Annotated in this window: 96 protein-coding genes, 6 tRNA genes, 3 rRNA genes and 1 CRISPR repeat array (2 of these 106 cut by a window edge); of the genes, 51 read left to right on the top strand and 54 right to left on the bottom strand. The window is 34.8% G+C overall.

Features of this window, described 5'->3' with window-relative positions; genetic code table 11:
- The 8 genes from lpdA to SLW70_RS07065 form a co-directional block, all read left to right on the top strand.
- A protein-coding gene (lpdA, locus tag SLW70_RS07100; RefSeq protein ID WP_320891391.1) for a dihydrolipoyl dehydrogenase crosses the window boundary here: on the top strand, positions 1-317 show its final stretch. It extends 1,072 nt beyond the left edge of the window; only the last 317 of its 1,389 coding nucleotides appear in the window; the start codon falls outside the window, past its left edge; it ends in the stop codon at positions 315-317.
- A 162-nt stretch (positions 318-479) separates the two neighbouring features.
- Positions 480-884, top strand: coding sequence for a DUF2721 domain-containing protein (locus tag SLW70_RS07095; protein ID WP_320891766.1), 405 nt, complete (start codon positions 480-482; stop codon positions 882-884).
- 121 nt (positions 885-1,005) lie between these two features.
- Positions 1,006-2,391 carry a DUF1800 domain-containing protein gene (locus SLW70_RS07090; RefSeq protein ID WP_320891390.1) on the top strand — a complete coding sequence of 462 codons (1,386 nt, stop codon included), beginning with the start codon at positions 1,006-1,008 and terminating at the stop codon, positions 2,389-2,391.
- Positions 2,392-2,401: 10 nt separating this feature from the next.
- Entirely contained in the window at positions 2,402-3,568 is a 1,167-nt protein-coding gene (locus SLW70_RS07085; protein ID WP_320891389.1) for a DUF1501 domain-containing protein, read from the top strand.
- Between the two features lie 64 nt (positions 3,569-3,632).
- Complete coding sequence (locus SLW70_RS07080) at positions 3,633-4,574, top strand: DMT family transporter (protein ID WP_320891388.1); 942 nt, start codon at positions 3,633-3,635, stop codon at positions 4,572-4,574.
- Between the two features lie 121 nt (positions 4,575-4,695).
- Complete coding sequence (locus SLW70_RS07075; protein WP_320891387.1) at positions 4,696-4,974, top strand: DUF2805 domain-containing protein; 279 nt, start codon at positions 4,696-4,698, stop codon at positions 4,972-4,974.
- A gap of 78 nt (positions 4,975-5,052) precedes the next feature.
- Positions 5,053-6,909, top strand: coding sequence for a peptidase M61 (locus tag SLW70_RS07070; RefSeq protein WP_320891386.1), 1,857 nt, complete (start codon positions 5,053-5,055; stop codon positions 6,907-6,909).
- A gap of 84 nt (positions 6,910-6,993) precedes the next feature.
- On the top strand, positions 6,994-7,707 hold the full coding sequence (locus tag SLW70_RS07065) for a DUF4369 domain-containing protein (RefSeq protein ID WP_320891385.1): 714 nt from the start codon (positions 6,994-6,996) through the stop codon (positions 7,705-7,707).
- Between the two features lie 1,867 nt (positions 7,708-9,574).
- Here the strand turns inward: SLW70_RS07065 and rrf are convergent.
- The 23 genes from rrf to rpsU all read right to left on the bottom strand — a co-directional run bounded on the left by rrf (position 9,575) and on the right by rpsU (position 31,759).
- A 5S ribosomal RNA gene (gene rrf / locus SLW70_RS07060) occupies positions 9,575-9,684 on the bottom strand.
- A 162-nt stretch (positions 9,685-9,846) separates the two neighbouring features.
- A 23S ribosomal RNA gene (locus SLW70_RS07055) occupies positions 9,847-12,729 on the bottom strand.
- A gap of 199 nt (positions 12,730-12,928) precedes the next feature.
- Positions 12,929-13,002: transfer RNA gene (locus SLW70_RS07050), tRNA-Ala, on the bottom strand.
- Between the two features lie 91 nt (positions 13,003-13,093).
- Positions 13,094-13,167, bottom strand: a tRNA-Ile gene (locus SLW70_RS07045).
- 128 nt (positions 13,168-13,295) lie between these two features.
- Positions 13,296-14,809, bottom strand: a 16S ribosomal RNA gene (locus SLW70_RS07040).
- Together the 16S, 23S and 5S rRNA genes with 2 tRNA genes alongside form the textbook arrangement of a ribosomal RNA operon.
- A 1,042-nt stretch (positions 14,810-15,851) precedes the next feature.
- On the bottom strand, positions 15,852-16,202 hold the full coding sequence (locus SLW70_RS07035; protein WP_320891384.1) for a hypothetical protein: 351 nt from the start codon (positions 16,200-16,202) through the stop codon (positions 15,852-15,854).
- Positions 16,203-16,410: 208 nt separating this feature from the next.
- Positions 16,411-16,713 carry a DUF3467 domain-containing protein gene (locus SLW70_RS07030; RefSeq protein ID WP_320891383.1) on the bottom strand — a complete coding sequence of 101 codons (303 nt, stop codon included), beginning with the start codon at positions 16,711-16,713 and terminating at the stop codon, positions 16,411-16,413.
- A 94-nt stretch (positions 16,714-16,807) separates the two neighbouring features.
- Positions 16,808-21,115, bottom strand: coding sequence for a DNA-directed RNA polymerase subunit beta' (gene rpoC, locus SLW70_RS07025; RefSeq protein ID WP_320891382.1), 4,308 nt, complete (start codon positions 21,113-21,115; stop codon positions 16,808-16,810).
- A gap of 264 nt (positions 21,116-21,379) precedes the next feature.
- Complete coding sequence (gene rpoB / locus SLW70_RS07020) at positions 21,380-25,192, bottom strand: DNA-directed RNA polymerase subunit beta (protein ID WP_320891381.1); 3,813 nt, start codon at positions 25,190-25,192, stop codon at positions 21,380-21,382.
- A 275-nt stretch (positions 25,193-25,467) separates the two neighbouring features.
- Positions 25,468-25,839: a 50S ribosomal protein L7/L12 gene (gene rplL, locus SLW70_RS07015; RefSeq protein WP_320891380.1), complete on the bottom strand. Its 372-nt coding sequence runs from the start codon at positions 25,837-25,839 to the stop codon at positions 25,468-25,470.
- A gap of 88 nt (positions 25,840-25,927) precedes the next feature.
- Positions 25,928-26,446, bottom strand: a complete 519-nt coding sequence (gene rplJ, locus SLW70_RS07010) for a 50S ribosomal protein L10 (protein WP_320891379.1) — start codon at positions 26,444-26,446, stop codon at positions 25,928-25,930.
- Positions 26,447-26,468: 22 nt separating this feature from the next.
- Positions 26,469-27,158, bottom strand: coding sequence for a 50S ribosomal protein L1 (gene rplA, locus SLW70_RS07005; RefSeq protein WP_320891377.1), 690 nt, complete (start codon positions 27,156-27,158; stop codon positions 26,469-26,471).
- 13 nt (positions 27,159-27,171) lie between these two features.
- Complete coding sequence (rplK, locus tag SLW70_RS07000; protein WP_220762453.1) at positions 27,172-27,609, bottom strand: 50S ribosomal protein L11; 438 nt, start codon at positions 27,607-27,609, stop codon at positions 27,172-27,174.
- Between the two features lie 66 nt (positions 27,610-27,675).
- Positions 27,676-28,227, bottom strand: coding sequence for a transcription termination/antitermination protein NusG (nusG, locus tag SLW70_RS06995; RefSeq protein WP_320891375.1), 552 nt, complete (start codon positions 28,225-28,227; stop codon positions 27,676-27,678).
- 8 nt (positions 28,228-28,235) lie between these two features.
- On the bottom strand, positions 28,236-28,433 hold the full coding sequence (gene secE, locus SLW70_RS06990; RefSeq protein ID WP_320891374.1) for a preprotein translocase subunit SecE: 198 nt from the start codon (positions 28,431-28,433) through the stop codon (positions 28,236-28,238).
- A gap of 20 nt (positions 28,434-28,453) precedes the next feature.
- Positions 28,454-28,524: transfer RNA gene (locus tag SLW70_RS06985), tRNA-Trp, on the bottom strand.
- Between the two features lie 56 nt (positions 28,525-28,580).
- Positions 28,581-29,768 (bottom strand): elongation factor Tu, encoded by a 1,188-nt coding sequence (gene tuf / locus SLW70_RS06980; protein ID WP_320891373.1) that lies wholly within the window; start codon positions 29,766-29,768, stop codon positions 28,581-28,583.
- A gap of 54 nt (positions 29,769-29,822) precedes the next feature.
- Positions 29,823-29,894, bottom strand: a tRNA-Thr gene (locus SLW70_RS06975).
- Positions 29,895-29,948: 54 nt separating this feature from the next.
- A tRNA-Tyr gene (locus tag SLW70_RS06970) sits at positions 29,949-30,029 on the bottom strand.
- 60 nt (positions 30,030-30,089) lie between these two features.
- A tRNA-Thr gene (locus SLW70_RS06965) sits at positions 30,090-30,163 on the bottom strand.
- A 93-nt stretch (positions 30,164-30,256) separates the two neighbouring features.
- The gene (hpf, locus tag SLW70_RS06960; RefSeq protein WP_320891372.1) at positions 30,257-30,559 is read right to left on the bottom strand and encodes a ribosome hibernation-promoting factor, HPF/YfiA family; all 303 of its coding nucleotides are present in this window, start codon (positions 30,557-30,559) and stop codon (positions 30,257-30,259) included.
- Between the two features lie 37 nt (positions 30,560-30,596).
- The gene (locus tag SLW70_RS06955) at positions 30,597-31,493 is read right to left on the bottom strand and encodes a tyrosine-type recombinase/integrase (RefSeq protein WP_320891371.1); all 897 of its coding nucleotides are present in this window, start codon (positions 31,491-31,493) and stop codon (positions 30,597-30,599) included.
- A 71-nt stretch (positions 31,494-31,564) separates the two neighbouring features.
- Entirely contained in the window at positions 31,565-31,759 is a 195-nt protein-coding gene (gene rpsU, locus SLW70_RS06950; RefSeq protein ID WP_320891370.1) for a 30S ribosomal protein S21, read from the bottom strand.
- Between the two features lie 209 nt (positions 31,760-31,968).
- Here rpsU and SLW70_RS06945 point away from each other — a divergent pair, with 209 nt between their 5' ends.
- The 12 genes from SLW70_RS06945 (at position 31,969) to SLW70_RS06890 (ending at position 42,089) form a co-directional block, all read left to right on the top strand.
- Positions 31,969-32,298 carry a winged helix-turn-helix domain-containing protein gene (locus tag SLW70_RS06945; RefSeq protein ID WP_320891369.1) on the top strand — a complete coding sequence of 110 codons (330 nt, stop codon included), beginning with the start codon at positions 31,969-31,971 and terminating at the stop codon, positions 32,296-32,298.
- A gap of 14 nt (positions 32,299-32,312) precedes the next feature.
- Positions 32,313-32,882: a molybdenum cofactor guanylyltransferase gene (locus tag SLW70_RS06940; RefSeq protein WP_320891368.1), complete on the top strand. Its 570-nt coding sequence runs from the start codon at positions 32,313-32,315 to the stop codon at positions 32,880-32,882.
- Entirely contained in the window at positions 32,879-33,121 is a 243-nt protein-coding gene (locus SLW70_RS06935; protein ID WP_320891367.1) for a MoaD/ThiS family protein, read from the top strand. Before SLW70_RS06940 ends, SLW70_RS06935 begins: the two co-directional genes overlap by 4 nt.
- 40 nt (positions 33,122-33,161) lie before the next feature.
- Positions 33,162-34,202: a HesA/MoeB/ThiF family protein gene (locus SLW70_RS06930; protein WP_320891366.1), complete on the top strand. Its 1,041-nt coding sequence runs from the start codon at positions 33,162-33,164 to the stop codon at positions 34,200-34,202.
- A 30-nt stretch (positions 34,203-34,232) separates the two neighbouring features.
- Entirely contained in the window at positions 34,233-34,679 is a 447-nt protein-coding gene (locus SLW70_RS06925; protein WP_320891364.1) for a molybdenum cofactor biosynthesis protein MoaE, read from the top strand.
- Positions 34,680-34,789: 110 nt separating this feature from the next.
- Positions 34,790-35,704, top strand: coding sequence for a bifunctional molybdenum cofactor biosynthesis protein MoaC/MoaB (gene moaCB / locus SLW70_RS06920; RefSeq protein WP_320891363.1), 915 nt, complete (start codon positions 34,790-34,792; stop codon positions 35,702-35,704).
- On the top strand, positions 35,691-36,698 hold the full coding sequence (moaA, locus tag SLW70_RS06915; RefSeq protein WP_414458247.1) for a GTP 3',8-cyclase MoaA: 1,008 nt from the start codon (positions 35,691-35,693) through the stop codon (positions 36,696-36,698). The genes moaCB and moaA overlap by 14 nt, the downstream gene beginning before the upstream one ends.
- 180 nt (positions 36,699-36,878) lie before the next feature.
- Positions 36,879-37,934, top strand: coding sequence for an MFS transporter (locus tag SLW70_RS06910; RefSeq protein WP_320891361.1), 1,056 nt, complete (start codon positions 36,879-36,881; stop codon positions 37,932-37,934).
- A 138-nt stretch (positions 37,935-38,072) separates the two neighbouring features.
- Entirely contained in the window at positions 38,073-40,289 is a 2,217-nt protein-coding gene (locus tag SLW70_RS06905; RefSeq protein ID WP_320891360.1) for a molybdopterin oxidoreductase family protein, read from the top strand.
- Positions 40,290-40,659: 370 nt separating this feature from the next.
- On the top strand, positions 40,660-41,232 hold the full coding sequence (locus SLW70_RS06900) for a 4Fe-4S dicluster domain-containing protein (protein ID WP_320891359.1): 573 nt from the start codon (positions 40,660-40,662) through the stop codon (positions 41,230-41,232).
- 73 nt (positions 41,233-41,305) lie between these two features.
- The gene (locus tag SLW70_RS06895) at positions 41,306-41,818 is read left to right on the top strand and encodes a Rieske (2Fe-2S) protein (protein ID WP_320891357.1); all 513 of its coding nucleotides are present in this window, start codon (positions 41,306-41,308) and stop codon (positions 41,816-41,818) included.
- A gap of 25 nt (positions 41,819-41,843) precedes the next feature.
- Positions 41,844-42,089 (top strand): DUF6755 family protein, encoded by a 246-nt coding sequence (locus SLW70_RS06890; protein ID WP_320891356.1) that lies wholly within the window; start codon positions 41,844-41,846, stop codon positions 42,087-42,089.
- Between the two features lie 198 nt (positions 42,090-42,287).
- Here the strand turns inward: SLW70_RS06890 and SLW70_RS06885 are convergent, their stop codons facing one another.
- From SLW70_RS06885 to SLW70_RS06875, 3 genes are all read right to left on the bottom strand, one after another.
- Positions 42,288-42,539, bottom strand: a complete 252-nt coding sequence (locus SLW70_RS06885; protein WP_320891355.1) for a hypothetical protein — start codon at positions 42,537-42,539, stop codon at positions 42,288-42,290.
- A 191-nt stretch (positions 42,540-42,730) separates the two neighbouring features.
- Positions 42,731-44,434 carry a lysine--tRNA ligase gene (gene lysS, locus SLW70_RS06880; protein ID WP_320891353.1) on the bottom strand — a complete coding sequence of 568 codons (1,704 nt, stop codon included), beginning with the start codon at positions 44,432-44,434 and terminating at the stop codon, positions 42,731-42,733.
- A gap of 298 nt (positions 44,435-44,732) precedes the next feature.
- Positions 44,733-46,514 carry a polysaccharide lyase family 7 protein gene (locus tag SLW70_RS06875; protein ID WP_320891352.1) on the bottom strand — a complete coding sequence of 594 codons (1,782 nt, stop codon included), beginning with the start codon at positions 46,512-46,514 and terminating at the stop codon, positions 44,733-44,735.
- A 291-nt stretch (positions 46,515-46,805) separates the two neighbouring features.
- Here SLW70_RS06875 and SLW70_RS06870 point away from each other — a divergent pair, with 291 nt between their 5' ends.
- From SLW70_RS06870 to lipB, 8 genes are all read left to right on the top strand, one after another.
- Positions 46,806-47,348, top strand: a complete 543-nt coding sequence (locus SLW70_RS06870) for an RNA polymerase sigma factor (RefSeq protein WP_320891350.1) — start codon at positions 46,806-46,808, stop codon at positions 47,346-47,348.
- Between the two features lie 20 nt (positions 47,349-47,368).
- Positions 47,369-47,644: a hypothetical protein gene (locus SLW70_RS06865; protein ID WP_320891348.1), complete on the top strand. Its 276-nt coding sequence runs from the start codon at positions 47,369-47,371 to the stop codon at positions 47,642-47,644.
- 2 nt (positions 47,645-47,646) lie between these two features.
- Positions 47,647-48,132, top strand: coding sequence for a hypothetical protein (locus tag SLW70_RS06860; RefSeq protein ID WP_320891347.1), 486 nt, complete (start codon positions 47,647-47,649; stop codon positions 48,130-48,132).
- 74 nt (positions 48,133-48,206) lie between these two features.
- Positions 48,207-48,965: a YHYH protein gene (locus SLW70_RS06855; protein ID WP_320891346.1), complete on the top strand. Its 759-nt coding sequence runs from the start codon at positions 48,207-48,209 to the stop codon at positions 48,963-48,965.
- Between the two features lie 165 nt (positions 48,966-49,130).
- Positions 49,131-49,739 (top strand): hypothetical protein, encoded by a 609-nt coding sequence (locus SLW70_RS06850; RefSeq protein ID WP_320891345.1) that lies wholly within the window; start codon positions 49,131-49,133, stop codon positions 49,737-49,739.
- Positions 49,723-50,382 carry an SCO family protein gene (locus tag SLW70_RS06845; protein WP_320891344.1) on the top strand — a complete coding sequence of 220 codons (660 nt, stop codon included), beginning with the start codon at positions 49,723-49,725 and terminating at the stop codon, positions 50,380-50,382. The genes SLW70_RS06850 and SLW70_RS06845 overlap by 17 nt, the downstream gene beginning before the upstream one ends.
- A gap of 42 nt (positions 50,383-50,424) precedes the next feature.
- Complete coding sequence (locus tag SLW70_RS06840) at positions 50,425-51,174, top strand: hypothetical protein (RefSeq protein WP_320891343.1); 750 nt, start codon at positions 50,425-50,427, stop codon at positions 51,172-51,174.
- Between the two features lie 3 nt (positions 51,175-51,177).
- Complete coding sequence (gene lipB, locus SLW70_RS06835) at positions 51,178-51,882, top strand: lipoyl(octanoyl) transferase LipB (RefSeq protein WP_320891342.1); 705 nt, start codon at positions 51,178-51,180, stop codon at positions 51,880-51,882.
- Positions 51,883-52,342: 460 nt separating this feature from the next.
- Here the strand turns inward: lipB and SLW70_RS06830 are convergent, their stop codons facing one another.
- Positions 52,343-53,068: a ribonuclease HII gene (locus tag SLW70_RS06830; protein WP_320891341.1), complete on the bottom strand. Its 726-nt coding sequence runs from the start codon at positions 53,066-53,068 to the stop codon at positions 52,343-52,345.
- Positions 53,069-53,380: 312 nt separating this feature from the next.
- Between SLW70_RS06830 and SLW70_RS06825 the strand changes: the two genes are divergently transcribed.
- The 8 genes from SLW70_RS06825 to SLW70_RS06790 all read left to right on the top strand — a co-directional run bounded on the left by SLW70_RS06825 (position 53,381) and on the right by SLW70_RS06790 (position 61,968).
- A complete protein-coding gene (locus SLW70_RS06825) occupies positions 53,381-55,330 on the top strand; it encodes a putative porin (protein ID WP_320891340.1) in 1,950 nt (649 codons plus the stop codon).
- A gap of 231 nt (positions 55,331-55,561) precedes the next feature.
- Positions 55,562-56,044: a 3'-5' exonuclease gene (locus SLW70_RS06820; RefSeq protein ID WP_320891339.1), complete on the top strand. Its 483-nt coding sequence runs from the start codon at positions 55,562-55,564 to the stop codon at positions 56,042-56,044.
- A 55-nt stretch (positions 56,045-56,099) separates the two neighbouring features.
- Positions 56,100-57,371 carry a DUF2851 family protein gene (locus SLW70_RS06815; protein WP_320891337.1) on the top strand — a complete coding sequence of 424 codons (1,272 nt, stop codon included), beginning with the start codon at positions 56,100-56,102 and terminating at the stop codon, positions 57,369-57,371.
- A gap of 396 nt (positions 57,372-57,767) precedes the next feature.
- Positions 57,768-57,998: a PspC domain-containing protein gene (locus tag SLW70_RS06810; RefSeq protein WP_320891336.1), complete on the top strand. Its 231-nt coding sequence runs from the start codon at positions 57,768-57,770 to the stop codon at positions 57,996-57,998.
- Between the two features lie 38 nt (positions 57,999-58,036).
- The gene (locus SLW70_RS06805; protein ID WP_320891334.1) at positions 58,037-59,707 is read left to right on the top strand and encodes a sodium-dependent transporter; all 1,671 of its coding nucleotides are present in this window, start codon (positions 58,037-58,039) and stop codon (positions 59,705-59,707) included.
- Positions 59,708-59,739: 32 nt separating this feature from the next.
- The gene (locus SLW70_RS06800; RefSeq protein WP_320891332.1) at positions 59,740-59,898 is read left to right on the top strand and encodes a hypothetical protein; all 159 of its coding nucleotides are present in this window, start codon (positions 59,740-59,742) and stop codon (positions 59,896-59,898) included.
- 28 nt (positions 59,899-59,926) lie between these two features.
- Positions 59,927-60,811 carry a helix-hairpin-helix domain-containing protein gene (locus SLW70_RS06795; protein WP_320891330.1) on the top strand — a complete coding sequence of 295 codons (885 nt, stop codon included), beginning with the start codon at positions 59,927-59,929 and terminating at the stop codon, positions 60,809-60,811.
- Between the two features lie 14 nt (positions 60,812-60,825).
- Entirely contained in the window at positions 60,826-61,968 is a 1,143-nt protein-coding gene (locus tag SLW70_RS06790) for an acyl-CoA dehydrogenase family protein (protein WP_320891329.1), read from the top strand.
- Between the two features lie 115 nt (positions 61,969-62,083).
- Here the strand turns inward: SLW70_RS06790 and glp are convergent, their stop codons facing one another.
- A complete protein-coding gene (glp, locus tag SLW70_RS06785) occupies positions 62,084-63,256 on the bottom strand; it encodes a gephyrin-like molybdotransferase Glp (protein ID WP_320891328.1) in 1,173 nt (390 codons plus the stop codon).
- Between the two features lie 446 nt (positions 63,257-63,702).
- On the opposite strand from glp, the gene SLW70_RS06780 reads away from it, so the two are divergent.
- Together SLW70_RS06780 and SLW70_RS06775 are read left to right on the top strand one after the other, a co-directional pair.
- Positions 63,703-64,041, top strand: coding sequence for a hypothetical protein (locus tag SLW70_RS06780; RefSeq protein ID WP_320891327.1), 339 nt, complete (start codon positions 63,703-63,705; stop codon positions 64,039-64,041).
- Positions 64,042-64,195: 154 nt separating this feature from the next.
- The gene (locus tag SLW70_RS06775; RefSeq protein WP_320891325.1) at positions 64,196-64,570 is read left to right on the top strand and encodes a hypothetical protein; all 375 of its coding nucleotides are present in this window, start codon (positions 64,196-64,198) and stop codon (positions 64,568-64,570) included.
- Positions 64,571-64,642: 72 nt separating this feature from the next.
- Here SLW70_RS06775 and hemL read toward each other — a convergent pair whose 3' ends face one another.
- From hemL to SLW70_RS06755, 4 genes are all read right to left on the bottom strand, one after another.
- The gene (gene hemL / locus SLW70_RS06770) at positions 64,643-65,929 is read right to left on the bottom strand and encodes a glutamate-1-semialdehyde 2,1-aminomutase (RefSeq protein ID WP_320891323.1); all 1,287 of its coding nucleotides are present in this window, start codon (positions 65,927-65,929) and stop codon (positions 64,643-64,645) included.
- A gap of 22 nt (positions 65,930-65,951) precedes the next feature.
- Positions 65,952-66,734 (bottom strand): glucosaminidase domain-containing protein, encoded by a 783-nt coding sequence (locus SLW70_RS06765; RefSeq protein WP_320891322.1) that lies wholly within the window; start codon positions 66,732-66,734, stop codon positions 65,952-65,954.
- Entirely contained in the window at positions 66,727-67,623 is an 897-nt protein-coding gene (locus SLW70_RS06760) for a 1-aminocyclopropane-1-carboxylate deaminase/D-cysteine desulfhydrase (RefSeq protein ID WP_320891320.1), read from the bottom strand. Before SLW70_RS06760 ends, SLW70_RS06765 begins: the two co-directional genes overlap by 8 nt.
- Before the next feature lie 309 nt (positions 67,624-67,932).
- On the bottom strand, positions 67,933-68,259 hold the full coding sequence (locus SLW70_RS06755) for a hypothetical protein (protein ID WP_320891318.1): 327 nt from the start codon (positions 68,257-68,259) through the stop codon (positions 67,933-67,935).
- A 56-nt stretch (positions 68,260-68,315) separates the two neighbouring features.
- On the opposite strand from SLW70_RS06755, the gene SLW70_RS06750 reads away from it, so the two are divergent.
- From SLW70_RS06750 to SLW70_RS06735, 4 genes are all read left to right on the top strand, one after another.
- Positions 68,316-68,492: a DUF5522 domain-containing protein gene (locus SLW70_RS06750; RefSeq protein ID WP_320891317.1), complete on the top strand. Its 177-nt coding sequence runs from the start codon at positions 68,316-68,318 to the stop codon at positions 68,490-68,492.
- Positions 68,493-68,609: 117 nt separating this feature from the next.
- A complete protein-coding gene (locus SLW70_RS06745) occupies positions 68,610-69,152 on the top strand; it encodes a DUF4136 domain-containing protein (RefSeq protein ID WP_320891316.1) in 543 nt (180 codons plus the stop codon).
- A 194-nt stretch (positions 69,153-69,346) separates the two neighbouring features.
- Positions 69,347-70,591 carry a threonine ammonia-lyase IlvA gene (gene ilvA, locus SLW70_RS06740; RefSeq protein ID WP_320891315.1) on the top strand — a complete coding sequence of 415 codons (1,245 nt, stop codon included), beginning with the start codon at positions 69,347-69,349 and terminating at the stop codon, positions 70,589-70,591.
- A 190-nt stretch (positions 70,592-70,781) separates the two neighbouring features.
- The gene (locus SLW70_RS06735) at positions 70,782-71,168 is read left to right on the top strand and encodes a group III truncated hemoglobin (RefSeq protein ID WP_320891314.1); all 387 of its coding nucleotides are present in this window, start codon (positions 70,782-70,784) and stop codon (positions 71,166-71,168) included.
- A 106-nt stretch (positions 71,169-71,274) separates the two neighbouring features.
- On the opposite strand, the gene SLW70_RS06730 is transcribed toward SLW70_RS06735, so the two are convergent.
- Positions 71,275-71,538, bottom strand: a complete 264-nt coding sequence (locus SLW70_RS06730) for a hypothetical protein (protein ID WP_320891313.1) — start codon at positions 71,536-71,538, stop codon at positions 71,275-71,277.
- Between the two features lie 132 nt (positions 71,539-71,670).
- Here SLW70_RS06730 and cas13b point away from each other — a divergent pair, with 132 nt between their 5' ends.
- On the top strand, positions 71,671-75,243 hold the full coding sequence (gene cas13b, locus SLW70_RS06725) for a type VI-B CRISPR-associated RNA-guided ribonuclease Cas13b (protein WP_320891312.1): 3,573 nt from the start codon (positions 71,671-71,673) through the stop codon (positions 75,241-75,243).
- A gap of 100 nt (positions 75,244-75,343) precedes the next feature.
- A CRISPR array of direct repeats spans positions 75,344-77,094; the repeat unit is 36 nt; unit sequence GTTGTGACTGCCCTTATTTTGAAGGGTATATACAAC.
- Positions 77,095-77,453: 359 nt separating this feature from the next.
- Here the strand turns inward: cas13b and SLW70_RS06720 are convergent.
- From SLW70_RS06720 to alaS, 19 genes are all read right to left on the bottom strand, one after another.
- The gene (locus tag SLW70_RS06720) at positions 77,454-79,766 is read right to left on the bottom strand and encodes a BamA/TamA family outer membrane protein (protein WP_320891765.1); all 2,313 of its coding nucleotides are present in this window, start codon (positions 79,764-79,766) and stop codon (positions 77,454-77,456) included.
- Entirely contained in the window at positions 79,756-84,801 is a 5,046-nt protein-coding gene (locus SLW70_RS06715; protein ID WP_320891311.1) for a translocation/assembly module TamB domain-containing protein, read from the bottom strand. The genes SLW70_RS06720 and SLW70_RS06715 overlap by 11 nt, the downstream gene beginning before the upstream one ends.
- A 175-nt stretch (positions 84,802-84,976) precedes the next feature.
- Entirely contained in the window at positions 84,977-85,618 is a 642-nt protein-coding gene (locus SLW70_RS06710) for a DUF4230 domain-containing protein (RefSeq protein WP_320891310.1), read from the bottom strand.
- A 48-nt stretch (positions 85,619-85,666) separates the two neighbouring features.
- Positions 85,667-86,308, bottom strand: a complete 642-nt coding sequence (locus tag SLW70_RS06705) for a response regulator transcription factor (protein ID WP_320891309.1) — start codon at positions 86,306-86,308, stop codon at positions 85,667-85,669.
- Entirely contained in the window at positions 86,305-86,565 is a 261-nt protein-coding gene (locus SLW70_RS06700; protein WP_320891307.1) for a hypothetical protein, read from the bottom strand. The genes SLW70_RS06705 and SLW70_RS06700 overlap by 4 nt, the downstream gene beginning before the upstream one ends.
- Positions 86,566-86,590: 25 nt before the next feature.
- On the bottom strand, positions 86,591-87,328 hold the full coding sequence (locus SLW70_RS06695; RefSeq protein WP_320891306.1) for a DUF6498-containing protein: 738 nt from the start codon (positions 87,326-87,328) through the stop codon (positions 86,591-86,593).
- 7 nt (positions 87,329-87,335) lie between these two features.
- Complete coding sequence (locus SLW70_RS06690) at positions 87,336-88,976, bottom strand: hypothetical protein (protein ID WP_320891304.1); 1,641 nt, start codon at positions 88,974-88,976, stop codon at positions 87,336-87,338.
- An 89-nt stretch (positions 88,977-89,065) separates the two neighbouring features.
- Positions 89,066-91,924, bottom strand: coding sequence for a CHAT domain-containing tetratricopeptide repeat protein (locus SLW70_RS06685; RefSeq protein ID WP_320891303.1), 2,859 nt, complete (start codon positions 91,922-91,924; stop codon positions 89,066-89,068).
- A 10-nt stretch (positions 91,925-91,934) separates the two neighbouring features.
- The gene (locus SLW70_RS06680; RefSeq protein ID WP_220760051.1) at positions 91,935-92,675 is read right to left on the bottom strand and encodes a hypothetical protein; all 741 of its coding nucleotides are present in this window, start codon (positions 92,673-92,675) and stop codon (positions 91,935-91,937) included.
- Between the two features lie 65 nt (positions 92,676-92,740).
- Positions 92,741-94,201: a hypothetical protein gene (locus tag SLW70_RS06675; protein ID WP_320891301.1), complete on the bottom strand. Its 1,461-nt coding sequence runs from the start codon at positions 94,199-94,201 to the stop codon at positions 92,741-92,743.
- A gap of 84 nt (positions 94,202-94,285) precedes the next feature.
- Positions 94,286-94,876, bottom strand: a complete 591-nt coding sequence (locus SLW70_RS06670; protein WP_320891300.1) for a hypothetical protein — start codon at positions 94,874-94,876, stop codon at positions 94,286-94,288.
- A gap of 31 nt (positions 94,877-94,907) precedes the next feature.
- Positions 94,908-96,854, bottom strand: a complete 1,947-nt coding sequence (locus SLW70_RS06665) for a tetratricopeptide repeat protein (RefSeq protein ID WP_320891299.1) — start codon at positions 96,852-96,854, stop codon at positions 94,908-94,910.
- Between the two features lie 23 nt (positions 96,855-96,877).
- Positions 96,878-97,957 (bottom strand): hypothetical protein, encoded by a 1,080-nt coding sequence (locus SLW70_RS06660; protein ID WP_320891298.1) that lies wholly within the window; start codon positions 97,955-97,957, stop codon positions 96,878-96,880.
- Between the two features lie 31 nt (positions 97,958-97,988).
- Positions 97,989-99,038 carry a hypothetical protein gene (locus SLW70_RS06655; RefSeq protein WP_320891297.1) on the bottom strand — a complete coding sequence of 350 codons (1,050 nt, stop codon included), beginning with the start codon at positions 99,036-99,038 and terminating at the stop codon, positions 97,989-97,991.
- Positions 99,039-99,134: 96 nt separating this feature from the next.
- Positions 99,135-100,484, bottom strand: a complete 1,350-nt coding sequence (locus SLW70_RS06650; protein WP_320891296.1) for a sensor histidine kinase — start codon at positions 100,482-100,484, stop codon at positions 99,135-99,137.
- A gap of 67 nt (positions 100,485-100,551) precedes the next feature.
- Positions 100,552-101,508, bottom strand: a complete 957-nt coding sequence (locus tag SLW70_RS06645) for a GSCFA domain-containing protein (protein ID WP_320891295.1) — start codon at positions 101,506-101,508, stop codon at positions 100,552-100,554.
- Positions 101,509-101,515: 7 nt separating this feature from the next.
- Positions 101,516-102,298 (bottom strand): hypothetical protein, encoded by a 783-nt coding sequence (locus SLW70_RS06640; protein WP_320891294.1) that lies wholly within the window; start codon positions 102,296-102,298, stop codon positions 101,516-101,518.
- Between the two features lie 111 nt (positions 102,299-102,409).
- Positions 102,410-103,201: a hypothetical protein gene (locus SLW70_RS06635; protein WP_320891293.1), complete on the bottom strand. Its 792-nt coding sequence runs from the start codon at positions 103,199-103,201 to the stop codon at positions 102,410-102,412.
- An 82-nt stretch (positions 103,202-103,283) separates the two neighbouring features.
- Positions 103,284-105,908, bottom strand: coding sequence for an alanine--tRNA ligase (alaS, locus tag SLW70_RS06630; protein WP_320891291.1), 2,625 nt, complete (start codon positions 105,906-105,908; stop codon positions 103,284-103,286).
- A 327-nt stretch (positions 105,909-106,235) separates the two neighbouring features.
- Here alaS and SLW70_RS06625 point away from each other — a divergent pair, with 327 nt between their 5' ends.
- From SLW70_RS06625 to SLW70_RS06595, 7 genes are all read left to right on the top strand, one after another.
- Positions 106,236-107,213 (top strand): peptidoglycan DD-metalloendopeptidase family protein, encoded by a 978-nt coding sequence (locus tag SLW70_RS06625; RefSeq protein WP_320891290.1) that lies wholly within the window; start codon positions 106,236-106,238, stop codon positions 107,211-107,213.
- A gap of 158 nt (positions 107,214-107,371) precedes the next feature.
- A complete protein-coding gene (locus SLW70_RS06620; protein WP_320891289.1) occupies positions 107,372-107,704 on the top strand; it encodes a MerR family transcriptional regulator in 333 nt (110 codons plus the stop codon).
- A gap of 55 nt (positions 107,705-107,759) precedes the next feature.
- Positions 107,760-108,353 (top strand): LemA family protein, encoded by a 594-nt coding sequence (locus SLW70_RS06615; RefSeq protein ID WP_320891288.1) that lies wholly within the window; start codon positions 107,760-107,762, stop codon positions 108,351-108,353.
- Positions 108,354-108,565: 212 nt separating this feature from the next.
- Positions 108,566-109,003: a TPM domain-containing protein gene (locus SLW70_RS06610; protein ID WP_320891286.1), complete on the top strand. Its 438-nt coding sequence runs from the start codon at positions 108,566-108,568 to the stop codon at positions 109,001-109,003.
- A gap of 3 nt (positions 109,004-109,006) precedes the next feature.
- A complete protein-coding gene (locus SLW70_RS06605) occupies positions 109,007-109,834 on the top strand; it encodes a TPM domain-containing protein (RefSeq protein WP_320891285.1) in 828 nt (275 codons plus the stop codon).
- 53 nt (positions 109,835-109,887) lie between these two features.
- The gene (locus SLW70_RS06600) at positions 109,888-110,301 is read left to right on the top strand and encodes an Rrf2 family transcriptional regulator (RefSeq protein WP_320891284.1); all 414 of its coding nucleotides are present in this window, start codon (positions 109,888-109,890) and stop codon (positions 110,299-110,301) included.
- A gap of 76 nt (positions 110,302-110,377) precedes the next feature.
- Entirely contained in the window at positions 110,378-111,802 is a 1,425-nt protein-coding gene (locus tag SLW70_RS06595) for an alginate export family protein (protein WP_320891283.1), read from the top strand.
- A 17-nt stretch (positions 111,803-111,819) separates the two neighbouring features.
- On the opposite strand, the gene SLW70_RS06590 is transcribed toward SLW70_RS06595, so the two are convergent.
- Positions 111,820-114,603 (bottom strand): outer membrane beta-barrel protein, encoded by a 2,784-nt coding sequence (locus SLW70_RS06590; RefSeq protein WP_320891282.1) that lies wholly within the window; start codon positions 114,601-114,603, stop codon positions 111,820-111,822.
- A 198-nt stretch (positions 114,604-114,801) separates the two neighbouring features.
- On the opposite strand from SLW70_RS06590, the gene SLW70_RS06585 reads away from it, so the two are divergent.
- A complete protein-coding gene (locus SLW70_RS06585; RefSeq protein ID WP_320891280.1) occupies positions 114,802-115,182 on the top strand; it encodes a hypothetical protein in 381 nt (126 codons plus the stop codon).
- Positions 115,183-115,251: 69 nt separating this feature from the next.
- Here the strand turns inward: SLW70_RS06585 and der are convergent, their stop codons facing one another.
- A protein-coding gene (gene der, locus SLW70_RS06580) for a ribosome biogenesis GTPase Der (RefSeq protein ID WP_320891278.1) crosses the window boundary here: on the bottom strand, positions 115,252-115,343 show its final stretch. Its footprint extends 1,219 nt past the window's final position; 92 of the gene's 1,311 nt are visible here — the last part of the coding sequence; the start codon falls outside the window, past its right edge; it ends in the stop codon at positions 115,252-115,254.

Here is a 115,343-nt window from a genome sequence, read left to right as displayed (position 1 = left end):
TGACTGAAAAACAAGCTAAAGAAAAAGGATACGATTTGAAAATTGGTAAATTCCCATTCTCAGCTTCTGGAAAAGCACAAGCTTCTGGAAATTCTGATGGTTTTGTAAAAGTAATCTTTGATGCAAAATACGGAGAATGGTTAGGATGCCACATGATTGGTGCTGGTGTAACAGATATGATTGCTGAAGCAGTTGTAGCTCGTAAACTAGAAACTACTGGTCACGAAATCCTTAAAGCAATTCACCCACACCCAACAATGAGTGAAGCGGTTATGGAAGCTGTTGCTGACGCTTATGGTGAGGTAATCCACTTATAAAATAAAGCGCTACGTAGAGACGCGCTGCAGTGTTACTCTACAGTATATTATATCAAAATCCGATTTGTGAAAACAAGTCGGATTTTTTTGTTTATTACAAATATTTCTTTTTCAATAAAGAATCCCGAAATTTGGTACATTAGACATCCTAAAAACAAAACTATGACACTTGAAATTGAAACTCCAGCCTTACTCTTTTCTGCAACCTCCTTAATATTGTTAGCCTATACAAATCGTTTTTTAACCGTTGCAACCATTGTAAGGGGACTTAAAGATACTTATGAAAAAGAGGAAAGTAAAATCATCTTGTTAGAAATAAAAAACCTAAATCTTCGTCTCACACTCATCCGATACATGCAACTATTTGGCGTATGTAGTTTATTCCTTTCTGTATTTGCAATGTTATTATTATTTATAGAGCAATCCCTTTTTGCACTTTACTTTTTTGGGTTTAGTTTATTAGGCCTACTCATCTCCTTAGGTTTGTCTTTTTGGGAAATAAGTATCTCTGTTGAAGCCTTACGTGTTCACTTAAGTGGTATAATAAAAAAGAATCCAATTGATTAAACCTTTATCTCAATTTAGCATCCTATAGAACAACCAATTAACAAAGTCTTCTTTTTACTCATTAAATTAATTGTGATTTAAAAAGAAAAACGGATTTACCAACCAAAAAATCTAAACAATTATGAATCGAAATTCACTTTGGTCGCTCCGATTAGGTTTTTCTAATAAACAGGCATCAACAATTGAAAACTTAGGAATAAAAAAATTCTTAGAACAATCATTTCGTGTCCCTTTTGATAATAACATTCCCTTATTTTTAGCAGATAGCCCTAAAACTTTTGCTGAATTAAAGGAAATGCGTCAAATGGCCAAAGATGCTGATGGCGAAGCAAAAAAAATGCTTCTAAAAGCTAGCAACAGTACAAATGTCGAAATGAAGTCATGGTGGATTGATAAAATGCTAAACGACGAATTTCCTTTAAAAGAAAAAATGGTTTGCTTTTGGCACAATCATTATGTAGCCACCTATCAAAAAGTAAAAGTAAATTATTGGATTTTTCAGCACAACCAAATTTTACGAGAACATGCTTTTGGAAACTTCAAAGAACTAACCAAACAAATCGTACAATCTAACGCTGTGGTTCGTTACTTAGACAACACCGATAATAAAAAAGGGAAAATAAACGAAAATTTAAGCCGTGAATTATTAGAACTTTTCACCATCGGAATAGGCAATTACACCGAAGATGACATTCAAAATGGCGCTAAAGGTTTAGCCGGTCTTGGCATTGGCGAAGACAAAGCAACATACCGCAAAAGAGAAGAAGACAATGACCCGATTATTTATTTTGGAAAGAAAGGAGTTTTCAAAATTGACGAAATGGTAGATATTATTTTCGAACAAAAAAACATCCCTTATTTTGTAACTCGAAAAATCCTAAAATGGTTTATATATGATGAGCCTAATGAAAAATTAGTAACCTATTACGGAGACTATTTTAGATCAGTAAACTTTGAAATCAAACCATTATTGACCAAAATTTTCACCGAAGAATTCGATAAAAATACTGCTGGTTCTAAAATTAAAAATCCATTAGAATACAGTTTACAGTTAATCTCAGAATTAAATATAGACATTAAAAACAATGCCTTTATAGCAAATTTTGCGAAACAACAAAATATGGATTTATTCAACCAGCCCAATGTGAAAGGTTGGGATGGCGGAAAATCTTGGCTTACTTCACAAATGTATTTACAGAGAAACAATCTTTCGTATATCCTTACAAATGGTAGAATATTAAATCAAAAACTACTCAAAGATCCATCAAAAATGGACAGTCCTAAAATGAAGGAAGTCCCTGTGCATTTGGACTGGACCAAAGGAAACAACAAACAAATCATTGCGCAATTGTCTGATAGATTACTTTTTCAGGTGGACGAAAGCAGTCAAAAAGATTTTGAATCTATCTTAAAATATGATTTTGACGAAAATGCCAAAAATGCTGATCAGGCCGTTTTGAGATTATTCAGCAACATGATAAAACTTCCTGAATTTCAATTAATTTAATCCAATCATCATGAACAGAAGAAACTTTTTAGCCTTAACAGGAACTTTTACTGGTGGTTCTTTACTTTTACCTGACTTCCTACATGCCTTTGGCTCACAACAAAACTTAGTTATAGGTGAACAATCTGTTGTTTTTGTACAACTTAATGGTGGAAACGATGGATTAAATACCTTTATCCCTTATCAGGATCCTAATTATTACTTTTTACGTCCAAAAATCGCATTATCAAAAGAAGAAGTGATAGGCGCAGATAAAGGAATGGCATTTCATCCTGCACTTAAAGGATTTGCTCAAATGTTACAAAACGGACATTTATCTGTTATTCAAAATGTAGGATATCCTGAAGCTAATCGCTCGCATTTTCGTTCGCAAGAAATTTGGCAAACTGCTTCGGCTTCAAACCAATATTTAAACGAGGGATGGCTTGGACGTTACTTAGACTTACAATGCAAAGAACATAATCCGATTGCGGGAATAAACATTGACAATACAGATACTTTATCACTTAAAGGTCAAGAACCTAATTCTATCACGGTCAAAGACCCAGATAGATTTAAAATCAAAAAAAACAAAGAAGACAATGTGCAATTATCAAAAAATCCTTCTTTAGATTTTGTTCGAAAAATTGCTGATTCTGTTGTGGAAGGTTCTGATGAAATTCAAAAAGCATTAGCTCGTTCTACTGCCGAAACTAGCTATCCAAAAACCAGCTTAGGTAAAAATCTCGAATGGATTGCTCGTTTGGTCAAAGGAAATTTAAACTCAAAAGTTTACTATACTTCGCTTGGAGGTTTTGATACCCATGACAACCAACTCCCTATTCATAAAAATAAATTAACAGAATTGAATGATTCTTTATTTAGTTTTTATGAAGATCTAAAAAAATCCAATCTATTACAAAACGTTACAATTGTAGTTTTTTCTGAATTTGGTCGTCGTGTAAATGATAACAAAAACGGAACTGATCACGGAAAAGCTGCTCCTATGTTCATTATTGGCGGAAATAATAAAGGCAAAATTATTGGTAACAACCCTAACTTAACCGATTTAGACAAAGGAGACTTAAAGTATGAAGTTGATTTTAGAAGTGTTTATGCTTCGATTTTACAACAAAAACTAAATTTTGATTACACTAAAATCGGCATCAAAAACAAACCTTTGAGTGGATTATTTTAATCATTATATCTACTTCCAATAAAAAACGAAACCCCTATCTTTACACTGTATTTAAAATAATAAAATGTTTAAAAACACTGTATTCAAAGGGGTTTTCTTAGTTGGACTAGGAGCAATAAGCTATGGTGTTCTAGCCACTTTTGTAAAAATGGCTTATAATCAAGGTTACACAACTGCCGAAATTTCTTGTTCACAATTCATCTTAGGAATTATTGGATTATTGCTAATCAATTTAATCCAAAAAAAACGTCAAAAGACTGCACCTTTAAAAACCTCAAAACAAAACATTCTAAAATTGATGATAGCTGGAACCTCAATGGGGTTTACTAGTATTTTTTACTACCTATCAGTCAAATACATTCCGGTTTCTATTTGCATTGTATTACTCATGCAAACGGTTTGGATGGGTGTTTTGCTCGAGATGATTTTAACCAAAATGTTACCCTCTTTACAAAAAATAATTTCAGTTCTAATAGTATTAGTCGGCACAATACTCGCCACAAATTTAGTTAACGAACAGTTCCAACTCAATTATAAAGGTTTTCTTTTTGGAATACTGGCAGCCGCATCTTTTACTGCAACCATGTTTACGGCACATAGTGTTGTGACTACTATTTCAACTGTTCAGCGCACATTATACATGCTGCTAGGTGGCACCCTAATCGTACTTACATACACGATTTTTTTACAAAACATGCCATTTGACTGGAGTGTATTCCCTAAATGGGGATTAATTGTAGCTGTATTTGGGACTATTTTGCCACCAATATTGATGAATTCTGGCTTTCCTCTTACTGGAATAGGGCTTGGAAGTATCATATCGGCCTTAGAATTACCGGTGTCAGTATTAATGGCTTACTTTCTTTTAGAGGAAGAAGTAAATACCCTCCAATGGCTAGGAATTTTGCTGATTATAATTGCAATCCTACTTATGAATCTCAAAAATTTAAATAAATTTCACCCCCATAAAGTAGCCAAAGAACCAATACCTAAAGAAGTTATATAAAAAAAATTACAAAAAAAAATCCTTGTTTCATTCCAACCAATTACTATTTTTATTAATATTGGTATATAAATAGAATCATCTATCATAATCATTAAAACCAAGTAGAATTAATTTTCACGTGATGAAAAAGAGTAACCGCAAAGAACTGAACTGGGAACAAACAGAAAAACTTGTTACATTAGCCCTAGAAGAAAAGAATCCTTTTGAAATTATCAAAAAAGAATTTGGTCTTGTTGAAAAAGAGGTTCTAGAGATCCTGAAGAAAAAGATGCCTGTTGAAAAATTTGAAATGTGGAAGAAAAAAGCAACAGCAAATAAACCGAAACCGAAACCTTTAAAAATCGATGATTTTGACGAAGATTTGGATGGAAAATATTACATAAAGAATAAATTTGACTAAAAAAAGTACCAAAAGCACTCCTAAATCAAGGGGTGTTTTTTTTTAATGTCCTTCAATTTTCAAAAATCAAACCTATAAATGAAAAAACTTATTTTAATTCTTACAGCAACCACATTTTTATGGAGCTGTAAACCAACAATTGATAAAAAATTAGCAAAACAAGAAATTGAAGTGCTAATTAACTTAAAGGACATAAAAGACGATAAAGTAATGGTAACACTCACACCGCCAAAAATCACATCTGATTTCATTATTTACAGTTTACCAAAAATAGTTCCAGGAACCTACTCCATAGATAATTATGGAACATTTATTGACGACTTAAAAGCCTATGATAAAAAAGGCAATCTAATGACTGTTTCAAAAAATGATGAAAATTCATGGACTATTAAAAACGCAAAGGCACTCGGCAAAATTACCTACTGGGTTAACGATACTTTTGACTCTGAAAAAGGAGAAGGTTTCGGCAGTGGCGACATCTTCTCACCTACAGGTTCTAATATAGCAGCTGATGAAAACATTCTAATGAATACACATTGTTTTATTGGGTATTTCAGTAATTTTTTAGATTTACCATATAAAGTGCAAATTACTCATCCTGCTACACTATGGGGAGCAACTTCAATGACTGATCTAGACCCCAGTAATACAAATGACATCTTTTTTTCTTCAAAATATGCTGAATTAGTTGAAAACCCGATTATGTACTCCAAACCAGACACCACCACTTTTACAGTTGACGGAATGGAAATCTTAATTAGCGTTTACTCACCTACTGGAAAAATCACTGCTGAGAGTATTTCATCAGGTATGAAAACAACCATCACGGCACAGAAAAAATTCTTAGGAAACATCAACACAACCAAAAAATATACAGTTTTATTATACCTGTCTGATATTAAAAAAAATGATGCTCGGGGATTTGGGGCACTAGAACATCCCACTTCTACAACTGTTGTATTTCCAGAAGTGATGTCGCAAGAAGAACTGACAGAACAAATGAAAGATGTTGTTTCTCATGAATTTTTTCACATTGTAACACCATTAACCATCCATTCGAAGGAAATTCAATATTTTGACTATAATGCCCCTAAAATGTCACAACATTTATGGATGTATGAAGGTGTGACAGAATATTTTGCAAATCTTTTCCAAATTAATCAAGGACTAATTACAGAAAATGAATTTTACACCCGAATTGCCGAAAAAATAGAACACGCCAATACTTTAAATGATACCATGTCCTTTACTACAATGAGTGCCAATGTTCTCAAAAGCCCTTATAAAGAACAATACCTTAATGTATACGAAAAAGGAGCCTTGATAGGCATGTGTATTGACATCATTATAAGAGAAAAAAGCAATGGTGAAAGAGGAATTTTAGACTTAATGCAAAAATTATCAAACGAGTACGGAATTACAAAACCATTTAACGACAACGAACTGTTTGATAAAATAACCCTTTTAACATATCCCGAAGTTGGTGATTTCTTAAAAACTTATGTAGCCGGAACAACTCCAATTCCATATAACGACTATTTAGCCAAAGTAGGCATAACACAATCAAAAGAAAAAAAGCCCGTATCGATATTCATAAAAGGACAATCTCCTTATATCAATGTCATTCCACAAACAAAAGAAATTATTGTACTACCAGAGATAGTATTAAACGAATTCTTTACAGAATTAGGCCTAAAAGGAGGTGATATCATACTAAGCATTAATAATCTTCCATACAACCTTGACAACATTTATGATTTATTAGATGAAAGTGAAAAATGGAAAGAAAATGAGGCAATAACAATTAAAATTAAAAGAGCAGGAAAAGAACAAATTATCAATGGAAAAGTAAAACTTCCTTATGAAGATATCGACACCTTTAAAGCTACTGATCCTACAAAAGAAAAACTTAAAAACGCTTGGTTAAAAGGTTAGTATTCCAACAATTTTATTAATTTGCACTCTTTTAAAATAACAAATTGCTATTTCACATTAGCACTAAAACGAATCAAACTAACAATGAAAAATTTATTAATTGTAATTAGTTCACTATTTTTATTAGCTTCATGTTCTCAGAAGGAAACCAAAGGCAATGTTCAGATTACAGGGAACATCAAAGGATTAAAAAAAGGAACATTATATATCCAAAGAATTGTAGATACAGCTTTCATAGTAATTGACACAATTGAGATAGACGGAAACTCTAATTTTACTAGTAGTCTAAATTTAGAATCACCAGAAATGCTTTATCTGTTCTTGGACAGAGGTGTTACAAATTCACTCGATAATAATATTTTGTTTTTTGCAGAACCAGGAAACATTTCCATAGAAACTAACCTTGATAGTTTTTTAGGTTCGGCTAAAATAACGGGATCTAAAAATCATGAAGTATATGAAGAATACAAAAAATTAGCCTCAAAATTCAAAGATGAAAACCTTAACCTTATAGAAGCAAAATTTTATGCTACTAAATTCCAAAACAACACCAAATTAGATAGTATTAATGATAAAATGGTCCAAAATACCAAGCGAAAGTATCTTTACACTGCTAACTTCGCTTTAAATCATCAAGACAATGAAGCTAGTCCTTATATCGTCTTATCTGAAATTAGAGATATTAATTTGAAATATTTGGATACCATTCAAAAAACAATGACTCCAAAGGTTGCCAAATCACTTTACGGTAAAAAACTAACAGACTACGTTAACGCCATAAAGAACGAAAACCAATAACATCAATTAAACCTGTTCAAATGAACAGGTTTTTTTTATGGAAAATTTGATTAAACAATAAGTATAAACTAAAACCATTACAAGACCTACCTCATACGTATCAATCACCAATAAACTAATTTAAACACAAGGGAAAATCATTTTTTATTATCTCTAGGAGCATTCACTCTCAATTCCATAATAAACAACCTCCTGCTTTCGCCTATATCTCTTCGCTCCGCTACGAGGATACCGGCTCTATCAGGGCTAAAAAACAAGAGACTATTCCCATGACAACGATTCTAAAATTAAATTAAAAGTAAGTTCAATTCATTATTGGAACTCAATTTCAAACCAATATTATTACTTATATCGATGTTTTAGACCTAGAACACTATCAAACAATAAAACTGTTTCAAACTTAACAGAGAACTCAAATACTCTAACTCATACATAACTGAACCAAGCAAAAAACGATACCTATAATTAAAGTAAACCGTCCAAAAAAGAGAGGCTTTACTAATGTAAGACGATAATATACTTTTTAAAAAAATTACTACACCAACTTCACTAACGCACTAACTACTCCGCTTGGATTAAATTTTACCTTATTTTTAAAAAAAATAAAACAAAAATCCACTTCAAATAAATGACAAGGATTAAGAATATTTTCGCTTTAGTAAAAATGCTATAAAAACAAAAAAACCTGTTTCGCTAGAAACAAGGTTTTCAAAGACTCGACGGCTTATCCCTAACTTAGCGAAGTTAAAGTAGACACCCACTCTCCTACAAAATGTAATACCATCTGCGCAGGCAGACATAACTACTCTGTTCGGATCAAATTTTACCTTATTTTTTTAAAAAATAAAACAAAAATCCTCATCAAATAAATGACAAGGATTAAGAATACTTCCGTTTTAGTAAAAATGCTATAAAACAAAAAACCCGTTTCGTTAGAAACAGGGTTTATAAAAACTCAAGGCCTTAGCCCGAACTGAGCGAAGCTAAAGGCGACGACATACTCTCCCACAAAAATGCAGTATCATCTGTACTGGCAGACATAACTACTCTGTTCGGATTAAATTTTACCTTATTTTTTTTAAAATATAAAACAAAAATCCCCATCAAATAAATGATAAAGATTAAGAATATTTTCGTTTTAGTAAAAATGTTATAAAACAAAAAAACAGTTTCGTTAGAAACAGGGTTTTCAAAGACTCAAGGCCTTAGCCCGAACTGAGCGAAGCTAAAGGCGACGACATACTCTCCCACAAAAATGCAGTACCGTCTGCGCTGACGAACACAACTACTCTGTTCGGATTAAATTTAACCTTATTTTTAAAAAAAATAAAACAAAAATCCACTTCAAATAAATGACAAGGATTAAGAATATTTTCGCTTTAGTAAAAATGCTATAAAACAAAAAACCCCGTTTCGTTAGAAATAGGGTTTCAAAGACTCGAGGGCTTAGCCCGAACTGAGCGAAGCTAAAGGCGACGACATACTCTCCCACAAAAATGCAGTACCGTCTGCGCTGACGAACACAACTACTCTGTTCGGATTAAATTTAACCTTATTTTTTTTAAAAAATAAAACAAAAATCCACTTCAAATAAATGACAAGGATTAAGAATATTTTGGTTTTAGTAAAAATGCTATAAAACGAAAAACCCGTTTCGTTAGTAACAGGGTTTTCAAAGACTCAAGGCCTTAGCCCGAACTGAGCGAAGCTAAAGGCGATGACATACTCTCCCACAAAATGCAATACAATCTGCGCAGGCAGACATAACTACTCTGTTCGGATTAAATTTTACCTTATTTTTTAAAAAAATAAAACAAAATGCTATAAAACAAAAAACCCTGTTTCGTTAGAAACAGGGTTTTCAAAAGAAAGGCGACGACATACTCTCCCACAAAAATGCAGTACCATCTGCGCTGGCGGGCTTAACTACTCTGTTCGGGATGGGAAGAGGTGAGCCCCGCCGCAATAACCACCTTAAGGTCGCTTTGCAATGGGTAACTAGCTTGAGCTAATTAACATTACACAATATCTTAACATACTGAGATAAAGAAAAAAATATTTGTATTACTAGAAAGTTTCTTCCCCCCACACTTGCGTGCTTTCTCCCCCTCCTTCGGAGGAGGTTAGGGGGGAGGATTTGTACATAAGCTTACGGATTATTAGTACTACTCGACTATGACATTACTGCCTTTACATCTATAGCCTATCAACGTGGTCATCTCCCACGATCCTTAAAAGAAATCTCATCTTGTGGTGGGTTTCGCGCTTATATGCTTTCAGCGCTTATCCCTTCCAAACGTAGCTACTCTGCAGTGCCACTGGCGTGACAACAGATACACTAGAGGTTTGTCCAATTCGGTCCTCTCGTACTAGAATCAGATCCACTCAAATTTCTTGCGCCCACAGTAGATAGAGACCGAACTGTCTCACGACGTTCTGAACCCAGCTCGCGTGCCACTTTAATGGGCGAACAGCCCAACCCTTGGGACCTTCTCCAGCCCCAGGATGTGACGAGCCGACATCGAGGTGCCAAACCCCCCCGTCGATATGAGCTCTTGGGGGAGATCAGCCTGTTATCCCCGGCGTACCTTTTATCCTTTGAGCGATGGCCCTTCCATGCGGAACCACCGGATCACTATGCTCTACTTTCGTACCTGATCGACCTGTATGTCTCTCAGTCAAGCTCCCTTATGCCATTGCACTCTTCGCACGGTTACCAAGCGTACTGAGGGAACCTTTAGAAGCCTCCGTTACTCTTTTGGAGGCGACCACCCCAGTCAAACTACCCACCAAGCAATGTCCTCCGCAACGCGGAGTTAGGCCTCAGATAAACAAAGGGTTGTATTTCAACAATGACTCCACAACGCCTAGCGACGCCACTTCACAGTCTCCAACCTATCCTACACATCATTTATCCAAGGTCAATACTAAGCTATAGTAAAGGTGCACAGGGTCTTTTCGTCCCACTGCGGGTAAACGGCATCTTCACCGTTACTACAATTTCACCGAGCTCATGGCTGAGACAGTGTCCAGATCGTTACACCATTCGTGCAGGTCGGAACTTACCCGACAAGGAATTTCGCTACCTTAGGACCGTTATAGTTACGGCCGCCGTTTACTGGGGCTTCAATTCAATGCTTCTCCGAAGATAACATCTCCTCTTAACCTTCCAGCACCGGGCAGGTGTCAGGCCCTATACTTCATCTTACGATTTTGCAGAGCCCTGTGTTTTTGATAAACAGTCGCCTGGACCTCTTCACTGCGGCCAGCATTGCTGCTGGCGACCCTTCTCCCGAAGTTACGGGTCTATTTTGCCTAATTCCTTAGCCATGAATCTCTCGAGCACCTTAGAATTCTCATCTCGACTACCTGTGTCGGTTTGCGGTACGGGTACTATTAACCTGAAGTTTAGAGGTTTTTCTTGGAAGCCCTTAGGTACACTATCTCTTTGTCCGAAGACGCCGAGTACTATCGTAATTCCCCAAGCCGCGTGGATTTGCCTGCGCAGCCTATAGGTACATACTTCAACGAACTATTCCGTCAGTTCGCGGTACTTTCATCACTCCGTCACCCCATCACAGTTAACAGTAGTACGGGAATATTAACCCGTTGTCCATCGACTGTCCCTTTCGGGTTCGCCTTAGGTCCCGACTAACCCACAGCTGATTAGCATAGCTGTGGAAACCTTAGTCTTTCGGTGTGCGGGTTTCTCGCCCGCATTATCGTTACTTATGCCTACATTTTCTTTTCTAACCAGTCCAGCATGCCTTACGACACACCTTCAACCCTGTTAGAATGCTCCCCTACCACTTTGTATTACTACAAAATCCATAGCTTCGGTAATATACTTATGCCCGATTATTATCCATGCTCGTCCGCTCGACTAGTGAGCTGTTACGCACTCTTTAAATGAATGGCTGCTTCCAAGCCAACATCCTAGCTGTCTAAGCAGACAAACCGCGTTCTTTCAACTTAGTATATATTTGGGGACCTTAGCTGATGGTCTGGGTTCTTTCCCTCTCGGACTTGGACCTTAGCACCCAAGCCCTCACTGTCGTGAAACATTATATAGCATTCGGAGTTTGTCAGGAATTGGTAGGCGGTGAAGCCCCCGCATCCAATCAGTAGCTCTACCTCTATATAACTTATGCACGACGCTGCACCTAAATGCATTTCGGGGAGTACGAGCTATTTCCGAGTTTGATTGGCCTTTCACCCCTACCCACAGATCATCCCAAGACTTTTCAACGTCAACGGGTTCGGTCCTCCACTTTGGGTTAACAAAGCTTCAACCTGTCCATGGGTAGATCACACGGTTTCGCGTCTAACACTACTGACTAAAGCGCCCTATTCAGACTCGCTTTCGCTACGGATCCGTGGCTTAACCACTTATCCTTGCCAGAAACGTTAACTCGTAGGCTCATTATGCAAAAGGCACGCCGTCACCCAACGAATGGGCTCCGACCGCTTGTAAGCGTATGGTTTCAGGATCTATTTCACTCCGTTATTCACGGTTCTTTTCACCTTTCCCTCACGGTACTGGTTCACTATCGGTCTCTCAGGAGTATTTAGCCTTAGCGGATGGTCCCGCCAAATTCAGACAGGGTTTCACGTGCCCCGCCCTACTCAGGATACCACTATCCTTTACAGTCATTACTTATACAGGGCTATCACCTTCTTTGGCTTTACTTTCCAGTAAATTCTAATTCTTCATGCAAGAAATGTCGTGGTCCTACAACCCCAGCATTGCCGTAACAACACTGGTTTGGGCTAATCCGCGTTCGCTCGCCACTACTTACGGAATCACTTTTGTTTTCTTCTCCTCCGCCTACTTAGATGTTTCAGTTCAGCGGGTTTGCCCACCTATCGGTGTACTATGTCTTCAACATAGTGGGTTGCCCCATTCAGGTATTTACGGATCAACTCTTGTGTGCAGATCCCCGTAACTTTTCGCAGCTTATCACGCCTTTCATCGCCTCTGAGAGCCTAGGCATCCCCCATACGCCCTTATTTTGCTTATTGTACCAATCATAAATTTAATTATGACCGTTTTTGTTTGTTTTCTACTATAAATAGTAAAAAACGCTTTCTACTTTTTATATTTTTCTTATCTCAATATGTCAATGAACTTTTACTCTGGATAAATTCCAATTTTTAAATCCCAAATTCCAATAATTGGTATTTGTAATTTCTTTTTTTTGAAATTTGCTCTTCGAGCTTGTGGAGAATAACGGAGTCGAACCGTTGACCTCCTGCGTGCAAGGCAGGCGCTCTAGCCAGCTGAGCTAATCCCCCCATTCTTTAGTGTACAGTTAACAGTTCTCAGTTAACAGTACTTAGAACGGTTAGCCAACCTCTAAAATTTCCTTTTCTTAAGTTTAAATAGTAGTCCCGGGCAGACTCGAACTGCCGACCCCTACATTATCAGTGTAGTACTCTAACCAGCTGAGCTACGAGACTCTGTTTTACTTAAGTTTTATTCTTTTTTTTTTAAATTAACAGCAAGAGTAATATAATGTCTAAATCTAATCCCAATAGTTCTTTTCGTCTTTTTCCTTAGCGTGCTTACGCTAACACTAAGGCTCTAGAAAGGAGGTGTTCCAGCCGCACCTTCCGGTACGGCTACCTTGTTACGACTTAGCCCTAGTTACCAGTTTTACCCTAGGCAGCTCCTTGCGGTCACCGACTTCAGGCACCCCCAGCTTCCATGGCTTGACGGGCGGTGTGTACAAGGCCCGGGAACGTATTCACCGGATCATGGCTGATATCCGATTACTAGCGATTCCAGCTTCACGGAGTCGAGTTGCAGACTCCGATCCGAACTGAGAACGGTTTTATAGATTCGCTCCTATTTGCATAGTGGCTGCTCTCTGTACCGTCCATTGTAGCACGTGTGTAGCCCAAGGCGTAAGGGCCGTGATGATTTGACGTCATCCCCACCTTCCTCACAGTTTACACTGGCAGTCTTGTTAGAGTTCCCGACTTGACTCGCTGGCAACTAACAACAGGGGTTGCGCTCGTTATAGGACTTAACCTGACACCTCACGGCACGAGCTGACGACAACCATGCAGCACCTTGTAAATTGTCTTGCGAAAGTTCTGTTTCCAAAACGGTCAATCTACATTTAAGCCTTGGTAAGGTTCCTCGCGTATCATCGAATTAAACCACATGCTCCACCGCTTGTGCGGGCCCCCGTCAATTCCTTTGAGTTTCAAACTTGCGTTCGTACTCCCCAGGTGGGATACTTATCACTTTCGCTTAGCCACTGAACTTGCGCCCAACAGCTAGTATCCATCGTTTACGGCGTGGACTACCAGGGTATCTAATCCTGTTCGCTACCCACGCTTTCGTCCATCAGCGTCAATATATTAGTAGTAACCTGCCTTCGCAATTGGTATTCCATGTAATCTCTAAGCATTTCACCGCTACACTACATATTCTAGTTACTTCCTAATAATTCAAGCCCTACAGTATCAATGGCCGTTTCCCCGTTGAGCGGGGAGATTTCACCACTGACTTATAAGGCCGCCTACGGACCCTTTAAACCCAATGATTCCGGATAACGCTTGGATCCTCCGTATTACCGCGGCTGCTGGCACGGAGTTAGCCGATCCTTATTCTTACAGTACCGTCAAGGCTCTACACGTAGAGCGGTTTCTTCCTGTACAAAAGCAGTTTACAATCCATAGGACCGTCATCCTGCACGCGGCATGGCTGGTTCAGACTTGCGTCCATTGACCAATATTCCTCACTGCTGCCTCCCGTAGGAGTCTGGTCCGTGTCTCAGTACCAGTGTGGGGGATCTCCCTCTCAGGACCCCTACCCATCGTTGCCTTGGTAAGCCGTTACCTTACCAACAAGCTAATGGGACGCATGCTCATCTTTCACCGTTGTAACTTTAATATCATGTTGATGCCAACTCGATATACTATGAGGTATTAATCCAAATTTCTCTGGGCTATCCCTCTGTGAAAGGTAGATTGCATACGCGTTACGCACCCGTGCGCCGGTCTCTAGTTCCGAAAAACTATACCCCTCGACTTGCATGTGTTAGGCCTGCCGCTAGCGTTCATCCTGAGCCAGGATCAAACTCTTCATCGTATATTATGCTTCCGCCGTGGCGGACTATTTATTTTTGACTGAAGTTCTAGTGGTTCGTTTCAAATCTATCGATTCTATTACTCTTATTCTTTTGTTCTTAAAATCTCTCTTAAGAACGGCTGTCAATTCAATATGTCTAGGAACGTGTTCTTCTTATTTTCTCTTCGTTTTTCACAATGTTTGTGTTTCTCGAAGCGGGTGCAAAAGTACAACTTCTTTTTAATCTCACAAGAAAAATTTAAAGTTTTTTTTTCTTTTTTCAAAGCTCAAAACCTTATTTCTCTTGTCAGTATTTCAAATAACTTAGCGCTTTTGCGGGGTGCAAATGTAAAACCTAAATTCTTTTCTCACAAGCTTTTTTTGATATTTATTTTAAGAAGTTTTAATCTCCTTTATATCTCAATCGCTTGCCAGTATGTCAGTGAACGTCTTGCTTGTTGCGGGTGCAAAAGTACCGCCTTTATTCAATTAAACAATACCTTTTCATAACTTTATTTTAACCTTTTTCTCAACTCGCTGAAAATGTGAATATTGTTTTTGAAGAGAAATAAGATTTTGTAGGAGTTTAGGCTTGTTTAAACACAAAGAGCACCAAGGAAGCACTAAGATCACAAAGCAATTAAACACAGATTGCTCAGATTGACACAGATTAAAAACACTTAAAAAGGGATTGTATTAAGATACACGGAAGACATGAATAGTTTGAACAGAGATTGCTCAGATTAGCGCAGATTGAAATCAATCAACAGAGACTGACCACTGATTTACTAGAGGATTTTGACACAACACCTATATACAAACACAGATTTGTTTCCATATATATACAGCAGCAACGAATCATATTCACCTAAAACTCACTAAAACCACTCTAATCAAGCACTAAATCATATCCCATTTGCCAATAGAAACGGAAACAATTGTGATACTAGACATTTATACCAACACAAAATCACATCACTTAAAAGACCTTAAATTTAAACGAAAAAAAAAGCCAAATTTAATTTTCTAAATTTGGCTTTTTTATATCTAAAATATTTTTTTTTTACACTAGCGAAGTTTCAAAGTTAACTGCTTTTTTTAAAAAAGCTTTTATTAACAAACGATTTGGCGCTAAACCTGAAGTTATAATTTGATTTCTAGTACTATTCCCTTCAGTTGAGATAGTTGAATTTGGATTTTGTTTTGTTCCCATAAACCACAAAACAAATTCAACATTTGAATTTCTAGAAGTACTTACCTCTGCTGTATTTGAAACAGGCTCAACCAAAGCATCCGCTAAAGAATTATTATCCGGAGACTGACTAAAAGCAACTACAGAAAACATCATTACAACAATCATAATGATATTGTTTACTGATTTTCTAAAGTTATTTTGCTTAGCTGAAATAGTCATAATAATTTGTTTTAAATTAGAGAAGGTAAAACCCCTTCCTTATCTGTGGACAAAATTAGAGCAACGCTACAGCTATAAAAAATATATTCGATAAACAACAATTATACTCGTTAACACACCTAAATAACAAAATAACAACAACTCTTTTATACCAATAAAAAAGTAAAAAGCATAAAAAAAGCTCCGTAGTACGAAGCCTTATATTAAGTTATGCTTGTCCTGCTGGACCAAAATTAAGCGGTATTGGCGATTGCTCAGTATCTTTAATCTCTCCATTAGCCAATTCGAATCGGTGAATATTATCACCTATTGCTTTTAACAATCGCTTAGCATGTTGAGGGGTTAAAACAATCCTTGACTTTACTTTAGCTTTAGGAATACCAGGCATGATACTCACAAAATCTAAAACAAATTCAGATGAAGAATGGTTAATAATCGCTAGATTAGAATAAATTCCTTCAGCAGTTTTTTCGTCCAATTCAATATTAATTTGTTCTTGTTGGTCTTTCATATAAAAAAAATTAAAATTAGGAACTCCTTAAAATTAAAATAGAAAGACTACACAAGGTAATCTTTCTATTTTTTATCAATTAGAATCTATTTAATTAATAAATATATTCTTCTTTGTTTGCCATCATATCATTGTAATCTTCCTTAGAACCTACAATAGCATTATCGTATTCTCTCATACCTGTACCTGCTGGAATTCTATGTCCTACAATTACATTTTCTTTCAATCCTTCTAAGTAATCAATCTTACCTGCTACTGCAGCTTCGTTTAACACTTTAGTTGTTTCTTGGAAAGAAGCAGCTGAGATGAATGATTTCGTTTGAAGAGACGCTCTAGTAATACCTTGTAATACTGGAGTAGCAGTTGCTGTAATAACATCACGAGCTACAACTAAGTTCTTATCAGAACGCTTCAACAATGAATTCTCATCACGTAATTGACGTAAAGTAACGATTTGACCTTCTTTTAAATTAGAAGAATCTCCAGCGTCTTCTACCACTTTCATACCGTACAACTTATCATTCTCAACAATAAAATCTTTAGTATGAATTAATTGATCTTCTAAGAACAATGTATCACCTGGATCTTGAACTCTTACTTTACGCATCATTTGACGAATTACTACTTCAAAGTGCTTATCGTTAATTTTCACCCCTTGTAGACGGTATACTTCTTGAATTTCATTCACCAAGTACTGCTGAACAGCAGCTGGACCTTGAATTCTTAAAATATCGTCTGGAGTAATTGCTCCATCTGACAAAGGAACACCCGCTCTTACGAAGTCATTTTCTTGTACAAGAATTTGACTTGAAAGTTTAACAAGGTATTTTCTAACATCACCAAATTTAGATTCGATAACAATCTCACGGTTACCTCTTTTAATTTTTCCAAAAGAAACAACACCATCAATCTCTGAAACTACTGCTGGATTCGAAGGATTACGAGCTTCTAAAAGTTCGGTAATTCTTGGCAAACCTCCTGTGATATCTCCTGATTTAGAAGAACGACGTGGAATCTTAACCAATACTTTACCTGCTTTAATTTTCTCTCCGTTCTCAACCATTAAGTGAGCTCCAACTGGTAAGTTGTATGAACGAATTAATTCACCATCATTACCATAAACTAATAAAGTAGGAATTAATTTTTTAGTTCTAGACTCAGAAATTACTTTTTCTTGGAAACCAGTTTGCTCATCAATTTCAACCATATATGATTGACCCTGTTCTAAATCTTCGTAAGCAATTTTACCAGTAAACTCAGAAACAATAACTCCATTATATGGATCCCATTTACAGATTACATCACCTTTTGCAATTGACTGACCGTCTTTTACAAAGATACTAGAACCGTAAGGAATGTTATGTGTATTTAAAACAATACCTGTTCTTTCGTCAACTAATTTTAATTCAGTAGAACGAGAAACAACAATATCAACTTCTTTTCCTTCGTTATCTTCTCCTTTAACTGTTTTCAAATCTTCAACTTCAAGTTTACCAGCGAATTTCGCAATGATACTTGATTCTTCAGATATACCTCCTGCAACCCCTCCAACGTGGAACGTACGAAGTGTTAACTGTGTACCAGGCTCTCCAATAGATTGTGCAGCAATTACACCTACAGCCTCACCTCTTTGAGTCATTTTTCCAGTAGCTAAGTTACGTCCGTAACATTTAGCACAAATTCCTTTTAACGCTTCACAAGTCAACGGTGAACGAACTTCAACTTTTTCCAAAGGAGAAGCTTCAATCAACTTCATTGTAGCCTCAGTAATTTGTTCTCCTGATGCCACTAAAACTTCACTAGTTAATGGATTGATAACATCTTGTAAAGCAACACGTCCTAAGATTCTTTCTCCAAGTGATTCAACTATTTCTTCATTCTTTTTCAATGCCGAAACTTCAACACCTCTAAGAGTACCGCAATCTTCAATATTTACAATAACATCTTGCGATACATCATGAAGTCTTCTTGTTAAGTAACCCGCATCCGCCGTTTTCAAGGCAGTATCCGCAAGTCCTTTACGAGCACCGTGCGTAGAAATAAAGTACTCAAGGATAGAAAGACCTTCTTTAAAGTTCGAAAGAATCGGGTTTTCAATAATTTCACCACCACCAGCAGTCGATTTTTTAGGCTTAGCCATCAAACCACGCATACCAGTTAACTGACGAATTTGTTCTTTAGAACCCCTTGCTCCAGAATCAAGCATCATATATACAGAGTTGAAACCTTGTTGGTCTTCTCTAATATTTTTCATTGCTAACTCCGTCAATTGTGCATTTGCAGAAGTCCACACATCAATAACTTGGTTGTAACGCTCATTATTTGTAATAAGACCCATGTTATAGTTAGCAGAAATACCAATTACTTGCTCCCTTGCATCAGCGATTAATTGTGGCTTTTGATCTGGAATTCTAATATCCCCTAATGAGAATGACAATCCACCTCTAAAGGCAAATTTATACCCCATATCTTTCATATTATCCAAGAAGGCAGCCGTTTCAGGCACACTAGTTGAATTCAATACGTGACCGATAATATCTCTAAGATTTTTCTTAGTCAATACATCGTTAATATATCCAGCAGCTTCCGGTACTACTTCGTTAAATAATACACGTCCCGCTGTAGTTTGAATGATTTTATAAACCAACTCACCATTATCATTAAAATCTTTTGCTCTAATTTTCACACGAGCATTCAATTCTAATCTTCCTTCATTTAAGGCAATATTTACCTCTTCAGCAGAATAGAAAGTCAAATCTTGCCCTAAAATAGTTTTCTCAGGAGTTGATAATCTTTCTTTGGTCATATAATATAGACCCAAGACCATATCCTGAGAAGGTACAGTAATAGGAGCACCATTTGCAGGGTTCAAGATATTGTGAGATGCCAACATCAATAGTTGTGCTTCCAAAATTGCTTCAGGTCCTAATGGCAAGTGAACCGCCATTTGATCCCCATCAAAATCCGCATTAAATGCCGTACATACTAATGGGTGTAATTGGATAGCTTTACCTTCAATTAATTTAGGTTGGAAAGCTTGAATACCCAATCTGTGCAAAGTAGGAGCACGGTTCAGCAATACTGGATGTCCTTTAATTACATTTTCTAGGATATCCCAAACTACAGGCTCTTTTTTATCTATAATTTTCTTAGCCGATTTAACTGTTTTTACAATTCCTCTTTCGATTAATTTACGAATCACAAAAGGTTTATATAATTCAGCTGCCATATCTTTTGGCAATCCGCATTCAAATAATTTTAATTCAGGACCAACAACAATTACCGAACGAGCAGAATAATCCACACGTTTTCCAAGTAAGTTTTGACGGAAACGTCCTTGCTTACCTTTTAAGGAATCAGACAGTGATTTTAATGGTCTGTTAGATTCTGTTTTAACAGCAGAAGCTTTACGAGTGTTATCAAATAATGAATCTACAGATTCTTGCAACATACGTTTTTCGTTTCTTAAGATTACTTCAGGAGCTTTGATCTCCATCAATCTTTTCAAACGGTTGTTACGAATGATTACACGACGATATAAGTCATTTAAATCTGAAGTTGCAAAACGACCTCCGTCAAGTGGCACAAGCGGACGTAATTCTGGCGGAATAACCGGAACCACTTTCATTATCATCCATTCAGGACGATTTTCACGGTTTAAGTTAGACTCACGGAAAGATTCCACAACTTGCAATCTTTTTAGTGCTTCAGTTTTACGTTGTTTAGATGTTTCGTTATTAGCTGAATGTCTCAATTGGTATGACAATTGATCCAAATCAATACGCGCTAATAAATCCATTATACATTCTGCTCCCATTTTGGCAACAAATTTATTAGGATCCATATCATCTAAATATTGATTTTCTTGTGGAAGAGTATCTAAAATATTTAAATACTCTTCTTCAGTCAAGAAATCTAATCTTTGAAGAGATTCTCCATCTGTATTCTTAGCAATACCTGCTTGAATTACTACGTATCTTTCGTAGTAAATAATCATATCTAATTTCTTAGATGGTAAACCAAGAATATATCCAATTTTGTTAGGTAGAGAACGGAAATACCAAATATGAGCAATTGGCACAACAAGATTGATGTGACCTACTCTATCTCTACGTACTTTTTTCTCAGTAACTTCTACACCACAACGGTCACAGATAATTCCTTTATATCTAATTCTTTTATACTTACCACAAGCACATTCAAAATCTTTTACAGGTCCGAAAATTCTTTCACAGAAAAGACCGTCACGCTCTGGCTTGTGCGTACGGTAGTTAATTGTTTCTGGTTTTAAAACTTCACCTCTTGATTCCTTCAAGATAGATTCTGGAGAAGCAAGACCTATTGAGATTTTATCAAACCTTTTAACTTGGTTTTTATCTTTATTATTTCTATTATTCATCATAGTTTTTACTATTGATTTATTTGCAATTAAAAAATTGATTTTGTTTTAGCCGAATTAACAACTCAAACACTACCTCGAATTACTTCTCTAAACTTTAATTACTCATTAAAGTGCTAGTCATAAAAACCTCTTGGTTTATATAAAAAATCGGAACGGTTTACGGGTATAAATCTTGAAAACTAATTATAAAAAGTGTTCAGCATTCAGTTTTTGAGTTTTCAGTTAGAAACTGAGCACTAAAAACTGAACACTGAATACTAAGTCTTATTCTTCTAATCTGATATCTAAACCAAGACCTTTCAACTCATGCATTAATACATTGAATGATTCAGGTAATCCTGGCTCTGGCATTGATTCACCTTTTACGATAGCTTCGTAAGTTTTAGCTCTACCAATTACATCATCAGATTTCACAGTTAAGATTTCACGAAGTGTACTAGAAGCTCCATAAGCCTCAAGTGCCCAAACCTCCATCTCTCCAAAACGCTGACCACCAAATTGAGCTTTACCACCCAATGGTTGTTGAGTAATCAACGAGTATGGACCAATAGAACGTGCGTGCATCTTATCATCAACCATATGTCCTAATTTCAACATATAAATTACACCTACGGTTGCTGCTTGATGGAAACGCTCACCTGTACCACCATCATATAAGTGTGTATGTCCAAAACGTGGAATACCAGCTTCGTCAGTCAATGCATTAATTTGATCTAATGAAGCACCGTCAAAAATAGGAGTAGCATATTTTCTACCCAAGTTCATACCAGCCCATCCAAGAACAGTCTCATAAATTTGACCAATGTTCATACGAGAAGGTACCCCAAGTGGATTCAATACAATATCAACTGGCGTTCCATCCTCTAAGAAAGGCATATCTTCATGACGAACAATACGAGCAACAATACCTTTGTTACCGTGACGTCCTGCCATTTTATCCCCAACTTTCAACTTACGTTTCTTAGCTATATAAACCTTAGCAAGTTTCAAAATTCCTGATGGTAATTCATCACCAACAGTAATCGTGAATTTCTCTCTTCTTAACGCTCCTTGTAAATCGTTCAACTTAATTTTATAGTTATGAATTAAATCATTCACCATTTTATTAGTTGCATCATCAGCTACCCATTGACCTTTGCTTAAGTGAGCAAAATCTTCAACAGCGTAAAGCATTCTTTGCGTGTATTTTTTACCTTTTGGTAAAACTTCTTCACCCAAATCATTCATTACACCTTGTGATGTTTTTCCGTTTACGATTAAGAAAAGCTTTTCAATCAATTTATCTTTTAGTTCAGTAAATTTAACTTCAAACTCCATTTCAAGAGCCCCTAAAGCATCTTTATCTTGAGTACGTTTGCGTTTGTCTTTTACCGCTCTTGCAAATAATTTTTTATCCAAAACAACACCATGTAAAGATGGAGAAGCTTTCAAAGAAGCATCTTTTACATCTCCTGCTTTATCTCCGAAAATTGCACGTAACAATTTCTCTTCTGGAGTAGGATCAGATTCTCCTTTAGGTGTAATTTTACCGATAAGAATATCACCAGGTTTTACCTCGGCACCAATTCTAATCATACCGTTTTCATCTAAGTCTTTAGTAGCCTCTTCAGAAACGTTTGGTATATCGTTTGTTAATTCTTCGTTACCTAATTTCGTATCTCTTACTTCTAATGAGTAATCATCTACGTGAATTGAAGTAAAGATATCATCACGAACTACTTTTTCAGAAATTACAATCGCATCCTCAAAGTTATACCCTTTCCATGGCATAAAGGCTACTTTTAGGTTACGACCTAATGCCAATTCTCCATTTTGAGTCGCATATCCTTCTGATAATACTTGACCAGGTACCACTCTATCCCCTTTTCTAACGATAGGTTTCAAGTTGATACTTGTTCCTTGATTGGTTTTTCTAAATTTAATTAAGTTATAAGTCTTCTCATCAGAATCAAAACTTACCATTCTTTCTTCTTCAGAACGATCATATTTGATAGTAATGATATTAGCATCAACATATTCAACAGTACCATGCCCTTCAGCATTAATCAGTACTCTAGAATCTGAAGCTACTTGACGCTCTAAACCGGTACCTACAATTGGAGCTTCAGGACGAATTAATGGTACGGCCTGACGCATCATGTTAGATCCCATCAAGGCTCTATTCGCATCATCATGTTCCAAGAATGGAATCAAAGAAGCAGAAATAGAAGCAATCTGGTTCGGTGCAACGTCTGTATAATGAACTTGTAACGGTGATACAACTGGGAAATCACCCTCTTCACGAGCAATTACGTTCTCAGCAGTAATTTTACCTGAATTATCCATTTCGATGTTTGCCTGAGCAATCATCATTCCTTCTTCTTCTTCAGCACTTAAATAGATTGGAGTAGCATTCAAATCTACAACACCTTCAGTTACTTTACGGTAAGGTGTTTCAATGAACCCCATTCCGTTTACTTTAGCATAAACACCTAGAGAAGAAATCAAACCAATATTTGGTCCCTCAGGAGTTTCAATCGGACATAAACGACCGTAGTGCGTATAGTGAACGTCACGAACCTCAAATCCAGCTCTTTCTCTCGAAAGTCCACCTGGTCCAAGTGCAGATAATCTTCTTTTGTGTGTAATCTCAGCAAGTGGATTCGTTTGATCCATAAATTGAGATAACTGGTTTGTTCCGAAAAAAGAGTTGATTACTGACGATAATGTTTTAGCATTAATCAAATCAATAGGTGTAAACACCTCGTTATCCCTAACGTTCATTCTCTCACGAATAGTTCTAGCCATACGTGCTAAACCAACGCCGAATTGTTGTGACAATTGTTCTCCAACTGTACGAACACGACGGTTTGATAAGTGGTCAATATCATCGATATCTGCTTTTGCATTAATCAATTCAATTAAATACTTAACGATAGTTATGATATCTTCTTTGGTCAAGACTTGCTTTTCCATTGGGATATCCAACTGTAATTTTTTATTCATTCTGTAACGACCTACTTCACCTAAGTTGTAACGTTGATCAGAGAAGAATAATTTATCAATAATACCACGAGCAGTTTCTTCATCAGGCGGTTCTGCGTTACGCAATTGTCTGTAAATATGCTCAACAGCTTCTTTTTCAGAGTTTGTTGGATCTTTTTGTAACGTATTATGAATGATGGCATAATCAGCTTGATTAGCATCTTCTTTATGTAACAAAATAGATTTAACGTTAGAATCAATGATTTCTTCAACATTATCTTTGTCGATAATAGTATCTCTATCAAGGATTATTTCGTTACGTTCGATAGAAACTACCTCACCAGTATCTTCATCTACGAAATCCTCATGCCATGTATTTAATACACGAGCAGCAAGTTTTCTACCGATATATTTTTTAAGTCCTGTTTTAGAAACTTTAATCTCTTCAGCAAGGTCAAAAATTTCAAGGATATCCTTGTCTCTTTCAAAACCAATGGCACGGAATAAAGTTGTTACAGGTAATTTTTTCTTTCTATCAATATAAGCATACATAACGCTGTTTATATCTGTAGAAAATTCTATCCATGAACCTTTAAAAGGAATTACTCTGGCAGAATATAATTTTGTACCATTAGCATGAAAAGACTGACCAAAGAAAACTCCTGGAGATCTGTGTAATTGAGAAACTACAACACGTTCTGCTCCATTAATTACAAAAGTACCACTTGGTGTCATGTAAGGAATTGTACCAAGATACACATCTTGAACAATTGTTTCAAAATCTTCGTGCTCTGGATCAGTACAATATAGCTTTAACCTTGCTTTTAAAGGTACGCTATGCGTTAGACCTCTTTCTATACATTCTTGAATTGTATAACGTGGTGGATCTACAAAATAGTCAAGGAATTCCAATACAAAGTTATTTCTTGTATCTGTAATTGGAAAATTTTCCATGAAGGTATTGTAAAGTCCTTCGTTGCCTCTTTCGTCTGATTTAGTTTCTAATTGAAAAAAATCTTGAAAAGATTTAACCTGAACATCCAAGAAATCAGGATAATTCGGGATATTTTTTGTTGAGGCAAAATTCAATCTTTCAGTTTGATTTGTTAACATCAATGGACAAAATTTTGATTAAAAAAGTAATTGTTGTGTATAAATACAAATTAGATTTATACTTTACTTCTACGCCATTACATCTTTAAAAATTAATTTAAGATAACTACTTTTTTATTATCTGTTAATTTTTTTTCCTCGTAATGGATAAAAGGACTGTATTTCAAAAGTTAAAATAGAGTATAATAACTTAGACTTTTGTTATACGAAAAATGGTTTAGGTCTTTGGGCGACTAAACCCAAGACCTAAACCTAATTTTTTAAACTGAGTTTAACTATTTAAGCTCAACTACAGCTCCAGCTTCTTCTAAAGATTTTTTAAGACCTTCAGCCTCATCTTTAGTTACACCTTCTTTAATGTTAGATGGAGCACCATCAACTAAATCTTTAGCTTCTTTAAGACCTAAACCAGTTAATTCTTTAACTGCTTTTACAACAGCTAACTTAGAAGCACCAGCTTCTTTCAATACTACTGTAAATTCAGTTTGAGCTTCTTCAGCAGCACCTTCACCACCACCAGCAGCAACTACTACAGCTGCAGCAGCTGGTTCGATTCCGTACTCATCTTTTAATATTGTTGCTAAATCGTTAACTTCTTTTACAGTTAAGTTAACTAATTGCTCTGCGAATTGTTTCAAATCTGCCATTTTTTCTATCGTTTTAAAATGATTTGTAAAATTATATTTTGTTTATTGTGCGCTTATTAAATAATAAGGAGAAATAAATCCAACCTTATTATGCTTGTTCAGCTTCAGTTTCAGCTTCAACTTCTTGTCCTGCAAATTTATTTTGCAAAGCAGAAATAATTTTTTGAGCTGGTGATTGTAATAATCCAATAAGTTCTCCAAGAAGTTCTTCTTTAGATTTAATTGTAGACAACATATTTAATTGATCATCTCCAATATAAACTTCAGCATTCACATAAGCACCTTTTAAAAGTGGCTTATCTGATTTCTTACGGAAATCTTTAATGATTTTACCTGGAGCATTAGCTACATCAGAAATAAAGATAGCACTGTTACCTACTAAAACTGAAGGTAATTCACCATACTCATTCTCTGACACTTCCATTGCTTTAGCAAGTAATGTGTTTTTTACAACCTCTAATTTGACACCTGCTTTAAAACAAGCTCTTCTTAAATTTGAAGTTGTTTCTGCATTTAATCCAGAAATATCTGCTACATAAACAATATTTGTACCAGCTAACTGTGCAGTTAATTCTTCAATCGCGATTGATTTTTCTTCTCTAGTCATACTAAAAATTATTAACTACCAATTATACTGCCTTCGGATCCAATGCAATCGCAGGACTCATAGTGCTTGTAAGGTGAATACCTTTAATATAGGTACCTTTAGCAGCAGTTGGTTTAAGTTTGATTAATGTTTGAATAATTTCGTGTGCATTGTCATAAATTTGCTCAGCTCCAAAAGAAACCTTACCAATTCCTGCATGTACGATACCAGTTTTATCAACTTTAAAGTCAATTTTACCAGCTTTAACCTCTGCAACAGCTTTAGCAACATCCATAGTTACTGTACCTGTTTTAGGGTTAGGCATTAAACCTCTAGGTCCTAAAATACGACCTAATGGACCTAATTTACCCATAACAGCTGGCATAGTGATGATTACATCAACATCTGTCCAACCATCTTTAATTTTTTGTAAGTACTCATCTAATCCAACGAAATCAGCACCAGCTTCTTTAGCTTCTGCTTCTTTATCTGGAGTAACTAATGCTAATACTTTTACATCTTTACCAGTTCCATGAGGTAATGTTACAACCCCTCTAACCATTTGATTCGCTTTTCTTGGATCTACACCCAATCTTACCGCGATATCAACAGACTCATCAAATTTTGCAGAAGCAATAACTTTAATTAATGCTGAAGCATCTTTTAAAGAATATAATTTGTTCTTTTCAATTTTTGAAGCAGCCTCTTTTTGCTTTTTTGTCAATTTTGCCATGTCTTTCTCTTAATTAAAAAGGAGCGTCTCCTGATACAGTTATACCCATAGATCTAGCTGTTCCAGCAACCATACTCATTGCAGACTCCATTGTGAATGCATTTAAGTCTGGCATCTTGTCTTCAGCAATAGCTCTAATTTGTTCCCAAGTAACACTAGCTACTTTTTTACGATTAGGCTCACCTGAACCAGATTTTAGCTTTGCAGCTTCCAATAACTGAACTGCTGCAGGAGGAGTCTTAACAACAAAATCAAATGATTTGTCTTTATACACAGTAATTTGTACTGGGCATATTTTGCCAGGTTTATCTTGTGTTCTAGCATTGAACTGCTTACAGAACTCCATGATGTTTACCCCAGCAGCTCCTAAAGCAGGTCCAACCGGTGGCGACGGATTCGCAGCACCTCCCTTAACTTGTAGTTTAACTACCTTACTAATTTCTTTAGCCATTTTTTAAAAAATTTAACACGACAACCATTGGAAGCGATTGAAGTGATTATTATAGTGTAACGAAAATTATACTTTTTCAACTTGCATAAAACTCAACTCTAAAGGTGTCTTTCTTCCGAAAATCTTAACCATTACTTCAAGTTTACGCTTTTCATCATTAATTTTTTCAACTGTACCGTTGAATCCATTAAAAGGACCATCAATTACTTTAATAGTCTCTCCTAAATTAAATGGTATTGCATGATTATCAGTATTCACTGCTAATTCATCGACTTTACCTAACATTCTGTTTACTTCAGAAATTCTTAATGGCACTGGCTCACCTCCTTTGGTTTCACCTAAAAAACCAATCACTGAAGTAATTGATTTAATGATATGAGGAACTTCACCAACTAAATTTGCCTCAATCATTACATAACCTGGAAAATAAACTTTTTCTTTAACTAGCTTCTTACCTTCTTTTACTGTTACTACTTTCTCAGTAGGAACAAGAACTTGAGAAACATAATCTTCCATTCCAAGTCTAGAGATTTCAGTTTCAATATAAGCTTTCACTTTATTTTCTTGACCACTTACAGCTCTAACGACATACCATTTCTTTAAATTATTCTCTGCCATGTCAAATATTAAGCTTTAATCCAGTTAAAAAATCCTGCTAATGCTTTTGCAAAAACCTCATCTACTCCCCAAGTTGCCAAAGCAAATAACACTGAAAAAACAGCAACAATAACAGTTAGTCGCTGCACCTCAGCCCACTCTGGCCAAGTTACATTTGATTTTAATTCTTCAAATGCCTCTGAAATGTAAGTACCAATTTTTGCCATTATGATTTATTTTTTAATTGCACGGGCGGAGGGATTCGAACCCCCATCAACGGTTTTGGAGACCGCTATTCTACCCTTGAACTACGCCCGTATAAAAACCAGTAACAACCGAAGCAGTTACTGGTTTTAAATTTATTATTATAGAAATTAATCTACGATTTCAGTTACCTGACCAGCACCAACTGTTCTACCACCTTCACGGATAGCGAAACGTAAACCTACGTTCATTGCAATTGGGCTTAACAACTCAACATTGATAGTTAAGTTATCACCTGGCATTACCATCTCTACTCCAGCTGGTAAAGAAATAACTCCTGTTACGTCAGTTGTACGTACGTAGAACTGTGGACGGTAGTTATTATGGAATGGAGTGTGACGTCCACCTTCTTCTTTTTTCAAGATATAAACCTCAGCTTTGAAAGTTTTGTGTGGTTTAACAGATCCTGGCTTAATGATAACCATTCCTCTTTTGATATCTTCTTTAGCAACACCTCTCAATAACAAACCAACGTTATCTCCAGCCTCACCTCTATCAAGGATTTTACGGAACATCTCAACTCCAGTAATAGTAGAAGTTAATTTATCAGCTCCCATACCAATGATCTCAACTGGATCTCCAGTGTTAGCAACTCCAGTTTCGATACGACCTGTAGCAACAGTTCCACGACCTGTAATTGTAAATACATCCTCAACTGGCATCAAGAAAGGCTTATCAGTATCACGTACTGGCTCTTCGATCCAAGCATCAACAGCTTCCATCAATTCAAGAATTTTAGGAACCCATGCAGCATCATTATTCAATCCACCTAAAGCAGATCCTTGAATAACTGGACAGTTATCTCCATCATACTCATAGAAAGACAATAAGTCTCTAATTTCCATTTCAACTAATTCCAATAACTCAGCGTCATCAACCATATCCACTTTGTTCATGAAAACAACGATACGTGGAATACCTACTTGACGTCCTAAAAGGATGTGCTCACGAGTTTGTGGCATTGGTCCATCAGTTGCAGCTACTACAAGAATAGCTCCATCCATTTGAGCAGCACCAGTAACCATGTTCTTTACGTAATCCGCGTGACCTGGACAGTCAACGTGAGCGTAGTGACGATTAGCTGTTTCATACTCTACGTGAGATGTATTAATTGTAATACCTCTTTCTTTTTCTTCAGGAGCATTATCAATTTGATCAAAAGATTTCGCTTGACAGTAACCAGCATCAGATAACACTTTAGTTATTGCAGCAGTTAATGTAGTTTTTCCGTGATCTACGTGTCCGATAGTACCTATATTTAAGTGCGGTTTCGAACGATTAAAGGTTTCTTTTGCCATTTTACTTAGATTTTAATCTTTATTAATTTATTAGTGTTCAAAATTTTTTCTTTGAGCCAATGTCGGGAATTGAACCCGAGACCTCTTCCTTACCAAGGAAGCACTCTACCCCTGAGCTACACCGGCAGAGAATTCTTCAACTTTAAATCCTTTGCTATAAGAACTTAATTTTATTATTTGTGGGGAGAGCAGGATTCGAACCTGCGAAGTTCTCACAGCAGATTTACAGTCTGCCCTCGTTGGCCGCTTGAGTATCTCCCCTCTTTTTTTATTTCCAATATTGCATTCGACCAAACAAACACAATACTACTGCTTTTTTTGAGCCGGCGGAGGGACTCGAACCCACGACCTGCTGATTACAAATCAGCTGCTCTAGCCAACTGAGCTACGCTGGCAGTATCAATAAAAAAAGTCCGCTATTTCTAACGGACTGCAAATGTATATATTTTATCTCTCAATCAAAACATTTTTTTAAAAAATTTTTTATATTAAGCGTATGCACGTATTTTTTCTTTCCTTTTTACCAACAAACGCTCTAAAGATTCTGCCGAAAGCTCCAAAGCTTCTTCAAAAGTCTTACACTGTTTTTTCACAACAAACCCATCTCCAGGCACATTTATCTTTACCTCAACAATTTTATTCTCCTTATCACTAGTTTTCTCAACTTTCAAATAAACATCAGAAGACACCACTTTATCATAATACTTCTCCAACTTATCCATTCTTTCTTGAACAAAACCAACTAATTTCCCGTCAACATTAAAATTGACTGCGTGAATACTTACCTTCATAATCAAAACTTATTTAATGGTTAAACTTAATTGCGAATTATTTTTTATTCCTAGGATGACTTTTTTCGTAAACTTTTTTAAGTTCCGACAAACTACTATGCGTATACACTTGTGTTGACGCCAAACTGGAATGACCTAACAACTCTTTCACTGAATTCAAATCTGCTCCATTATTTAGTAAATGAGTCGCAAATGTATGTCGCAACACATGCGGACTTTTTTTTACTTTTTCTGAAGCCGTACTAAAGTATGAATTTATTAGTCGATAAACAAACGAATTACTCAACTTTACCCCTTTTTTTGTGAGAAACAAAAATTCATCATCAAAAATCTCAGCCAAATCAGCCCTCTGCTGACTATAACTCAGCAAACCTTCTTTTACAACTGAAAGCATCGGAACAATTCTTTCCTTACTCCGCTTACCAAGCACTTTGATTGTGTTATTAGAAAAATCAACATCGGCAACTTTTAAATTAATCAATTCTGCTCGTCGCATTCCCGTAGCATACAATAAATCAATTATCATTTTATTTCGCACTAATTCAAATCCATCAACATTTTCAATCCGATCCAAAACAGAAACAACTTCTTTCTCTGAAAATGGAATTTGCAATACTTTTGAAGCTTTTAACGACTTATGCTTCAGCATAGGATTCACAGTTATCTGTTTTGTTTTCAACAAAAACCTATAAAACGCTTTTAACGAAGCCATTTTTCTATTAACCGAAGAAGAAGACAAACCTTCATCTACAAGAAATACAATCCAAGTTCGAATCTGGCTATAATTCACAAAAACAATTGATTCCTGCTCAAAATTACTCATATTAAAAGACTGAAAACTCAACAAATCACTTTCATAAGCGGCAACCGTATGAACAGAATAATTCTTTTCTTTCAATAAATAATCCTTAAAAAAATCGATAATAGTAGCCATAAAAAAAACCGTTAGCATCAAAGTTACTAAACTTTGACCACTAACGGCATTTATTTTCTAAAGAAAATCTACTAACTCTCTAAACTATCTTTCATGTTTTGAATGTAAGCAGCTTTCTGGAATTTCATTCTGTTTTTAACAGACGGCTTAATAAAAGCAGTACGTGCTCTTAATTGACGAACAGTTCCTGTTTTATCAAATTTTCTTTTATAGCGCTTTAATGCTCTATCGATATTTTCTCCGTCTTTAATTGGTATAATTAACATAATTTTGACACCTCCTCTCGTTAAGGCCGCAAAGGTAAAAATTATTTATTAATTAAACCTACTCATCTACAACTAATTTTAAAAAACAATGCTACACCCACAAAAAAACTCAGAAATCAACAACACCAACAAGAAGTTCTCTAGTAGATTTTTTTATAAAAAACCATTTCGTTATATTTGCAAAAGTATAACGTTATAAAAAACACGCCTTGAAAATAAAAAGTAAAATTTGGATTGAAACAGATGAAGGCATCCTCATTAGTGAAGGTCGTGTCAAATTATTGAAGTTAATTGCAGAAACAGGGTCTTTAAACAAAGCCGCCAAAGCAATGGATTTATCTTATCAAAAAGCTTGGAAATTAATCGACGCCTCCAACAAAGCTGCAAAACACCCTTTAATCGAAACCCAAGTAGGAGGAAACAAAGGCGGAGGTACAGTATTAACGCCTTATGGACAATCTTTGATTAACGCTTTTGAATCAATCAATTCAAATTGCTGGACTTTTTTAGATACTGAATTCACAAAATATGAATTATAACCATAGAAAAGCAAATGGAAAATAACATTACAGCCTATATCTTAGCAGGTGGAAAAAGCCAACGTATGGGAAAAGAAAAAGGCTTACTCCCTTTGAACAAAAAACCATTCATAAGTCATATTTGCGAGGCCTTACAACCTATTGTAGGATCAAATATTATTATTGTATCGGCTAATTCTGACTACGATTACCTTGGACACGCTCGCATCGAAGACATAATTGCAGATAAAGGACCTGTAGGCGGAATTTACACTGCTTTAAAACATTCTAAAACTAAATTTAATTTTATATTAAGTGTCGACGCTCCTCTCATTTCATCTGACTTACTTCAATGGATAGCAGACAAACATGAAGATTCTTATATGATGACACAAGTACAAGTTGGAGACAAACCAAGTCCTCTGATTGCCCTTTATGATCGTTCATGTAAAACTATTTTTGGAGAACATTTGGCCGCCAAACAGTTAAAATTACGCGATGTTATTGAAGATATGTCACACCAAACATTAGTTGTTCCTGCGAAATGGCACAATCAAATACAAAATATAAACACACCAGAAGAATACGAAAAATTACAATCATGATTATAAATACAAAATATTTTGGTTTGATTGCTGATATTACCAATAAAAACGAAGAACAAGTTTCACTTGACAATTCTAATGCAACAGTAGCATGCTTAAAAGGAGTAATGGAATCCAATTATCCTGATTTAAAGAAAACAAACTATTCAATAGCAGTCAATCAAGTGATTACTAACATAGATTTTTCAATAAAAAATCAAGACGAAATTGCATTTTTACCTCCATTTGCTGGAGGTTAAAAAATTAAAACTCAATTTTAAAATTCTAAATTCCAAAAAAGTGCGCTACAACAGACAAATAATTCTTCCTGAAATAGGCGAAATTGGTCAGCAAAAATTACAAAATGCTAGAGTTTTAGTAATTGGTGCTGGTGGATTAGGCTGTCCTGTGTTGCAAAATTTAGCTGCAGCGGGGATTGGCAAAATTGGAATTATTGATGGAGACATAATCGAAGAAACTAATTTACATCGACAGCTTTTATACAACTTACAAGATTGCGGTAAAAGCAAAGCGCTAACAGCTGCCGAAAAAATCCTATTACTTAATCCTGACATTGAAGTTCAAACTTATTATACTTTTTTCAGTGAAAACAATGCCTTTGAAATCGTTGATGATTACCAAATAATCGTTGATTGCACTGATACAATAGACATACGCTACTTAATAAATGATGTTTCAGCTCATCAAAAAATCCCAGTGGTATATGCTTCGATTTATAAATTCGAAGGACAGCTTTCTGTTTTCAACTATAAAAACGGACCTAGTTACCGCTGTATATTTCCAGAGAAAAATACATTAGACTCGGTTTCAAATTGTGAAGTCGCTGGTGTTCTAGGAGTTTTACCCAATACAATTGGAGCATTACAAGCAACAGAAGTACTTAAAATCATTCTTGAAATTGGCGAAGTGTTATCAGGAAAATTATTGATTTATGATGCTTTACATTTTCAAACTCAACTAATCGCTTTCGCAAAAAACCCGAAGGCTGTCGAAAAAAGTTTTATCAACGGTAGTCAACTTTTACATTCAAAAAAAATAAACGACTCCTTGACTCCAGCTACATTTTTAGAAAAATGTAAGCAAATGGACATTGTAGTTATTGATGTTCGAGAGAAAAACGAAAGCCCTGAATTTAGAGGTGAAAATATAATCCAAATTCCGTTATCAGAATTAGAATCATACAGTCATAAATTAGACAAAAACCAAGAAATAGTATTGTTTTGCCAGACTGGACAACGCAGTCAAACAGCATTAAATTATTTAAAAAAATCAGGATTTGTAGGTGTTTTTCATTTAGGAAAAGGCATACAGTCTTTATAGAACAATAAGAATCAACATAAATCAATTTGAATGTCAGCAGATAAACCAAAGAAAACGTCCTTCATTCAAGGACAAATAACATCCGATTTCATAGGGAATTCGATTGCCAAACACCAAACAAAAACAACTATTGGCGCTCATAACATCTTTTTAGGACAAGTTCGTGCTGATGTCATTGATGGAAAAACTGTTGCTGCAATTGAATACACTGCTTATGAAGAAATGGCAGAACAAAATTTTTACGAAATCAGAGAAGCGGCTTTCGCCAAATACAATTTAACATGCTTACACATTTACCATAGCTTAGGGTTGGTGAAAACTGGCGAAATATGCTTGTTTGTTTTTGTATCTGCTCCTAGACGAAAAGTAGTGTATGAAGCCCTAGAATTTTTGGTGGAAGCCATAAAGGAAAAAGCCCCTGTTTTTGGTAAAGAGATTTTTGAAGATGAATCCTATACTTGGAAAAAAAATACATAAAAAAATAGCCCACTGATGACACAGATAAAACAGATTATAACGGATTTAAGAATAATAATCCGTGTTAACCAGTTATAATCCGTTTTGTCCGTGGTCCAATACATAATTAAATGGTAGATATTACACACAAAATAATTACACAACGTACAGCTACAGCGCAAGCTGTTGTAAAAGTAGGCACACCAGCTACGATGCAGGCGATATTGAATAAATCAGTACCAAAAGGAGATGTACTTGAAGTAGCGCGTACAGCAGGTCTTTTTGCAGTAAAAAACACTTCAAACTCGATTCCTGACTGCCATCCTATGCCAATTGAATACACTGGAATTGAATATGAATTCCTTGACGATTCTATCTTAATCAAAGTAACCGTAAAGGCAATTTACAGAACTGGTGTAGAAGTCGAAGCCATGCATGGTGCTTCAATTGTTGCCTTAACGATGTATGATATGTTAAAACCAATTGACAAGCAAGTGGAAATTTCGACTATCAAATTATTGCACAAAAAAGGAGGCAAATCAGACTTTGGTAAAAATGACATTCCTGATTTAGCTGTAGCTGTAATGGTTTGTTCAGATAGTGTTTCAAGTGGCAAAAAAGAAGATAGAGCTGGAAAAGTAATCGCCGAAAAAATAAAAAGCTTAGGATTGCGTGTTTCTAATTACACCATTATTCCTGACGAAATCGTAGATATTCAAGAAACCATCCATACGATGTGTGACAAAAAAATGGATTTGGTTATCCTAACAGGAGGTACGGGATTATCGAATCGTGATGTTACTCCCGAAGCTGTTGCCCCAATGCTAGACAGACGTATTCCAGGTATTGAAGAAGCTATTCGTGCCTACGGACAAGACCGCACACCTTATGCGATGTTATCCCGCTCAGTTGTAGGTTTCAAAGGAAACACACTGATTATGGCTTTACCAGGTTCAACAGCTGGCGCAAGTGAATCGATGGATGCAGTATTTCCATCTATTTTACATTTATTCAAAATACTTAACGGATTCAATCATGGCGCATAGTAACCCAATGCAGGATACACACGGACGCATACACAACTATTTGCGCATCTCGATTACAGAACATTGTAATTTGAGATGTACCTATTGTATGCCTGCCGAAGGGATTGCGCTCACACCAAAATCACATTTGATGACCGCAGATGAGATTGTAACTATAGCCCAAACTTTTGTAAACTTAGGTGTCAAAAAAATCAGATTGACTGGCGGCGAACCTTTAGTACGTAAAGATGCTAAGGATGTTATACTGCGTTTAGGAAAACTGGGCGTTGAACTCACGCTTACCACAAATGGAATCCTAGTAAATGATTTCATAGACACTTTTAAAGATGCGGGGATCACAGCTTTAAATGTTAGTATCGACAGCCTACAAAAAGATAAATTCAATTCAATCACAAGACGTAATTATTTTGATAAAGTTTTAGAAAATTTAGATTTATTAGAAAACAACGGCTTCCACCTCAAACTAAATGTAGTGGTAATGAAAGGCTTTAATGATAACGAAATTTTAGATTTCATCGAATTGACTAAAGACAAAAACCTAATGATTCGATTCATTGAGTTCATGCCTTTTGATGGAAACAAATGGAATAAAGAAAAATTAGTTTCCTATGCTGAAATTTTATCACAAGTTGAAAACCAATACCTTTCTGAAAATATTGAACGACTTACTGATAAACCAAACGATACCGCCAAGAACCACAAAATAAAAGGCTTCAAAGGAAGTTTTTCAGTTATTAGTTCAGTCACCAATCCGTTTTGCAGCAGTTGCAACCGCATCCGACTGACCGCTGATGGAAAATTAAAAAATTGTCTTTTCTCAAACTCTGAAACATCTTTATTGAATACTTTAAGAGCTGGCGAATCCATAGAACCTCTTATTTTTAATAACGTAAAATCAAAACACGCCATGCGTGGCGGAATGGACGATGATGCTAAATTCCAAAACCCTAAACTATTTTCTCAAAACAGAAGTATGATTAAGATTGGTGGGTAATCTAACCTCCAAGCACTCAAAACTCTATCATACTGACTTACATAAACTTTAAACAAACTAATAAAAAATACTTAGGTATTTTTACGTAGTTATTTATTTTAGTTTTATTTTTGCAAGATGAAATTTATCGATTGCTCTCCTTGAGCAATGATTTATAGTAATTATTAATACGAAACTGAAATGAAAACAAATAACTATGCCTATAATATAAAAGCATTATTGATAGCCACAGTGCTTTCAATATTGATGATTGCATTAGTTTTTTATGGTTCTCGAAAATTACAAAATTTTGATGCAGCACTTATTACGTACTTATTCGGTACCGTATTTGCCTTTTTCGGAATTGTTTATAGATATTCTGTCTGGTTACAAAGACCACCTACTTGGATTTATTTCAAAAGAGGAATAACTTATCTGTTTACCGGAAAAGTGTTTTCTCATTTTTGGTTTGCTTCCAAAGAAACAATTGAAAATATAGCTTTTCAAAAATTCATTTACCCAAGAGGAAAATACCGTTGGATGGCGCATTTCATGATTGCCGTTGGTTGTACATCAGCTTTTATGATTACCATTCCCTTGACCTTTGGATGGATTCATTTTACAATGGCACCCAACTCTATTTCGGTTTATGAAGCACACTTTTTTGGTTTCAAAGTAATGGATTTTAAGCTAGATTCTATAATGGCCTTTTTGACTTTTCATGCTTTGAACTGGTCTTCCTACTTAGTAATTTTAGGTTCATTATACTATTTAAGACGCCGATTAACCAATCCTGGTTTGATTGCAACACAAACCTTTGAGGGTGATTTATTGCCTCTTATTTTATTAATAGCTATTTCGGCTACTGGTTTGGGACTAACCTACTCTTACCAATTCATGAAAGGTTTTGCTTTTGATTTCCTCGCTGTCCTACATGCTGTAACAGTGATCATGTTCTTGATTTGGATTCCATTTGGAAAATTTTTCCACATCATTCAGCGTCCTGCACAGATTGGTGCTCATATCTATAAAAAACAAGGAATGAAAATGGGAATGGCTATTTGCAAGCATACAGGTGAAGAATTTGCAACTAATTTACATATCAAAGATTTAAAAACAGTAACTAAAGAGCTTGGTTTTAATTTTGACATGGAAGATGGAAGTTCGCATTTAGACTTGAGTCCCGAAGGAAAAAGATCACGATTAGCACAAGCCCACTTAAAAGCAAGACAATCAGGCGGGAATTTGTTTGGTTAAACAACACCGCAAAGACGCTATGTCGCAAAGAAAATTGTGATTAAAGATTTTGAAAAAATAATTTAGAAAAACACGGCTAAGATAAAATTCAGCAATTAAAATTGAGCCTTTGCGCCTTAGCGGTTAAAAGATAAAAAAATGGCAAAATTACCGGTTTCAGCAGAAAATATAATTTCACAATTTGGCCCTCATAAAAACTATAGTCCAAAAGAGGGGTACGAAGGAAGAGATGAACCAGACGAATTAGTAAAAACACATTGTTGCTTTTGTGGTATGCAATGTGGAATACAATTGTCTGTAAAGGAAAATAAAGTAGTTGGTTTTGAACCTTGGATGGAATTCCCTTTTAACGAAGGACGTCTTTGTCCAAAAGGAGTACAACGCTATTTACAAAATAACCATCCAGACCGTTTGATGAGTCCGCTAAAAAGAGTGGAAGGACAAGGATTTGTACCTACTTCTTGGGATGATGCGCTATCAAAAACAGTTTCAGAAATTAAACGTATTCAAGAAAAATACGGCAATGATGCTTTCTCAATGCTTTCAGGGGTTTCGTTGACCAATGAGAAAAGTTATTTGGTTGGAAAATTTGCTCGTGTAGCATTGAAAACAAAAAACCTAGATTACAATGGTCGTTTGTGTATGGTGAGTGCAGGAGCTGGAAACAAAAAAGCTTTTGGTCTAGACAGAGGTTCTAATAACTATTCGGATTTAGAATATGCCGAAGTGATAATTGTGGCTGGTGCTAATATCAGTGAGACCTTCCCTACCCTAACCCATTGGATTTGGAAAGCTCGTGACCGTGGTGCTAAATTAATCGTTATTGACCCTAGGATGATTCCGCTGGCTAGAACATCAGACTTACATCTTGACGTTAGACCAGGAACCGACTCGGCTTTATATGGTGCTATGCTAAAATACTTGGCAGATCATGACATGCTTGACCACGATTTTATCGACAATTACACTTCAGGTTTTGACCTTACTCTTGATGCTGTTAAAGATTATACACTAGAATGGGCCGAGGAAATTACGGGAATCAAAAAAGAAAAAATTCAACAAGCTGCCGAATTATGGGGCAAAGCCAAAACGAGTTTCTTACTTCATGCTCGTGGAATTGAGCATCATAGTAAAGGCGTTGACAATGTATTAGGTTGTATCAATTTAGTATTAGCTACAGGTCGTATAGGAAAACCTTATTGCGGATACGCAACTATTACTGGTCAAGGAAACGGTCAAGGTGGTCGTGAACATGGTCATAAATGCGACCAATTACCTGGAAATCGTGATATCGAAAATCCAGAACACCGAAAATATATTGCTGATGTTTGGGGAATTGAAGAAAAAGATTTGCCTGGCAAAGGACTTTCAGCCTATGAAATAATTGAAGCTATTCACCGTGGAGAAATCAAAGGATTAATTTCAATTTGTTTCAATCCGCTGGTTTCATTACCTAATAGTAATTATGTTCGTGAAGCTTTAGAGAAATTAGAATACTATGTATGTATTGACTTTTTCTTAAATGAAACGGCTCGTCATGCTGATATGGTTCTTGCAGGATCTTTGCAAGAGGAAGAAGAAGGAACAACCACCTCAGCCGAAGGTCGAGTAATCCGTATTCGACAAGCAGTAACACCTCCAGAAGATGCAAGGACAGATACTTCAATTATTTTGGAAATAGCCAAACGTTTGGGCGTGGAAGATAAATTTACATACGAAAATAGTGAAGCTATTTTCAATGAATTGCGTGTTGCCTCAAAAGGTGGAACTGCTGATTACTATGGAATAACCTATAAAAGAATTGAAGATGAAATGGGCGTTTTCTGGCCTTGTCCAGAAATAGGTCATCCAGGTACACCTCGACTTTGGGAAGATAAAAAGTTTAAAACTCCTGACGGAAAAGCACATTTTAATCCTGCTCCGTATAAACTTCCAGGTGAAGTTCCTGATGCGGACTATCCAGTGATTTTAACTACTGGTCGTGTGGTATCACAATATTTAAGTGGTACGCAAACCCGTAGAATTGGAAAATTAGTGGATCAATATCCAGAACCACTACTAGAAATCCATCCTAAGTTAGCGCAACAATACGGTATACGACAAAGAGAATTAGTGAAGGTTTCTAGCCGTAGAGGTGAAGGAATTTTCCCTGCCAATATTGTGGAGACGATTAGGGAAGACACTGTTTTTATTCCGTATCACTGGTCAGGGAAAAAATCAGCCAATCAATTGACCCCGGGAACTTTGGATCCTATTTCAAAAATTCCTGAGTTTAAAGTTTGTGCTTGTCATTTGGAACCCCTTAGAGAACTAGCTGCCCCTTCGAGCGAATCAAAGGCTTATGCTAGTGTTTAAATCTAGGAAGGTAAAATGACAATCAGCAATTTATACGAATTGTAAAAATGACACAAGTATAAAACGGATTTAAACAGGTTAACACGGATTTTGATATCTGGTAAATCAGTATCATTTGTGAGTTATATGGCTAATTAGTAAGCCAAGTGGACAGCTATAAAAAGTAATTTGTTCTGGGACATAACAGTTTTTATTACGATTCGGGTTGGTAATCTCGCGTGAGGGATTACAGTGGAGCTCTTTTTTATTTGGCTTTTTCAGCCAAATAAAAAAAGCGGGAACGGAAAGCCCGACCCGCTTTTTTCAAGCGGGACACGCCCAAAGAATAGTTGTTGTTTATAGAATGGAACGATAAAAAATAAAAGAGGAAATGAATAATTATACCAATTTCAATACAAGCGAAGAGTTTTTTGTAGATATGCAACGTTGCATTGGGTGTAAAGCCTGTGAATTAGCTTGTGCTGAATGTGAAACGAATGGGCAAGAATCGATGATTCATGTGAATTATGTGGATCGTGCCGCTACGGTGCAAACGACTGTTCAGGTGTGTATGCATTGTGAAGACCCGGTTTGTGCGAATGTGTGTCCGGCAGATGCGATTTCGAAAGACGAATTTGGGATTGTGCATACGGCTAATACGGAAAGATGTATTGGTTGTTCGAATTGTGTTTTGGCTTGCCCTTTTGGTGTACCCAAAAAAGAAGAGAACTACGACTTGATGATGAAATGTACTATGTGCTACGACCGAACGAGCGTGGGTAAAAAGCCAATGTGTGCAACGGTTTGTCCTAGTGGAGCTTTATTTTTTGGAACAAAAGCCGAGATTGAAGAAATGCGACCTAATAGCACGCCTGTGAATAGTTTTGTTTTTGGCAAAGAAATTGTGAATACCAAAGTCAATATTATGATGCCAAAAGGAAGTACGGAGTTGGTTATATATTAAGCTGTGAGAGGTGAATAGTAAAAAGTTAATCGAAAACTTTAAACCTGAAACTTTAAACTTTAAACTTTACAAAATGTCAAAAGAAGATAATTTAAATAAAAATTGGAAAAAGGATTTTCCTATTTTAAAACAAGAAGCGACTCAGGTAAGTCGTCGTGATTTTGCTAAATTCCTTACCCTTGTTTCAGGAGGGTTAATGGTTGGTAGTGGTTTAGTCGCTGCCAAAGCGCACTTGATGCCAAAAGAAGAGGTTGCAGGTGAGCATTTTGTTTGTAAAAAAGACGAAGTGCCTGTGGGAGGAACCCGTGGTTTTGTAATTGAAGGGAGCACGGTTCCTTATATATTAATACACTTGGAAACCGGTGAGTTTAAAGCATATGAACAAAAATGTACCCACCTTTCTTGTTCTGTTTTTTACAAACCGGGAACCGGTATTATTCATTGCCCTTGCCATGAAGGTTCATTTGATGCCAAAACAGGAGATGTAATTGCGGGGCCTCCACCTAGAGCTTTACCTAAATTAGAAGTGTTCTTTAAAGACAATGACATTTACGTAAAAGCAGCTACTGAATCAACTGCGAGTTAAACAAAAAACAATAAAATAAATTACTATGAGTAGTTTCCGAAAAAGCCAGAATCAAGCCAATCCCAATAAATTGAACAACATACTATCTACTTTGATATTCATCTTGGTTTTCAATGTGAGTATTCAAATATGGTTGCTGTATGCCGCTTTAAATAATGCTTTGGATAATCATAAGGAGATTTTGATTCCTGCATTTATCGCCTCTCTAATTCTGTTTTTGATTGGTTTTGGTTGGATGTATTATTTACCGAAAGGGAATTTTAAAAAGTAAAAGACGTAAAAAAAGGAACTTCGAATTGAAGTTCCTTTTTTTAATCTACTAATTCAATTTTAACTTCTTATCTCGTTCTTCTCTTTTTTGAGAAATATAAAACTCTGTTTCCGTGACTATTTTCGAAACAGTTTTCTCCGAATAATTAACCAAACTATTCAATGAATTACTAAATAATAAATCTACTACTTTTCTGGTCTAATCCCGCTTGTCAATAGTCGAACATTCAAAATGAATTTTACATAATTTCTTGATATCTTCTTCTATATTTGTAATCTCAAAATAAACTATTAAATGATTTGAAATACGGTATTTATAAGGATAACCTGCAATATATTGAAATAAGAAAGTTTTATTATCTATACTACACTCAAAAAAACCTAAATTATTTTCTTTTAATCCTTCAAATTTATTTTTTAGTAATTCAAAAATTTTCTGCTTTCTCTTCAAAGAAATCTTTTTAGCAACAACCTTATTAAAGTAAATTTGAGAAACAATCAATAATAGAATTAATAAAAAGGTAATTAGTAGAAACATTTAAAAATGGTTTAAGCAATTTTTTTTCTAAAAATACAAAAAAAGGAACTCCAGTACGAAGTTCCTTTTTTAATATATTCTGTGCTAATCTGTGTTTTTAAAACTTAGCCTACTAATTCCACTACTTTAGTTTCTCCTTCAACCGCCACTTTAGTCAAGCCGTGTTTAGACAAACCTTTCATAGATGCATCCCATTTTTTACCACTTAAATTAGCCGAAATTTTAAGCTGAACTAAATCCATTTTATTTTCGTTTCCTTTCAATAAATCGAGAATTAATTTTTCTTCAGCAGTCAATTCAATTTGAACTTGTTTTTTCTCAGGTCGCATTTGTGGAAACAACAACACCTCTTGAATCGAAGCGTTATTCGTCAAGAACATCATCAAACGGTCCATTCCAATTCCTAATCCAGATGTTGGTGGCATTCCGTATTCTAAGGCTCTCAAGAAATCTTCATCAATAATTCCAGTTGCTTCATCATCCCCTTTTTCAGCTAGACGCATTTGGTCTTCAAAACGCTCACGTTGATCGATTGGGTCGTTTAATTCAGAGTAGGCATTGGCAACCTCTTTACCACAAACCATCAATTCAAAACGCTCTGTCAACTCAGGATTGTCACGGTGCTCTTTACACAATGGTGACATTTCTTTTGGATAATCTGTAATAAATGTTGGTTGAATATAATTTCCTTCACATTTCGCTCCAAAAATCTCATCAATCAGTTTTCCTTTCCCCATGGTTGCATCCACTTCGATTCCCATCCCTTTGGCAGCTTCATACAATTCAGCTTCCGTTTTTCCAGAGATATCAAAACCTGTAAAATGCTTAATCGAATCGGTCATCGTTACACGAGCATACGGCGCTTTAAAACTAATCTTGTGCTCCCCAAAAGTAGCCTCACTAGTTCCATTTACTCCAATAGCACAATGTTCCAATAATTTTTCGGTGAAATCCATCATCCAATTGTAGTCTTTGTAGGCTACGTATATTTCCATCGCAGTAAACTCAGGATTGTGCGTTCTGTCCATTCCTTCGTTACGGAAGTTTTTTGAGAATTCATACACCCCATCAAATCCACCAACAATCAATCTTTTTAAATACAACTCATTCGCAATACGCATGTACAACGGCATATCAAGTGAGTTATGATGCGTAATAAACGGACGTGCCGCAGCACCACCAGGAATCGATTGTAAAACCGGTGTTTCCACCTCAAGATAGCCTGCATCGTTAAAGAAACCACGCATGGCATTGAACAATTTTGTTCTCTTGATGAACGTATCTTTCACGTTTTGGTTCACTGTCAAATCCACATAACGCATACGGTAACGCAATTCGGCGTCGTTAAACGCATCGTGCACTTTTCCATCTTCATCCACTTTAGGCAAAGGCAACGGACGCAAAGTTTTACTCAAAAAAGTAAACCCACTCACACGGATGCATTTTGCGCCAACTTGTGTTGTAAACAATTCTCCTTCAACACCAATAAAATCACCTAAATCGGTTAATTTCTTAAAAACTTGGTTGTACAAAGTTTTGTCTTCTTCTAAACACAATACATCACGATTCACATACAATTGAATGCGTCCTTCACTATCTTGCAATTCAGCAAAACAAGCTTTTCCTTGATCTCTCACGCTCATCAAACGCCCCGCTACAATCACCTTCTTACCCTCTTCAAAACTCTCCTTTATTTGTTTGGAAGTATGATTTACAGGAAAAAGATTAGCAGGATAAGGATTAATCCCTAGGTTGCGCAAGCTTTGCAATTTTTCTCTTCGGATAATTTCTTGTTCAGATAATGCCATTGTGTTCAGATTTTAAGAGCGCAAAGATAAAGTTTTTGCAATCAAGTTCAAAACCTAATCTTTGTGGTTTTTAAGAAGCAGAAAATCCCCGTTTTCAATAATGATTCCTCCCGCAATCCACTATATTTTTTTGTCAAAAAAGGCAAAAAAAGGATGCCGCTCCTACCTGCCTGTCGGCAGACAGCTCGGGGCTAAACCGGAAATTAGACCACTATAAAAAAGATTTTTATTTGGAGTAAAACAAAAAAGCAAATGAAGTAATCTCCATTTGCTTTTTTTTAGTGTTGAATTGTATTAATTAATTTGTAATCATGATTTGTTTAGAGGAAACTAACGAATCATCAGTCCCCTGAACTTTAATGATATAATTCCCTTTTGGAAAAGCACTTACATCTAAAGACACTCTATTACTGTTATCTGTGTTTTTTTCAAACACCTTTTTACCATCTACTGCATAAAGTTCGATTTTCGAAATAGTATTCGTTGCCGACTCAATAGTTAAATCATTTCTTGCTGGGACAGGAAAAACAGTAATAGCATTATTAAAAGTATTTCCTTTTACTGACAGATAGATTTGACCATAGAATTCAATTTCAGTGATAGTAGAAAAGGCTGATGTCGAATTTCCTCCACCAATAATTTGCACGTATCTCGCTTGATTTGCAAAAGCAAACGTTTTGAATTCGGCATCTGAATTACTAGTAACATTAGTAGTTGCAGAATAATTCACTCCATCTGTAGAAAAACGAATTCCATAATAATATGATTTAGTAGCAGTTCCTGTTGTTGCAATTTTTATAGATTCTAATGTGTATAAACTTCCCAAATCATAGGTAAGAATCCCTCCATTTGCATTATCAGCCCATTTAGTACTCGTGCTTTTATCTAAAGTATTAATGGCATAATTTGTATTAGTCCCTCCCACTTGTTCCGAATTGGTAGTTACCGAAACAGGATTTCCATTAGTACCCGTATTTATCAATGTGGCAGCCGATACTGTAATCACACTCGTGTCAGTAAAACCGCCATCGTCGGTAGTAGCCGTAATCGTTACGCTACCCGCTTTTAATCCTGTTACAATTCCTGATGTGCTAACTGTTGCAATTGTTTGGTCACTTGAGCGATAAGTCACCGTTTTATTGGATGCATTTGAAGGATTTACTGAGGCTATTAATTGTTGCGTTTTCCCTATTTGAACAGTTGCTGTTTTTGGTGATAAGGTTACACCAGTAGCAGCAGTTACAATGCCAAATCCCGCACCTGTATGGTCAACATCAAAGTCATAGACCACAACTTCACCATAATTATCCGGAAGTCCTGTAGAAGTTCCTTCTTCAGTTGGATTACTTTGGGTGTAATTACCTACCTTAAAATAAGATTGATCATAAGTTTTGTCCATCACATAATCGTTGCCCTCTGCTTTAATCAAATACGAAGAAGCTGTTCCGTTTTTATAGGCATTCCACAGATTTCCATCTTCTGAATAATAACAATAATGTTTACCGTTAACGACTTTAAAAATCACTTCGTGAATTGTACCTAGGGTATAATTTGTCTTGATAGACACATTACTTCTTAATTTACCCCCGTTAAAAGATAAAAATAAATTAGTCCCCTCCAATCTCATTACCATCGAATCATCAATTCCGGCCGTTTTATCTCCATGAATTTGGGTAGCTACTAATTGTGGTTTTTTTATTGGCAAATGTGTAATCGCTTGTTTCACATAAAGTGCATGAGTTCCTGTAGTTGTCCAATAAATATCCGTAAGACCGTCCGTTGTTCTTTCTCTAAGTTCCGACCGAATATTGGATGAATTGGGCGTTGTCCCATTATCACTTCGCACAGGAGCTTTAAAAACAATAGCATTTCCAGTTGGATTTACAAAAAAGAACTCGTTGTTAGGTTCACCACATAAGGTTTTATCCTCAACTCCAGTGGGATAAGTAATTTTCCACTGATTACAGTTTCTCATCAAATTTGATGGAACTTGTGCCATTACAGCTTTACTAAAACATAAAAACATAATACATAATGCATAAAAATATACACTATTTGTGTTTCGGGTTTGCTTATTCATTTGTTTCTAAATTAATTCTAATAGTTGGTTAGTTGTTTTATTAAGAACTGGTTATCCAGTTTTCAGATTGTAATATTAGATTATTTTTTTGAATCAACAACAATTGGTTAACCACTTTTTTATAAAAAATATTTTAAAACTAAAAAAAGGGATAATTTTTTAAGATATACCTCTTTTAAAACTACCTAAATCAAAAAAAATCTTAATTGTTAATTGTTAATCCATAATCTTATGAAAATTCTTCTATATTTGAATCCCATAAAAAAATAACCCAATAGGACTGAAATAGCTTTGAGTTCAACTGAATTTCAAGAAATATATCATCAACACAAATCTCTCGTGTATAACGTGGCGCTGAGTTATGTTCAAAATATTGAAGATGCCGAAGAGATTACACAAGATGTTTTCATACAACTTTTTCAATCCATAGATACCTTCAAACAACAATCCACCTTAAAAACTTGGATTTACCGCATAACCATCAATAAGAGTTTGGATTTTTTAAAACATAAAAAAAGCCAAAAACGCTTCTTCATTTTTGGAAAACGGTCTGAAAACGAAAATGAAATACAAAATATTTCGAATTTTGAACATCCTGGAATTTTATTGGAAAACAAAGAAAAATCTAAACTGCTTTTTGACGTTATTAATGAATTAGGAGAAAACCAAAAAACAGCTTTTATTTTATCCAAAATTGATGGATTAAGCAACCCCGAAATTTCGGTGATTATGGAACTAAGTATCTCTTCTGTGGAGTCACTCCTTTTTAGAGCTAAAGACAATTTGAAGAAGAAATTAGGAAATAAATTTGATGAATACCGCAAGAAAAAATAAATAATGTAGTCTAAATGAATATGGAAAGAGAAAATTGGATAAACGAAATTATAGACTCTACGAATCAAATCGTAAAAGTTCTTCCAAGTGATGGGTTGTATGCTAAAATTCAGTCCCAAATGAATGTGCAAAAAACAATCGACATTAAATGGGTTTGGTTAGCTGCAGCCTCAATTTTGCTACTTGCGAGTATCAATATCAAAGTCATTTTAAACGAAATTCAATCAGAAAAAGAAATTCAAGAAACTGCTTTAATTGCATCAATCACTGATTCAAATCTATTTTACAAACAATAACTATGAACAAGATAAAAGTATTAACCTATTCTCTTATTGTACTTGTTATTTTTAACATAAGTATGATTGTGTTTTTTAAAATTATAAAACCGCGCGACTGTGGAGGAAATTTTCGTAACGGACCTCGAAAAATGATTATCGAAAAACTTCATTTTAACGAAGACCAACAGAAACAATTAGAAGCTTCAATAGAAATGCACATTGAAAAAGTTAAAAGTTTTGAGAAACAAATCCAACAAACAAAAGAAAATTTATACGCTCAGTTAAGTCAGCCAAAAGTAGATATTAAAGCAAAAGATAGTTTGATTAATGTATTGGGAGATATTCAAAAACAGATTGAAACCTCTCGTTTCAATCATTTCAAAAAAATTAGAGAAATCTGCAACACACCTGAACAAAAAGAAGACTTTAAAGAACTAACAGTTGAATTATCTAAAATGTTTTCACATAGAAGGATGTCTTCAATAAAAGACAATCAAAAAAAATAATTGCAAACAAACCGCAAGAATTAAATAAAAGATACGTCTTAAACAATAGATAAAAACAAACTAATACTCCCAATATGAAAAAATCATTATTTTTAATTATTCCGTTTTTAAGTATACTTTTATTTTTAGCTTGTAGCAATTCTGACGATAATTCGACAGCAGCAACTACAACGCCAACTTCAACAGTTCCTGATGTCTACAAAAAAATATATGGAGCGACGAGCATCACCACTGACGGAACCTATGTAACAATCAAGACCAACGGTCAACCCGACCATAAAAGTGTTTATTACCCAACCACACATGCGAAATACGAAGCTTTTAGCGGAACTACTTTTGGCGGAGCTACTTTTCGTCAAAACCCAAATACTATTAGTTTAACCAATTCCTTTACTTTCAAAATTCCTTTAAATCCAGCTGTTGCCACAACACATAGTTCCACTCCAATGGGAGCTATAGGCGTATCAATAAACGGTGTACCCTTATTTAATCAATATGCCGCTGGCGGTTCTCCATTAACAAATGAAGTTGCCTCATTTGATCAATATAGAGGACATCCAACAGGTACTCATATGTATCACTACCATGTGGAGCCACTTTATTTAACACAAACTAAAGGCAAAGAAGCCTTGATGGGTTTCTTACTTGATGGTTTCCCTGTTTATGGCCCTGAAGAAAACGGAGCTGCTGTTACTGGTCTAGATGTATACCACGGTCACACAGGCGTAACTGTTGACTATCCAAACGGAATCTATCACTATCACATCACTAATTCAGACCCATATATCAACGGAAATGGATTTTATGGTACTGCAGGAACGGTTTCGAACTAAGTTTTTATTTACCGCAAAGACGCAAAGGCAATAAGTTTTTTTTAAGCCACTAAGATACTAAGATTTCAATTTGTGTAATTTGTGGTTACTATTTTTTAAAATTTCTGTGAGAATGGGTAACCAGAGCAATTGCGAATAGGCGAAGCAAATCTGTATTTAAATACTATGAGTTCGAAAATCAATACTTTTACAAAAACAATCTTCGCTTTGATAGCAACAACAATCTTTATTAGTTGCAATCAGAGTCATAAAGAAATGCCTCAAAGACAAGCACAAAAAACACCTTCGATTTATAAATTAGCGTCAGATTCAAGTTTTAATTTCAAACAAGATACTTTATACTTCAAAACCGAAAAATATTCTGGAAAAATATATGAAATCTATCCTAGCAAAGATACTGTATTTGTAAAATCCTATTTAAACGGCATGCTTGAAGGTGTTCAAAAACAATGGTACGACAACAAAGTGTTAGCCGAAAAACGCTTGTATATTGCCAATAAAAAAGAAGGCATTCATGAAGGCTGGTGGGAGAATGGAAAACCTAGATACAAATATCATTTTAACAACGATGAGTTTCATGGTGAAGTCCTCGAATGGTACAAAAAAGGACAGTTATTCAAGCGTTTTCATTACAACAACGGTTATGAGGAAGGAAGTGAAAGATTATGGTACGAAGACGGCAGCGTACGTGCCAATTATGTGATTAAAAAAGGAAAAAAATACGGCTTAATTGGAATCAAACTTTGCAGAAACCCTTATGAAACAGACAACTAATTTCATCGTATTCATCATCACTCTTTTCGTAGTTTTCTCTTGTAATAAAGTCAAGAAAGACGATAATGAGGATGTGTTGCCTTTTATCAATTCAGCCGAGTTTACACCAGAATGGATTAGCCCAAACAGTCCCGAATATCCAGAAATCCATACCATACCCGATTTCTCTTTTACCAACCAAGATGGACAAACCGTAACCGAAAAAACGGTTGAGGGTAAAATTTATGTTGCTAATTTCATGTTTACCAGTTGCGGAAGCATTTGCCCCAAAATGACCGACAACATGAAAATCCTTCAAGATAAATACACTAATGATTCCTCTGTCTTATTACTTTCTCATACTGTCACTCCCGAAAGAGACAGCGTTTCTATTTTAAAACAATATGCTATTAACAAAGGCTGTATTTCTGGAAAATGGCATTTACTGACAGGGAATAAAAATGAAATTTATTCTATCGCTAAAAGACAATATTTCGCAGGAGACTCCATAGGTTATTACGGCAAACTCAATGATTTTCTACACACCGAAAACTTTATATTAGTTGATGGAAAACGGCGTATTCGTGGCGTTTACAATGGAACTTTACCTATCGAAATGGAACGAATTATCGAGGATATCACCACGCTTAAAAAAGAAAACTAGTTTTAAGTTAGAGTTTGTATCTTTGAAAAAAAATCATAATTCATGACTTTCTTCAAAAAAATAGCACTTCTTACCCTAGTACTACTATTTATAAGTTGCAATTTCACCGAAAACATCAATGTGAATCCTGACGGAACTGGAGATTTTTCTATCGAAGTTGATGGTTCTGGTTTGATGGCCATGGCTGGAGACAAGATTGGAGAAAAACTAAGTGATTCCAAAGACAAAAAAAGTATCGATTCTACTTTTTCATTCAAAGAACTTTTTGAACAAAAAAAAGATAGCATCGCTAAACTTTCTGCCAAAGAACAAGCCTCTTTAAAGAAAATGGAAAATTTTGTCATGCACATGAAAATGAATGCTGAAAAAAAAGAATTATTATTTTCGATGAATACCCCTTTTCAAAACGTATCCGAACTCCAAGATATGATGAGTGGCATAAAAACATTGAACGATTTAAAAGCTAAGTCTAGTAAAAAAGAAATGCCTAACCCTTTGGGTGATGGCTTAAACAACAACAGCCAACTTAATTTTTCATATAACGGAAAAAAGTTTACCCGAACTGCCATCATTGACAAAGAAGCTTTGAAAAAAGATTCGCTAGGCATGGCCAAAATGATGTTTGCATCTTCAAGATACACTTTAAAATACCATTTTCCTAAGCCTGTAAAATCTGTTTCAAATCCAGATGCTTTATATAGCGCAGATAGAAAAACCATTACCATACAATATCCATTTACTGATTACATGGATAATCCAGAAAAGATGAACCTTACAATAGCCTTCGAATAACAAATGAATAAAAACATCCAACTTCAAGATTTAGGAATCAAAGGCTACAAAGAAACTTGGGAATTTCAAGAAGAACTATTCAAAGAAGTCGTTGATTTAAAAATTCAAAATAGAAGAAACGAAACCCAAATAGATACCCCAAATTATTTCCTTTATGTCGAACATCCACATGTTTATACTCTAGGAAAAAGTGGTGATTTGAGTAATCTGTTATTATCAGAAAAACAACTTGAAGCCAAAGGTGCCACTTTTTACAAAATCAATCGTGGCGGCGATATCACCTATCATGGTCCTGGACAGATTGTTGGCTATCCTATTTTAGACTTAGAAAATTTTTTTACTGACATTCATAAATACTTGCGCCTTCTTGAAGAATCGATTATTCTTACTTTAGAAGAATACGGTTTAGTATGCGGCCGTAGCGATGGAGAAACTGGGGTTTGGCTTGGTGTAGGAACACCTTTTGCTCGAAAAATATGTGCTATGGGCGTACGTGCTTCACGCTGGGTTACCATGCATGGTTTTGCTTTAAATGTAAACGCTGATTTGGGCTATTTTGACAATATTATTCCTTGTGGGATTCGCGGTAAAGCAGTGACTTCCTTAAACGTTGAATTAGGGGTCGAAAAAGTTGATGAAACCGAGGTTAAAGCCAAAATACTAAAACATTTCGCTATCCTTTTTGAAGCTTCATTTATAGGCATTTAAAGGTATTTAAACACAAAGGTCACAAAGAAGGCACTAAGAACACAAAGCTTTTCTTTAACCACTAAGTCGCTGAAACGCAAAGAATCGTATAAATAATTCCTTATTTATGTTCGCAAGAACACGAATCAAATCCGTAAAAATCTAACATTAGCTTTTGCTAATCTGTTTTATCTAAATAAAGACAACGTATATAAAAAATTCGTTTTTATCCGCGTCCCATAACGCAAGCCAAGAAAAACTTAGCGAGCTTTGTGCCTTCTTTGTGCCCTTTGTGGTTAAAAAAAATCATCGTATCTGCCTCCCATAACGCAAGCCAAGAAAAACCTTAGTGAGCTTTGTGCCTTCTTTGTGCCCTTTGTGGTTAAAAAATCCGTTTTATCCGCCTCCCATAACGCAAGCCAAGAAAAACCTTAGTGAGCTTTGTGCCTTCTTTGTGCCCTTTGTGGTTAAATTTTCATGGTTAAATTTCTAATTTCAACTGCTCCGGCAGCAATCGAAAACTCATCCTATGGTATTTCGTAGGACCATATTTCCTAATCGCTTCACGGTGTTCTTTGGTGGGATAACCTTTATTTTTTTTCCAATTGTACATCGGAAATTCTTCATGAATTTTATCCATATACTCATCCCTATAGGTTTTAGCTAAGACCGAAGCTGCTGCTATACTCATAAACTTAGCATCGCCTTTTACAATACTCTGATTTGGAATGGATTTCAAAAGTTCGATTTCCTCATTTGTAAATCGCTTCCCATTGGTGTTTTTCAAACCTAATTTAGCATTCAATGCTCTGTTGCCATCTACTATAATAAATTCGGGGGTAGGATTGAGTTTCAAAACAGACTCTTGCATTCCTTTCATCGAAGCGTTAAGGATATTGATTTCGTCAATTTCATTTGGAAACAAATGCGTAACCGCAAAACTGAGTACTTGTTCTTCGATAATAGGCCTTAATTTTTCCCTTACTTTTTCTGTTAATTGTTTTGAATCATTAAGCAAATCCAAAAGTAATTTAACCGAATCGACATCACTTCCCTCTCCTTTGCTTCGCCAGTTCGCTGTCGCTCGTGTGGAGAAGGCTGGAGAAAGAATTACTGCTGCGGCCGTCACTGGACCAGCCAAACAGCCTCTACCCGCTTCATCGGTTCCTGATTCTAATATAAAATTCGAAAATTGACTAGAAAGCATACTTTGGTATTTTAAAAAAACAAAGATTATAAAATTTTAGTTAGTTTCATTCGTTATTCCTTTTATTTAATAAGGATATACACTTGAGTTTAAAAAAACAACGAATTCATGAATTAAAAAAAGAATTATAAACCAAACCCTATTCCATACTAACGTTCTAATTTGTGAATTGGTGGCGAATCTTAGTCATTCATTATTCCATCTCTTTCTATCCGTAATCAACTGCAATAAGTTGTTTTTTTATAGCTATTTATCAATTACCTTTGCCCAAATTAATTATCAATACACATATTGCCTAATCAGTTGTTCCCAATGAGAATTCTCTTTTACCTATATATATTCCTTTTGCCTATTATCATGTTCTCACAAGTACGCTCAAGAGAAAATGAATCAAAAAGCAATTTTTCAGACCGTTTAAAAGGTCCACAAAACAATGACACTACAAAAGTAGCTACCCTTGATATGTATCGTTTTATTTCAATTGAAAAAGACACTACCTATATTGATACTTCATTGACTATTCAACGAGAATACAGCCACAATTATTTACGTAAAGACACCTTTGGACTATTAGCATTTCCTAATGAAGGTCAAACATACAATACCCTACAATATAGTTTAACTGATTTTACAGCCTACCCAACCATGGGGTTACAAGGAAAACACTTTAGTTTTATTGAAGCAAATCAAATTCGTTACGCCTCAGTTGCGACACCGCTAACCGAATTGTTTTTTAAATCAATTATAGGTAAAGGACAATTAGTAGATTCCTATTTTACCTTAAACATCCATCCACGACTAAATTTTTCTATTGCCTACAAAGGAATGCGCTCAGAAGGAAAATACATCAACCATTTTTCTAATGCTGGTCATTTTAGATTTACCACTAGTTATAATAGTAAAAACGAACGCTATTTTGCAAACGCTCACTTTACCTCTCAAGATATCTTGAACGAAGAAAATGGAGGTATCACTACCCTTAGCGATTTTGAAAGTGCCAATGTTGACTTTGCAAACCGTCAAAGTCTAGAAGTATATCTTACGGATGCCGAATCCTTCCTAAAAGGGAAACGCATATTCCTTGACCATAATTACCGAATCAACCCCAAACGTGGCGCTAACAACTTGTACGTAGAACATCAATTCAACTACGAAAATAAATTTTTCGAATACTATCAACCTACCATTACTTCAACTGTTGGAAGTACAACTGTATATCGCTTTGGTGACTCTTTCGTAACTAGCGGACTCAAAGATCAAATCCATTACAATAAAATGTACAATAAAGTAGGTTTGACCTATGAAAACACAACTTTAGGTAAATTCAGATTCTTTGCTGATGATTTCCGTAGTAATTTCTATTATTATAAAATCCTAGTTAAAGAAGACGGTACCGTCGTTCCAGATGCTTTAAACCGACAAATTAACAGTGCTGGTGGACAATACGAATATCAAAAAAACAAATGGAACGGTAAATTCTTGTACACTCGTTCAATTACCAATCAATCTCTATCGAATCTTGATGCCAATATGGCGCTCAATTGGAACGATGATTTCCAATTTTCTTTTCAATACCAAAACTTAAACAAACTAGCTAACGACAACTACAATTTGTTCCAAAGCAGTTTTGTAGATTACAATTGGTCAAACAACTTCAAAAACGAAAAAATAAACCTCTTAGCTGCCAATGCCTACACTCCATGGATAAATGCTTCTTTGACTTTATTAACATTAGATGATCATCTATATTTTGAAAATGTAGCAACAACTACTGACCAACAAATTATAGCTCCTAATCAATACGGAAACACCATCAATTACGTTTCTCTAAAAGCCAGCAAGGAAATCAAATTTGGAAAATTCGGATTTGACAACACCATTCTGTACCAAAAAGTAGACCAACCAGATAACATCCTTAATGTTCCAGAACTCGTAACCCGCAATACATTGTATTACACCAACTACTTTTTCAATAAAGCCTTATACTTACAAACCGGTATCGTATTGAATTATTTCACGAAGTATTATGCCAATGACTACAACGGTGTGACAGGAGAATTTTTTATCCAAAACCAAAAAGAAATTGGAAACTACCCAAACCTTGACTTTTTTGTAAATGCCAAGATTCAAAGAACCCGAATTTTCATCAAAGCCGAGCATTTCAATTCGTCATTAACTGGCAACAATTATTACTCGGCACCTAACACGCCTTTTCGTGATATGACCATCCGTTTTGGACTAGTGTGGAATTTCTTTAATTAATATTTTTAGGAGCATAGCGTTTGTACATTCATTCAACATCGTTCCCGCTCTCCGCATTATCTTTTATACTGCGGCTTGCTACGCCGCCACAATATAAAAGGATAATTTGCTGCGATCGGGGCTATAGAGAGAACATTTTGCTTATAATAATCACTTTGAAATTCCAAATCAAAAATCGTGACCCGAGCCTGAAAGGCGAACGGTCATAGTAATCCTAAATCATAAATCCTCTTGACTTTCACCGCTATAGATTTCGAAACCGCCACTGCATTTCACCCTTGTTCCGTAGGGATTGTAACCGTCGAGAACGGTATTATTGTCGATGAATTTGTGACTCTAATAAAACCACCTAATAATTTATACAGTCCATTTACGATACAAGTTCACGGAATTTATCCGCACCATACCGCAAATGCAAAAAGCTTTGTGCAAGTATTCCCTGAAATCAAAAAAAGATTGCAAAACAGAATAGTTGTAGCGCACAACGAAAGTTTTGACCGAAACGTATTGGCAAAATCCATGGCACTTTACGGCTTGGATTATGACGAATTAAACATCGCTCCCCGCTGGGAATGCACCGTAAAAATCTACAAAGCCAAAGGATTGAAACCAACCAAATTAAGTGATTGCTGTCGTGCCATGAACATCCAACTCAACCATCACGAAGCACTATCAGATGCTCGTGCTTGTGCTAAATTATATCTGTTAAAATAATTTTATTTCGTTTGGGAATTTTTCTTACTTTAGTTTAGTATTTAGATAATTCCCCATGAAAGAAGATTTTCTACATTACCTCTGGAAATTCAAGAAGTTCAACACGCTTGATTTAAAAACCACTCAGGAAGAGTTGGTTACTATTCATCACCAAGGGCAGTATTTAGAATTGGCTGGTCCTGATTTTTTCAATGCTCAAATTAGCATTGGAAACCAAAAATGGGCTGGAAATGTCGAAATTCATATTAAATCTTCGGATTGGTATGTGCATCACCACGAGCGAGATGCCGCTTATGAAAATGTTATTCTCCATGTTGTTTGGGAACATGATGCCGCCATTTTCAGACAGGACAACACCGAAATTCCCGTAATTGAACTCAAAAACTATGTTGAAAAAACAACGTTGGACAATTACCAATCGTTGCTCACACCTAAGTCTTGGATTTACTGCGAAAAAGAATTAGCAAGCATCGACTCCTTCCTTTTCAAAAACTGGCAAGAACGTTTGTTCTTTGAACGTTTAGAACGAAAATCTAAAATCATTTACGATTTATTAGAAACCACAAACAACGATTGGGAAGCTGTACTTTTTCAACTCTTGGCCAAAAACTTTGGACTCAACACCAATGGCGCTACTTTTTTGCAATTGGCACAATCCATTCCGTTTTCCATCATTCGCAAAGAAAGTTTTGAAGTTGAAAACCTAGAGAGTCTGCTCTTTGGAAACGCTGGTTTATTGGACACCGAAAAAGAAGACACCTATTTTACCAATTTGAAATTTCGTTATTACTATTTATTACATAAATACCAATTAGAAAAAACACATCTCGCACCAGTACAATTTTTCAAACACCGACCTGATAATTTTCCAACGATTCGGTTGTCGCAATTGGCACATTTGTACTATAGCCATCAAAACCTATTTTCAAAAGTTTACGAACTCAATTCCGTAAAAAAAGTTTACGAGATTTTTAAGGTTAGTACTTCAGACTATTGGCAAGAACATTACCAATTTGACAAACCAAGTCCGAAGAAAAACAAAAAATTATCACATAGCTTTATTGACTTACTCATTATCAACACGATAATCCCATTACAATTTGCGTATGCCAAAAGTCATGGTACCGAAATCTCTGAAAATTTAATCCAACTCCTTTCAGAAGTATCCGCTGAGAAAAACAGTATTATCGAAAAGTTTATCCTTCAAGGGATAAGACCTCAAAATGCTTTTGAAACACAGTCGCTACTCCAACTCAAAAACGAATATTGTTCGAAAAGCAAATGTTTGGACTGTTCCATTGGAATGGAGTTGCTAAAATCAAAGTAACCTTAAAATTAACACCACGAATTCACGAATTGCCATTTAACTTAAACAAGAAAATCAAAAACATAAACATTATATAATTTGCAAAACAACCTAGTACAACGTCAACAAAATCCAGAAAAACTTAACTGTCAGCAAAATAAATTCGTGAATTCGTGGCCTTTTACAAACTAGAGCGTTTCACTTAAAAGAGAGTTATTTATTTTTTTGTAGTTTTACCCTCTAAGTAAGAATATAATAATTTAACTAACAACATCTCTGCTTTAGGCAGATTAGTGTAATTAACCACAACTATATTTCGTGTAAATTTGTGAAATTTGTGTTTAAAAAATATATTGTCTTTTAATTCGCTTTGCTTGATTAAAAACTTAAATTAGTAACTTCAAATTTACAAAACAGATGTTTCCAGCAGTACTCAAACTTAAATTCTTCCTAGAAAAACATGGCTTTCATGTTTCTTCTCGTTTGGCAGATAAACTAGGAATGCGCGCCAATAGTGTTCGCCTATTTTTTATATACATTTCGTTTGTTACCGTAGGTTTAGGATTTGGAATTTACCTCATACTTGCCTTTTGGATTCGGTTGAAAGATTTGGTTCGTGCAAAACGAACTTCAGTCTTTGACCTTTAACTTTTACTATTAAATTACTAACTAAAATCAAATAAATTTTGGCTGTACAATCAGATTCTTGGGGTTCACGAGTAGGTTTAATATTAGCAATGGCAGGAAACGCTGTTGGTTTAGGAAACTTCCTCCGCTTTCCCGTTCAAGCTGTTCAAAATGGAGGTGGCGCCTTTATTGTTCCTTATTTAATATGTTTTCTAATAATGGGAATCCCGTTATTATTCATCGAATGGTCTTCGGGTCGTTTTGGAGGAAAGTTTGGAAATCACAGTACACCCTATATTTTAGATTCAATGGTCAAAGGAAGAATACTCAAATACATAGGAGTATTTGGAATTTTCACCAATATAGCTGTCGCCGCCTATTATTGTTATATTGAATCCTGGACAATGTCTTATGTTTACCATTCGATAATTGGAACTTTCGAAGGAATGAATCAAGCCGATGTGGCTGGCTTTTTTAGCTCCTATATTGATATCGGACATTCGACAACAGGAATCCCTTATGAAGCCATCATTTTTTATCTTTTATGCTTGGTTATCAATACTTATATTTTATCAAAAGGATTAAAAGGTATCGAAAAAGTCGCCAAGATAGGGATGCCATTATTGATTTTATTTGGCGCCATTTTGGCCATCAAAAGTTTAACATTAGGCACATCAGGCGCCTCCGAAATATTTCCGAACGCCAATGCTTGGGACGGTTTTAACTTTATTTGGACACCACAATACGACTCTATATTTGATTTAAAAGTATGGATGGCGGCCGCAGGACAAATCTTTTTCACCTTGTCTGTAGGTATGGGAACCGTACATTGTTACGCCTCTTATCTTGAAGAAAAAGATGATATCGCTCTAAATGCTGTTTCAGCAGGTTTCATGAATGAATTTGTCGAAGTGGTTTTAGGAAGTATGATTGTTATACCTATCGCAGCTGGATACTTAGGTTTAGACTGGGTGATTGAAAATGCAGGATTCGGAATGGCTTTTCAAACTATGCCTTATTTATTTCAACAATGGGGAAGTTTAATTGCGATTATTGCGGGTGTACTTTGGTTTGGCTTGTTGTTTTTCGCGGGGATTACCTCTTCATTAGCCATGGGAACTCCTTGGATTGGATTCATGCGAGATGAATTTGGCTGGTCACAAAACAAAGGGGCATGGTCATTTGGATTAATTGCTTTGATCATGGGATTACCAACGGTGATTCTCTTTCAGCAAGGTGTTTTTGACGAATACGATTATTGGGCTGGAACCGTTAGTTTAGTATTATTTGCCATGCTAGAGACTATTTTATTCTCTTGGATATTCGGAATGGAAAAAGGCTGGAAAGCTATTACAACTGGTGCTGATATTCAAGTACCTATTATTTACAAATACATTATCAAGTTTATTACGCCTGTCATGTTAATTATTATTTTCATGGGGTCTTTATTCAAGCCCAAAGACAATGATTGGTCAGGAAATATAGCTAATTTAGTTTCGGGAAAAGGTTGGTCGTTAGACAATGGCTCTATAATCAAAACGATAACACATTCTGGTATCAAAGAGCATCTAGCCTCAGCAACAGACCCCGTGATAATAGCCCAATTACAAGATCAGATTTTCTATCTCAATTTTGCTCGATTGATGCTCTTAGGCTTGTTTCTCTTTATCTGTGGATTGGTCTATGCTGCTTTTCAAAAAAGATATAAAGAAGGACGTAACACCCTTTAAAAAAGATTATTTATTCATCTAAAATTAATAAAATGAATACAGAAGCATTAGTAACCATGTTACTCACTCAGGGAATTGTCGTTTTATTCGCTTTATATTTTTTCTATAAAGTATTGACCATAAAACCCAAGCAAGAACCCGATTCCTTTTCAGAAAACAATGATGACGTAGAAAGACAAAAAGAAAAATAATCTTTTAATTCTTAATACACTTAAGTCCATGAAAAATATCAAATCCTACTTTTTGTTTTCCAAAGAACAAAGGAATGGCATTTTTCTATTGGTACTTATCATCATTACTATTCAAGCAAGTTGGTACTTTTATAACACCACAAAAGTCAAAGACTGCTTAACTTCGAAAGAAGAAAAGCAATGGCTGGCGATGCAGTCTCAAGTCGACAGTCTTAAAGCGGTTTCTTTTGAAAAGAAATACGAAATCAAACCATTTAACCCTAATTTCATCACTGATTACAAAGGGTATAAATTAGGAATGTCAGTAGCTGAGATTGACCGTTTACTGGCTTTTCGTAAAACCAATCAATACGTCAATTCAGCCAAAGAATTTCAAAACATTACTAAAGTTTCCGATTCCCTATTAGCTACTATTTCGCCATATTTTAAATTCCCAGATTGGGTCACAAATAAAAAAGAACCTAAGGAATATGTAAAATATGAAAAAGCCTCTTTTTACAAAAAAGAAAAAATAAGTATCATCGATATCAATACTGCTACTCAAGATGACTTAATGAAAATTAATGGCATTGGCCCAGGATTTTCGGAACGTATCATCAATTTCAGAGAAAGTCTCGGCGGCTTTGTTTCAATGGAACAAATGCAAGATGTATGGGGTTTACCTCCAGATGTGATTACAAAACTCAATGCCAATTTTAAAATCGTCCCTAGTTCCCATTTGAAAAAAATTGACATTAACAATGCTTCTTTAAAAGAGATTGCGCAATTTCCTTATTTTAGATATGCAATTGCTAAAGAAATCGTAACCTATAGAAGCATGAATGGTGACATCAAAAATGTTGCTGATTTAACAAAAATTAAAGGCTTGTCTATTGAAAAAGCAACGATTATAGCCTTATATTTGACCTTTTAAAAAATACCCATACGATGAACTTTGATTATAACGAAACGCAGTCGATGATTGCGCAGTCCATAAAAGATTTTGCCGAAATTAACATCCGTCCATTTATCATGGAATGGGATGAAGCTCAGACTTTTCCAGTTCCTTTATTTAGGAAGTTAGGAGAGATGGGATTTATGGGGATTTTAGTTCCTGAAAATTTAGGCGGTTCTGGTTTAGGGTATCACGAATACATCACGATTGTTGAAGAAATATCAAAGGTAGACCCTTCTATTGGTTTGTCTGTAGCAGCTCATAATTCATTATGCACCAATCACATTTTGACCTTTGGAAATGAAGAACAAAAGAAAAAATGGATTCCAAAACTAGCTAGCGGTGAACATATTGGTGCTTGGGGATTAACAGAACACAATACAGGTTCTGATGCGGGAGGAATGAATACTACAGCCAAAAAAGATGGTGATTATTGGATTATAAACGGCGCTAAAAATTTCATTACACATGCTATCTCTGGTGACATTGCAGTGGTAATTGTAAGAACAGGAGAAAAAGGTGATTCTCACGGAATGACAGCTTTTGTTTTTGAGAAAGGAACAGCTGGGTTTACATCTGGAAAAAAAGAAAACAAATTAGGAATGCGAGCTAGTGAAACGGCCGAATTAATTTTTGACAACTGTCGTATTCCAGATGCCAATAGATTAGGGGAAGTAGGAGACGGATTTATCCAAGCCATGAAAATTTTAGATGGTGGACGTATTTCTATTGGTGCATTGTCATTAGGAATTGCTAAGGGAGCTTACGAGGCCGCTTTAAAGTATTCTAAAGAAAGACATCAATTTGGAAAGCCTATCAGTAGCTTTCAAGGTATTTCATTCAAACTAGCCGATATGGCTACGGAAATTGAAGCTTCGGAACTGTTATTACACAAAGCTGCCTTTTTAAAACAACAACACAAACCTGTTACAACTTTGGGAGCAATGGCAAAGATGTACTCCTCTGAAGTTTGTTGTAAAGTAGCTAACGAAGCGATACAAATTCACGGTGGTTATGGCTATACTAAAGATTTTCCTGTAGAGAAATTTTATCGTGATGCTAAGCTATGCACCATAGGAGAAGGAACTACTGAAATTCAAAAAGTAGTAATAGCTCGAAATTTATTAAAAGACTAAGATTTTATTTTAACATTATACTCTTTAAAAAACCATTAAGAGATTAAGTTTATTAAGGCTTGTTTAGCTTAATTTTCTTAATCTCTTAATGGTTTAAAAATTTAATGCTTAATTTTTATCCAACTACATAAACTGCAACGCTATCGCCTTTTGATAGCTCGTAGCCTCCATCTTCCACATAAACCAGTCCATTCGAAACGGAAAAAGTATTTAGCATCGAAGAATTTTGATGCGTTAATATCGTTACTTCTTCCCCTATTATTTGAGCTTTTAAAAATTGATTTCTAGCATTGCTCACACTAAAATCATGTGCTAATTTTTTAGTTTCCGTTTGACCATAATCTCTTGCTAGACCGGACATCATTTGTAACGTTGGCAAAACATACACATAAAAGCAAGTCAAAGAAGCCGCAGGATTACCTGGTAAAGCAAACACTCTTTTATCCTTTAATTTACCAGCAAAAAGAGGTTTTCCTGGTTTTTGTTTTACTTTATAAAAAAGCGTTTCAACACCTAAATACTCCAACGCTTGAGCGACAAAGTCATAATCTCCCACTGAAATACCCCCTGAAACCAAGATGACTTCATTTTCGGTAAGTGCCTGTTCTAGTATCATTTTCGTGTTTTCAAAATCATCGTTGACTTCGTAGGTTTTGATAATATTATAAGAATCATCCTGCAAAGCTGTTTGTAACATGATCGAATTACTCTCATAAATTTTCCCGTAGGTCAATGGCAATCCAGGTCGTACTAATTCATTTCCCGTGACTATAATACCAACAGTTGGTTTTTGATAGACATTTACCCTAGTAAAACCTAAACCTGCCAAAAAACCAATACAAGCTGCATTAAGTTGGGTTCCTTTTTGTAGAGCCAAATCCCCTTTGCTGTTTTGTTCTCCAATAGGACGAATGTTCATATTTAATTTAGGAGCCTCAACCAACTTTAAGACCCTTCCCTCTTGGGTTACTTTTTCAATTTGCATAACCGCTTGAGCTGAATCAGGAACTGGCGCACCTGTAAAAATTTTAACCGCCTGCCCCGGCAATAAATTAACTTGATGCACATCTCCGGCTTTAATTTCACCAATAATTTCATACTCTAAACTATCATGTAATCCCAAAGCAAAACCATCCATAGCTGATTGTCGAAAAGGCGGCATACTCATAGGTGCATACAAATCTTCGGCAAGAATGTGTTTCCTGGCTGAAGTCAAAGACATTTCTACAACCTTAAGAGCAGGCACATTATTTTTGAGTATCGAAAAAGCTTCTTGAACACTAACCATAAGTATATTTTTATTTCTTTTCAAAAATACAATTCCAAAAGGATTCTGACCTAATTATTGATTATCCATTTAAAAAAAAATGAAACAGTAATACTATTATTGCCCTACTTTAACTACACAAAACCTCTTTGCTACACATAGTAAAAAACAGCTTTTAGTTATATTTTAGATTTTTTTCACACTCTTATTTTACAAAACCAAATCAATCCCAAAAATGACATTTATTATTTTGATACCAAACAAAAACATTCTTTAAATTAAATATAATTTTTAACAGTGTTTTAAGTTAATAAATAGCAATAATATCGCAAATAACCTCCTAAAAAATAAGCGATTAATTTATTTTTTGAATTCAAAATATTTATACATTTACCTCAGTTTTACAAGGGATAACAAAACCTTTTTTGAACCCTAAAAACAAATTAACTCAAAAACTTAACAACAAAATGAAAAAATTAATTATCGCAGCTTTATTAGCTGTTAGCTTAACTGGATTTGCACAAGATGGGAAAAAGAAGCAAAGCTATGCTGAAAAAACATTAGAGAAAATGGCTACTGAATTGACTTTGACTCCTGACCAACAAGCAAAAATAAAACCGATGCTAGAGGCTAAGGGAGAACTTAAAAAAGATGATAAGGAAAACCCAGACCACGTTGAAGACAACAAAGTAAAATCTAAAGAAATCGACAAAGAAATCAGCAATCTTTTGACTAAAGAACAAAGACAGTTGAAAAAGGAATTAAAAGAAAAAGAAAACGCTGCTAAAGCTGCTGCAGCACAATAAAAAAATAGCACCAAACTAAAATCCCGTCTTGTACGGGATTTTTTTTTGCTTAAAATAAAAAAACAACCAAATATGTTAATTTTTCATTAAACCATTAAACCTTTTAAACCTTCCTTGGTCTTATCATCACAAACTTTTAAAACAACTAAATAAAATGAAAAAATTAATTGTAGTAGCTTTATTAGCTATTGGTTTAACAGGATTTGCTCAAGAAGGAAAAAAGAAAAAAGGTGGTCATGAAGTTAGCACTGAAATGAGAGTTAAAAAAATGACTGAAGAACTATCTTTAAATGCAGACCAACAAAAAAAAGTAGCAGTACTTCTTGAAGAACAAACAGCTATAAGAAAAGCAGTAAAAGAAAATCCTGAAAACAAAGAAGAGAACCGTGCAAAAATGAAAGAAAACGGGAAAAAACTAAAAGAAGTTCTTACTCCTGAACAATTTGAAAAATGGAAAGCTAACATGGACCAAAGAAAAGGTCAGGGTGGAGAAGGAAAAAAGAAAAAAGCTTCTGAATCTGAAGAATAGTCTCTATTGTAACAAAACGAAAAAACTTCCAGAAATTCTGGAAGTTTTTTTTGTTATATCCTTTAAAAGATATTAAAAAGTCTTTGAAACTTTATCAATAGCTTGAATAGTAACATCTAAATCTTCATAAGTCAAAGCATCTGTGATAAACCAAGTTTCATAAGCAGAAGGTGCGATATAAATCCCTTCTTGTAACAAACCGTGAAAGAATTTCTTGAAAGTAGGATTATCACCTTTTGAAGCTGATTTAAAATCAACTACTGGATCTGCATCAAAATGCACGGAAATCATTGAGCCAACTGTGTTGATTGTAAAAACCACATTATTCGCTTTTAATACTTTATCGATTCCTGCAGCCAAATAAGCCGTTTTATCTGCTAACCTTTGAAAAATTGCTTGATCATTATTTAATGTTTGCAACATTGTTAAACCAGCTGCCATTGCTAATGGATTCCCAGACAAGGTTCCCGCCTGATATACAGGCCCTAGTGGCGCTAGATAATTCATAATCTCATTACGAGCAGCAAAAGCACCTACTGGCAATCCGCCACCAATCACTTTTCCAAAACAAACGATATCCGCATCGATATTCAATAATTCCTGTGCACCACCTCTGGCCAATCTAAAGCCAGTCATGACCTCATCAAAAATCAATAAGATTCCGTTTTCAGTACACAAGCTTCTTAATCCTTCCATAAAACCTGCCACAGGAGGAATACATCCCATGTTCCCTGCTACTGGCTCAATAATGATAGCGGCAATTTCGTTTTTATTTGCTTCAATTACTGTTTTTACATTTTCTAAATCATTGTACGTTGCTAGTAATGTATCCTTTGCTGTTCCCTCTGTAACCCCCGGGCTATTAGGTGAACCAAAAGTAACCGCTCCACTACCGGCTTGAATCAAGAACGAATCGGAATGTCCGTGGTAGCAACCTGCAAATTTGATGATTTTATCTCTTTTGGTAAAACCTCGAGCCAAACGAATCGCACTCATACAAGCTTCGGTTCCTGAATTCACAAAACGTATTTTATCAATATTAGGCACCATTGAAACTGCTAATGCTGCAATTTGAGTTTCTAATTCTGTTGGCATCCCAAAAGAGGTTCCCAATTTTGCCTTTTCAATCACTGCTTGCACCACAGGTTCAAAAGCATGACCCAAAATCATTGGTCCCCAAGAGTTGATATAATCAATTAATGTATTTCCGTCTTCGTCATACAAATAAGCACCTTTGGCACTTTTTACAAAAATTGGCGTTCCTCCTACCGCTTTAAAAGCACGTACTGGCGAATTTACTCCTCCTGGAATTACTTGTTCTGCTTCAGCAAAAAGCTGACTACTTCTTTGATATAACATTCTTTTAGGTGTTGCTGTTAATTTAATTGATAATAATTTGTTGCCCTATCGACAATGTATTGTCTGACAGGTTGTTTTTTCGTTTGATATCTTCGATCAAAACATTGTATTTTTTTGAAATGGAATAAAGGGTGTCTCCTTTTTGAACTTCATGGTAACGTCCAGAAACAGAATTTGAGGAATTATTCGATGAATTTGAGTACACATATTTTTTTCCTAATACTTGCGCATCGTATTGTGCCAAATCGTAGCGTTCGATATACGAAATTAATTTTTCTGGATAACGAGGGTCTGTAGCATATCCCGCTTTTCGCAATCCTCTAGCCCATCCTTTATAATCGTCTTTTGATAAATCAAATAAGCTAGCATAACGACTTTTTCCAATCAAAAAATTAGCATGATCATCGTATGATTCTGCAGAGTTTCTGTATTTTCTAAAACATTCTTGACTAGAATCGTCATCATGTCTAACGCTTTCTCCCAACCAATCATTGTGGCATTTAATTCCAAAATGATTATTAGCAGACTGAGACAAATCGCTTTTTCCTGCTCCTGATTCTAAAATTCCTTGTGCCAAGATGATACTCGCAGGAATTCCATACTTTTTCATATTCTTCATCGCTACATCCTTATACTGATTAACATAAGAATTAACAACTTCATTTGTACTCCCCGAATTGGAACTTGAACGACTTACCCCTGACGAAGTATTTCTTTTATTTTTTGAAGTAGTAATTGTCGATTTAGATGAATTACAACCAATTAATACAGTCAAGAGTAGAATAGAAGTGATTTTTTTAATCATGAATTTTTATAATTGGTAATTTTTTATTTTTTAATCTTTCATTCATCCCTGCAACTCCTTGTAAACCTCCAGTATGAATCAATAGAATTTTTGAATTGGCTGGAAAATAGTTTTTTTGAATTAAATCCAATATACCAAAAACCATTTTCCCGGTATAAATGGGGTCTAATGGGATTTTCGTTTCCTCATAAAAGTGATTAATAAAAGTAACCAACTCTTGATTTACTTTCCCATAACCACCAAAATGGTAGTTTTGAATAAGCTCCCAATTTTTATTTTTTACAAAAGTACAAATTTCATCTTTTAAAAAATCCCCTTTTAAGGCTGGAAAACCCAAAACTTTTTGGTCTGGCAAAGCACTATTAATAATCCCCGAAATGGTTCCACCCGTTCCCACGGCACAACAAACGTAGTCAAATACAGCATCCTCTTTAGTCAAAATCTCTTCGCAACCTTGAATCGCTAAAGCATTCGTTCCACCTTCAGGAATGAGGTAAAAAAAACCATGCTTCTCTTTTAAACGAATCATAAAAGCCTCCTCCTGCTTCAAGCGATAGTCTTCACGGCTTACAAACTCGAATTGCATCCCACATTCTTGCGCAAATTTTAACGTTGGATTTTCTTGAACCTTAGTTACTAATTCCTCCCCACGAATAACGCCAATAGTTTTGAAATGTTGTTCCTTACCCGCAAAAGCAACCGCCGCAATGTGATTGGAATAGGCTCCTCCAAAAGTCAACAATGTAGTTGCTGATTCTTTTTTTGCTTGAAGCAGATTGTATTTGAGTTTTCTAAATTTATTTCCAGAAACAAAAGGATGAATCAAATCCTCACGTTTGATGTAAACAGAGATATTGTTTGGGAATTGAATGGGAATCTTCTGGTTCAAGGCTAGTGTTTTCTACAAAAGTAAAAATTATAAAACATATTAGTGCCTTTAAAGTTTTAAACCATATAGAGTTTTTAAACCATTTAAGAAATATAAGAACAATAAAACAGTATCGTAAAAAAATAACAGCTAAGTCTTGGAAGTTTTAGCTTATTAAGTTCCGTTGAAATACTTATTATTCTCACATTTCTTAAATGGTTTAAAATCCTCAAAGTAAGCATATAAACTTAAATGACTTATATGTTTAAAAAACACATAACTCTTATCTATTCTTACTTTTCTTAAATGGTTTAAAAAAATCCAGATGGTTTACAAAAACTTAACAAAGCGGTACATTCCTCTATACTTGAGATAGTCTAATTTGGTTTCGTTCTCGTAAGCTTCTCGTTCAAAACTGATATTTCTATAGGCTTGGTATCGATTTCTATATTGAACCAACCTAAAAAGATATTCGACTATATACCAAATATAAAAAGGCAAAACCAGCAACTCAATTTGCTGGCGGAGGTGAATTTTTTCGTGATTAACAAAAATAGGATTGTCTTTGTCAACTACAAACTTCATAAACACAAAGGGATAAAGAGTCAATCCTCGAAATCCTTTAGGAATTAAATATTTAGAAACTATAAAAAACATTCCTCTTAAAGTTATAAATTTGTAGTAATTAATGCCTCAAGGGCAAAAAAAGCATTATGACGGAACAAAATAAAGAAAATAAATTAATAGAAGGAGAAGATTTTTATTATACCCCTGAAGGCTATAAATGTCTTACGGAAAAACACCATCTTAAAAGAGGCTATTGTTGCAAAAGTGGTTGCCGCCATTGTCCCTATGGATACGATAAAAAAACAGGAAGAATAAAAAAATAAATTGCTCCCTTTTTTCGAATCAGACACAGTTGCGTAAAGTCCTCCTTTGGTATGATTTTTGAGCCTTTTACATAGGTATAACCACCTAAACATCAATTTAATATAAAAAACTGCATTATGAAAACACTTAAACTTTTACCGATATTGTTGGTTTTTATTATGAGCTCTTGTAGTAGTGTTCATGTAAATGCTGATTATGACTCTAAAGCTGATTTTAGCCAATATAAAACCTATGCTTTTCATAAAACAGGAATTGATAAAGTACAGATTTCAGAATTTGACAAAAAAAGAATCCTTAGAGCCATAGATAACGAATTAATGAAAAAGGGAATGACCAAAAGTGAAAATCCCGATTTATTGGTAAACATCATTACCAAAGAGAGAGAACGTCTAGACGTCAATCAATTTAATGCTGGATTTGGCTACGGTTGGGGATGGGGATGGAGTCCGTTTTTTTGGGGAGGTAACCAAACCTATATCAACTCAACTCCTGAAGGTACTTTATACATCGATTTAATTGATGCCAAGAAAAAAGAATTGATTTGGGAAGGAGAAGGTGTTGGCACTTTAACTCAAGACCGAGCTAGAAAAGAAAAACAAATTAATGAGTTTGTTGCTAAAATATTAGCACAGTACCCGCCTACTAAAGATAAAAAATAATCCCTACTAATTGAAATTCATATTAAATCCTTATTTTTACAATAGGACAATAAAACGATAAAGCAGGATTCTATCATAAAGACTAACATCCGTTTTAATTTAAAATTGAGATGTTGTAATTAGATAAAGTGTACAACTGTTAAACCAAATAAAGCCTCTCTTTTTCGAGAGGTTTTTTTATACTAAAATAAAGAATGGATTTATTTGAAAAAATACAAGAAGCAACAAAACAATTGAAAGAAGTAGTACCTGTAACCCCACTCTCTCATAACCTAAATTTATCCGAAGAGTTTCAGGCTACTATTTTATTAAAAAGGGAAGATTTACAAATTGTACGTTCCTACAAAATAAGAGGTGCTTATAACAAAATGAGTAGCTTACCCAAAGAAGACACTCCTAAAGAAATTGTTTGCGCCAGTGCTGGAAATCACGCACAAGGAGTCGCATATTCTTGTCATTTGCTCCAAATCAAGGGTACAATTTACATGCCCACTACAACTCCCAAACAAAAAATAAAACAAGTGGAATTGTTTGGAAAATCATTTGTCGAAATTGTTCTTATTGGGGATACTTTTGATGATGCTTTTGCTGCAGCGATGAAAGACACCGTTAAAAACAATAAAATTTTCGTTCATCCTTTTGACGATATTGATGTGATTGCGGGCCAAGGAACTGTAGGCTTAGAGATTCTAGATGCACACAAAAAACCTATTGATTATTTATTTATTCCAATTGGAGGTGGCGGGCTGGCATCTGGATTGACTACCGTTTTTAAACAACTAAGTCCACAAACCAAACTCATAGGTGTAGAGCCATTAGGCGCTCCGTCAATGAAAAATTCAATCGACAATGGCAAAAATATCCCTCTGGAAACCATCGATAAATTTGTAGATGGTGCTGCCGTAAAACAAGTTGGAGATCTGACATTCGAAATCTGTAAAAAGAATCTGGATGATATCATTCTCATTCCCGAAGGCAAGGTGTGCACCACTATTTTGAGATTGTATAATGAAGAAGCTATGGTAGTAGAGCCAGCAGGTGCGTTGACGATTTCGGCGCTCGATTTCTACAAAGACCAAATAAAAGGAAAAACAGTGGTTTGTATTGTTAGTGGTAGTAATAACGACATTGAACGTACCGCCGAAATTAAAGAGCGTTCGTTATTGTACGAAGGCTTAATGCATTATTTCCTAATACAGTTTCCGCAACGACCGGGAGCTTTGAAGGAATTTGTGAATGATATTTTAGGCCCAAACGATGATATTACTTATTTTCAATATAACAAAAAAAACAATCGAGAAGTGGGTACAGTTGTCGTAGGTTTAGAATTAAAAAACAGAAATGATATTCAAGCCATCAAAAACAACATGACCAGCAAAGGTTTTGAGTACAAATACCTAAACGAAATGCCCGATTTATTCACGCAGTTGATTGGGTAACCGATTTTTTAGTACCGCTAATTCGCATATTAATCTCTTTATCAACTTAATTCTTGAATGGAAATTGACACAAATTTCAAATCCTAAGAGTTTAATCATTTCATTTTCGACACAAAAGAAGTTATTTCAGTAAACTATTATTTCCCAATACCTTATAATTGTTTTTGCAACATCAAATTAAAACAACAGTATGCCTACACATGATATTACTACCCTAGACGACATCAAACTCCTAGTTAATACGTTTTATGACAAAGTACAGCAAGACCCGTTAATAGGCCCTGTTTTTAATGACAAAATACGTGACCGCTGGCCAGAACATCTGGAAAAAATGTACCGTTTTTGGCAAACCATTCTATTAGAAGTTCATACGTATTCTGGGAGTCCGTTTCCTCCACACAAACATTTACCAGTAGAGAAAGAACATTTTAATCGCTGGATGGAAATTTTCACGGCTACCGTTGATCATTTGTTCGCTGGTGCCATTGCTGATGAAGCCAAATTAAGAGCGTTCAATATGGCCGAAATGTTCTTTTATAAAATTGATTATTTTAGGAATATGCATAATAAAGAATAAAAACAATACCAACTCGTTTTAACGAAAACCAAACTGGAATATTTAGAAAAAGTGGAGAAGTAATTTTTTCAATAATTGAATTAATGGCACACGGATGTTACGAATTCTATTTCTTTAAAATCAACTTTTTTCTTTCCAAAATAGAGGTACGAACTTGCTCAGAAGTGTAAGTTTCAGCACCGTCTGCAACAGCATTGCTTATCGATTCAATGTGCTTGCTATACTCCACAGAAGTCAACGATTTTCCGTCAATAGTATATGCAACTATAGGGTTACGGTTTAAAACAGCATCTATTAGCTCCAATAACTTTTCGCCCTGAACCTCTTTTATTTTCCTGATTATCTGTTTTTTACGCACTTCGATATTCACTTTTCATAGATTTATTAATGTAAAGATACGTTTTTATTCAAAGGCAAACTAGACGAAAAACCTTGCTTTATTGTTGATAACTTATTCGTACTCTTTTTCTTTAATTGGGTATATTAGCAAAAAGAGATAATTATGAATTTAATAGAAAACACCCAAACTAAACAAACTGATTTTAATCCTTACTTGTCAGCTGACAAACATTATTTTGCAGGATACTTCAACCTGGCATTTGATAATATAGAAGCCATTTTTATTGAATTTAAAAATAGATTGCAGATAAATAAAAATGAAAAGAGTCCAAAAACAATCATAACTAACTATTTTACAAATAATTGTAGTATTGTTGACTGGGAAAGAGGTATTAGAATACTAACAGAGTATTTACCGGTAATCAACTTCTTAAACTTATCTATTGAAGATTTGCGTTTTAATAAATGTGAGATTAAAAGGCGTGAATACTTTACGCAGCATTTAAACTATTTGATTGATGCTATCAATGAACTACGTAATTTTTATACTCATTTTTATCATGATCAAATTCAATTCAAAAACAATAAAATAGATTATAATTATTCTTCAGAACTTCTTTCTTTCTTGGATGATACTTTGCTAAAAACAGCATTAGATGTCAAAAAGAATTATCTCAAAAATGACAAAACCAAAGAGATTTTAAAAGACAGCCTAAAAGAACAACTTGAGGAGTTATTCAAATTAAAACTAACAAAGCTAAAAATTAAAAAAGAGGAGAACCTCCAAAAAAGAAAAGAGCAAAAAAAAGCTGGTGAAATTCAAGACAAAATATATTCTATCCCTGATAATGAGAATATTTTAAATTCAATTTATAATGATGCTTTTTCTAAACTATTATTTAAAAATTCAATAACTGGAGACACAAATCTAAAAGACTCCTCAAAATCAGCTATAAATCAATACAACAGTCCTAAAGAATTTGATTACTCATTACCCATATCAACTAGTGGTATTGTATTTTTATTGTCGCTATTTTTATCCAAAAGAGAAATTGAAGATTTTAAATCTAATATTAAAGGATATAAAGGCAAAGTAGTCAAGGAAGATTTAGAAAAAAACAACAGCCTACTTTTTATGGCTACGCATAGAGTTTACTCAACACTAGCTTTCAAAGGACTGAAATACAGAGTAAAAACCACTGCCTTTGATAAAGAAACTCTTTTGATGCAAATGATTGATGAGTTGAGCAAAGTACCAGACTGTGTGTACCAATCTCTCAATGCTACCAAGCAAAAAGAGTTTATTGAAGATATTAACGAATATTACAAAGACAACGAAGAAAATCAAGAGAATTTAGAAAACTCCCATGTAGTTCATCCTGTAATCAGAAAAAGGTACGAAGACAAATTTAATTATTTTGCCTTGCGTTATCTTGATGAGTTTGCAAATTTCCCTACTTTAAAATTTCAATTACATTTAGGCAATTACATCCATCATTCACAACAAAAAACCATTAACCAAACAACTATAACTTCTGAACGATTAATTAAGGAAAAAATTAATGTCTTTGGCAATCTTTCTAAAGCAGGAAATTTGAAAAGAAAGTTTTTAGATGAACAAGAAAACACCGAATTGGGTTGGGAGTTTTTCCCAAATCCTGGTTATAATTTTGTAGGCAATAATATTCCTATTTACATTAAATTGGAAGAAACAAAGGCACACATTATTCATCTTGAAAAAGAAAAAATAAAGGAAGAGATTTATAAAAAAGAAGGAAGAACAGGAAGAAGCAACAATAAACCTACCAAAGAACAAGTTCTTGAGAAAATCTTAAAAAATAATGAGAACTTCAAGCAAGGAGACCCAACCGCTTTTTTGAGTTTGAACGAAATACCCGCACTTTTGTATGAATTACTGGTAAAAAACAAATCTAAAAAGGATAATGCAGGTAGAGATATAGCCGCAAAAGAGATAGAAGATGTTTTGCGTGACAAAATCATAGAACAATTTAATGCAATAAAAAATGTAGACGCTAATTTAGATTTACCAAAAGATAAATTTCCGAAAAAATTATCCAAAGGTACAAACACTATTGTTGTTGACTATGATAAACTAAAAAGAGATATTGAGACAGAAATTAATTTGACTACTGAGAAACTAGAAACCATCAATAGCAACAAAATTGAAGTTAGGAAACATGAAAAAGCCCCACAAAGAGAAAAATCAAAATTTAGAAAATATGTTTTTTATACTTCTGAAAAAGGAACTGAAGCTAGCTGGATAGCCAATGACCTCAAACAGTTTATGCCCCAGAAAGTAAAAGAAAATTGGAAAGGCTACCAACATAGTGAATTACAACGAACTTTGGCGTTCTATGAACATACCAAAGACGAAACAAGCTCGTTATTGTCTGTTTGGAATTTTAGCAATGATACTATTGGTACAGAAATAAGCAATTGTTTCAAAAAAAGAACTTTTGAAGATTTTTATGAAGCTTACCTCAACCAAAGACTCGCTTATTTTGAGCAAAAAAAGACCCAATTTGACGATAATAAAAATGATTCTAAAATTTTAAAAATACTCACCAAAGAACTCTATCGTTTTTTTAAACAAAAAAACTACCAAATCCAACCGCTTTCTACCCAAGTAAAACGCCTTTTGGCAAAACCTACTTGTTTTCCTAAAGGGATTTTTGATAGTAAACCTACTCGTATTTTGGGTCTAGATTTTAAAGAAAACAAAGAACAATTTGCAGATTGGTTTGTATATGCTAATGATAGCCAACATCAATTTCAAACCTTTTATGATACCAATTGTTATAAAAGGGCTTATACTAATAAATACCAATTTACCGAAAAACAATACTCTAATTTTGTAATGAGACAAGAAGGTGAAATTAGAAAACAAAAAAACCGTGATTTATTTACCAAATTAATGGTGGATGATTTGTTCTTTAAAGTTTTTAATACCGAAATAAACACTCCTTTGACTGATTTTTTTCAAAGTAAGCAAGAACGCATACAAAATCAAATTACAGCCGATTTACAAAACAATAAACAAAAAGGAGATTTATCTGAAAACATCAAAAAAGAAAATTTTATTTGGAACAAAGAAGTTTCTATAAAATTACAAAACAGTGATGTCAGTGAGTTTGTAAAATTAAAAAACGTTGGGAAATTCAGAAAATATGAAAGAGACCAACGCATTCAAACCTTTATAGGATATGAGCCAGAAATAAAATGGAATGTTTACCTTGAGCATAATTGGAATTTAAAATACGATAGCAAACCAATACACAATTTCCAAACTCAAATATTGGATTATGAGAAAATTAGAAGTGAGAAATTATTAAAACAAATCCTTCTTTTTGAAAAGAAAATATATGAATTGGTTTTGGATAAAAATGAACTTTTAGATAAAGATAAAAATCCTAATTTTTCATTATATATTCAACGGTTTTTAAACTTAACTTACTCTTTAAATGACCAAGAGCTTGTCTTTTTTGATATAAATTTTAGTACCAAAAAATTTGAGTATGAAGTATTAAATTTTTCAGAAACTATTCAAAAAGCTTATGTTTTAATCATGATAAGAAATAAATTTGCTCACAATCAAATGCCTTCAAAAGAACTTTATGATTTTTGTCAAAGCATATCAAAAAAAGAGTCTACCGATACTTACGCTTGTTATTACTATAAAATTGTAAAATTGATAATTAGCCACTTTAAGATCTAGAAAAACAGCTCCTTGACAACTTGAAACAACAACATTAAGTCTTTTTTTTATGATAGAAAACGACTTCATCCCTTTAACAATAAGGCAAACCTAATAATAGGTTGTGACTGCCCTTATTTTGAAGGGTATATACAACATTGCGATATACCAGTATAATCAGCCAGCAGTTGTGACTGCCCTTATTTTGAAGGGTATATACAACAAACTGTTTTCGATATCTCTTCGGGTGTTGGTTGTGACTGCCCTTATTTTGAAGGGTATATACAACTATTATTATAGTCCAGAATCAGGTAAAAACGTTGTGACTGCCCTTATTTTGAAGGGTATATACAACTTGTAAGCTTCGATTAAATCATCTTGATCTGTTGTGACTGCCCTTATTTTGAAGGGTATATACAACTATAAATGCACAAGGGTATTCGCCTCGAACGTTGTGACTGCCCTTATTTTGAAGGGTATATACAACATTGACGTGACAGTTGATGAAAACGAAAAAGTTGTGACTGCCCTTATTTTGAAGGGTATATACAACTATCTGCTCTAGTGTGACGTTACCCACTTTGTTGTGACTGCCCTTATTTTGAAGGGTATATACAACAGTAGCTGCAAGTCCTGCAACCATTAAGAAGGTTGTGACTGCCCTTATTTTGAAGGGTATATACAACTTTTATAAAACGTATATCTTTAGCGTTAGGGTTGTGACTGCCCTTATTTTGAAGGGTATATACAACATAATATTAGAACCGCTAAAATCTGGTCGAGTTGTGACTGCCCTTATTTTGAAGGGTATATACAACTAAGCTTCGAAGCAAATCGTTGTTTGACAAGTTGTGACTGCCCTTATTTTGAAGGGTATATACAACTGATGAAGTGCTTCACGGCTTCAACGTCCGGTTGTGACTGCCCTTATTTTGAAGGGTATATACAACTTTGCTAATCCATCATTAATAGCCGTTTGGTTGTGACTGCCCTTATTTTGAAGGGTATATACAACTGTGCTTCCTGTGCTTCTTCCGTATTTCTTGTTGTGACTGCCCTTATTTTGAAGGGTATATACAACTGCTGAGCGTGATTAATCCAATCTAAGAAGGTTGTGACTGCCCTTATTTTGAAGGGTATATACAACCATTTTTTACGTTTTTTAATATAAGAAACTGTTGTGACTGCCCTTATTTTGAAGGGTATATACAACTAGAACATATTTGGGCAATAGAGCTACAAGTTGTGACTGCCCTTATTTTGAAGGGTATATACAACTTTCAATATCTTCTGCATTTATCCAACTTGGTTGTGACTGCCCTTATTTTGAAGGGTATATACAACTTGGTCACGATCTTCACGACGTTCGTAAAAGTTGTGACTGCCCTTATTTTGAAGGGTATATACAACTGGTTTCTAAATCTGTTCTTCGGGAATCGTGTTGTGACTGCCCTTATTTTGAAGGGTATATACAACCAATTTGGATATACCATTGATATTTGTAAAGTTGTGACTGCCCTTATTTTGAAGGGTATATACAACTCTATTCATGTACAAGGGAGCAGTCGCAACGTTGTGACTGCCCTTATTTTGAAGGGTATATACAACTTGGTCACGATCTTCACGACGTTCGTAAAAGTTGTGACTGCCCTTATTTTGAAGGGTATATACAACTGGTTTCTAAATCTGTTCTTCGGGAATCGTGTTGTGACTGCCCTTATTTTGAAGGGTATATACAACCCCGTATGTAAGTCTATAATTCAATGAAGTGTTGTGACTGCCCTTATTTTGAAGGGCATATACAACCTGTATTTTTGACGTACTACAACTATTCAAGTTGTGACTGCCCTTATTTTGAAGGGTATATACAACTTGAGGTTTACTTAAAAATAAAGGGATTTATAGGAATTGAATGAAGGTAGTTGAATAATTATCGAGATTGCTCCTTTATCAAAATGACAAAGATCACGGATTGTAATACCGATATTCATAAAAAAGTTAAATTCATCAAATTGAGCGCAGTCGAGATATAGTAATGTATCTCGACTGCGCTCGATTTGACATAAACCAAGATTGGTTTAAAAAGAATTTTGGTTTGGTACAATTTGAAAACAAATCACTAAACACACCACTACTCCCCTAGCCCTGATAGAAGCGGAAATCCTTGTGGCGGCAGGCGTTAAGCCGCCACAAGATTAGAGCGGATAGCGGGATTAGCTCCTAAAAAAAGATTAGAAAGGATAACCGATGGCGATGTTGAAAATCAGGTTGTTTTTGATCCAATCGCGGCTAGCAAAATTGACGTCCTTGAGTATCCAATTACTGCCGTTGACGGAATAAGGTTGCCTGATGGGGAAAGCAAAATCTGTACGGAGGGTCAAAAATGACAAGTCGAAACGCAATCCTGCCCCTGTCCCTACTGCCATTTGTTTCAAGAAATCGTGACTAAACTCCCCACCTGGTTTGGATGCTTTTGGGTTTAACAGCCATACATTACCCGCATCGACAAACAAAGCTCCTTCGACAATACTGAAGAGTTTGGCACGATACTCGGCATTGATTTCTATTTTCATATCGCCTGTTTCATCAGGCAAAAAACCAGAAGCATTGGGTGGAGCCTGAAAAGTTCCTGGGCCTATCGATTGTGCTCTAAAAGCACGCAAACTATTAGCACCACCAATCACGAATTGTTTAGAATACGGCATCTCCGTATTATTGCCATAAGCATAACCAGCTCCCAAAATCAAACGAGTAGCGAGTTTGCTATCTTTTCCTAATTTTAAATAATACCTTAAATCGGTTTTTATTTTGGCATACTGACTGAAAGGAACATCAAAAATCTTGATGGTATCGCCTTTTTTGATATTGGCTCCTGTTACTAAACCGGTAATATTCCCTGCTAAATCCAACTCAGCGTTGAAATAAAACGTATTCTTTTTTCGCTTACTATTGGTATTTGTAAAGGTGTACGAATAGGTTGGACCGAAGATAAATTGCTTTTCGATGACCTTGGCCAAAGATGGATTTTGTGCAATTTCTTCGCGATACAGTGCCGTCACTTTACTGGCGCTGACAAAAGTCACATCTAAAACCTTTAACTCATGCTCTGTATTTGCATTTTCTTTCCAGAGATAACCAAACGAACTTTTGAAAGAATTTAATGTGTACAACTGTGCTCTACTTTGCAGTTGATAACTCACCGCTACTTTGGTTTTGGGTACAAACTGGCTCGAACCATCCCAATGAAATGGCGCTACTAATCGAGGCCAAATCAAACTAGCTTCGCCCCCAAAAGTATAGAGATTATAACCGCCGTTATTGCCCGAAATTTGGAAATCAGCACCACCAAAAAGGGAAAGTGAAAACAATTCTGCTCCACCAAAAAAATTTCGGTTGCTCCAATTTATTTTTAAATCGGTTCCGGTATAGCCCGCTGAATTGGTATTTGCACCCAATTCTAAACGGATAAACTTCTTAGGCAACAAAGTCAAATAATAATAGGCGTTTAACGTATTTGGAATGGTATCATCTACCCTAAACTCGTTTTTTACAAATTTGAAAGTACCTAAATTCACAAATCGATTAAGGGACAAATTATGATTTTTACGATTATAGAAATCACCTTTTTTAAAATACAAGGCACGGCTAAAAACCCTTGGATTAAAGGTTTGTGTGGTATCTATAATGGTAAAATCATCGTATTGTATCGCGTGTTTTCTTTTATAAACGGTACTATCTCCTATTATCGAGTAATTAGGATAGACCACAATATCATTTATTTTATAAGGTTGCTTGGCCTTAGATGGAGTCTCATTTTTTATTTTTAATCGAATACTTAACTCATAATTCCCCTTGGTACTATCAACTTGTGCTAAAATATAATCAGGATTAAAAAAGTAATACCCCTTTTCTTTCAATCGCGCATCGATACGTTCTCTTTCTAATTTTATAGTTTCTAAGTCATAAGGTCTTCCAGGAACCAAAAGACTTCTTCTTTTGAGTTTACTAATCGACTGACTTAAAGCGGTAGAATCCTCTGGCCAAAAGACTTCTTTTATTTTGTACTGTTTTGCTAATGCTACGGTATAGCCTACTTTGACTCTTTTGCCGTGTCGAGTCGAATCAGACTTGGTTTTGGACTTGAAAAAGCCTTTGTTTTCAACATAATTGCGAAGCACCGCTTCATTATGTTCCAAATCGACTTGACTGAATAAAACAGGTGGTTCCCCTACTTTGTTTCGCAACCAATATCGAAATCCCTTATCTTTTGTGGGCTCACCCGCTAGATTGTAAAAAAATAATTTTGGACGAAGTCCCAATATTTTTTTATTAGGTTTCGGACGCAATAAATCAGCCAACTCAGATTGAAGTTGCTTTTTCATTTTTCGGTTCAATGTTGAATCCTCGACTTTTACTTTTCCTCCAATGTATAACAAATCACCTTTGGGCAAAAATTTTGTATTCCCACAGCCAACCATAAAGAGTGAGATTAAAACCAAGAAGGATTTTAAATAGGTGATTTTCATATCTGGTCTACTTATCATTTTCATTCTTTTTTTCGAGTTCCTTTTTCTCTTTCTCTCGTTTCTTCCTATTGGCAATATCGATTTCTTCTTTGCTTTTTTGGAAAAGCTCTCTGAATTTATTGTACTCCATTGTAATAATAAATGCCACTCCCGTTTCAACCACTTCCCCTTGGATGGCTACTTGGTATTCGTTTTTTCGATAAGCTCTTAATTTATACCTTCCGTCTTTACTTAACAGGTATTCAATCGAAGCATTTCCTGCAATATTAGAGGCAGTTTCGTTAGCACGTTCTTGTCCTTCTAATCCAAAATTACTACCTACTGAAACCTTCAAACGGTCGTCTAATAATTTCTTAGAAACCCCCACATTCAAGTCAGTTCTGTTTTCTTTGACTCCTGAAGTATAATCTTCCGTGGATTCTAAATCAAAACTTAATTCGACACCGCTAATTAAGTCGCTCGCCAAATCATTGAGTTGCTGCGAAAGAATCTTACTTACACTTTGTCTAGCAATAGACTCCGCACTAGTACCGCCACTTTCGCTTGCAAATGGATTTTCGCCAATGAATCGTCCGAGTAATAAAAGGGCAAAAACCTGCTTGTTAAGTGCCGAAGGCTCCTTACGTAATTGTTCTAATTTATTTTGCGAAGCCGTTACAATATCTGCTGAAACATCATAATTCCCATCAGGTAACACGATATCAAAACTAATTTCAGGCTTCATTAATTCCCCTTTCATTTTCAACAAAGTCTGAAATGGAATTTTCTGTTTATAGGTGTTTCTAACCCCATCTGTCACAGCTCCTAATTGATCTCCTAACAAATCTAAAGGAGCTGCTGATACTTTATAAATCGCTGTAATATTTACATTAGCCAAAGTAGGTTCGCCATTCCAAACAATTGAACTTCCTTTTTGAATATCAAACTTTCTTTTGATGTTGTTAAAATTCATTTGATAGGAACCTCCATCAAACTCATAGCTTCCTGTAAGTGTCGTTTTACCCGACGGGTCAATGCCTCCAAAAAGTTCTGCTTCGCCTTTTAAACTCAAATAATCCCCATTTCCTTGATCAATAATCATTGTAAACTCTGCTTCCTTATCAATCGTAATGGCAACTCCCACATCCATACCCAAAACCCCTGACTGATTCAATTCATCTTGTAATTTTGCGGTTTGTTTTAAATACATATTGTCTTCATCAACAAACTCTACAATGCCTTCTCTATCGACAATTGATGGATCTGACTGAGGTATTACAATGGTGAATTTCGTGTCCTCATTGATTCGAACATCACCACTAACTACCGGATTGTCTAAGGTTCCACCAATTTTTAATTGGGTATCCAAAAACAAATCGCCATAAAACATATTGTTATCCGCAGCTTTTGAATTGATAGCTCTGAAATCATCCGCTTTTAACCTTAAATCAAAAGTATATGCTCTAAAATCAGGAGTCACCATTTTCCCGTTTAAGTTTAGTGCGTTTTTATTTTCATCATAAACGGTAAAATTATCAAAGGCAATGGTTTCATTTGCGAGCGTAATTTTCTGGTCTTTTATCTCAAAAAACGAATTTAGTTTTGTGATTCGGAATCCAGCGTCATTGAAAAACAATTCCCCATTTACTTTAGGCGCTGCAGTCGTTCCTGTAATCTTAAATTGTCCTGACAAAGTTCCCTTTCCTTCCTTGATATTTCCCATCGAAAAACCTTGAACACTTTTGACATTTAATTTCTGAATCGCTAAATCCAAATCAAAATTACCTTTATCAATGGTGTATTTCCCCTTAATAGTAGCATCATTTCCTTCGCCTGTAAGCGCTACATCAGCAGAAAGCATATTGGCTGTTTGATTGTTTACCTTCAAACTAATATCTCCTACTGTATCTCCTTTAAAACTAAAGTCAGCTACCGTCAAATCAGACACAAAAGTCGGTTTCGTCATCACATTTTCGATGGTAGCAGTCCCATTGATTACCCCATCCATCAATAGCGACTCTTTTTTTACCATGCTCAACAACGTTCCTATTTTAAAGTTCGAAAACTGAACATCTAATGGCGCATTATCTTGTGTAGACTTCGACTGTACTTTAAGCATATCCGATGCATTACTTAATTCCATTTTATTGATATACAAAGAATTATTTCCAAACACTATCTTGTTTTCAGGGTGAACTTTCCAGGAATCATAGTTTAATTTTAGTTTATCAACATCCAACTTCACACTATTTTTACCTTCAGCCGATGATAAATCTCCAGCGATATAATATTGTTCTTTTTGAGCATTGTCTTGAATTTGCAAAGCATAATCCAATTTATTGTCTTTGGCTTTACCTGACAAAGTCGTGGTTGCTAATTTGAATTCACTGTTTTCAACCGTACCTATCGAAAGTGTATAATCCAATGCATTCTCTACTGTTTCTACATGGATAACACCATTTGCAAATGTATTATCAGCATAAACAATCCTTGGAATAGTTCCTTTTATCGCTAAACTATCACCTTGCGAATTGTATTTACCCGTAATAGTAATAGTCTCTAAGCCGGTTAGACCTGGAATCAATTCATACAAAATAGGATCGTTTTGTACATCTACTTTAAAGGTTAACTGTTGGTTTGAAGGTTTCGTTTTCTTTACCCCTTGAACATCTATGTATTTTGAAATCGAATGTTGTATCGCATCCGCAAGAGTTGTCAATTGGTACTTCCCGTCTATCTCTGCTTTAAGGAATGGTGATTTTACAGTAATATTATTTTTTTGTGCATTCGCAAAAGCAATAATTTCAACGTTATCCAAAATCATTGGCTCGGCTGCTTTTAAAATTTGAATGTTCGAACCGATTACTTTTCCGTTCAATTGATCAGGATTACTATTGGTGATGTTTCCAGCAATAGTTCCGCGAAGTTTAAATGTCCCCGCATGTAAATTTAATTTTTCTAAATCAGCGATATCGAGATTCAATTTTAAATTAACCGAAGGATATTTACCATCAAAACCACCCTCGGCAGCCAACTGGTATTTGAGATTAGGATCATCACTTTTGCTTTTCAGTTTAAAATCACCATTTGCAATTTCACTATCAAGATTAATATTGGTGTAGTTATATTTATTGAAACTGGCTTTTTTAAGTAGTACCTTCAGTTGTGCGTTGGCTGTTTTTGGATCAAATCCTGTTCCTTTTGCAGTTCCATTAACCGTAATTTTTCCAATAGAATCATTTTGAATGAGTTTCCCCAAATCAAAATTATCAAAAGCCACTTTCGCATCGTAACGTTCCTTATTTTTAATTCGTTGGTCAAGTAAAGCATCAATATCCGCTTTTCCGTAACTACTATTTAGCGCTAATTTCGTTTTAAAATTATTGACGGTTCCGTTGAAAGTTCCTTTAGCCGCTAATTGTTTTGGCAAATGAATCGTTTTTGGCAAAGTCCCTTTTGGCACTAAAGCATTAATATCTTTTGAAGTCGTGGTTAGGTCTTTTATATTCAAATCAAAAGATGATTTTTCGAACTCGGGCAATCCTTTTATTTTGCCTGAAATATCCAGTTTAGTTTCACCAAAGCCTTGTAACTGAAAATAAGGAATCGTCAAATTATTTACTTTTCCTTTGATTTGCGAATGAATCGACAAAACAGCATTTGGATTCGACAAAAAAGGCTCATTCTTCTGAAGGTCTGGTGCGAAAAGCAGAATATCTTTAAACCCTATTTTGGACTTTTCTAAATGGGCATCAATCGTAGTTTCTCCTATTTTTTTCGAAAGATTATCAACCGAAGCATAGGCTAATTTGATTTTGTTCTTCAACAACGTTTGAGGTGATTTTAGATACAAGCCCGTAAGATAAGCTTGTTTCGAACCATGAAAAAACTCCGTTTCTAGACGTTGAATAGCCAAACCGCTTTTTTCATTTACAGTCAAAGATTGTATTCCTCCCGAAATCGTATCCCTGCTATACTTAATTTTTGTTGCTTTTGCATTTAGATTTGTTAGGTCTAAATGACTATAATCCATTCCCTTTGCTATCGGTTTGGATTGCATATCATCAAATTTGAAAGCTATATTTTCTAAATCTAAATTCTTTAAACGTACTTTCCAATTATTTGAATTTGTTGTAGTCGCATCGGCTACAGAAGATTGCTTTTTATCTTTTTTACCCAATACCAAATTCCCTTTCAAGTTGTGCACTTCAAACGAATCTAAGTCCACAAGTTGTTTTTTTAAATCAAATTCATTGATTAACGCTTTCAAATCTCCAAGATTCAAACTCGTTTTCAATTTCCCCTCTTTATCATCGTAAAGAACAGTGATTTTGGAAAGCTTGATTTTATTAAGTTTCAAACTCAAATCAGTGGTCGAAGTTTTATCCTCAACTTTTTTAGTAACAACCATGTCTTTTACCTTATCCAAGCTATCTTGATTCAAAATAAGGTTGGCACCACTCAACTCAATTGTTGGAATATCAAAGTTCATTTTATTTAAATCGAAGGCTTTGAACTCGGTATTGAAATGTTCCAAATTAAATCGAATGTCATTCTTAGATACAGCATCTTTAAAATTAAAACGAATGTTTTTTAAATCAACATCAACTACTGATATGACATAAGGTTTGCTATTCGGATCTTTCGGATCAGGCGACTCGAAAGCTTTGATGATGTAATCAAAATTAAAAATGGAATCCTTGTCTCTAGAAATCGAAGCGGTAACTCCTTCCAATGCAACCGAATTAATTTCAATTTGGTTGTTCAAAATTTTAAACAAATCGATATCTACTTCCAAGCGTTTTCCTGCCAGTAAGGTGTCTTTTTTTTGATCTTCAAAATAAAACCCTTCAAGAACTATGTTTTTGGGAAAACTTATCGCAATTTTATCTAGACTACTTTTTGTTTTTATTTTGTTATTCAAAAAAGTAATAGCCTTGTCTTTTGCAAAATTCTGAACAGCTGGAACTTGGATTAATCCTATTAATAACAACAAAAGAGCCACTATTGTAAGGGCAGACCAAAACAATACTCGCAATATTTTTTTAAAATAAGAAGTTAATTTACTGTTCATATAACATCAATAGCTTATCATTTTGCCTTAGAATCCCTTAATTTACAAATCTCCTATAAAATTAAAGACTTCTTCTTACATGATTTTTTTTAAATGTTTTAAAATTTGAATGACTACTAGCTACTCATTTAACTAGAAAGCATAAAAAAAGAGGATAATTCCTCTTTCTCTACTATTATAATTTCACTTTTTGAGTCAAGTCACTTTCATTTTCAACTATCTTACCTTGATACTCTAATTTCCACCCCATAGACTTCGTGACAATCAATAATTTTGAAAGTTCAGAGATTAATCGGTTTTTGGCATTGGATTTAAGTGTTGATTTTTCGATTTTCTTAGCAATATTAGCTTTGGCAATTTTAGCAACTTTATTATAATCACTACCTGTAAATTCATTGAATCGGCTAGACTCGACATCGTAATATTTAAGTTCGGGATAGATTTTGATCTCTTCCTCAGGAATATTTGTCAATGTCAAAGTTTTATTTTCGGCATCAATATCATAGGTTAATTGACTCATATCAAAAGCAACAGTCACTTCAGCATTGACAACCACCAATGCTTTTTTATCAAAAGTAAGCCCTGGAATATAGGTTTTGCGTTGGTCTTTATAGGTAAGTACCTCGGAGAAATGTCCTTCGGTAACTACCAGTTTCGCGACATTTTTAATTTGGGACTGGATTAGTGCTGTATCGTATTCTATAGTAGAACTATTGTCTTTTTTCGAAAAATATTGATAGCCAAAAAACAAAACCAATGCCAAAAGCAGGATGGTAAACCATTTTCTAAATTCTGCCAGTTTAGAAGTATAAGCCATATCTTAATTTTTGAACGAAGATATAAAAAGTGGCGTTATAGTTTTAACTCAAATCAAATTATTTCGTTGGGCTTTTTGAACGGCTTCTAGTTTAGAATGCACTTGTAATTTGCTATAAATATTTTCAATGTGTTTGCGAATGGTCGATGGCGACAAAAACATATTTTGCGCAATAACGGTATAACTTAATCCTTGAGCTAGTTGTTCTAAAACATCGATTTCTCTAGCGGTAAGATTAAAATCTTCTGGATTATCAAGATTAAAATCCACTGGATTGCGCAAGAGTTTTAGTGTTTTCATCGCGATTGAAGGATTCATGGCAGCACCACCATTTAAAGTCTCCACGATTCCGTTGAACAAGGTATGAGGGTTTACATCTTTCAACAAATAGCCATCGGCACCCGCTTTTATGGCATTAAATATATTTTCGTCGTTATCAAAAACGGTGAGCATGATAATTTTGATATGAGGATACTTTTGTTTGACTAACAAGGTAGCCTCGATTCCATTCATCACGGGCATTTCGATATCCATTAACAACACATCGAGATGGTAGTGGTTCTCTAATTTTTCCATCAAATCATTCCCATCACAAGCTGTAAATTTGATTTCTACTTCTTCAAAAAAAGATAATTTTTCTTTGACTGACTGAATTAAAAAGTGATTATCATCTATAATGGCTATTTTCATGGTTCCCTTTCTTTAGAAATTTCCGATAGTAAATATACTTGTTGTTGGATGATTTTTAACTTAAAATAAATCATCGACACCCAATCTTGTTTTGCGTTCTTTTGCAAATCCTGCTGGGTTTCTTTTTGAAGTCCTAATTGATCCTCAATTTGTTCCATCAAAACTTGGTGTTCTTTTTTGGACTTAGCGATGGCTTGGATGCAACACATTACTAGTACCAAACCTACTAAAAATAATAAAATTAACAATACACTCATCTTTCATCCTTGTTTTGCTTTCATTTTAGTCTTCCAAAAAAACCTGCAATGTTTTTTTGATTTCGGGTAATTCTTCGGGTTTATTGGTTTTCATCAAAGAGCGCGCTACCTTATTTAATTTCTCTGGATGACGTGCTAATTCACTAAGATAAACATCTAGAAATGTTCGCATCCCAATGAGCAACAAAGCCGCTATTATTCCCACATGGTCATAAACAATCAAAAAGAAGAACGGTATAATGGCTAAAAATTGCTGAATGAAAATCCGCAAATAAGGTTTCATAAAATACCGATTCAAACTATACTCATTGTATTTTTTATTTTTATAAAAATGGAAATAAAACTGTATCGAATGAGTTGCTATCAAGGAAAGGAACACCCAATAAAATCCTTCTAACGATAGAATAGAAAGAAAGTTACTCGCTTGCAACGAGGTTGAAAAGCGTTCGTCTTTGATTGCAAAACCGATATAAATAAAAACACTTTGAATAGCTACAAAAAAACCATAATGGAGTAAAAAGAAAGGAATTGTGAAATAAGACGTAATCGCAGATTGTGTTTTCTCCAAAGGATTGTTACGGAGGATTAAAATCAGTTTTCCTACATGAAACACACCTATGATAATCGTCTCTAACACATACGCAAAAACAATGGCCATAGGATTCGCTTTTCCAAGAAACAACAACACTATTAAAAACAGGGCATTCCAATACACTCCTTGATAGGAAGGTAAAACCGCCACTATTTTACTAAGTTCCCCCATGGTCTGATCACATTTTGTTTACCAAAACCCCATTTTTAAATTCGCCACGGCTCGTTTGTTTGTTAAAAAAACCGTAACCACAACCATCATATTTACCAGCAGCCCAATTGCCTCGATAGAAATCACCAGATTCTTTGAATTTATAAAATCCGTAGCCTGAGAATTGATTTTTATCATTGAATTCGCCCATGTAAACATCTCCATTTTTAAAAATAAAACTTCCTACATGCATCGCTCCATTTACAAAAAGTCCGTAGTATTGATCGCCATTTGGAAATACATAGCGTCCATAACCATTATAACACTGTCCTGCTGTACAACCTGTAGTTGCGCCTGGAATGGTTATATAACCCGCTGTTTTTAGAAAATTTCCCTCTTGGTAAATGTTGTGTTCGTATTTGTTTTTTTCTTTGTTAAAGAACACTCCTGCCCCATCATATTTGTTGTTTTTGTATAACCCAAAATGAAGGTCACCGTTACTTAATATCGTTTCACCATAACCCGACATTTGATTGTTTTCCCAGTTTCCAAAATATTTAGCTCCTGTATTCCACGAATATAGACCGTAGCCGTTTTTTTGGCCGTTTTTCCAAAAACCGTCATAATAACCATTGTCATACGTATAGGTTCCCCAACCATCTTGGCAATTCCCTCTACATTTTACATCCACACTCATGGGTTGTGGAGAGTTTGGTGTACTTGGACTACTAGGTGTACTTGGATTGCTAAGACTTGCTTGAGAGTTAAGATTTTTATCAAAATCAATATAAACTGGAAAACTCTCGTAATTATTAGTCTCTAATTTAGTAACCGAAATGCTCGTTCGAAGATTGATAGCCTTATTTTTAATATTTTCAGGTATGGTCGTATAGCCGGTCTTATTGTCTTTTTTATAAAACAATTCCCTAACGGTAACCGACTGTATCAAATTCCCCATTGTTCCATACGTAGGAATCGTCGAAAAGTTATAACGTACTATCCAATTGCCTTGTGTATCGTATTCATATAGCGATACATAATAAATATCCGAACCGCCTTTATTTAATTTTGATATTTTTTGAGAGAGCAATTTAGTCTTTGGATTATTATAAAAACAATACGTATTTAATAAATCCGTGGCTTCCGAAAGCATTAATCCATCAGAAGAAAACCGTTGAGTCAAATTAAAACTACCTGTTGACGTAATGGTTGTAATACCTCCCTTATAACTAAAATTATAATCGAAATCTTTTTTGTTAGTCAAATCCTTATACGTTATTTTCTTGACAGAACCATCGCTGTTTTTCTCCACGTCATTTGTGGGCATAATATAATAACGTTCTGGAGTTACGATTAGGTATTCAACATATTTTTTATCATTAATTTGTTTGGTTTGTTGGGTGTATTTTTTATCATACGAAATAATTGTTTTGGAATCACTCGAAGGATATTTAATCGCCGTATTGTACCCGTTTGCATCAAATTCGTACGCTGTCTTTCTTTCAACACCAAATGTTTTTGAAACACCATTGTAAGAACTGGAAATCTCATTTATTGCAACGACATCATTGGTCACAATATCATAATGTTTTAATACGACTTTGGGGAAGTTTTGTCCCTTAACCAAAGAGAGACTGAATAAGAGGAATAGGGTAAAAAATCGTTTCATAAGTATCAAAATTAAAGTACAATCAAAGTTGAAAAAAAAGGAAGTCACACACCATAAGGCAATTGCCCTATTTGTTTGGGTTCCAAAAACTATCTCCCGTTGTATAAAAAAGGCGCCCAATATTTGGGTGATTTGGCTGCTTCACCTATATCACCGTTGATAAAAGCACGTTTGATATCGTTCAAGACTACACTGGTTTGGGCATTTTCTTGAACTACTTTTTTAAACAACATTTGCATGGTTATCGCCGTACTAGCATCATTTACGGGCCACAACGAAAGCAAAGTGCTATTGGATCCCGCAATCAAGAAGGCGTTATTCAAGCCATTAATTCCTTCTCCTCCGTACAATTTACCTACTGCGGTACTACATGCACTCAAAACCGTCATATCAGCATTGAGGTTGAGTTTCATAATTTCGGGAGCTAGCAAAAACGTATCTTCTTTGCCATCGCCTCCATTGGGTTGCGAAAACATCACGCCACTAAATTCAGGTATCACATCATCAGTAAAACCATGAGTAGAAATAAGGATGTTTTTGTATTGTTTTAATTCACCCAAAAGATTGGCTTTTTTAAAGTTGGATTCACTCATATTCAGTCCTGTTACCACCTTAACATCTTTTGACAGCGTAGCCATAAATTGTACTTCTTTGAGCGTTCCTTCTAAGAAATTGGCACCACCAAAACCTACGGCTTCCAATTCTGGTTTAAGATTGTAATTCCCTTGCTGGATTTTTTTAGTCACCGCATCCGAAACTTTGTAAAAATCTTCCATATTACGAACCGTTCCTTTTACATTTCCTGAGGGTTGAAACTGTGCGCCTCCATAAGCCAAAATGGATTTTCGGTCATTACTATAATGGCGGTTTGCGATTTTTTTCCAAATGGTTACGTTAGGAATATAACGCACATTATTAGTACTTACAAAGTATTGGTTTTTGGGACTAATGAAAGCTTCAAAAGGCAAATAATTCAACTCCGAAGCCACACTAATAATGACATTTTTGTATTGTGAAACCAAATCTTGTACGGGTTGCAAGGTGAGATTGTACCAAAAATGTAAAAAATCGGCTTGTGGTTTTTGATAATCGGGTTTGTCTGAATTTTCTAAAACATCACGAGTCCATTGCACTAAAGTAACAAAATCGTCTTTGGTGTAATTGCTGCTTTTATCTGCATAACGCACCAATTTCCCGTTGACGTAATCCACATTAAAATCCTGCATGTATTTGTTCAATTCAGAAGGTACTTTTTTGATGCGATCGGTATAAAACTTTTTTAAAGCAATTAAATTCTCAATAGGATAATTGTAGCGTATTTCGGCTTTGTTTTTAGTAATCGCCGTAATAATGATTTCCCCAGGACGACCTATCGAAAAAGTAAGCAGTACTTCCTCATTGGTAAGCATATCCTGAGCATCCTTTATCGTTGCAAAATTTGTATTGATGTTGAGCAATTCTTTAAGATAACCACTTCTTGTTTTTTCTTGCATTTCAAAAAGTTTGTCCACCTTATTGGTTTCTTTTAGACACATCATCATCGCCTCAAAAGTTCCCGAAACAGCATTCATGTATTCCAACTTTTGCTTGGCATTCAAGTCTTTTTTTACTTTATCAATTAAATCGATGCTTTTTTCAAACTGAACAATCGCATTAGCATACTCTTTTTGCATGTAGAAAACAAAACCAAGGTTGTTGTAGTTGTTTTGCGCTTTTTGAAATTGTTTTTTTGACAAATAATTAGTAGCTACCTCTTCGTTCAAACGCACTGCTTCAGCAAACAAGCCTTGTTTGGCTTTAATCATCGCATAGTTAGTATTAACCGAATTTGACAAGTCGTCATCTTGTATTTTCTTTGCCAGATTATAGGCTTTCAAAATATAATCTGTGGCTTTTTGTTTTTCAACAGGGTCACGACTAAAAAAATTGGTAGCGCCAATGACTCCATAGGCTCGAGCCTTATAATAATCATTGTTGATTTTGTTAGCGGTTTGTTCCAATTGATATGCCATTTGAACTTTTTCCTCCACATTACTGCCTACATCCCCTATCACATTAATTTTATGCATTTGCATATACGCCTGATGTACCGAAGGGAAATGCAACTTTGAATAATCGACTAACGCTTCATTGATATCCAACAAAGCCCCACGGCTGTCAAAGGAATTTTTCTTGATGGTTGATAAAAAATGTAGTGCGTAACTTCTTTTCCAGTATAATTGAGCAATGTTTTTGCTGCCTTCGATAAAGGTTTCAAATTGTTTAATGCTGGCTGTTGTATTTCTTCCGTAATAATACGTTACCGCTTTAAGTAAGGGCAGCATTTTTTGAAATAACGGATTGGCATTTTTTAAAGTCGAAAAATAAGCAAATTGAGCGTCCAGATTGTCACACTTTTGTCCCTTAGTCAAAATACCGTTTACGCATTGGTCTAAAGCATTGGCAGAATTTATTTTAGGCTGAATAAAATTCGTTTGGTAATAGGAGTTCCATTGGTTTTTCAGTCCCGATAAATCTTTCTTTGTAATGGCCTCAATTTTTTCGATATCATCAATAATGTCTTTGGGTGAAGGAAAGGTACACAACTGAGCAGCCCATTCTAAATTTTTCATGGCAGTTGCTGTATTGCCATTGAGATAGTCAATATAGGCCTGTGTGTAATAGGGATATGATATCAAAGGCTGAATGTTCATTGCCTGAGTATTGGCTAGTTGCGCCTGATTCAAATCTCCTTTTAGGATTTGATAGTACGAGTTCAGATAAAAGCCAGCAAACTCATCCGAAAAATTAACCATCAGGCCTTCGCTTCCGGATTTCATTTTTGACAAATCATTGGATTTATAGCCTTCTAAATAAGTGCTGTAAAAAGCATTGAAATCATTTTGCGCACTTACGACTAATGACCAAAAAAATCCAAATAGAATCGCTATTTTTTTCAAAGACATCATAGAATTGAAATTATAATGGAGTTACTAATTTTCCGTCATCATAATAGCCTTTTTCAATGACTACTCCGTTTTTATCCACTAAAAAACCAAGTCCTTCTCTATAATTCTCATCCCAATAGCCTACGTATTTATTTCCGTTTTTATAGAAAAAAACGCCAAACCCTCTGCGTTCTCCAAACATATATTGCCCGTAATAAGAGTCTCCATCATTCCATACATGAATCATCGGAAAATTTCTGTATCCGTGAATAAAATAGCCTAAAGCATAACTTTTATCGTATTTTTCCATCGTCAAACCTGTTTTTCCATCCCCTTTTTGCAAGGCATATTTTCCAGGAGGTGGTGGATTAAAACCTTTTGGGTCAATTTTACCATTCTTATATTGCTGACTTGAGCTCGGTTTTCCATTGGTTATTTTGAACGACGGACCATCTTTTTCGCCATCTCTGTAGGTAATCAAATCTATCGTCCCCGAATTTTTATCCATTTCAATTAAAGTTCCGTCCATTTGGCTACTAAGATTGTAATTTACAAACGAAGATTTCCCATTGGTATGCAACACCATATTGGGTCCTACAATTAGTCCGTTTATTCTAAATCCGTACGATACAGCACCGTTAGAATCTGTAAACGATTCGTAAGTAACCATTCCTTTTTTAAACTCTTTTTTTCCTGGTTGTTTGTTAAAATTAGATTGTGCCCAAGTGGTTGTAATGGCTAACAACAAGGCTAATGGTAGTATTTTTTTCATCATAATTAGTTTTTATTTTGTGAGTTGAAATTGAAAGAGGTTTGTTTTGTAAATGCGTTTATTCGTTAATTCAGACAATATATTTTATACTGTTTTTTCTTTTTTTCTCCCATATAATTCTCAGTAACATCAATGGTTGTATTGTTATTGAGATAGGTCGAAATGGAAAAATCATCCATCTGGATATATCCTAAATTATTGCTGAGGGTTCTTGCAACGATTTGGTATTGCAATCTATTGCCATAATGGTCTGTTTTAAGCACCGCATAAACTGATTCGGTTCCTTCTGCCTGAGGCCCTCTGAGCATCACCAAAAAGGTTTTGGATTCCTCACATTGAAATATTCTACCAATCGCATAAACCGTGGTATTAGGCGTTAAGAACAATCTTCGAGACATTTTTAAATTAGTTATATCTCTTCCTTTGGCGTTTTGATAATTATGTACGTAGGATTTAGGCAAGTCCTGAAAATTGATTTCCCATTCCTTAAAATCAGCTGTTTGACCGGCATATTTTTTAGCTAAATCATTCTTTGTTTGATTCAAACGGGCATTTTTGATTGTTTCAACTCTATCCCGAAGTAAAGCTACCTCTTCCTTACTACCCGCCGTGATTCTTGCTTTCTTTTCCTCTTTGGTTTGCTTATTGGTGATTACTAAATCGACATCCTGAGCATTTAAACTTTTATTTTCGGTCTTCAACAGTTGGATTTGGTATTTCCATAAAGCACCCCAATAATAATCCAAATTATTTGTTGAAGGTGGTTTGCTGAATTTCCCTGTGGTCAAGGTCTTTTCATCTAGCAAGGCTACTTTATCAATTCCTTTATTGTATTTAGCAGCATAAACCTTTCCATCTTGATAATGCGTGATAATATTGTCATACGAATCAGTCGTGGTATCCAAAAAAGAAAGCGTATTTATATCAAGGTATTTTATTTTGTTTTTTTCCTTAAAGCCCAATAAATTCTTAGACGGAATAGCAACGGCAAATTCGTAGTCGTATTTGGTTTCACGCCATTTTTTAGTTTTCCAATTGTAAAATTGCACAAAACTATGTTCGGGTTTGTCTAAATCAAGACGCCCCTTGCTATCTTTTTTATAAATCGTAAAACAAAAAACTATTTCATCTCCTATCAAATCGATAATTTTTCCATGATTGGGTTTTGCAAAATTATTGCCTGGAAAAAAAGAATTTGAGGCTTCATCCCATAAGAAATAATGGTCTGGTTTTAGTTCGCTATTGTCCCAACCTGCTATAATGGCTTTGTCATTTCTATAATCAAAAACAAGAGCTTCAAAACTGCTACTCTTAGTAAAGCCTGTTAGGATAACTTCTTTTACTTGTTCTCCTGTTGTCAAATCATAGATTAAACCATAGCTAGAGCCGTTCCAAAGCAAGCAATGGGTTTCTGCTTTATTGAGTATGGGTTTTAATTTAGTACTCCATTGTATGTTAGTAAACAAACCGTTTTGGGCTATTGTGCTACCTACAAAAAATAAAAACAAGTATCGTATCGCTCTCATAATGGGTTATTTGAATATCACAAAATAAACCAAACAGGAAACACGAATAAATAAGGCAATTGCCCTATATTGCTCAAAAAACAGTTATTCTTTTAGTTTTAGTTCGAAGATAATTTTGACAATCAAAAAAGGAATAACCGCGAAAACATTGGCATATTCGACCATGAATTGCCATTTTTGAGCAGATAAAAACCAAATCAAAATGCCTAGCAATAGAGACAGATGCAGCGTGAGTATGCCGTTCGAGAAAATATCTTTGGCGTATCTTACTTTCGAATTAGTATAAAAAAGAAAGCCTTCTTTTAGTGTAAAAATGAATAGGCTCCCATTAAAATAAGGGTTTTTAAAACTAAAAATTTCAAAATTCAATCCTATCAAATCGAGTTCTTTCCAATCAATAATGACACCAAAAAAGACAATAATAAACACCAAATAAATACCCAACATAAAGAACCTTTCTTTATTGTTTCCAAGGAATTGAACCGCATTAGCTGTTGGAACTTTTTTGGAATAGTAAGCGATTCTATCAAAAACAGTCCGAATAAATTCGTCAAACCAAAACAAGTACAAAATGTAAAATACAGTGGTTTGTTTATGAATAATTTCCATAATGGTACATCCTGTCATAAGGACAATTGAACAGTAAGTAGCTATGGAATGAGTATTCGAATTCATTTTATGTTGTGCTATAAAAAACCACATTCGACTATTGTTCAGGCAAACACAACTGAACACGGGTTCCTGTATCTGATGACGTTAATTGTAATGTTGCTCCTATTTCGCGAGCTCTTTTTTTCATCGATAGCATTCCGTTACCTGCTTCAATAATAGTGGTGTCAAAACCAGTTCCATTGTCATGAATGGTGATTTCGAGTTGGTTATTTTTATTTTCAAAACGAACACTAATTTGGGTCGCTTTTGCATGTTTGACTGCATTGTTCACCGCTTCTTGAATAATTCGATACACATCAATACCCATTAAAGCATTAAAACATATTTCCTCTGATTGAGGAGGATGTGTGAATGAAAAAGTGATACCAATCAAAGAAGTTCGTGCCGCTTCAATAAAATTAGTCGTTCTTATTTTTAAGTCTTCAAAGGTGATGTGTTCCTTGTTCATAGCCCAAATGGTATCACGCAAATCCGTAATTGTGGAACGGGTAAAAGTACCTATCGCATCAAACTTGGAATACAATTTTTCCTTAGTAAAATCAAAATATTTCAAATTGTCCAATGACGAAATAATAAAGGTCAATTGCGCGCCAATATTATCATGCAAATCCTTAGAAATCGCCAGTCGTTGTTGCTGAAGATTGTTTTGATTTTCAATTTTGATTAACGCCTGTTTTAATTCGTTTTCTTTGATAATTTGTTTGTTTTTAAGTCGTTGTTGTTGGTACACTAAAAAACCTATCAACCCTAACAAAAAAGCCATGCCCGAAGCAAAATAAAACAATTTGTTTTTCTCTTTAATTCGGCGCTCACGTTCAGCGAGTTGATTTTTAGACTTAATTAACAAAGCATCTTTTTTGGCTGTTTGGTATTTTGTTTCCAATTCAAAAACAGCTTTGGCTTTTTCTTTTTCAAATAAGGTATCTTTAATCGCATTGTATTGTTGCGAAAACCAATAGGCTTTATCAAATTTATTCAAGCCGGCATAAGCTTTAGACAAGTTTTGCAATTGGGCTACTTTTAGTTTTTCAGCATTTGTCTTTTCAATATACACTAAAGCTTCATTGGATTGTTGAATACTTTCAGTATATCTTTTTTGCTTCAACAAACTTTTGGCATAAGCATTCAAAACATTCGCCACTTCATAAGCATTACCCGTTTCTTTATGACCAAGTATAGCCTCTTTAAATTTAGTTTCCGCTTGAGAATAATTCCCTAAACTATCCAGCGCCATGGCCATGTTCGAAACTGGGTACGGAAGGTAGTTTTTGAACCCTAAAGCTTGATATCCTTCAAATGCTTTAGCAGAATAGTGTATCGATTTTTCATATTGCTTTAAATTCAACAATACCGAACCCATATTACCATAGGTTGCCGTTTTCCCAAAATCATCGTTAATACTAGTATATATAACATTGGCTTTTTTGTAGTAGTTCAAAGCTTTGGCATACGACTTTTGTTCCTTATAAACGATTCCAATATTAGTCAAAACCATCGCTTGCTTGCTTGGACTGCCTTGACGTTCATACATTGACAAGGCCTTAAAATAATACGTCAAGGCAGTTTTTAAATCACCTAAAAACTCACTGCATATTCCTAAATTATTATAGCTGTCCCCAATTTCTAATGGACTGTTTATTTTTTGACGAAGTTGCAACGCTTGTTTATGAAATACAATAGCACTATCTAATAAGGTTTTGTGTTGGTAAGCGTTGGCTAACGTATTATATACTTGTGACAAAAGTGTATCATTGGGTATTTGTCGAGAAATTGCCAATGCTTTTTTAGCATAAACAAGCGCTTCATTGTTGTTTTGGTCGCTGGAATCATTCGCTTTTTGTATCCAATAATTCGCTTGTTTTTTGAGCTGTTGCAAAGGCATTTTTTCTTGAGCCAAAATTCCATGACACCAAAAACCTAAAAGCAGCAATAGGTACTTCCACTTGTTTCTTAACTCTAAATTACAGCTATTGCTATTCATACCAAGCAGATTAATTAAGACTATTATTTGGATTTTCTACGGTTATAAATTTGCTTAAAAATATAAAAAACAACCACTACAATAAGAACAACAGGTGCTATTATTCCTAAAATAATAATCATAAACGGAAAAGTTGACCAAATATCAAATGATACCTCATAAGGACTTTGAGGTTGTATTTTTTCAAAAGTGGAAGGTAATTTTTGATTGGAAAAATCATCTATTGCCTCAAATAAAATAGTTTCTTTTTCCAATACCTTTTCGAAATCAAAATTTTCGATTTGATGACCGTAAGTAACAACCAAATTATCTTTAGGCAAAGGTGAAAAAGCTGTTAACCCTCCCAAGAGTATCGGAGCATTAGAAGCTTTTTTAAACTGAAAATGTTCAGATAAGCCACGAATAGCTTTGTAACTTAAACCATCTCGCAATTGTATGGTAAAAGTAGCTTTTTCTATAGGTTGTTTCCATACTTTGCCTGATTCAAGGAGATAGGTAAACACATTCAAATAATCTCTAGAATACCCTCTTGCAACCTGTCCGTTATTGGTGTTTACAATGAAATAAACCGTAATTACATTTTCTTGTTGGGGCAAAAAATCCATCTGCCATGTTAACCAATTTTGGTTTGCAAACGTCATTACTTCATTCGTATCATCAAATTGATGTGTAAGGATAGGCAGCTCATTGCCATTGGACTTCACTTTGAATTTATAAATCGAATCCAAACTCACTTCATTGCTTTCTACTGCCCCACCATGATAAATTCCTTTGATGGGATATCCCATTTTAAAACTCAACTTATCTGAAGAGGTATTGACCATTTGGTAAACTCCTTTGACCACAGCATAGCCTTTGTACAACTGAATATAAATACGCTCTTCCCGCATTTGTATTTTTTTGTAAGCCAATGAATCTTCGGGAAACAACATGGTAAATGCCATTCCGCCACTATTATACACTCCGGGTTGGGAAACATTGGAGCATAAAATCCATAGTAGGGGCATTAAGATAAAAACGGGAAGGATTCTATTCATTTTGAATTGCATATAACGAAATTTCACTATTCCTAAAAATAAAAAAGCTGACCTCTTTTTTATCATTCAGTCAGCTTTTAAATCAAATCTAGGTGTTTTAATTTAGCATTTCATCAATGTGTGATTTAAGGAAAGCTATTCCACCTTTTAACACCCCTGCTTTATATTTTTCTACATCCACTGGTAAAACATAACTGTTAGAAACCGTAATATTGTTGGCTCTATACACTTTCCCAAAAGCCGTATTGGTACCTATGTAATCTTCATCATTTTTTGCCTCACTCTTAATAGTTTGCGTTTTGAAAGCTCCATCGATAACAATATCATTTTTAAGCGTTCCTATATAACTAACATCAGGCGACCCTCCAATAGGGTTACGTCCACAAGTGATGTCAATTTGGCTTTGTGCTGGAATATCCACTTGTTTTTTCTTCCCGATGGTTAAGGCTTGTAATTTGCTTATTTCTTTTTCATTGATGGCTTTGACATTGTCATAAGCAACAATACGCAATTGTGTTTCTACTTTTATATTGGCACTTTTATTTCTTTGAGCCCATGAGTTTTTATCTTCAATAAAAAACACAAACAATTCTACATTGGCCACCACTGCATCATCCAAATCTTTGGACAATTTAGAACCGTAATTCATTTTCAAGAAGTTTTCGTTTGAAGAATAAAAGGCATAATTACTCGGACGAACAGAGGCTACTCCTGGGAAAATGGTATAAGAAACGGGATAATTTTCTATGCGCTCTCTTCCTTTGAAGGCATCTGTTTTTTCATAATTTTTCCCATCAACAAATTCATAGCCTTTTGTTTTCAATTGATTTTTAAAATCAGCAAACAAATCATTGGTAATGTCTTTAAAATTTTCTTCGGTTAAATTATCCAATCCTAAAAAAAGTTTTGATTTGGCGTCACCCGTCAGTACACTTCCTAGCATTCCTCCTTTGGAAGTCTTCTCTTTTTGATTGTAAAACTGATAATGTACCACAAAATCGTTTACAAATACTTTTTTAGGTTTGTTTTTTAATTGTTTGGTTCCTCCAAAACTCTTAATCTTAAACTCATTAATTGTTTGAGCATTCGAAGTTAGAAAGGCTGTGAGCAGGAATAGAAAAAATAATTTTTTAAAAAAGGTTTTCATATTGGCATATTTAAAATTAGTTTAAACAAAATTCTAAATATGATTGCTGATGGGAAATAAGGCAATTGCCCTATTTTTTAAATAAAAAGAGGAAAATCAGAGCCTAATTTCCACTTTTGTTCCTTGCGAATTAGAATCCAATATCAACTGCCCTCCTATTTGAAGGATTCTTTTTTTCATATTATTCAATCCGTTTCCTTTGACAATAGTAGCACTGTCAAACCCAATTCCGTCATCTTGAATGGTAATTAGGAGTTGGTTTTCTTTTTCAGAAACCGTTATTGTAATCTGTCTTGCTTGTGCGTGTTTGAAAGCGTTGTGAACGGCTTCTTGTAACACCCTATAAATGTTCATGCCTTCAATGGAACTCAACTTTTTATTTCTTACATTTTTGTCAATCACAAAACTAAACTGAATTGCTTCGTTTGACATTTTTGCTTTAGCTATAAAATCATTGATACGCATTTCTAAATCTTCAAATAGCATTTCGTTGCTCTTCAATGCCCATACCGTATCTCCTAATTCCACGATGGTTTCCTTTGCAAATTGACTAATGGAATTCAATTTAGTTCCTAAATGTACATCCTCAATGGTATGCGCATACTGTATGTTTTCAACAGAGGACAAGATAAAAGTAAGCTGAGAACCTATATTATCATGCAAATCTCTCGAAATAGACAAACGTTGTTGCAACAATTCATTTTGATTTTCGATATGTGACAAAACATATTTGTATTCGGCTTCTTTATGCTTTTGAGAACTTTTGATGACAATAAATGAATAGATAGCCAAGATAATAATGGGAACAATTACTAAATCCCCAAAAACAATATATTCAGCATAAAATAATGTAGCGATTATGTAATAGAAAATAAAAATCACATTACAGAAAATCATATAATTCACAAAATCAGAAACCCATTCCTTTCTTAAAGTTAGTTGGATATCGTTCTCACTCACTTTAAATTTATTGAGAAATATTCGTAGATAAATAAAATAAAAAACGGAATGAAACAACACCAAATTATTCAAAATTGCCGTAGGCGTATGATTTCCTTGAATCATTTCGTCAAAATATTGTTTTTGCAATTCGTCAGGTATAAATAAATAATATAGACCTGCAACAAAAACCAATAATACAATCCAATAGTTTAAACTCCAATATTTAGGTAGTTTTTGTTCCAAAGTAAAATAAACGTATTGCAACAGCATAGGCCCGTACAACAATGCAAAACCAGAAATAGAAAACTGAATGAATACCAAATGATAATTGCCGTAATAATAGGTGATTAAATTAGAAAAACAGACTAAGATAATGTTCAAAAAGAAAAAGCAGAACGATAATCTTGCTTTGGGATTTTCTTTTTTGGTAATAAGGATAGAGACTACAATTAATGATAATATAAATATGACAAAACAATTAAGGTAAAGTATATTTGAATCCATAGGCATTACTTTAATCAAAACATAATTTCAAATAAACAAAATCCTTTGAGAAAATCATAATCAAAAGTTAAAAAACCATAAAAGGATATTTTTGGGTCAAAGTTTCAATTCGTTTTTGATTTTTGATAACAAATTGCTGATGAGACTCTGAATTGGGATTAAAAGGACGATGCAATAAGGCGGTTTGTATCTGTTGAACCTCTTTCATCACGGAAAATGAAGATTCAGAAATCGTGGCTTCTTTGAATCGTTCCCAGATATAATCAATCGCCACTTGACTTGGATGCAACATATCTGGAGCGTAAAAACGATAGTCACGCAATTCATCCATCATGATTTCGTAGCTACAAAAGTATTCAGTATTCAGTTTATAGTGTTCAGTATTCACTATTTCATAAATGGCTCGCAGTAATGATGCTTTACTTATATTGTTTTCAAAAAAACCATCTTTTATATGTCGAACTGGTGAAACGGTAAATATGAAATTGCAATTTGGATTAACAGACTGTATTACATCAATACTACTTTGAATACTACTCACAATAGTCTCTACAGATAACAATTCCTTAGTAAATTGTTTTTGAGGAACTTTATGGCAATTGGCCACGATTGTATTTCTTTCAATATGGCGATATACCCAGGCGGTCCCTAAAGTGATTACCACATGTGTGGCTTGCGTGATTTGGTTATAAAATCCATCTAATAATCCATTCAATTGATTAATCAATTCTTCTTCATCAGGATTTGACAATTCTGAATGCACTTCAAAACAATGCCCTAAATCGTTATGAAAAAAAACATCGTTATCCGTAAAATAGTCTTTGCGAACCGTACGTTGGATTAATTTTTCAATGGAGACAGGGTTGAAAATAATCCCAAAAGGATTAACTGTATTTTGGAATTTAAAATAGTCAAATTTCTGACTCATATTCTCCGCAAAGCAAGAACCTAGTGATAGTATTTTGGAATCATAATCAATAGGAAATTTACTTTTTAAGACAGGAACTTGAAGTCTGAAATCCATTGTAGGGTTAATAATGATAGGTTGTTTTCAAATTATAGGAAATGCCTTTGTGTGGAATACTTACCAACGAATTCTTCTCAATAGGGTAATTTCTCTTATCGTATTGGAACGTATTTTTATAAAAACTAGCTGACGAAATAATTTGTCCATCCTTTTCAACACTGGTTTCTACGGTACTGATAAGATAATTATTAGACGACATTAACTCTTCATGATCCAATAATTTATCATAGCCAACAATGTTGTGCAACGGATTTAATTTATAATCGTAATCATAATAGACGTTATATTTAGAAATAACACCCACTGCTTGATTATCTAAAACTCGTTCTTCTTTGATGATATTACCATTTTTGAAAGTCAGTACACCATGATGAATTTTAACCTTCAAATTCAAAGTACTGATATCAAATTTTTCATATGAAATAGTTCCGTCAGAATTATGGACATAATTTATCATATAATCTCCAGCTAATTTCACCTGTATCAACTTTCCATTTTCATAAAAGTACTCCACAGTAGTTTTAACTGAAGTCGTCTTATTTGTAATATCAATTGCGGTAATGAGACCAAGATTGTATTTGAATTCTTTAATAGTCGAATCGTCAACGATACTCGATATTTCGGCACCATTGTATGAAAAAGTAGTTATTTTAACGCTACCTCCATCAGTAGTTTCAACGATACTTTTTAAAAATTTTATCGAATCATCTTGGTCTTCGTGTGTACAAGATACAAGAACCAAGAAAACAACCGATAATAACCAAAATACATATTTAGTCTTGTTCATTTAAAAGATTTACTATTGCTACTAGCCTATTGAAAACGTTATATTTACATTTTAAAAAGCCAAAGATACAAAACACAATTCAATTTACTAATTAGTATTATTTTTCAACATTTAAAAATAAGTTCCTAAACCAAATGTGACAAAATCATATGTTGGAGTCGCTATTTTTAAATGTTCATAACCAAAAGAAAAGAAGTATTTTTTTCTATTAAACACACTTACCAACTCATAGGAATTAACAGGTTCAAAATTTATAGCACTCCATTTTGCTGAGCCCGAAAAACTAATAGTATTGTTTAAAAAATAATTAGCATTGATTCCGTAAGCAAATCCCATCTTCCTTACTTCATTACCTATATAAGTCGCTCCTATTCGCCAGCCTAAATCAAATTTCTCCATTCGAATCCTATCATAACAAATAGCAAAATCAGAGACAAAAAGAGTACTCGTATAATTACTAATCCTATTCTTTTCAAACAAATGCCGTAAATTTCCCTCAATATAAAAATATTTAATAGGCCTTAGTTTTACCTTTACATGATTCCCATATAAATTGTTAGTATTATAAAAAATCCTATTTTCAAGGTCTAAACGACATCTAGTCTTTGTAATACTATCTCGATTGGTATAATTGCCTATTGTATTTTCATTGTAATATGGATACTTTGATATTGAGTTGTATAAATGATTTTCATTATTATAATCACCAATAAAGGTGGCTTTTAATGATTCTATGAAAATAAATTCAAAAATATCTACAAAAATCACTGAAAAAAAACCCCTCTCCGCCGAAGAGTTAGCAATAGAATACCTATAACTATCTCTTGTACTCGATTTTTGAGTGAGCTCTTCCTTGGATTTTTCTGTTCTACTTTGACAATAAACGCTTTGCACAGATAGCATTAAAACTAGTGTGAAAATTTTATACTGTTTTTGTATTCCCGAAAAGACAGTTTCCAAAACCATTATAACATATTCAAAGTGATTACTTTACAAAGTTAATCGCTTTTTCTAATGCTTCTGAAATTCCCGCAATATTTTTCCCTCCTGCAGTAGCAAAAAACGGCTGTCCGCCTCCACCACCTTGGATGCATTTCCCTAATTCACGAACTACTTGTCCTGCGTTTAACCCTTTGTCAGCTACTAATTCTTTCGAAATATAGCAAGTCAACATTGGTTTTCCTTCGTCGGCTGTAGCCAAGACCAAGAACAAATTAGTTCCTAGATTTCCTAATTCGTAAGCCAAATCTTTTGCTCCTTCAGGATTCAAATCCACTTGTTTGGCTAAAAACTGGATTCCGTTTACTTCTTGCAATTCTTGAGCCAATTCGGCTTTCATGTTTTTAGCTTTGTCTTTCAACAAGGCTTCTAATTGCTTTTTCAGTTTCGCGTTTTCGTCTTGCAATGCTACTACCGCTTTGATAGTATCTTGCGGATTCTTCAAAGTAGCTTTGATTTCGCCCAACAAATTTTCTTGTGAAGCATAGAAATCTTTTACCGCTTGACTTGTAATCGCTTCCATACGACGAATTCCTGCTGCTACCGCTCCTTCAGAAACAATTTTGAAATGCCAAATTTCGGCTGTATTATTTACGTGGATTCCTCCACACAATTCCATACTGCTACCAAATTTAATCGCACGTACATTGTCGCCATATTTCTCACCAAACAATGCCATCGCTCCTTCGTCTAACGCTTGTTGGATTGGAATACTACGACGCTCGATTAATGGCAATTGCTCTTGAATTCTTTCATTTACAAAATCCTCTACCTGTTGCAGCTCTTCATCAGTCACTTTTGAAAAGTGTGAAAAGTCAAAACGCAAATAGTTTGGATTTACCAATGACCCTTTTTGCTCCACATGCGTTCCTAAAATAGTACGCAACGCTTGGTGCATTAAGTGAGTCGCCGAGTGATTCTTAGCCGTTGAAGCTCTCAAATCTGTATTTACCTTAGCAACAAAACTTGCATTAATATTTTCTGGTAATTGTTTTGCAAAATGCAAAATCAAGTTGTTTTCTTTTTTGGTATCGATGATTTCAATCGTTTCGTTAGCCGAAACCAAGGTACCTTTGTCACCAACCTGACCTCCACCTTCTGGATAGAAAGGCGTAGCATCAAGAACGATTTGGTACATCACCCCATCTTTCTTAGAATCTACTTTACGAATACGGGTGATTTTTACTTCGTTTTCTGCTTGGTCGTATCCTACGAAAGATTCTACATTTCCTTCTACTAGCACTTTCCAGTCATCAGTCGAAACTTCAGAAGCCGCGCGAGAACGTGATTTTTGTGCTTGCATCGAAGCTTCAAACTCCCCTTCGTTGAATGACATTCCTTTTTCTTTCAAAATCAAAGCGGTCAAGTCTTTTGGAAATCCAAAAGTATCATATAATTCAAAAGCCTTCACCCCCGAAACTTCAGTTCCTTTGGTTTCAGCCACTACATTTTCTAATAATTGCAACCCTTGATCTAAGGTTCTCAAGAAAGATGCTTCTTCCTCACGAATGACATTGGTAACCAAGGTTTGTTGTTTTTTGATTTCTGGGAAAAACTCTCCCATTTGGTCTGCCAAAACGGCTACTAATTCAAAGATAAATGGCTCTTTGGTATTCAAAAAGGTAAAACCATAACGAATAGCACGACGCAAAATTCGACGAATTACATAACCTGCACCAGTGTTTGATGGCAATTGTCCATCAGCAATAGCAAAGGCTACGGCACGCACATGATCCACAATCACACGGATGGCGATGTTGGATTGTATAGACAGGTCACGACCTGTCCGTACGTATTTCAATCCTGTAATTTGCTCCACTTTTTCGATTAGTGGCGTAAACACATCAGTATCATAATTTGAGGTTACATTTTGCATTGCCATACACAAACGCTCAAATCCCATTCCGGTATCTACGTGTTGTGCTGGTAATTTTTCTAAAGAACCATCGGCTTTACGGTTGAATTCCATAAATACGTTGTTCCAAATCTCCACTACTTGTGGATGATCCGCATTTACCAAACTGAAACCTGAAACTTCGGCTCTTTCTTCATCTGTACGCAAATCGATATGAATTTCAGAACAAGGTCCGCAAGGTCCTTGGTCTCCCATTTCCCAGAAGTTGTCTTTTTTGTTTCCTAAAATGATGCGATCTTCTGGAACAAATTGTTTCCAAATATCGAAAGCTTCTTGGTCAAAAGGCACATTCTCCGCTTCGTTTCCTTCAAAAACGGAAACGTACAAACGGTCTTTGTCTAATTTTAAAACTTCGGTCAAGAATTCCCAAGCCCAAGGCAAAGCTTCTTTCTTGAAATAATCACCAAAAGACCAGTTTCCTAACATTTCGAACATGGTATGGTGATAAGTATCAAAACCTACATCCTCTAAGTCATTATGTTTTCCTGAAACACGAAGACACTTTTGCGTATCGGTGATACGATTGCTTTTAGGTGTGGCGTTTCCTAAAAAATATTCTTTGAACTGTGCCATTCCTGAGTTGTTGAACATCAAGGTGGGATCGTCTTTTAATACTATAGGTGCCGAAGGAACAATTAAGTGCCCTTTGCTTTCAAAGAATTGTAAATACGCTTTGCGAATGTCTTGTGATTTCATTTATTAAAATTTGTTTAAAGTTTAAGGTTTAAAGTTTTCAACGTTTAAACCAACTTTAACTATTTGATTATTATTTTTTTTTGCCCCAGATAGCAGTGGAAAGCTTTGAGTTTAGGCAATCTATTTTTTTCTTGATGGTGCAGAGCGACCGGAGGAAGCTCCTGCAACAGCGTAGAAAAAAAGATTGCTAAACGAGAACTTGCAACGGATAGCTGGAATAGGCACTAATTATTTTTTATTCCGAAAAAAGCAGTGGTACGAATGAAACATTTATTAAATTTGTTCAACTAACCTTTTTGGACGTGCAAAAATAGGGTATTTTAAAATATGGCGAAAGTAAAATATTATTACGATTCTGAAAATCTGGCTTATCGAAAAATTAAAACCAAAAAAAGACACAAAATAGCTTATGCGATGTTGTTTTTGGTGGCTTCGGCTTTATTTGGTTTTTTATGTTTTGTGGCTTTATTGAACACGCCTTATTTTGACACCCCAAAAGACCGTTTGTTAATGCGTCAGATTGAAAATTTAAAACTGAATTATGACCTTTTAGACAAACGAATTGACGAATTAAACGAGGTAACAGCCGCTATTGAAGACCGCGACAACAACTTGTACCGCACCTATTTTAACATCTCACCTATTCCCACTGAAGAACGAAAATCAGGTATTAAAGACCCTGAGCGTTATGCAAAATTACAGGGGTATGACAATACCAAACTAGTTTTGAGTACTACCAAAAAAGTAGATGTTTTAGCCAAACAATTGACAGTTCAATCGAAGTCTTTGGACGCAATTTTGAAACTTGCGAAGGAGAAAAATAAATTATTGGCTGCCATTCCTGCCATTCAGCCAGTGCGAAATGAAAATCTAAAACGCATGGCATCAGGTTTCGGATATCGCACCGATCCCTTTACCAAAGCACGCAAAATGCATGAAGGAATGGACTTTACAGCCAAACAAGGCACTCCAATATACGCTACTGGCGACGGAAGTATTGCCCAGGCAAATGCCAATGCTTCAGGTTATGGCAATCATGTGGTGATTAGGCATGGTTATGGATATGAGACGCTCTATGCCCATCTAAGCAAATACAATTGTAGAGCGGGACAAAATGTAAAAAGAGGAGACGTGATAGGCTTTGTTGGCAGCACAGGCCGTTCAGAAGCACCGCATTTGCATTACGAAGTACATAAAGATGGTAAAGTGGTGAATCCGCTGAATTTTTATTACGGTAATATTTCGGCGGTGGAATATGTGGCGATTTCTAAATTAGCAAATCAAGAGAATCAATCGTTGGATTAAGGATTTCAGATTTGGGATTTGGAATTTGGAATTTGGAATTTGAGATTTGAGATTTAAAATTTAGGAATACCTTATATTATTAACATTGAAATTAAAAAACAGATTTTATACCTTGCAGGAAAAAACCTGAAACGTTAAACCTGAAACAAAAATTAAAGATGCACATAGAACTTTCTAAAGACAAACGATATTACAGCATTGGCGAGATTGCCAAAGCCTTTAATGTCAATGCTTCCCTAATACGTTTTTGGGATAGTGAGTTTGATATTTTGAAACCAAAGAAAAACGCCAAAGGCAATAGAATGTTTACTCCTGAGGATGTAACCAACTTACAACTAATCTATCATTTGGTTAAAGAAAGAGGTTTCACACTTGAAGGCGCCAAAACACATTTGAAAGAAGGACAAAAGAAAACCTTGGACAAATTTGAAATCATTCGAAAACTGGAAGCCATAAAAACACAGTTAACTAATATTAAAAACGAACTTTAATATTACAAATAAGCAAATAAACAGTTAAACAAATAAACAATTAAACATAAATAACATGGATTTTAAAAAATTTTTACCTTGGATTATTGTTGCAGTAATTATTTTTGCAGGTTACAGCTGGGTTAAAGGAATTAACAATACAGCCGTAACATTAAATCAAGATATTGAAGAATCTTGGGGAAATGTACAAACTTCTTATCAAAGACGAAATGACCTTATTGGAAACTTAGTGAACACCGTTAAAGGAGCAGCTGATTTTGAAAAAAGCACTTTGACCGCAGTAATCGAAGCTCGTGCTAAAGCAACTCAAACGACTGTTGACCCAACCAATATTACTCCAGAGCAATTAGAAGCTTTTAACAAAGCGCAAAGTGGCGTAAGCAGTTCGTTGTCACGCTTATTGGTAACCGTAGAGCAATATCCTGATTTGAAAGCCAACCAAAACTTCTTGAAATTACAAGACGAATTGGCTAGTACTGAAAACCAAATTCTGACAGCTAGAACACGTTTTAACGAATCTGTAAAACCATACAACACTCATATTAAAACCTTCCCAAACACATTGTTTGCTGGCATGTTTGGATTCCAAGAAAAAGCGTATTTCAATGCCGTTGAAGGTGCTGAAAAACCAGTAGAAGTAAAATTCTAAAAAAGATTTTTGATTTTTGATTAACGATTTTTGATTTCAGAAATACATCTTTGAAATCAAAATTAAAATCTTTCAAAACATTGAAAAAAATAACCATTAAGAGATTAAGTAACATTAAGATACATCAAACTTAACACTCTTAATTTCTTAATGGTAAAAAATATTTATTCTAATTTTGAGTGTATTTACACTTGAAACTAAAACTCCTTTGCATGTCAAAAGTAGAAGATTTTTTAACCCAAGAAGAGGAAGAAGCAATTGTAGAAGCCATTCGTTTAGCTGAAAAAGAAACTTCTGGCGAGATTCGAATTCATATCGAGAGAACAACTTCAAAAAAACCTTATGATAGAGCTTTGGAAGTTTTTCATAACTTAGGCATGGATGCTACCCAACTCAAAAATGGCGTTTTGATTTATCTTGCCGTTGATGATCATCATTTTGTGATTTGTGGCGACAAAGGAATTAACGATGTTGTACCTGATGATTTTTGGGATTGTACCAAAGATGCTATGGCATCCCAATTCAAAATTGGAAACTTCAAACAAGGATTGATTGACGGTGTCACCAGAGCTGGTGAACAACTACAAAAATACTTTCCTTACCATGAAGACAACACAAACGAATTATCAAACGAAATATCAAAAGGATAACTAATGAAAATTCCAAAAATGAAATACTCAAATTCCAAAGGGATTATTCAATATACTTTTCTGCTTGCTCTTTTTTTGATAACCAATGCGATTTTTTCGCAATTTACCATTCCCGAAATACCTAAATTCCAAACCTCTGTTTATGACTATGCCAATGTGCTGAGTAGTACTGAAAAGGCACAACTGGAAGAAAAACTCATTCGCTATTCTGACACCACTACAACCCAAATTGTCATTATTACTATTGAAAGCTTAAAAGGCGAAGATATAGGAATCCTAACTCCAAAATGGGCACACCAATGGGGAATTGGAGGAACTAAAAAAGATGATAACGGAGTACTTATTTTATTGGCGAAAGCCGAAAGAAAAATTTGGATTTCCCCAGGTTACGGACTCGAAGACCGATTAACAGCTGGTATAGGTGGCGAAATCACCCGAAACATTATCATTCCTGAATTTAAAGCCGGAAGTTATTATAACGGTCTCGACAAAGGTACCGATGCTATTATTGAGGTTTTCAAAGGAAAATACAAAGGAGAAAGAAAACAACAAAACAAAGAACAAGATTTTCCAATACTTCCATTTATCATTATCATCATTTTTATCATCATCCTAGCATCAAAAAATAAAGGTGGAGGAAGCGGTGGTAACTCTGGTAATCGTGGCGGTGGCCCTAGCCTACTTGATGTTATCCTGTTAAGCAGCTTAGGTCGCGGTGGCGGAGGCGGATTTGGCGGAGGTTCATCAGGTGGTTTTGGTGGCGGAGGTGGCTTCGGCGGAGGTTTTGGCGGCGGAGGATTCTCTGGCGGTGGTTCTGGTGGAAGTTGGTAACTTTTTTTTGATTATATCGATTTACTCTTATATTTGTATAAACACTTTATTAAATGCTTTCTCATAAATCTAAATACGCCTTAAAGGCTTTATTATTTCTTGCTGAAAAAGATGCTAGCCATATCGCCCGTACTATAGAAATTGCAGAAGGTGCTTCTATTCCAAAAAAATTTTTGGAACAAATTTTACTAGACTTAAAACGTGCCCATTTTGTCGGTAGCAAACAAGGTAAATACGGTGGTTATTACCTAATAAAACCCAAAAACGAAATTACATTGGCAGATATTCACCGTCTTTTTGACGGTGCTATCGCCTTACTCCCATGCGCTTCCCTTAATTTTTACGAACCTTGTTCTGACTGTACAAGTGAGACTGAATGTGCCTTAAGACATGGTTTAGTAACTATTCGTGAAGAAACATTAAAAGCCATGCAAGGCATCACTATTGGTTCATTAATTAAAAAATAAAATTATTTTTTCTTAAACTCTACTAATTATATAGAATTAATTATATATTTGCATCCGAAATCTTTTTAACAGACAAATGAAAATCAAACATTTCCTCTTTATTTTGGTGACTATCCTAAAACTAGGAACGGCAAATGCGCAAACAGCAGACGATATCCTTAAAGTATTAATACAAAAAGGACTAGTCAAACAAAAGGAAGCCGATTCTATTCGTGCTGATTACGCATTCAATCAACAAGCAAAACCAAAAGACAAAATATTTCAAGTTGACTTACAAATTAAAAATCGTTTTGAATATAGAGATGGCTATGGAAACATCCCTACTAGTTCTTCTATTCCTGCGGCCTTTGTTAATCAACGCAGCAGATTAAATTTCAGTTATCAACAAGCCAATTCATTAAATGCTTTTCTATCATTACAAGATGCACGTATTTGGGGATCACGCGATCCAAGAGGATTAGACGGAACGATTCAGTTATTTGAAGCTTATATAGAACCAACAATTACACCTAATTTTTCAATTAGAATAGGTCGTCAACGGATTGCAATTGATAATCAACGCCTTTTTGCCGAAAATGAATGGAGGGTAAATGGTAACACCTATGATGCTATTAATTTTAAATACAACAAAGGAAAATTGATTTCTGAACTAATTGGATCCTTCAACCAAACAGCTGAACGTCAATCTGGCACAGATTTCACTCCTACACAATTGAGCCTTACCCCTGGAAATGCAACTCCAAGTACATGGTCTAGTTACAAAGCACTTGCAGTAAATTATGCAAAATATGAATTCACACCCAAATTTACAGGAACAACAATTGTAGCTGCAGATGGTTATCAAAGTAAAACAGATACCGAGAAAATATTGTGGAGACTAACTTATGGAGGTCGTTTAGAGTACACCCAAGGGAATTGGTACACTACTACAAGCGGATATCTTCAATCTGGTCGAAATACTACAGACAAAACAATTAAAGCTTGGTACCTGCAACCCGAAATCAAATATACTATCCCTAAAAGTCTAACAATACGTTTGGGAGCTGAAATTTTAAGTGGCGATAGAGGTACTGTTGAAACTGTTGATCATAATTTTGTGCCGCTATACGGAGTTGCTCACCGCTTTAATGGATTTATGGATTTCTTTATCAAATTCCCAACAGACTTAAATAATTCAGGATTAACAAACCCTTATTTATTTATATCAAAAACAATTAGCCCAAAATTGGAAATAAGCTCTAACAGCCATTTGTTTTACACTCAAAAAACTGCTGTTACTGCAACCAATCAAGAACTTACAAAATACATGGGATATGAACATGATTTAATGCTTAGCTACAAACCAAATAGCTATACACATATCGAAACCGGATTTTCTTTTGCGTTGCCAACAGAAACTATGACAGCAATAAAAAAATCAGGAGATGCTACCAAAATCCCTAATTGGGTTTATGTACAGGCAAAATTTACTCCTAAATTATTCAAAACAGCCTTTAACTAAAAACCATTTCAAAACTTTCACCCCTCTGTTCTATCACGATCCTTCTCTTTACTATCTTTTTTAGAATCGGATTTGGAGTTAGGAATTTCTTTTAGCCCTCCAAAATTCTTTACCTTGTAAATTAAAGAGAACATCGCATAACGCTTCAAAACGGTATTTTCCTCATCTCGTATTGAAGTATCTGTAATAGACCTTGAATACCCTTGATTTTGATCTAGGACATCGTAGACTTTCAATCGTGCCGTCAATGTTTTATCCAAAAACGTATAACCTAAACTCATATTCCATAAATAAAAATCGTTCTTATACGCTCCTCCTGAATTGGAGTTGTAATTGTAACCAAAGTCGTTACTTAAAACCCAATTTTCAACAATATAATTTGTTGTCCTTAGATTCATTTTATGGATAACATTTGAACGAGAGTCGATGGAATAATTTTTATACTTTGATTCATTATATGAAAAACTATAAGAAGGAGCAATATTAAAAACCTTACCATAGTTATAGGACAAATAAACCTTAGGAGCAATAGACAACGTGTTAGCATCATAAAACACATTATTCACAAAACCTTTATCAAGTCCGTATGTCGTATTAAATCCTAAACCATAGCGATAAGTATCTCCCTCTTTTTTAATATAATTATTCCAATTTGCGCCTAAGGAAGCATTGTAAATATCATTAATATTAGCAAAAGTAGTTTGACTTGTACCATCTTCAGCATATACGCGGGTCGAGATAATATCACTATCAATAATATCCGCTTTCATATAAATACTATAACCCGAACGTTTTTTGACATTGTAGTTTCTAAAACTAAAATTGAAAAGGTGTTTTTTAATTGGATCCAAATCAGGATTACCAATCACGGTATTTACTGTACTACTTATATCCAAAACAGGCAATAACTGGTAAGCCGTTGGCAGATTTACTCTATAATCATATTTCATCAATGCATAATTAGAACGGTCTATTTTATACTTCAACTGCGTATGCCATTCAGGTATAAAATAATTTGCTTTCAAATTCGTCTCCTTACCCAAATACATCGACAAGTTATCATAATTGACTAAGAAGGTATTATTTCGAATATTAAAAGAAAAGACTTTATTATCATAAAAAACTCCCATCTTAGGTGCAATTGCATGTTGCTTTGAAGCCACATAACTGGACTGTCTATCATTGAAAAGAGAATAAGAATTAGAGGATTCATCAAAATTAAAAGTTTTTTCATCCGTCACTTTGTTATCCCAACGGTAATCGGCACCCACTCTAAAACGTAGCACATCAGAAACTGGTTCCGTAAATTCGGCACTTACATAATAATAATCACGCTTTATTTGATTATCATTCTTTTGATTACGCAAGATAATATTTCCTGTTTTAAATGATTCTGTAGTTGAATTATTGAAGGCTATATTTTCATTATCTGAATTATTATTAGTTATCGACAAATTTAAATTTCTACGTTTTTTCTGAAAATTCTTATTGACATTAATTTGGTTATCAAAATTAATCCCATTTGTAGTTTTCAGCGTTGTTCCTTTATTCTCATTTAGCAAAACTCCATCACCATCAGTTGTACTACTGAAAGACTTTCCTTCATTTTCATAATTTGATTTTCTCAACCTTGGCTCAAACGAAATCTGAGTAGTATTAGTTGGTTTATAGTTTAATTCGAAATTAACTTTGTGATTGTTGTTCTCAATTCTTGCTTCGGAATCCGATTGAGTAACTAAATTTCCTGTAGGCAAAAAACGCTGTAAAGTTGATGTTTTTTTATTTTTGTTGATACTATTATTATAAGAGTAATCACCTGTGGTTTCTAACTTATCCGACCATTCATTAAAGTAATTCAATCCAGCTAAATTCGATTGGGTAATTCCTTTTCTCGAAATAGCAACACCTACATCATTGCTTCCTTTATTTTTATCATCACCAAATGCTTCGTCTATCGAAAACCCTGATAAATTGATATTATTAACAGAGCCTACAGCACTAATACGCTGTTTTTGGTCAAATTGATTCAACAAAAAACTCCCTTCATACCGATCATCAGTACCATAACCTCCAAGAAATTTCCCAAAATACCCTTTATTTTTCTTTTCGTCAATAGTCAAATTGATACTTAAAAAATCAGAAGCTGCATCTTCGCCCGCCAGCTCTTCTTTCTTTGTTTTAAAGTCAGAAACTTGAATTTTATTGATAATATCAGCTGGTAAATTTTGCAATGCAATCGCTCCATCCTTTCCAAAAAACGCCTTTCCGTTGACCAAAATCTGTGTAACTTCTTTACCATTAACTGTGATTTTACCCTCATCATCAAACTGAAATCCAGGTAATTCTTTTAGCACGGCATCTACATTATCATCAGGTCTTACTTTATAAGAGGAAGCGTTATATTCTAACGTATCTTGTTTTACTACCATAGGCGGAGCAGCCGATTTGATAATCACATCATTCAAAACATTTTCGGTTCCAAATAGATAAATAGCCCCAAAATCCTTATTCTCAACTATCCCTGACAACTCGTCTCTGTAATTTTCATGACCTACAAAAGAGACATTAAAGAATACTGGCTTCTCGTATTTCTTCAATCTTATTTTAAAAAGCCCTTTATTATCTGTTGTTGTAGAGCCTAATTTTAAAGAATCCCTATTGGCCGAGAAAAATACATTTGCAGACTCTAAGGGTTGTTGGGTATTAATATCTAAAATTTGCCCTTGAATAGTATAGCTATCTTGCGCAAAAGTGGCGAAAGTAAAAAACAGAAAAATGTATATAAAATGGTTCTTGAACATGGTTTTGTTATAATAATAGTATTTTATGACAACATAAATTGCAAAAGGTTTAATTCAAAAAAAACTTTTAACCAAAATAGAATTTACTCAGTGATTAAATACTGATTGACTACAAACGTAGAAGCCGAATTGGATTATTTAATTATATTTCAACAACGGTAAAAAGGCATTAATTATTACATTCCTAACATTATCCGTATGAGTGTATTTCTTAAAGCTAAAATTCAATTAACAAAATCCAAACTCTCAATATTCACAACTCCTCCATTACAGATTAATTATCAATACTTTAACTCATATTCTAAATTAAACCCTGTAACTTTAAGAGAAAATAAAGTCATGAAAAATTTTGCTATTAAACTCGTATGGTTTACTACAGCATATGTCTTTATATTTGCTGGCTTAAATCAAACGGACATCTCTTTGAGAATTATAATCGGTATGCACATTATTGGTGTATTTTTGATTCCTTTTATGGTCTATACTGTCCTGACAGACAATTACACCACAACCAAAACTTTTAAGGATTGGTACGAAGACCATGAAATAAAAACTCTAGACAACGAAGAAACAGATTGAGTCCTTTCCTTTAAACGCTACAACAACTTAAAACCATAAAAAAATCCCGATGAACTCGGGATTTTAACTTTATTTTTCTCTGATATAAATATCTATTGGCACTCCTGAAAAATCCCAATTTTCTCTAATCTTATTCTCTAGGTAACGTTTATACGGTTCTT

Source organism: Flavobacterium sp. NG2, from assembly GCF_034119845.1.
Lineage (GTDB): Bacteria > Bacteroidota > Bacteroidia > Flavobacteriales > Flavobacteriaceae > Flavobacterium.
Note: the sequence above shows the minus strand (reverse complement) of the source record. Positions and strands in the feature narration are given on the sequence as shown.

Bases quoted from the DNA above. Each gene is read 5' to 3' on its own strand.
- SLW70_RS07095 (WP_320891766.1), top strand. From the start codon at position 480: ATGACACTTGAAATTGAAACTCCAGCCTTACTCTTTTCTGCAACCTCC.
- SLW70_RS07090 (WP_320891390.1), top strand. From the start codon at position 1,006: ATGAATCGAAATTCACTTTGGTCGCTCCGATTAGGTTTTTCTAATAAA.
- SLW70_RS07085 (WP_320891389.1), top strand. From the start codon at position 2,402: ATGAACAGAAGAAACTTTTTAGCCTTAACAGGAACTTTTACTGGTGGT.
- SLW70_RS07080 (WP_320891388.1), top strand. From the start codon at position 3,633: ATGTTTAAAAACACTGTATTCAAAGGGGTTTTCTTAGTTGGACTAGGA.
- SLW70_RS07075 (WP_320891387.1), top strand. From the start codon at position 4,696: ATGAAAAAGAGTAACCGCAAAGAACTGAACTGGGAACAAACAGAAAAA.
- SLW70_RS07070 (WP_320891386.1), top strand. From the start codon at position 5,053: ATGAAAAAACTTATTTTAATTCTTACAGCAACCACATTTTTATGGAGC.
- SLW70_RS07065 (WP_320891385.1), top strand. From the start codon at position 6,994: ATGAAAAATTTATTAATTGTAATTAGTTCACTATTTTTATTAGCTTCA.
- SLW70_RS07035 (WP_320891384.1), bottom strand. From the start codon at position 16,202: ATGACTATTTCAGCTAAGCAAAATAACTTTAGAAAATCAGTAAACAAT.
- SLW70_RS07030 (WP_320891383.1), bottom strand. From the start codon at position 16,713: ATGAAAGACCAACAAGAACAAATTAATATTGAATTGGACGAAAAAACT.
- rpoC (WP_320891382.1), bottom strand. From the start codon at position 21,115: ATGATGAATAATAGAAATAATAAAGATAAAAACCAAGTTAAAAGGTTT.
- rpoB (WP_320891381.1), bottom strand. From the start codon at position 25,192: ATGTTAACAAATCAAACTGAAAGATTGAATTTTGCCTCAACAAAAAAT.
- rplL (WP_320891380.1), bottom strand. From the start codon at position 25,839: ATGGCAGATTTGAAACAATTCGCAGAGCAATTAGTTAACTTAACTGTA.
- rplJ (WP_320891379.1), bottom strand. From the start codon at position 26,446: ATGACTAGAGAAGAAAAATCAATCGCGATTGAAGAATTAACTGCACAG.
- rplA (WP_320891377.1), bottom strand. From the start codon at position 27,158: ATGGCAAAATTGACAAAAAAGCAAAAAGAGGCTGCTTCAAAAATTGAA.
- rplK (WP_220762453.1), bottom strand. From the start codon at position 27,609: ATGGCTAAAGAAATTAGTAAGGTAGTTAAACTACAAGTTAAGGGAGGT.
- nusG (WP_320891375.1), bottom strand. From the start codon at position 28,227: ATGGCAGAGAATAATTTAAAGAAATGGTATGTCGTTAGAGCTGTAAGT.
- secE (WP_320891374.1), bottom strand. From the start codon at position 28,433: ATGGCAAAAATTGGTACTTACATTTCAGAGGCATTTGAAGAATTAAAA.
- tuf (WP_320891373.1), bottom strand. From the start codon at position 29,768: ATGGCAAAAGAAACCTTTAATCGTTCGAAACCGCACTTAAATATAGGT.
- hpf (WP_320891372.1), bottom strand. From the start codon at position 30,559: ATGAAGGTAAGTATTCACGCAGTCAATTTTAATGTTGACGGGAAATTA.
- SLW70_RS06955 (WP_320891371.1), bottom strand. From the start codon at position 31,493: ATGGCTACTATTATCGATTTTTTTAAGGATTATTTATTGAAAGAAAAG.
- rpsU (WP_320891370.1), bottom strand. From the start codon at position 31,759: ATGTTAATTATACCAATTAAAGACGGAGAAAATATCGATAGAGCATTA.
- SLW70_RS06940 (WP_320891368.1), top strand. From the start codon at position 32,313: ATGGAAAATAACATTACAGCCTATATCTTAGCAGGTGGAAAAAGCCAA.
- SLW70_RS06935 (WP_320891367.1), top strand. From the start codon at position 32,879: ATGATTATAAATACAAAATATTTTGGTTTGATTGCTGATATTACCAAT.
- SLW70_RS06925 (WP_320891364.1), top strand. From the start codon at position 34,233: ATGTCAGCAGATAAACCAAAGAAAACGTCCTTCATTCAAGGACAAATA.
- moaCB (WP_320891363.1), top strand. From the start codon at position 34,790: ATGGTAGATATTACACACAAAATAATTACACAACGTACAGCTACAGCG.
- SLW70_RS06910 (WP_320891361.1), top strand. From the start codon at position 36,879: ATGAAAACAAATAACTATGCCTATAATATAAAAGCATTATTGATAGCC.
- SLW70_RS06905 (WP_320891360.1), top strand. From the start codon at position 38,073: ATGGCAAAATTACCGGTTTCAGCAGAAAATATAATTTCACAATTTGGC.
- SLW70_RS06900 (WP_320891359.1), top strand. From the start codon at position 40,660: ATGAATAATTATACCAATTTCAATACAAGCGAAGAGTTTTTTGTAGAT.
- SLW70_RS06895 (WP_320891357.1), top strand. From the start codon at position 41,306: ATGTCAAAAGAAGATAATTTAAATAAAAATTGGAAAAAGGATTTTCCT.
- SLW70_RS06890 (WP_320891356.1), top strand. From the start codon at position 41,844: ATGAGTAGTTTCCGAAAAAGCCAGAATCAAGCCAATCCCAATAAATTG.
- lysS (WP_320891353.1), bottom strand. From the start codon at position 44,434: ATGGCATTATCTGAACAAGAAATTATCCGAAGAGAAAAATTGCAAAGC.
- SLW70_RS06875 (WP_320891352.1), bottom strand. From the start codon at position 46,514: ATGAATAAGCAAACCCGAAACACAAATAGTGTATATTTTTATGCATTA.
- SLW70_RS06865 (WP_320891348.1), top strand. From the start codon at position 47,369: ATGGAAAGAGAAAATTGGATAAACGAAATTATAGACTCTACGAATCAA.
- SLW70_RS06860 (WP_320891347.1), top strand. From the start codon at position 47,647: ATGAACAAGATAAAAGTATTAACCTATTCTCTTATTGTACTTGTTATT.
- SLW70_RS06855 (WP_320891346.1), top strand. From the start codon at position 48,207: ATGAAAAAATCATTATTTTTAATTATTCCGTTTTTAAGTATACTTTTA.
- SLW70_RS06850 (WP_320891345.1), top strand. From the start codon at position 49,131: ATGAGTTCGAAAATCAATACTTTTACAAAAACAATCTTCGCTTTGATA.
- SLW70_RS06845 (WP_320891344.1), top strand. From the start codon at position 49,723: ATGAAACAGACAACTAATTTCATCGTATTCATCATCACTCTTTTCGTA.
- SLW70_RS06840 (WP_320891343.1), top strand. From the start codon at position 50,425: ATGACTTTCTTCAAAAAAATAGCACTTCTTACCCTAGTACTACTATTT.
- lipB (WP_320891342.1), top strand. From the start codon at position 51,178: ATGAATAAAAACATCCAACTTCAAGATTTAGGAATCAAAGGCTACAAA.
- SLW70_RS06830 (WP_320891341.1), bottom strand. From the start codon at position 53,068: ATGCTTTCTAGTCAATTTTCGAATTTTATATTAGAATCAGGAACCGAT.
- SLW70_RS06825 (WP_320891340.1), top strand. From the start codon at position 53,381: ATGAGAATTCTCTTTTACCTATATATATTCCTTTTGCCTATTATCATG.
- SLW70_RS06815 (WP_320891337.1), top strand. From the start codon at position 56,100: ATGAAAGAAGATTTTCTACATTACCTCTGGAAATTCAAGAAGTTCAAC.
- SLW70_RS06810 (WP_320891336.1), top strand. From the start codon at position 57,768: ATGTTTCCAGCAGTACTCAAACTTAAATTCTTCCTAGAAAAACATGGC.
- SLW70_RS06800 (WP_320891332.1), top strand. From the start codon at position 59,740: ATGAATACAGAAGCATTAGTAACCATGTTACTCACTCAGGGAATTGTC.
- SLW70_RS06795 (WP_320891330.1), top strand. From the start codon at position 59,927: ATGAAAAATATCAAATCCTACTTTTTGTTTTCCAAAGAACAAAGGAAT.
- SLW70_RS06790 (WP_320891329.1), top strand. From the start codon at position 60,826: ATGAACTTTGATTATAACGAAACGCAGTCGATGATTGCGCAGTCCATA.
- glp (WP_320891328.1), bottom strand. From the start codon at position 63,256: ATGGTTAGTGTTCAAGAAGCTTTTTCGATACTCAAAAATAATGTGCCT.
- SLW70_RS06780 (WP_320891327.1), top strand. From the start codon at position 63,703: ATGAAAAAATTAATTATCGCAGCTTTATTAGCTGTTAGCTTAACTGGA.
- SLW70_RS06775 (WP_320891325.1), top strand. From the start codon at position 64,196: ATGAAAAAATTAATTGTAGTAGCTTTATTAGCTATTGGTTTAACAGGA.
- hemL (WP_320891323.1), bottom strand. From the start codon at position 65,929: ATGTTATATCAAAGAAGTAGTCAGCTTTTTGCTGAAGCAGAACAAGTA.
- SLW70_RS06765 (WP_320891322.1), bottom strand. From the start codon at position 66,734: ATGATTAAAAAAATCACTTCTATTCTACTCTTGACTGTATTAATTGGT.
- SLW70_RS06755 (WP_320891318.1), bottom strand. From the start codon at position 68,259: ATGTTTTTTATAGTTTCTAAATATTTAATTCCTAAAGGATTTCGAGGA.
- SLW70_RS06750 (WP_320891317.1), top strand. From the start codon at position 68,316: ATGACGGAACAAAATAAAGAAAATAAATTAATAGAAGGAGAAGATTTT.
- SLW70_RS06745 (WP_320891316.1), top strand. From the start codon at position 68,610: ATGAAAACACTTAAACTTTTACCGATATTGTTGGTTTTTATTATGAGC.
- ilvA (WP_320891315.1), top strand. From the start codon at position 69,347: ATGGATTTATTTGAAAAAATACAAGAAGCAACAAAACAATTGAAAGAA.
- SLW70_RS06735 (WP_320891314.1), top strand. From the start codon at position 70,782: ATGCCTACACATGATATTACTACCCTAGACGACATCAAACTCCTAGTT.
- cas13b (WP_320891312.1), top strand. From the start codon at position 71,671: ATGAATTTAATAGAAAACACCCAAACTAAACAAACTGATTTTAATCCT.
- SLW70_RS06720 (WP_320891765.1), bottom strand. From the start codon at position 79,766: ATGATAAGTAGACCAGATATGAAAATCACCTATTTAAAATCCTTCTTG.
- SLW70_RS06715 (WP_320891311.1), bottom strand. From the start codon at position 84,801: ATGAACAGTAAATTAACTTCTTATTTTAAAAAAATATTGCGAGTATTG.
- SLW70_RS06710 (WP_320891310.1), bottom strand. From the start codon at position 85,618: ATGGCTTATACTTCTAAACTGGCAGAATTTAGAAAATGGTTTACCATC.
- SLW70_RS06705 (WP_320891309.1), bottom strand. From the start codon at position 86,308: ATGAAAATAGCCATTATAGATGATAATCACTTTTTAATTCAGTCAGTC.
- SLW70_RS06700 (WP_320891307.1), bottom strand. From the start codon at position 86,565: ATGAGTGTATTGTTAATTTTATTATTTTTAGTAGGTTTGGTACTAGTA.
- SLW70_RS06695 (WP_320891306.1), bottom strand. From the start codon at position 87,328: ATGGGGGAACTTAGTAAAATAGTGGCGGTTTTACCTTCCTATCAAGGA.
- SLW70_RS06690 (WP_320891304.1), bottom strand. From the start codon at position 88,976: ATGAAACGATTTTTTACCCTATTCCTCTTATTCAGTCTCTCTTTGGTT.
- SLW70_RS06685 (WP_320891303.1), bottom strand. From the start codon at position 91,924: ATGATGTCTTTGAAAAAAATAGCGATTCTATTTGGATTTTTTTGGTCA.
- SLW70_RS06680 (WP_220760051.1), bottom strand. From the start codon at position 92,675: ATGAAAAAAATACTACCATTAGCCTTGTTGTTAGCCATTACAACCACT.
- SLW70_RS06675 (WP_320891301.1), bottom strand. From the start codon at position 94,201: ATGAGAGCGATACGATACTTGTTTTTATTTTTTGTAGGTAGCACAATA.
- SLW70_RS06670 (WP_320891300.1), bottom strand. From the start codon at position 94,876: ATGAATTCGAATACTCATTCCATAGCTACTTACTGTTCAATTGTCCTT.
- SLW70_RS06665 (WP_320891299.1), bottom strand. From the start codon at position 96,854: ATGAATAGCAATAGCTGTAATTTAGAGTTAAGAAACAAGTGGAAGTAC.
- SLW70_RS06660 (WP_320891298.1), bottom strand. From the start codon at position 97,957: ATGATAAAAAAGAGGTCAGCTTTTTTATTTTTAGGAATAGTGAAATTT.
- SLW70_RS06655 (WP_320891297.1), bottom strand. From the start codon at position 99,038: ATGAAAACCTTTTTTAAAAAATTATTTTTTCTATTCCTGCTCACAGCC.
- SLW70_RS06650 (WP_320891296.1), bottom strand. From the start codon at position 100,484: ATGGATTCAAATATACTTTACCTTAATTGTTTTGTCATATTTATATTA.
- SLW70_RS06645 (WP_320891295.1), bottom strand. From the start codon at position 101,508: ATGGATTTCAGACTTCAAGTTCCTGTCTTAAAAAGTAAATTTCCTATT.
- SLW70_RS06640 (WP_320891294.1), bottom strand. From the start codon at position 102,298: ATGAACAAGACTAAATATGTATTTTGGTTATTATCGGTTGTTTTCTTG.
- SLW70_RS06635 (WP_320891293.1), bottom strand. From the start codon at position 103,201: ATGCTATCTGTGCAAAGCGTTTATTGTCAAAGTAGAACAGAAAAATCC.
- alaS (WP_320891291.1), bottom strand. From the start codon at position 105,908: ATGAAATCACAAGACATTCGCAAAGCGTATTTACAATTCTTTGAAAGC.
- SLW70_RS06625 (WP_320891290.1), top strand. From the start codon at position 106,236: ATGGCGAAAGTAAAATATTATTACGATTCTGAAAATCTGGCTTATCGA.
- SLW70_RS06620 (WP_320891289.1), top strand. From the start codon at position 107,372: ATGCACATAGAACTTTCTAAAGACAAACGATATTACAGCATTGGCGAG.
- SLW70_RS06615 (WP_320891288.1), top strand. From the start codon at position 107,760: ATGGATTTTAAAAAATTTTTACCTTGGATTATTGTTGCAGTAATTATT.
- SLW70_RS06610 (WP_320891286.1), top strand. From the start codon at position 108,566: ATGTCAAAAGTAGAAGATTTTTTAACCCAAGAAGAGGAAGAAGCAATT.
- SLW70_RS06605 (WP_320891285.1), top strand. From the start codon at position 109,007: ATGAAAATTCCAAAAATGAAATACTCAAATTCCAAAGGGATTATTCAA.
- SLW70_RS06600 (WP_320891284.1), top strand. From the start codon at position 109,888: ATGCTTTCTCATAAATCTAAATACGCCTTAAAGGCTTTATTATTTCTT.
- SLW70_RS06595 (WP_320891283.1), top strand. From the start codon at position 110,378: ATGAAAATCAAACATTTCCTCTTTATTTTGGTGACTATCCTAAAACTA.
- SLW70_RS06590 (WP_320891282.1), bottom strand. From the start codon at position 114,603: ATGTTCAAGAACCATTTTATATACATTTTTCTGTTTTTTACTTTCGCC.
- SLW70_RS06585 (WP_320891280.1), top strand. From the start codon at position 114,802: ATGAGTGTATTTCTTAAAGCTAAAATTCAATTAACAAAATCCAAACTC.